Below are 111,689 nucleotides of genomic sequence, written 5' to 3' on the forward strand. Positions count from 1 at the left end.
TTCGCTCCGCCTCCCGTCGTTCGTTCCTGTCTTTACTGGGGGCGACTGTGGCCACCGCCGGTCTGGCGGCATGTGGTGGGAAAGCCGAAGCGCGAACCTTTCCCGTCACGATGAGCGACGCACAGTGGCGAAGAAAGCTGACCAGGGCGCAATACCATATCCTGCGCGAAGCGGGGACGGAACGGGCATACAGCTCCCCTCTCGATAAAGAACATCGCGCGGGCACGTTCCTCTGCGCTGGCTGCGCCCACCCGCTCTATTCATCCAAAACCAAATACGACAGCGGCACGGGCTGGCCCAGCTTTTGGAAACCCCTGCCTCGCGCCATCGTGACCGACCGGGATTTCAAGCTCGGCTACCCTCGTACAGAAGTGCTCTGCGCGCGGTGCGGCGGGCATCTCGGCCATGTGTTCGATGACGGCCCGAAGCCGACGGGCAAACGCTATTGCATGAACGGCGCGGCGATGATGTTCCGCCCCGCCTGACCGGCTGCCCGTCGCTGCGCCGTCTCCGGCACGGGCAACGAAAAAGGGCGGCAAAGCCAAGCCTCGCCGCCCTTTTGCAAAACAAGTTTATCAAGACAGCGTCGTTTAGCGGACCCGCCCGCGCTGCACGAGATTGAGAATCGCCAACAACACGACAGCGCCGACAAATGCAGTGATCAGATACATGATCCACCCGGCGTTGGTTGTCAGGAACCCGGTCATAGTGCCGATCCAGCTACCAATCAGGCCGCCGACCACGCCGACGATGATATTCAGAAAAATGCCCATCGATGCATCGCGGTTCATAACCATGCTGGCAAGCCAGCCAGCGATACCGCCGATAATGATCGTTGCAATCCAGCCCATTTCCGTAATCCTCCTGTTTAGCGCGCGGAAAATGCTACGCTTCGCATGGCAAACAAACGAAGCACACGACCGTGCGTTCCCCTCCGCCCGGAATTCCGGTGCGGAAGACAGGATGATGCCCGCAAATCGGGCCGACTGCAACTTGAGCGCAATCAGTACTTGTGCTGGCGTTCGTAGAGATCGCGATAGTGCTGGATACGGGTGACGCGCAGGCCCTGCATCCCCGAACGATCGACTGCGCGCTGCCACGAAGCGAACTCTTCGAGAGTCAGGTTATAGCGTTCGAGTACTTCGTCGATCGTCAGCAGGCCACCATTGACCGCCGCGACCACTTCCGCCTTGCGGCGCACGACCCAGCGTTTGGTGTCGGGCTTCGGCAAATCTCCCAGAGAAAGGGGTTCGCCAAGCGGCCCGATTACCGATGCCGGCCGGATTTTCTGGTTCTCGATCATGGGGTTTCTCGGTCACTCTTGCCCGTGTTGATGTTCGTTGCCGGGCAATCTGCCGGAACACCTTTGCCAACGCCTGAAACACAGTGGTTAACGGGCTCTTCGCTATTATCTCGCCCGGCAATCGCCGGGGCAAAGCTGGCGCTGGCATTTGCTTGCGCCAGCGAGTCATGCAGATCACGCGCAGCCGCTAGCCGCGCCACGAGTTCCCCCCAATCAACGCGGCGCATCGCGCCGGACGGTGGAGCGGGGGAAGCATCAACAAAGGTGTGTCGTTCGATCATGCTCCATTGTCTAGCCGAGCACCGGTCAACATTCGGTAAAATCCAAATTCATTGGTGGTTAGGATGAGTTACCGATTTCCTGCACCTGACCTGCGGTTTGCCGCAGGCTGCCCCGCCCCCAACCGCTGGCCAGCGGCGCGCGGTGCGTGTATGGGCCCGCAACACCATATGAACACCTCCGTTATTCCCCCTATGGCCATCGACGCCGCAACCGCCGCCGCGCTGTTCGATCTTCCACGCCCGGCCAGCGAATGCCGCATCGTGGTCGCGATGTCGGGTGGGGTCGATTCGTCGGTCGTCGCTGCGCTGGCCGCTGCCAGCGGGGCCGAAACGATCGGCATTACGCTGCAGCTATACGATTATGGCGCTGCCACCGGACGCAAAGGCGCCTGTTGCGCGGGCGACGATATTCGCGATGCGCGCGCCGTAACCGATAGACTGGGCATCGCGCATTACGTGTTCGATCACGAAAGCGCATTTCGCGAAGAAGTTGTCGAGCGGTTTGCCGATGATTACCTGTCGGGCCGCACACCGGTGCCCTGCATCCGCTGCAACATGGGACCGAAGTTCACCGACCTGCTGCGTATGGCACGCGAGCTTGGGGCCGACTGTCTGGCAACGGGCCATTATGTTCGCCGGGTGGAAGGTGCTGCGGGCCCGGAACTTCACCGCGCACTCGATCCGGCGCGTGATCAGTCGTACTTCCTCTACGGCACAACGGACGAGCAGCTCGATTTCCTGCGCTTCCCGCTCGGCGGCTTGCCCAAGCCCGAAGTGCGCGCACTGGCTGAAACCGCGGGCCTGCGTGTGGCCGGCAAGCCCGACAGTCAGGATATCTGCTTCGTCCCCGATGGCAATTATGCCGGGATCGTCACCAAGCTGCGCCCTGAAGGCGCGCGACCCGGCGCAATCGTCCATGTCGCCACCGGCGAAACGCTGGGCCGGCATCCGGGGGTAATTCACTTCACCGTCGGCCAGCGGCGCGGTCTGGAAATCGGCGGCCAGCCCGAACCGCTCTATGTCGTCGCGATCGATGCCGAAAGCGCCGAAGTGCGCGTTGGACCGAAAGCGATGCTGGCCGTCAGCGCCGCCCGCCTGACCGAAACCAACCGCATCGGCCCCCTGCCGACAGACGAACCGCTGACAGCAAAGGTTCGTAGCCTGGCAAAGCCTGTTCCGATCAGCCTCGAAGGGCCGCTGGGGGACAATGCCGACACCACGATCCACTTCGCCAATCCCGAATTCGGCGTGGCCCCTGGCCAGGCGGCCGTGATCTACGCCGGAGACCGCGTGGTGGGCGGCGGCTGGATAGATGGGACGAAAGGCTGACCATAACGCAATTACGAAACAACCCGAAGAACGCATGGTGATTCAGGCACTGCCTGATAACAAGAAGGTTCATGCTCATGCCCACCCCACTGGTTATTATAGGCACTGGCGGTCACGCAGTTAGCGCAACGAATGTCGCGCTCTCTTCCGGGTACGAAGTCGTATCTTACGTAGACGACAAAAATGACGCATCAGAATTAGCAGGCATTCCGATTATCAAAGTTGAAGATTGCCTATCTCAATTTTATAATTACAATTTATTTATTGCCATCGGCGACAATTATATTCGAGAGGAAGTATTTTCCGAAATTAAGAAGATGATGCCCAATGCGCGATTTCCGTCTCTCATCCATTCAGCAAGTGCTGTGGGATGGAATGCACAAATAGGTGCCGGATCAATACTCATGCCTTTCGCGAATGTTGGCCCCAACTCTATTGTGGGAAGCGGGTGCATTCTGAATACAGGATCTTCTATTGATCACGATTGCCACATGAATGCATTTTCATCTATCGCTCCAGGTGTATTTTGCGGAGGCAATGTGCACATTGGCACACGATCTGCCGTATCCATCGGAGCGAATATTAAACACGGAATCAATATTGGATCAGATGTGGTAATTGGCGCAAACAGCTATGTTAATACCACAATTGATGACAATATTGTCGCTTATGGAAGCCCGTGTAAAAAGGTCCGGTCTCGCAAAAAGGGCACACCATATCTCAGATGACAGGGGTCATCTTATAATATAAAGTCAATATTTCATTGCCTTCAGTGATCCCACCTCTGCAACACGCAGCCATATCCCTTACGGAAACTCGCTGTATCGCTGGCCAATAATGGGAAACGGGCCGTCACGCTTTTCGCTTCGGCGTCTTTTGACAAGCGGATCAGCTCCATCCCTGCGATCTTATCCTTGGCACAGTCGTCAAGGCTGCGCCCTGCGATATAGACGCACGAACAGGCCACTCGCGCGCTGTAAGCCGATCCGGCGCGCGCATAGCCAAGTGCTGCATTGCCGAACACCGCCCATAGGGCCAGACCTGCGACCGCGATGACCGCAAACCAGATCAGTATGCCGCGCCGCGGACCGGCATTTGCCTTTCGTGAACGGGTTTTTGGCGTTGCCAAGCGGGAATCCCCCATGCCAGAAGCGACGCGACCGATGCGCCATTTATCACCCCTTATCGCTTGCCTCGCCTTCCTGCCAGCCCTTGCCGGCTGCAGCACAGATGCGGAGGCACCGCCTCCCCCGCTGAGCAAGGAAGCGATGTCCGCCGTGGCCAAAAATCCCGGCGCTCCGCGCGCGCAACTGGCTCGTGCAGTCGATAATCTGTTCGTCGATCCGCAATTGGGGGAAACCCGCGCGGTCGTGGTAATGCACGGCGGCTACATCGCTGCCGAACGATATGAACCGGGTTATGACAAGAACACCCGCTTCATATCGTGGTCGATGGCCAAGACCGTAACGGCCGTGATGATCGGGATGCTAGTGGCCGATGGGCGGCTGCGGCTCGATGAATCGCCGCCAGTGCCGCGCTGGCGACGCCCTGGCGATCCGCGCGGCGAAATCACCTTGCGCCAGTTGTTGCAAATGCGCAGCGGACTGCGCCACACCGAAGCGGGCAATCCGCCCTACGAATCGAGCGAAGTGCGGATGCTGTTCCTCGACGGGCGCGACGATATGGCCGACTTCGCCGAGAGCCAGCCGCTAGAGGCAGAACCGGGCAGCAAATTCGAATACTCCAGCGCAACCTCGGTGATTCTCGCTGACATCGCCGCACGGGTTCTCAGCCGCTCGGACGATCCCGATGCGCGGCGCAGAGCAGTGGCCGATTACCTACAAAGCCGCCTGTTCGGCCCGCTGGGCATGGATTCGATGGTGCCGGAATTCGACGCAAGCGGCACGCTCATCGGCGGCAGCGTAATTCAGGGAAGCGCACGTGACTGGGCCAAATTTGGCGAGTTTCTACGCAACAAGGGCTCTTATCGCGGGAGCCAGTTGATCCCCCGCCGCTGGATTGAGTTTATGACGACGCCCAGCCCGCGCTCCGCCAATTATGGCGCGCAAACATGGCTGAATCGCAAAGCGGAAAACGAGGAAGATCCATTGTTCGCCACACGCGGCCCGAAGGACTTGTTTGCCGCCATCGGCCACATGGGGCAGTACATTCTCGTCGATCCCGATCGCAAGCTGACGGTGGTGCGATTGGGTCAGTCGGATGCGGAAGAGCGAAAAGTGCTGCTGCCGCGACTGGCCGATGTGGTCGACCTTTATCCAGGCAAATAGAAGCGACCTTCCACTACAGTCACGCACTGCCCACCGAGCCACGCCAGTTCCCCATCAAGACGACAGGTCAGTTCGCCGCCCCGCGCCGATGCCTGATATGCGGTGAACGCATTTCGGCCCAGCTTCTCCGCCCAGAACGGAGTGAGGGCTGCATGGGCCGATCCGGTCACCGAATCCTCGTCCACACCCCCGCCGGGCACGAATACCCGACTAACCACATCGGTTCGCGCGCCCGGTGCAGTGCAGATAAACTGATCGTCCCCCAGATTGCCAAGCGCGCGCAGATCGGGATCGAGCCCAAGTACTGTCGCTTCGCTATCGAACAGATAGATGCCGTAGCGATCGGCGCTGCGCCACACTTCCACTGGCACTGCGCCCAGCAGCGCGACCGCTTCGGGCCATGCGCTGGCCTGGGTTGCAATTGTCGGCAAAGCAACTTCATACCCGGCGTCGCTGCGACAGACCTCGAGAATTCCGGCTTTACGTGTGCGAAACGTCACCCTGTCACTGCTGCCGAAACCGTTGGCCAGGTCAAGCAGCACGTGCCCGCTAGCCAGCGTTGCATGGCCACATAGCCGAATTTCCATCTGGGGAGTAAACCAGCGTAATTCCCAATCCGCCGCACCGCTCGCATCGCGCACGAGGAAGGCAGTTTCAGCAAAGTTGTTTTCTTCGCCAATGGCCTGAAGCACAGCACCGGGTAGCCATTCATCCAGCACCATCACCGCTGCCTGATTGCCAGCGAATGGGCGGTCGGCGAAAGCATCGACATGCCAATAAGGGATGTTCATTGCCCGTCCCCTGCACCGGGCAATAATTCTTCCGCTGCCTGACCGGTTTCATTGATCAGCCCTTCGGGGTCAGGGTGGATCAGCACCTCCACCCCGGGAAATTCCCTGGCGATCCGCGCTTCGGCTTGATCCATCAGGTCGTGAACCTGCACAATAGTCATGCCCGGATCGACCGCCATGTGGAACTGCACGAAATCGTCCGCCCCGCTGGTGCGGGTGCGTAGATCGTGAACCCCGCGGATATCGGGATGCTTTGCCAGCACCGCGAGAAATTCCTCGCGCCGTTCTTCCGGCCATTCGCGATCCATCAGGTGATCGATGGCTTCGCCTGCCGCCCGCCACGCTCCCCATGCCAGCCACAGGGCGATGGCCAAACCGAACAGAGGGTCAGCAGAGGAAAAGCCGAGGTATTGATCGACAACCAATGCGGCGATCACGCCAAGGTTGAGGAACAGATCGGACTTATAGTGCACATTGTCGGTCCTGACCGCCAGGCTCCCTGTGCGCGCGATCACATGGCGCTGCCATACCAGCAGGGCAAATGTTCCTAGGATCGCAATCGTCGATACCAGAATGCCATCGTCCGCCGCCTGTGTTGGCGTGCCGCTCAGCAGCTGCTGGATAGCACGCCATGCAATGCCAATCGCGGAAATCACGATCAGGATGACCTGAAAGATCGCCGCCAATGCCTCTGCCTTGCCGTGGCCGAAACGGTGATCGTGATCCGCAGGCTGTGCGGCGACCCACACTCCGATCAATGCGGCGATGCTCGCGATCAGATCAAGCGACGTGTCGGCAAGGCTGCCCAGCATCGCCGCAGACCCGGTCTTCCACGCCGCCCATCCTTTCAAGGCACCAAGAAATAGCGCCATCGATATCGATGCCAGTGCAGCGCTGCGGGTCAGCCGCGCGCGTTCATCGCTGGCAATCGCCGTCATGGATAGAGCAGCCTGCTGTTCCACCCGCCATCCGCAGTACGGGTAAATCGTCGACGATCGTGCAACCGGTTGGGTCGGTCGAGCCAGAATTCGATCGCCACAGGATCGAGCGTAAATCCGGTCCAGTGCGCCGGGCGCGGCACATCGCCGCCACTATATTGTTCCTCGACCTCTGCGACACGGGCGAGATATTCGGCACGCTCCAACAGCGGTCGCGACTGGTCGGATGCTGCCGATCCGACCTGGCTGACGTAAGGGCGGGAATGGAAATAGGCGTCCGCCCGTTCGGGCGAGACTTCCGTCAAAGGCCCTTCGATGCGAATCTGGCGGCGCAGGCTTTTCCAGTGAAACAGAAGCGCAACGCGCGGATTAGCAAGAATTTCGCCGCCCTTCCGGCTTTCTGCATTGGTGTAGAACGTGAATCCTTCCGGCCCCCATTCCTTCAACAGCACCATGCGGACAGATGGCACGCCATCGGGCGTTGCCGTGGCCAGCGCCATCGCATTCGAATCATTAGGCTCGCTCTCGCGCGCCTCGGCAAACCATTCCCCGAAAATTGCGAATGGATCGGTGGCGGGGATCTCGGATACGGCGTTGTTCATAGGGGACGCTCCTACTGCAAGGTTCGAATGGAACACAGCCCTGAATCGAAAAATCCTGCCGCGCCTTGTCGTCGCGCAACATCGTTGTGCGCTTACCATTTAAACCGCCCGCTTGCGCGCGGGCGCTGCTACACCTAGCTAACACGGCATGGCAGCCGATCCTTATACCACACTGGGCGTTTCCCGTACCGCAAACGAGAAGGACATTAAGTCCGCCTATCGCAAACTTGCGAAGGAACTTCATCCCGACCGGAACAAGGATAACCCAAATGCGGCCGAACGCTTCAGCGAAGTCACACAGGCCTATGATCTGCTGGCCGACAAAGACAAACGCGCCCAGTTCGATCGCGGCGAAATCGATGCCGATGGCAACCCGACCAATCCGTTCGCCGGAATGGGCGGCGGAGCCCGCAGTGACGGCTTCGGTGGCGGATTCAATCCCAATATGGGTGGTGGTGCCCGCGGCGGCGGATTCGGCGCCGAAGATGTCGATATCTCCGACTTGTTCGAAGGATTGTTCGGCGGCGGCGGTGCTCGCCAGTCGCGCGGAGGATTCGCAGGTGGTTTCGGAGGAATGGGTGGCCAGCAACGACGCCAGGCCCCTCCACCCAAGGGCGCGGATATCGCCTATCGCCTGAAAGTGCCGTTCATCGATGCCGCAACGCGTGCGGACCAACGGATCACGCTGGCCGATGGCAAAACAATCGACCTCAAGCTGCCTGCGGGAGTTGAAGACGGCACGCAGATGCGCCTGAAGGGCAAAGGACAGCAAGGCCCCGGCGGCGCTGGCGACGGGCTGGTAACGATCTCTGTCGAACGGCACTCTTTTTTCCGTCGAGACGACGACAATGTTCTGCTCGACCTGCCGATTACGCTGACAGAGGCGGTCGAAGGCGCGAAAGTGAAAGTGCCCACTGTCGATGGCCCGGTGATGCTGACGATCAAGCCCGGCACCAGCGGCGGGACCGTAATGCGCCTGAACGGCAAGGGTTTTTCAGGCAAGGATGGCAAGCGTGGCAATCAGCTGGTGACCATCGAAATCGCATTGCCCGATGATATTTCCGAACTGGCCAAACGACTTGAGGGCTGGCAGGATCACTCCAATCCGCGCGCCGACCTAGGGGTCTGACGACACCATCAGGTCGGCTTCCGTAATTGAGGGACGAATGCCGCATCGGATTGAAATCGAACCAGAAGAGCGGCAGGTTCACGGGCTGTCACCAGAAGAACGGCGGCGGTTCGCGCTCACCCATCCGGAAGCGTTGCGCCAGCGGGTCGAAAACAAAGTCGGCCCCGGAACGCGTTTCTTCGAAATCGCGAAACGCGTTTTTCTGGGCGCCTATCGCGACGGATTCATCCATGCCGGAAACCTTGCCTACATGGCGATGGTCGCCATTTTCCCGTTCTTCATTTTAGGCGCGGCCCTATTTTCGCTGGTGGGGGAAGAAGGCGAGCGCACCGCGGCAATCAACGCAGTGCTCTATGCTCTGCCCCCGATGGTAGGCAATGTGATCGGACCTGTCGCCCGCACGGTGGTGGAGGCGCGCAGCGGCTGGCTGCTGTGGGCGGGCGGCCTTGTGGGATTGTGGACGGTGTCGAGCCTGATCGAAACTATCCGCGACATGCTTCGCCGGGCATATGGTACGCCCGCAACGCTGGCATTCTGGAAGTATCGGCTGTTTTCGTTCGGGGTTATCGTGGCATCTGTCGTGCTGCTGATGATTTCGCTGCTGGCACAAGTCATCATTGGCGCAGCGCAGGAAGTGATTTCTGCCTATTTCCCTTGGCTGAGCGATGCCGTCACCGATCTGCGCCTGTCGCGCCTGATCCCGGCATTCGGACTATATGGGTCGCTCTATCTGCTGTTTTATACTCTCACGCCCAAGGCGTATCGTGAGAGCCGTTATCCCAAGTGGCCGGGCGCGCTCGCCACCACGTTCTGGTGGCTGGCGGTGACGGTCGCTCTGCCCCCTCTGATCCGGCGCTTTTTCAGCTACGACCTGACATATGGCAGCCTTGCGGGGATCATGATCGCGCTGTTTTTCTTCTATCTCGTCGGGCTCGGCATGGTGCTTGGCGCCGAACTCAACGCCGCGCTGGCCGAAACACCGGAGGAGGAAATCAACACGATTGGGCAGGCGGACGATCGGACACGCGAGGCTGCACGACGCGCAGGTGCGACTGCAGGCGGCGGCAATGGGGAAGGAGGGGGAGAATCGGACTGAACCACTGCGGCACCGCTCGGTGTCGTAGCGTCAATCATATCTGGCACCGCGGCAACACGCCCCCGCAAAGCAAGCGTAAATTCGACGAACGTACTTTCCATTCGCGCACAAACACGCTTAGGGACTTCGTCACGAAAATCGGAAAGCAGTATAAGAGGTATCGGGATGACCGGTCTGATGGCGGGCAAGCGCGGGTTGATAATGGGCCTGGCAAACGACAAGTCCCTTGCATGGGGCATCGCCCGGAAACTGAACGAACATGGCGCTGAACTGGCGTTCTCCTATCAGGGCGACGCCCTGAAAAAGCGGGTCGAACCACTTGCAGAACAGCTGGGCAGCAACTTCCTTATCGAATGCGACGTGTCCGACATGGATGCGCTGGATACCGCGTTCGATACGCTGAAAAGCCGGTGGAACACGATAGATTTCGTGGTTCATGCCATTGGGTTTTCCGACAAGAACGAGCTGCGCGGGAAGTACCTCGACACAAGTCTCGACAACTTCCTGATGACTATGAATATTTCGGCCTACAGCCTGGTCGCTGTGGCGCAACGTGCCGCCGCCATGATGCCGCCCAAGGCGGAAGACGGCTCCGGCGGCGGATCAATCCTGACGCTGAGCTACTACGGTGCAGAAAAGGTCATCCCGCATTACAACGTAATGGGTGTGGCCAAGGCAGCGCTGGAAACCAGCGTACAGTACCTCGCCAACGATCTCGGCCCCGACAATATTCGCGTGAACGCGATCAGTGCCGGCCCGATCAAAACTTTGGCCGCCAGCGGCATCGGCGATTTCCGCTATATTCTCAAATGGAACGAACTGAATTCCCCGTTGCGCCGCAATGTCACCATCGACGATGTCGGCGGCGCAGGCCTCTATCTGTTGTCCGATCTGTCGAGCGGGGTTACCGGGGAGACACATCATGTCGATGCTGGCTATCATCTGGTCGGCATGAAACAGGAAGACGCACCCGATATCGCGTTGGGGTGATTGTGGGCGCTGAGCCGATTTGTTCAGCGCCTCATTCGTCCTGCAAATTGCGAAGACACACGATCGCTGTCTGCCCGCTTTTCACAGATGCTGCGTCTGGGTCTACTTGATCGTCTGGATCGCTGCTGTTCATTGCGAGAGGCTGAGCGGAATTCTTCCGGGCCGGGGGAATCCTGTCCTCATAAATTTGTCGCGCCCGATCCAAAACAGCAATCTGCTCTGCACTGATGCCGTCCGCCTCACGCAGCTTTGTAGCGATCTCCCCGATGGCCTGACTGCAGGCCGCCGCTTGAGCACCGGGTTCCTTCAATTTCTCCAGGCTTCTCTCGTCACCGAGCGATAGCGCGCGTGCTGCCGCCTTATCAGCACTGCTGAATTCAGGCGCATGTATATACTGCTCGCGCATTTTCGATGCCGGAGATGTATCCGAACACCCGCCCAGAAAAGATCCGCACAACACAAGGACGCACAAGCCTGACCGTATTTTTACAGAATGCATCTGATGGCCAATAAGCGCAAAAATCATTTGCTCCAAGCGCCCGTTTAGCTAGGGCCTCTCCATGCCAAGACGTTTAAAGCCTGTCGGCGACAAGCTGTTCGATCTAAATCTTGTTCTGTTCATAGTGTTGCTGCTTGTTCTCGCTCTGGCTGGCGGCGCATCCAGAGCGGATGTTCTGGGCCAGACAGTCACCCGCGCAAGCGCCTGGCTGATCGCGATTGCTGCGATCCTGTTCGCCCCCCGGCCAGACTTTCGGCCGATTGCGCCTGTCGCATTTCTGTTGGCGGCTTCGATCGCGCTCGTGGCGCTGCAATTAATTCCTTTGCCACCATCGATCTGGACCGCGCTGCCGGGACGCGATTTTCTGATGCAAGCGGCGATCGCAATCGGCGAGCCACAAACGTGGCGCCCCATTTCCTTATCGCCCGGGGCGAGTTTGAACGCCCTGTCTTCCCTTATCGTGCCGATAGTTGCCCTTCTGCTGTGTGGTGGGATGAGCCTTCACGACCATCGCCGGATCAGCGTCGCCATACTGCTGATTACTGTCGTATCATGTATGGTCGGCGCACTGCAATTTTCCGGCTCGCGGTTTGACAATCCGCTGATAAACGACGTGCCCGGTAGTGTGAGCGGGATTTTCGCCAATCGGAATCACTTTGCGCTTTTACTCGCCTGTGGCTGCGCCATCGCGCCCGCATGGGCGTTCAGCAGCAGCAGGGCGCCTCAATGGAAGGCATTTGTCGCGATCGGTTTGATGCTGCTGTTCGCGCTGACGGTGCTCGCTACCGGGTCGCGCATGGGCATAGTGTTGAGTGCAGTTGGCATTGGCTTGGGCCTACTGTCCGTGTGGCAGAGGGTAGTGGCTAAGGCCAGATCGGTTCCGCGCCATATTTTGATCCCGGTTTTGGTGACGATTGTCGGCCTGCTGGTTGTAACCATTGTTGCGTTCGTTGCGATGGATCGCGCCGTTTCGATATCCCGCGCAATGAATATCGATGCCAGTTCCGACCTTCGCACCGCCGCACTGCCCACGGTATTGGAATTGACGAAGATATACGCGCCATTCGGCACTGGTTTCGGAACATTTGATCCTGTTTATCGGATCCACGAACCCGCAAGCCTGCTTAGTTATCGTTATTTCAATCATGCCCATAACGATTTGCTGGAAATCCTTGTGGAAGGGGGCATTCCCGCCGCTCTGCTGCTGCTTTGCGGATTAGGCTGGTGGGCGCTCAGAAGTATTCGTGTGTGGCGCGCTCCACTCGAATCGCATCTCATACTGCCGCGCACAGGATCAACCATTGTGTTTTTGGTTGTGTTGGCGAGTGCAACCGATTACCCAGCCAGAACGCCTTTGATAATGGCTATCCTTTTGGTTGCCGCTGTTTGGTTGAGTTCATTGGGAGCATCGCGAGCGCAAACCAAAACTTAGCTTCAACTGCAGTGTGGGTCGACACTGCTTAATCGGGTATCGACGTTCATAATGCTGGACACTTCCAGAGAGATAATCGCTTTTATATTGATCGCCGCGGCTTTTATCATTGCAGTTCCCTGGTTGGGCGCATTGATTTTCCGGAAAAAGCGCGAAAAGCTGCGCCGCAAAGGTATCAAGCGGCACGGTCACTGAGGCTTCACGCCCACGCGTTAACATGGCCACTCTTATTGTCAGCACTATAGACGCTCGAAATGCAGCAAGCTTGCATTAAGGGGTGTCAATCTATCCGGGTTCGCTCTATGTTTTCATCTTGCAACGAAATTTCATAGCGATACAGGATTACATGCGCAAATTCTTGATTGTCGGCTTGGCCTTCATTGGCCTTGCGGGTTGTGCTGGCCGCGAGCCACTAAGCTCTACGCCGGACCTCACCGTAGTGGATGGTGCGAATGAATTGCCGTCTCCTGTAAGGAACGACTTGACGGCACCCGACCGCCCTGCCCTGATCGGACCACTCGACACGATCGAGGTTGAAGTTTTCAATGTGCCGGATCTGACGCGGGAAGTTCAGGTCGATGCAAGCGGGCGAATTTCGATTCCGCTCGCAGGAACGATTTATGCTGGTGGCAAAACGTCACGCGAACTAGCCGCCGACATCGAAAACGGCCTGCGTGGGCGCTACATTCGCGATCCGCAAGTCACCATCAATATAAAAAGTTCCGTCAGTCAGGTTGTCACTGTCGATGGTCAGGTAACCGAACCAGGGCTTTATCCGGTGACAAACCAGATGACACTCCTGCGTGCGATTGCTTCGGCAAAAGGTTTGACCGAATTTGCCCGCGCCGATGACGTAGTGATCCTGAGAACGGTCGAGGGGCAGCGAATGGCCGCGCTTTACAATGTCACGGCCATTCGCAGAGGGGCTTATAAAGATCCCCCGCTGTATGCCAACGACGTGGTTGTTGTAGGCGATTCACCCCAACGCCGGATGTTCCGCGATTTTGTCTCTTTAGCCCCCTTGCTCGCTGCGCCTCTTGTGGCAATTTTGCGTTAAGCTTACAGGCTTTCCCTATGAACTCTTCTTCTCTGCAGGTCGATGGCTCGTCGGCTGAACCGAACGAATCGACCGCCCGACATCCCGGCTTGGCGGGTCAATATGCACCGGAAGGCATCCCGCTGCTTCGGCAATATTTGCGTATTGCGCTGCGCTGGAAATGGGTCATCCTCGGTTCGATTGCTGCGTGTGTATTGCTGGGTGTTATCATCAGCCTATTGATGACGCCGCATTATACCGCCGCGACGACTATCGAAATTTCCAGAGAGTCCGACCAGGTAACTGAATTTAAGGGTGTCGAACGCGATACCGGGGTTGCCGATCAGGAATTCTATCAAACGCAATATGGTTTGCTGCGCGCCCGCACCTTGGCGGAGCGGGTCGCCGCACAGCTTCGCCTGATCGATGACCCCAGCTTCTTTGAAAAGTTCGGCGCCCCTAGCGGGGATCCTGCGTTCGAACTGCGTGACGGACGATACCCGGCGGCCGGTCGGCGAAAGCGGCAAAGAGAAGCGGGCGAATTATTGCTTGATCACCTTAGCGTCGAACCAACGCGATTGTCGCGCTTGGTAGATATTAAATTCACCAGTCCCGACGCCTCGTTCTCCTCTCGCGTTGCCAATGCGTGGGCCGAGAATTTCATCGAGTCGAACCTTGAACGCAAGGTGCAATCAACTTCCTACGGGCGCGAAAAGTTGCAGCAGCAACTCGCAGAATACAAAAGTCGCCTCGATGAATCGCAAAAGCAACTGGTAGGCTATGCGTCGAACCAGCAAATCATCAACCTGCCAGCGGGATCGGGCGGCGACGGAGCGACTACTCAGGAAAGGTCGATTGTCGTCGATAACCTTGCATCACTTAACACTGCTCTGAATCAGGCGACTGCCGATCGCATCGCTGCAGAAGCCCGCTTCCGGCAGGCGGGCGGTAAAGGCGCTTCGCCCGAAGCCCTGGATAATCAGGCCATCAATGGTCTTCGCCAGCGCCGGGCGGAACTTGCCGCCCAATACGAACAAATGATGGTGCAGTTTGAGCCCGGCTATCCGGCAGCACAGTCGCTCAAATCGCAAATCAACGAGTTGGACAGTGCGATTGCCCGCGAAGAAACGCGTGTATCTGGCTCTCTCCAGTCGACCTATCGCGCTGCCCTCCAGCGTGAGCAGACGCTTAAGACGCAAGTCGACCGCCTTAAGTCGGATTATCTGGATCTTAGGCGGCGAAGCATTCAGTATAACATCTATCAGCAAGAGGTGGATACCAACCGGGCACTTTACGACGGGTTGTTACAGCGCTTCAAGGAAATCGGTGTTGCGGGCGGCGTCGGGATAAACAATGTCGCAATAGTTGATCCGGCCGATGTTCCCCAGTTGCCTTCCAGCCCAAACTTGCTGTTGAATATCGCGCTGTCCATCCTTGCCGGCGCGGGCATTGGGATCGCCCTTGCTTTTGCATTGGAGCAACTGGATGAAGCAATCGCGGATCCATCCGAAGTGGAACGCAGGCTGGGCTTGTCCCTCCTGGGTTCTGTGCCGACGGTGGCTGATATGACCCCTCGCGAGGCTTTGCTCGACAGAAAGTCCGATCTTTTCGATGCGTATCTGGCGATTCAGACCAACCTCGGTTTTACAACCGATCATGGTGTTCCACGCTCTTTCGCTGTTACTTCGACACGTCCGGCAGAAGGCAAATCGACCACTGCGCTTTCGTTGGCAACCACACTCACCCGTGCCCATCGCAAGGTCATTCTGGTCGATGGCGATATGCGTTCTCCGTCGATCCACCATCTGGCCGGGATTACTCACGATCGCGGGCTGAGCAATTTCCTGTCGGGTGAAAACGACGTTCCATCGATGGTTTTCGAAATTCCCGAATTGGAATTCAGCGTGATGACGGCCGGGCCGATCCCGCCCAACGCAGCGGAATTGTTGATGGGACCGCGCCTTTCAGAACTGATCGAAAAGCTGCTTAAGAATTACGATCATGTGATAATCGATTCACCACCTGTGATGGGGTTGGCGGATGCTCCGCTTATCGGCAATCAGGTAGAAGGTGTCATCTACGCGGTTGAGTCGCACGGCATCCGTTCAAGCATGGTCAAAACCGCGCTGGCGCGCCTGCAGGCGGCCAATGCCAAAGTGCTCGGCGGAGTACTGACTAAGTTCGAAGCGCGTAAAGCGCATTATGGGTACGGTTACGAATATGGCTATGGCTACGGCCGCGACGAGCGCGAGGTCGAGGCCGCTTGAGAAAGAACCGCCATATTAAGCGATCTAGCCGCGAATGGGCTTTCAGGGGCGGGATAGCGATTGCCGCTGCGATATGCGGCTATATTAGCGTAACATCGACGCTGGCCAACGCCGTGGTAAAAACCGATCCCACGGTCGCTCATTCCCTCAGCCCTTTCAATTGGTCGATTACCGCGGAACTGGCTGCCGCAGAAATGACTGCAAAACCCGATTCCCGGCACGATTCGCGCCCGGCATTATTAGCCCGGGATGCGCTTAGGCATGACCCCACGGCAGTCAGCGCCTTGAACGTTCTGGGGTTGCAAGCACAGCTATCAGGCGACACCCAGAAGGCGAGATCCATATTCGCATATTCGCTCGCTCTATCGCGGCGGAACCTGCAAACTCATTTCTGGGCGATCGAAGATGCGGTTTCGCGCGGCGATATAACCGGCGCTCTTCAACAATACGATATAGCTTTGCGAACCTCTCGCCGGGCGCCCGATGTACTGTTCCCGACTCTCGCCGCTGCAATCGCCGAGCCACGGATTCGCGAAGGGCTGATCGACATTCTGCATACACACCCTGTTTGGGGCGAGCAGTTTATCGGCTTCGTTAGTCAGGGCCAAATCGACCCGATCTCCGCAGAGTTGTTTCTTCGCGCCGCCACGAAATCCGGGCTGGAAGTCCCCGATAGCAATCGGGTGATTTTGGTGAATGAACTGATCCAGCGCCGACAGGCTGATCGTGCATGGCGATACTACACCTCATTTCGCAAAGGTGATCGACACCAGTCTCGCGACCCCGCTTTTAAGGCTGCGATTAAGAGGCCTTCTCTATTCGACTGGGTGCCACATAATTCGGCCGGCATTTCCGCTTCATTACAGTCTGGCAAGCAAGGCGGTGCCGTCGAATTTTCCGTCGCGCCGAGCGTGGGTGGAAAGTTGATCGAACAACGCCAGATGCTCTACCCAGGCATATATCGATTTGAAAGCACGATTGAAGATCTGCAGCAGCCGGAACGGTCTCGCCCATACTGGACTCTGGTCTGCCAAGATGGCCGGGATTTAGGGAAGATTAATGTTCCCAACGCAGAAAAGGGTGCTGTTCGTTTCTCCGGCCAATTTACGGTGCCCGACGGGTGCGTTATGCAAACTCTCACACTGATCGCCCGCCCGTCGGATGAAATTGCCGGGGTCTTCGGACGCGTCAAATTCGCACGTCTGTATAAAGGTGTAGCGGGTGACTGACTCAAGAACGGGAAAGGCATCTCAGCGTCGTCGCCCGGCATATCTTTGCTTGGGTTTGGCGATCGTTTTTCTGGCTGCCCCTACTCCTTCCAATGCCCAATCTGCTGAGCAGGCTGGGCAGACTGCGGAAACAGGGGCGGGCGAAGTGGGCGTCCGACAAAATGCACGCACAAACGCAACGAAGATAGAACCGCAAGCGCGGATAACCAATCGTATCGAAAATCGTCTTGATAGTCGCATTAATAACCGGCTTGATCGCGGTTATGATCGCAATGCCAATGCAACATCTCAGTTTAATCGCGCCGATGCACAATCGCGCAGCTTGGGTCGGCGAAAAGGCCCCACTCAGAACTCGATCAAGCGCCGCCCCATATCCGGCCGACAGACACTCAAAGCCCCTGATTGGCGCAGGGTTGATCCGAAGAACTGACTGACTGGATGACATGCGGGAGGAAATGACCAAAAGCCTAATCAGGATCACAGGGCACCCAATTGCACTAACGGTTAAAATGCCGGAAATGATTGAAATAGAACGGCGTGACCAAACATATCACCTACAGTTGGCGATGGCGGGCAAACCTGCGCCACAACCATACAGCGCAACCGGTGGTCGGCGCCCCTAAGGGCAGCGAACATTCTTCAGCAAAAGATGGACGCATTACCAGCAGGCATCTGACCCGGGTCAACTTCGGTTTTCTGCAATCATGCCCCCAAGGTCGGTCAAAAATGGCAGAGTGTGTTTGCAGTGCATTAATTGCTTGGTCTAAGGTCGCATCCGCACCTATTCGGGACGGCGAACACGACCAGCGGATGCACGGTTGTTTTTAGCCTGTTATGTGAAGGTCGGCATTTATGTCATCGATGCCCCGAAGGCAGAAATGAATAACGGACACCCATTGTACGTTTACAATTTCACTATTAGCAATTGCGAAGAATAACACACCAATGCCTCAACGTATTTTGATCACCGGAACGGCAGGTTTTATTGGCTTTCATCTGGCCAAATTGCTGATATCCGAAGGCTTTCATGTTCATGGCTACGATGGCATGACCGATTATTATGACGTTAATTTAAAACGCAAACGTCATGCCACACTGTTACAGCATCCCAATTTTGCAGCCACAGAAGCCATGTTGGAAGATCAGAAGAGTTTTGATGATGTGGCAGATCGCTTCCGGCCCGATGTCATCGTCCATTTGGCCGCACAGGCCGGTGTCCGCTACAGCCTTGAAAACCCACGCGCCTATCTTGACTCCAACGTAATCGGCACCTTCAATGTAATGGAGGCGGCTCGGCGGCTGGAAGTACAGCACTTGCTGATGGCATCAACCTCTTCTGTATATGGCGCCAATACGGAAATGCCCTTCACTGAGGGGGAAAAGGCGGACACTCAGTTAACGATCTACGCTGCGACGAAGAAAGCAAACGAGAGCATGGCGCATGCCTATGCCCACCTGTGGAATTTGCCGACAACGATGTTCCGGTTTTTTACCGTGTATGGAACATGGGGAAGGCCGGATCTGGCGCTTTATAAATTTGTCGATGCGATTTTGAAGGATCGCCCGATCGATATATATAATAATGGCGATATGTATCGCGACTTTACATACGTGGATGATCTTGTTCGGGGCATCCGATTATTGATCGATGCCGTGCCGCACCGTCCTAATAAACCAGAAGATATTGAACCGGGAGACTCGCTATCCCCGGTCGCACCGTTCAGAATTGTCAATATCGGCAATTCAGACAAGGTACGCCTGCTCGATTTTATCGATGCGATTGAGGAGTGTCTCGGCAAAAAGGCCATCCGCAATTATATGCCGATGCAAATGGGCGATGTCCCCGCCACATGGGCAGACGCGTCGCTATTGCAGCGGCTAACGGGGTTTAAGCCTGAAACGCATTTCAAAGATGGGATCGCTCAATTTGTCGCCTGGTTCCGCGATTACTACAGGATTTGATAGCGATGAATATGTCTGATCGTGTGATTGCCGTAATCGGGCTTGGGTATGTTGGGCTGCCGCTGGCGGTGGAATTCGGGAAACGGCGCCGCGTGATTGGCTTTGACGTTAATCGTACGCGTATCTCCGAATTGCAGGCGGGGCATGATCACACGCTTGAGGTGGAACCGCACGAACTGGCCAGTGCACAGCATCTCGAATTTTCGTGCGACCCGCAGGATCTGGCAGCGGCGAATACGTACATCGTCACCGTGCCAACGCCGATCGACGCACATAATCGCCCGGATCTGACTCCATTACGCAGGGCCTCGGAAATGATCGGCAGCGTACTGAAACGGGGCGATATCGTTATCTACGAATCAACCGTTTATCCAGGAGCGACCGAAGAGGATTGTGCTCCTGTCCTGGAGCAAGCATCAGGGCTAACCTTCAATACAGACTTCTTTTGCGGCTACAGCCCGGAACGGATCAATCCAGGCGACAAAGCGCACCGATTGCCCGATATCGCGAAAGTAACTTCAGGCTCCACAGCGGAGGTCGCGGATATTGTTGATGCCCTTTATGGCAGCATTATCACTGCCGGTACGTATAAGGCGGAATCGATCCGGGTGGCGGAGGCTGCGAAGGTTATCGAAAACACCCAGCGCGATCTCAACATTGCTTTGATGAACGAACTGGCAATTATCTTTAACCGACTGGGCATAGACACAGAAGCGGTATTGAAGGCGGCCGGGACAAAATGGAATTTTCAACCATTTCGCCCCGGTCTGGTTGGCGGCCACTGTATCGGGGTCGATCCCTATTATCTGACACATAAGGCGGAATCGATCGGCTATCACCCTGAAATCATCCTTGCAGGGCGGCGATTGAACGACGGCATGGGCGCCTACGTTGCCAGTGAAATGGTCAAGGCGTTGCTGCAGAAACGCATTCAGGTGAATGGTGCACGAGTTCTGATCATGGGGCTGACATTTAAGGAAAATTGTCCCGATCTTCGCAATACACGCGTAATCGACCTGATCCACGAACTGGAAAAATACAGCATCACTGTCGATGTCCATGATCCTTGGGTCGATGAGGAAGAAGCGCGGCAGGAGTACGGGCTGGATTTGATCGCCGCGCCGAAAAACGATTCGTATGATGGCGTAGTCATCGCCGTCGCCCATGACCAGTTTCGCGCGATCGGCGCCGCCGGGGCTCGAAAATTTTGCAAAGGCAATCACGTACTTGCTGATCTGAAATACGTTTTCGCCGCCGACGAAAGCGATTTGCGGCTGTAACGCTGCGAAACCGGAGTATGCTCCCGATGATGGTGGCGAAGAAGCTTCTTGAGCCGCTGCGGGTGCTGATCGGGCGGTTTATTTCTTCCGCCGGAGCGATTTTGATCACCGTTCTGGCGTTGCGCGAATTTCCCCTAGAGGAATCGGGCAAGTTTCTTCTGGCGTTCACCACCCTAACCGGGGTGGCGATTTTGACGCAATTTGGCCAGAATCTGTCGATCATTCGCGAAAGCGCGGCCCCCGATTTATCGCCAGAGGATGCGGCGGACACGTTTTACAGTGCGGCCGCGGCAGTATTCGTGCCGTGCGTGGTGATCAGCGCGGTTCTGGCCATTTTGTCCGCATTGCAGAAATCGCCAGCCGATCCGGTTCAGCTTTTGTGGATTGCGATCATCCCCTGCGGGCTACAGGGGATCATTTCCTCCTATTTCAAGGGGCGCGGATATGGGGGCTGGGGCGGTTTCTGGGAACAGGGTATTGCAGCAGCATTTGCCTGTATCGCCTTCATGATCCTACCTTTGCAGACTGCCAACCAAGCCTGGCTGATATATAGTGGTTTTTTATGGCTGGCTCTCATCATATCCAGCCTCCATTTAATCAGCCTTCGCCTTCTGGCAAAGCCGCAGCATTGGCGGTCTTACTGGCGGTTCGATACATATATCGATGCGAAGTATCTGGGGCTAATTGCCCTGCTGAGTTATCTTAGCCAGTGGGGCGGGGTATTGCTGGCGAAATTTATGATCGGCGATGCAGGGGTCGCCGTTTTGAACGGTTTGTATCGATTGCTGGCCCCGCTACAATTTGTAATCCTGACGCTGGATTCCTTTCTGGCTCCCAAATTCTCCAAGGCATCTGCGGAGGGAGTGCGAGCATACTTGCGGATCGGCCGGGCGCTGGGCCTGATGGCCGCCATACCTTATGTGGCCGTTGCCCTCTATTTCTCTAAGGAGATACTGAACTATCTGTTTGGAGAAAGCGGCCCTGCGTATGCCTTTGACCTGGCCCTGCTCTTGCTGGCCGTATTGATACAAATGGCGCTGGGGCCAACGGGAATATGCCTGAATATGCGACGGCACGATCAAATTACCTTTGGCATCTTGATATTAAAAACAGGCATTTCCTTTGTCGGCGCCCTTATGATCGTGCCGTTCGCTGGCTTCTCAGGGTTTGTCTATATGTTCACGCTTTCGATAATGGTGCAGGCGATTTTCCAATTTATATACGTTCAAAGGGATATTAGTTTGTCGATTGGAGAAAGGGGGGCGCGCATATGAACTTTCTTCTGGTATTTCTAAGCGCATCTCCGATTTTACTCACTAGCTTGCGACATAAAGACAATTTCAATCGTCTTTTTTCGTTGCTCTCGTTCTGTTTCACCATGGCTTTCTATGGCCTGCCGTTGGCGTACGCTGGTGAGAGCGGAAGAATATCTTATTTAGGTCAAAGCGCCCTATTTCATGAAGCAGACCGCAATGACGCACTCGTCGCTTTGTTCATTTTTTCGTGCGGGTTCTTCTTATGGGATTTGACTATTAAAAATAACCTTAAAGAATCCATAAATCAGTTAGGAAAAAGCAACAGATACGTTACGGCACTATTTATTATTATAAACATAATAACATGCTATTACGTAATCACGAGTGATTATTATACAATATCTAGCGAAATAAGGTCATACGGGTCGGGCGGAAATTATCTAATATCTACAATTATTTTATGTGCCTATTACCTTAATTGCTTCCTATTAATTATTTCACTATCCAGATCTAACTATACGATGGCATTTGTCTGGTTTTCTTTTGCATTGTTCTTGGTTCTAGGTTTTGGCGGAAGATTCCAAGTTATTATCGTCCTCTTGATTCCAATCATGCATTTCGCTCGCCGACCGATCATTCCGATCATTATTGGCATCGCCGGTGCCATAGTGCTTTTCCCTTTATTGCTTGAGGGCAAATCGATTATCGCCACCATCTCAACAGGCGGGAGCGTTTCGGAAGCAGTCAGGATGGCCTATACATCTGGGCTTGACATGGGGGAGGTGCTAAATAACTTTTCCCACCCTCTTATTTCATATTTTTATGCCCCTTCATTAGTCAATGAAATTGGGTACAGATATTTTTGGGATATTCCACAAGGCTTTTTATTTTACCTCAGGCTGTTCGGAATAGATTTCGGGGACTCTCTTACATATTTTAATACAGAGCTAATTCTACGCAAACGCGAATCAATTATTCCGCCGGGTTATTTGGCATTTGGCTATATTCAAGCCAATTATGTTGGCGTATTTATCTCCGGCATCATTTTCAGATTTACCGGGCGTATTGCCGAATTCGTTAAATCACAGATCAAGGGAGAATTGTCATCCGCAGATTTTTATCTTGCGTTTCTTGCCGCAAATACATTTTATATTGGGGAGATTAGAGGATTAGTACTTACATTCATATTCCCTTGCGCCCTCATGTATTTAACAATTAAATTGGAAGAAAAAAAATATTAGCGCTGCCTCAAAATTTGTTCCGAGGAATTGGAAATGCGAATACTGCATATCACCACAAATTTTGAACGATTGGCTGGAGCAGAGCAGGCGCTGATTAATCTGCTCAATTCGGGTCTGGGCGAAGACAATATGGTTGTCTCGCTCCGTTCCTGCGCGCTGGCCAACAAAGTCAGCCTGCCGGATGGCTGTCGAATTGAATCGCTCGGTCTTCCGCATATTTCCATTGCTCAGGCAGCGAGGAAGTTAAAAGCGTTGGCGGCCGAGTTTCAACCCGATGTTCTGATCGGGTGGATGTACCACGGGAATGCTGCGGCCAGCCTGCTGGCGCTTACCAGCCAGCGGGATTGTCCCGTTGTCTGGACAGTCCACCATGCGCTTGACGACCTGAGATCGGAAAGCAGAAGTACAAAACTGGCGATCGCCGGTTCCGCAATATTGTCCAGAATGGCGGACGCGATCGTATATGTCTCGCAACGAGCCTTCGATCAGCATAAGCGGTTGTTCGGCAATCCCAAGCGCAGCGTGATTATCCCAAACGCCATTCAGATCGGGCGTGCGGCGACAGGTGGCCGACATACCGGTGGCCGGACAGTCGGTTTTGCTGCGCGTTACCATCCGACCAAAGATTTCCCGCTTTTCCTCAAAACGGTCCACAATATCCATGCCAGCGATCCGACTGTTCGGTTCGTCGCTTGTGGCGAAGGAGCATCCGGCGACAATCCGCAACTGGCCCGCCTGATGGAAAACGAAGGGGTCGCGCCGGGTGAGATCGAATGGCTGGGGCCGCAACGCGATATGGCATCTTTTTACAATAACCTTGACCTATTTGTGATGACATCGCGTTCAGAGGGTTTCGGGATGGTGCTGGCGGAAGCATTAAGCCACGGCGTTCCCTGTGTTTCAACCGATGTCGGTGCTGCAAATGAGATCATCGCGGAATTTGGAAGGGTCGTTCCCGTTGGCGATGCCATTGCGATGTCCGATGCGGTCCGGGAGGTTTTGAATCGCCCGACTTCTGAGCGCGTCGTTCAATCGCAATCGGCCGCAGAACATATCGCCACCAATTTCAGCGCGGAGGCCGTCAAGCGACGTTTCAAAGCCGTTCTGGATCAGCTCTGAACTTATATCGAAGGCGTATTCATCAATGATGCCCCGGCATATTGCCTTGTTCGTTTCTTATGCCCCGTCCCTACTGAATTTTCGGGGGCCGTTGATCCGCGCGATGCGCGATCGGGGGATTACTGTATCTGCGCTAGCCCCGGATTTTGATGAAGAAACAATCGCAGGATTGAACGCACTGGGCGTTGCCTGTCATCAGATCCCGCTTTCGCGGCGTGGTGTTAATCCAACTGAAGATCTGAAAACGCTGCGGCATCTGACACGGGTTTTGCGCGACATACGGCCCGATCTGCTTTTGACCTATACGATCAAGCCCAATATCTGGGGCGCCTTTGCCGCACGGCGCGCCAAGATCCCGTCTATCGCCAATATCACCGGGCTGGGATATAGTTTTTCTGCCGAAGGAGGCTCTCTCGCCTCGCGCATCATCCGATTTCTGGGGCGCAAGCTGTATGCAAAATCGGTGCAGATCAACGCCAGAGTGATTTTTCAGAACGCTGATGACCGGAATGATTTTATAGCTGCCGGTTGTCTGAGAGATGCCGCGAAGGCGCGGCTGGTCAACGGTTCGGGTGTCGATATAGTACATTACGCCCGCACAGCCTTGCCCGCAGCCCCGGTATTTCTGATGATTTCCCGCTTACTGGGCGACAAGGGTGTGCGCGAATATGCGGAGGCCTCTTTGAAACTGATGGCCGCTCATCCCGCGGTTTCTTGCCGCCTAGTGGGGTTTATGGATGACGGGCTGGATGCAGTAACAAAGGACGAGGTGGAGCGGTGGGTCGCAGGCGGGCTTGAATATCGTGGCCCACGAAAGGATGTGCGCCCGGAAATAGCAGAGTCCAGCGTATATGTTTTGCCGTCCTATCGCGAGGGAACGCCGCGCTCTGTCCTTGAGGCGATGGCGATGGGGCGGGCCGTGTTGACAACGGACGCACCCGGATGCCGCGAGACAGTAGAGGACGGCGTCACCGGCTATCTGGTGAAGCCCAAAGATGTCGAAAGCCTCTTTATCCGTATGGAAGAGCTGGCCCAATCGGCAGACTTGCGGCGAGACATGGGTGAAGCGGGATACGATCTTGTGCGCCGCAAATTTGATGTGGACGCTGTAAACCAACAGATTTTTGATCACATTAATGAGGCGATGGAAGAGACTTCATAAGCCGTATTGCGCGCCTCAGGCACCGGACATTCGGCATGCTCGGGCACAAGTGTTGGCCCGATTGATGGCGGTGCGGACTGCCACCCATTTGCGATAACGTTGGGGGTATGGCGGTATCGGCCAGCAAACGATTGCATGCCAATCCACCCTGATGGGCGGCCTGATTTACAGCGAGGTTCCCGGTTGATTAGCCTTTTCCCGATATGCAGGTTTCAGGCTTGCCGCCTTACTGATACTGAGCGGCCTCCTTTTCGATCGGACTCTCGCTCCACAGGTATTGCCACATTATGAAGCGTCTGCTTGATTTGTTGATCGCCCTAATGGCGAGTTTGGTTTTGCTGCCAATCATCGCCATAGTCGCTCTGGCCATCCGCATCTCGCTGGGGGGCCCGGTCTTCTTCAGACAGGAACGCCCTGGGCTGAATGGTACACCATTCATGATGGTGAAATTTCGGACGATGTCGAACGCACTTGGTCCTGACGGCGCCCCCTTGCCCGATGCCGAGCGCCTGACCCCGTTTGGCCGATTTCTCCGCTCGACAAGTCTGGATGAGCTTCCAGAGCTGTGGAACGTTATCGTTGGCGATATGAGTCTGGTCGGTCCCAGGCCATTGCTGATGAGCTACCTGCCCCTTTACTCTCCCGAACAAGCCCGGCGGCACGAAGTGCGACCCGGCATTACCGGATGGGCGCAGATAAACGGTCGCAATTCACTGAGTTGGAACGACAAGTTTGCTCTCGACATATGGTATGTCGACAATCGCAGCATTGTCCTCGACATTAAGATTCTGTTTCTAACTTTGCGAAAAGTCATCGCGCGAGACGGAATAAGCGCTGATGGCGAGGCGACGATGCCTCCTTTCGAGGGGGCTCCAGACCGCAAAACTGCCGGCTCGCCTGATCACACCTATCCTGACAGATAACAATGCGCTTATGCCATCGCCATGCGGCCTGTGCGTGACGCGATCATGGGAAACTTCATTTGCATGGATCGCGTCGGTGGCGCAAATGGCCATAATTATCAGTTTACAAAAGCAGGCCTAGATTGTTTTGGTGATTTTGACACACTGCCATTCGGATGACACACCGACGCAGTATCGGATTCAGTTCCCAATTTGTAAGCCTCGCACAAAAACTCAAACTAACTTAATATCTTACTGAAAAGAGCCACGATGCTAAACGCAAATGTATCCCCTTGGCCGAGCTTTACCTCAGAGGAGATAAGTGCAGTCGTTTCTGTGCTTCAATCAAACAGAGTTAATTACTGGACCGGAAGCGAGGGCCGTTCCTTTGAAAGCGAATTTGCCGCTTGGGTCGGCGTCGATCATGCGATTGCGCTAACCAATGGAACGGTCGCGCTGGACCTTGCGCTGCATGGCCTGGGCATAGGTGCCGCCAATGGTGGAAGCTCAGACGATGAGGTAATCGTAACCCCACGTACCTTCATCGCATCTGTCAGCAGCGTCATCAATGCGGGTGCGAAACCTGTGTTTGCCGATGTCGTTTCGCACAGCGGGAACATCTCGGTCGAGACGATAGCGGCAGTCACTACAGAACGGACGCGCGGAATTGTCGTAGTTCATCTTGCGGGCTGGCCTGCGGATATGGACCCGATAATGGAGTTTGCTGAATGCAAGAACATAAAGGTCATCGAGGACTGTGCTCAGGCACATGGCGCCCGATATAAGGGGCGCAGCGTCGGATCAATCGGCCATGTCGGGGCGTGGTCGTTTTGTCAGGATAAGATCATGACTACCGGCGGTGAAGGCGGAATGGTGACCACCAACGACCGTGAATGCTGGTCTCGTATGTGGTCGTTCAAAGATCACGGGAAGAGCTGGGATGCAGTTTACAACCGGCAACACCCGCCTGGCTTTCGATGGCTGCACGAAACAATCGGCACCAATTGGCGGATGATAGAAATGCAGGCGGCCATCGGCCGCGTTCAATTGCGGCATATGGCCGAAACGACTGAGCGCCGCAACGCGATTGCCTCCCGCTTATATAGCGTGCTCGCCGCCTATCCCAAGATAGTCCAGACTCCCTTGCCTGCAGACGATATAGTCCATGCCTATTATCGGCTTTATGCGTACGTCCACCCGACCGGCCTCAAAAATGGTTGGACTCGTGATCGGATCGTCGCTGAAGTGGTACAGCGGGGCGCTCCGTTATTTCAGGGAACTTGTTCCGAAGTTTATCTGGAAAAGGCATTCGACAATACGCCTTTTCGCCCTGCAAGCCGTCTTCCCAGAGCGCGCGAACTTGGCGAAACCAGCCTTATGTTCCTTACGCACCCGACACTGACCGATGCTGAATTAGATCGCATTTGCAATGTCATAACATCTGTGCTTGATGAAGCGGGAGCATGATGATCCGATTTGATATTCCGGATAATTCAGCTGCAACAGCGTATGAACCAGAGTGACTTCCAGCGATTAGTCCAGCCGTTCATATTTGTCCTGTCGCTGCGTTTAATCCTACAGCAAACCTGTATCGATAAAGGAATGTAGGCAGGCGCTCTTTTTGCGTATATGCGCTCTGGCCAACGGTTTTACGGAATTGCCTCCATTGCAACAATTTCAAATATTTCATGAGATTGCGATGACCGTTTCGTTTCCGGGTCGATACGACCGATCAGGTCGCGTGCGATATCATCCAGCCACGCTGCCGGAAGCGAGGCAGGGGTGATGCAGATCGGCATTACTGACAGATTGGTCGATCGCGTGATCGATGTGTTGCAGCGCCTCCTCGGCCTTAGCCGAGGCGCTAAGATTTCCCTGCTTCTATCCCTCGATGCAACCCTATGCGTGATTTCGGTATGGATCGCATTTTCCCTGCGATTGGGAGTTTGGGATCTCTGGAGCAAGCCGATTGCCATCGTCACCCTGGCCAGCCTCGCGGTCTGGCTACCGATCTTTGTTTTTCGCGGGGTGTATCGCTCAGTCTTGAGGTTCATCGGGTCGCGCACGATGGTCGGTATCGCGACATCGTGCATCTTTATGTCGCTCGCCCTTTCCCTCTTGTTGACCGTTAATCACGTCACAGGGGTACCGCGAACAATTGCTGTTTTACAACCGATGGTGTTTGCGGCGTTGCTGATGATAAGCCGGCTGTTTGCGAAGTATGTCCTGTTCGATCTTCTCAACAGGCAAGGTTTCGAAGGCACTCCCGCTCGCGTAATGATTTATGGGGCTGGATCGGCCGGGCGGCAGCTTGGACTTGCGCTGCGACATGAGCCCGGAATGTTCCTATGCGGATATATTGACGATGATGAACGTCTGGCCGGGCATCACCTTGACAATATTCGTGTATTCCACAGCGGAGATGCCGCAAAACTCGTTGAACGGCGGGACATCGACATGGTGCTACTGGCAATGCCTAGTCTGTCACGTCCCGAACGGGAAGAAAAAGTACGTATGTTCGCCGACATCAGTTGCCGCGTACTCACGCTACCCGCGGTGGGAGAGTTGGTCGATGGGCGCGTTTCTGTCAGTGATTTACGCGAAATTGAAATTGCCGATTTGTTGGGGCGCGATCCTGTTCCGCCCAACGATGTCTTGCTCCATCGCACAATCACCGGGCGCACAGTATTGATTACAGGTGCAGGCGGCTCGATCGGAAGTGAGCTCTGCCGTCAAATTGCGAAGTTACGCGCGTCGGCCATCATTCTTGTCGAAATGACCGAGTACGCACTCTATCTCATCGAAAGCGAGCTTAAGCAGGCGCAACTCTCTGGCGAAATTGAAGCTGGGACCGAAATTCACAGTGAACTGGCGAATATTGCCGACGATTCAACGACGCGCCGCCTGTTCGATCGCTGGCGCCCTGATACCGTTTTTCACGCTGCGGCGTATAAACACGTCCCCATTGTTGAGGAGAACGTTATTGCGGGCATACGCAATAATGTTTTTGGCACTCTACAATGCGCGCAGGAAGCGAAGCGGGTGGGTGTCCAACATTTCATCCTCGTCAGCACCGACAAAGCTGTGCGCCCGACAAATATCATGGGCGCAAGCAAGCGTATATGCGAACTGATCCTGCAGGCTTTCGCTGCGGAAGGGTCTGCAACCCGATTTGCTATGGTGCGTTTCGGCAATGTATTGGGATCAAGCGGATCGGTGGTCCCGCGGTTCCAACAGCAGATCAGAGATGGCGGACCGGTTACCCTCACGCACCGGGATATCACGCGCTATTTCATGACAATTCCAGAGGCAGCGCAACTCGTCATCCAGGCCGGCGCGATGGCCGAAGGCGGCGAAGTCTTCGTGCTCGATATGGGGGACCCGGTCCGTATATACGATATGGCGCGCACTATGATTCATCTGTCGGGCCTGTCCGTTCGTGATGAAAGCAACCCGCAGGGCGATATCGAGATTCAGGAAATCGGGCTTCGCAAGGGCGAAAAACTGTTCGAAGAGCTACTGATCGGCAATTCTCCCGAAAAGACGAACCACGCCCGCATTATGAGAGCCACGGAACAACGATTGTCGTGGGAAGATTTGTCTTTAAAACTCGATCAAATGGAAACAGCCATTGCCACCGGCAAAAGGGATCAGGCGCTGATGATATTGTGTGAGTTGGTGCCTGAATATACAGGTCAGCGCCCTACGCCCGCACTCATTGCCTAGCGGACCAGCAGACTGTAAGCGACGCTAATCGTTGATTGCACACATCTCAACGCATAGACACCCTTTAACGAAGCATATTGAGGACGACCTCACATGAAAATCGCTATGGTCGGCTCGGGCTATGTCGGGCTTGTCTCTGGGGCCTGTTTTGCCGATTTCGGGCACGATGTGGTCTGTATCGACAAGGACCAGTCCAAGATCGACCGCCTTCACGACGGGATCATGCCGATCTACGAACCTGGGCTGGATTCGCTTGTTGACGCCAATGTGAAGGCGGGGCGACTTTCATTCACCACCGATCTGGCTGAGGGCATCAGGGGTGCGTCCGCCATCTTCATCGCTGTCGGCACGCCCAGTCGGCGGGGCGATGGTCATGCGGATCTGAGCTTTGTTTATGCCGTTGCTCAGGAGGTAGGCGAAAGCCTTTCGGGTGATGCTGTGGTAGTCACCAAGTCGACAGTTCCGGTCGGCACTGGCGACGAGGTCGAACGGATCATCGCGGAAACCGGTTGCCAGCATCGTGTCGCGGTGGTGTCCAACCCTGAATTCCTGCGCGAAGGCGCGGCGATTGGTGATTTCAAACGCCCGGACCGGATCGTAATCGGCGCGGAAGATGATTTCGGGCGAGATGTTATGCGGGAGGTCTATCGCCCACTGTTTCTCAATGAAGCGCCGATCCTGTTCACTGGGCGCCGCTCGAGCGAACTGATCAAATACGCCGCCAACGCATTTTTGGCGACCAAGATCACATTCATCAACGAAATGGCCGATCTGTGCGAGAAAGTCGGCGCGAACGTGCAGGATGTGTCGCGTGGGATCGGGATGGACAACCGTATCGGCCCCAAATTCCTCCACGCCGGTCCTGGGTACGGGGGAAGCTGCTTTCCCAAGGATACGCTCGCGCTGCTCAAGACCGCTGAGGATTACGACAGCCCGGTGCGGATCGTCGAGGCTGTTGCCAAGGTCAACGAGAGCCGCAAACGCGCAATGGGCCGCAAAGTGATCGAATCGCTTGGTGGGGTCGAGGCTGCACGCGGCAAGAAAGCGGCTCTGCTGGGCCTCACCTTCAAGCCGAATACCGACGATATGCGCGATTCGCCCGCGATTGCCATCGCCCAGGCTCTCACCGATGCAGGCGTGAATGTTGCTGCTTACGATCCCGAAGGGATGGAGCTGGCAAAACCGCTGATGCCCAAAGTTGTCATGTGCGATGATCCATACGCAGCCATCGAAGGTGCCGACGCAGTTGCCATCGTAACGGAGTGGGACGCATTCCGTGCGCTCGATCTGGACCGGGTCAAGGAATTGGCCAATGCACCGGTCATCGTCGACCTTCGCAACATCTATCGCCCTGACGATATGCGCGCGAAGGGCTTCACTTACACCAGCATTGGGCGCCCCTGAGGGTTCAGCCCGCTAGCAGGTTGACGATCCGCGCGCTCGCCTGCCCATCTCCAAATGGGTTATGCGCGCGGGCCATCGCATCGTACGCATTGGCATCGTCAAGCAGTCGCTCTGCCTCAGCGACGATAGTATCTGCGTTTGTACCAACCAGTTTGGCGGTGCCAGCAGCAACGCCCTCCGGGCGCTCGGTCGTTTCCCGCATCACCAAGACTGGCTTGCCAAGCGCCGGTGCTTCTTCCTGCACCCCGCCGCTGTCTGTCAGCATGATGTCGCTGATCGCGATCAAACGCGCAAAGTGCGGATAATCAAGCGGTTCGATCAACGCGATATTATCGAGCCCGGCGAGCCGCTGATTCATCACGGCGCGCACATTGGGGTTAAGATGCACCGGGAAAATCACCGCCACATCGGATCTCGCGGCAAGCCGTGTGACTGCCGAAGCAATCGCTTCCAGACCTTCGCCAAAATTCTCGCGACGATGGCTGGTCATGCCAATGATCCGCTTGCCTGCGAAACGCTGCTCAAGTTCGGCCAGCCCAGCTGCGAGGTACGGCTCTCGCTCGATCCGGTCTGTGACCCAGTGAAGCGCATCGATCACGGTATTGCCGGTTATGTGGACCGTGTCCGCAGCAATATTCTCTCTCAGCAGAGCATCGGCCGCAGTCTGTGTCGGCGCGAAGTGCAGCGTAGCAAATGAACCGACGATCTTACGATTCACCTCTTCCGGCCACGGATGATAGATATTGCCGCTACGCAAACCCGCCTCGACATGAGCGACCGGTATCTGCCGATAATATGCAGCCAGACCACCCGCCATCGCGGTCGCAGTATCGCCTTGCACGATGACCCAGTCTGGCCGCTCCTCGTCCATGACTTTGCCAAGGCCGATCAGCAGGTTGGCCGTCAGCGCATCAAGCGTTTGATTCGGCTGCATCACCGCAAGATCATGGTGCGGCGTGATGTCCGCTATCTGCAGCACCTGATCCAGCATCCCACGATGTTGCCCCGAAACAGCCACGCGCGACACGAATCGCGGATCGGCATCGAGTGCGTGAATCAACGGGAACAGCTTGATCGCTTCGGGGCGAGTGCCGAATACGGTGAGAATTTTGCGCGGTGCAGTCATGCCCGGCACATTAACTATGAATGCTTAAAAGAGCCCTAGCTCCAGCCGTGGAAATCAGTGCTGCGGCGGATTGTCAGCCGCCGACTTAGCTTCGGCATCGGGCGCTGCATCGTCACGTTCCTTCTCGGCCTTGTCCAGCTGCTGCTTTTCGATTTGTTCGACGCGTGCCTGCTCCGCCGCGGCATCGGTATCGATAGTTGAGAGGCGTTCCTGCCGCGCCTTGTCTATCAACTCGCCAAACCGGATATCGCTCGATTCCTTTTTCGCGGCATAAGCAGCATCGACCAGTGCCTGAGTACAGCCGGTGAACCCGCCTGCGCCCTTCGGTGAACAAGACATTGCCCCGAAGTTACCAACGGTTTCCAGCTTCTGAACCCGCTGGGTCCACGAGGTGTTTTCCGGGCTATCCGATGTACGGAGCGAAGATGGGATGCGGAATCGATCGCCTTCCGGCCGCCGGGCACAAACCGTAATTTCCGCTTCGGTCGATTGCGGGCATTCGTCTTCGCCATACACGATGACCATATTCACCGAATCATCGCCCGGCGCATCCTGCGCCTGATCCTGCGCCGCAGCGGGAAGCGCCCACAGCGCGGCGACGGCCAGCGTCGGAAGGGCAAGCAAACGGGCAACAGTCATCGGTCGAACTCCTCGAAATCGTCGGTCAGCGTATCCATCGTCACTACTGAACCGCCTCTTAAACTCTAGATACGCTCCGCCAGCCGGATAGCAAGGCGACACCCAAGCCGGATCGCGCCTGACAGCAACGGATAGGCGGGCGCCTGTTCTGCCCCGGCCGCCAACGCGGCATCGCGGTGTTCGCGTTCATCATCGCGAAATTCCTCGATCATGTCGGCAAGCTCCGGATCATGTCCATCTACCTTCAGCTCTTCGAGCTGAGCGGTGTAATGCAGGTCGATCTCGGTTTCGACCGCAGCTGTACAAGCCATCGCCGCTTTCGGGCCGATCAGCGCAGTCCCTGCGCCCAGCGCGAACCCGGCAACCGACCAGAATGGTTGCAACAATGTCGGGCGCACACCGCGCCGGGCCATCAGCGCGTCGAACCGCGCGCGGTGATCTGCTTCCTGCTGAGCCATGCCGGCGATCTCACCAGCCCCCGGCGCGCGATCTCCCATGACGGCCAGCTGCCCGGCATATATGCGCGTCGCGCCATATTCCCCCGCCTGGTCAACGCGGATCATTCGAGCGGTGTCGGGCCGATTCACAACGTATCTCCCTTGCGCCGCCCCAACAGCCAAAGGACTGCCAGACCACCAAAGGTCGAGATCAGAAAATTGTATCCGGCCAGAGAAATGCCAAACAGACTCCACTGCACCTCGTCACAGCGGATCAGGGGTGCATTCATGATTGCATCGAGAGGATCGCCACCGCCCAGCGCAGTTGCGGAACAGGCGGTATGGCCCTGCCACCAACCATATTCGACACCGGCATGATAGGCTCCAATCAGACCCGAAACGATTATCGCCAGCCCCGCCAGTGCAATCCACATTCGCCGTGGCGGCGTAACAAATGACAGCAAAGCGAACGCCAGTGCCGCAAAATGCGGATAGCGTTGCCACCAGCACATCTCACACGGATATAAGCCGAAGACGTACTGGCCGATATAGGCCCCGCCTAGCAAACCCACGGGGAGGAGCAGCGCAAGAATCTGCGCCTGTCTTTCACTGGCTAAACGTGCCATCGAATCAGTCCTTCCGCGCAATATTGCCCGATGTTGTACGGCGCAGCGTCTTCAAGGCATAATCGAGCTGGAAATCCTCGATCCCCTTCGCCTTCAGTTCTTCGGCTGTCTGCTGGAAGCGCGGATCGGCTTTCTTGTCCCTTTCCATATCCTTGTCCTTCAGCGCCGCTTCGTTGACGAGATGGCCGCGCAAATCGGATTCGCGCAGGCTCATCTTCTCACGCTTGGCAAGGTCGGGATCGGAAAGCTGCGGCACGATCACGTCGGGTTCAATGCCGCCTTCCTGCACCGAATGGCCGGAAGGAGTATAGTACCGCGCAGTCGTCAGTTTAAGCGCAGCATCCTTACCCAGCGGCAGCAATGTCTGCACACTGCCCTTCCCGAAGCTGCGCTCGCCCATAATCATTGCCCGGTGGTGATCCTGCAGCGCACCGGCGACAATTTCGCTGGCAGACGCCGAACCTTCATCGATCAGCACGATCATCGGCACGTTCTTCGCCATATCGCCGCGATAGACGGTTTCGGCATCGTATGTGATCGATTCGCCTTTCGCCCGGCCCCGCTGCGACACGATCGCCCCATCGGTCAGGAACAGATCGGACAATGCGACCGCTTCATCCAGAGAGCCGCCCGGATTACGCCGGAGGTCGAGCACCAGACCATTCAACCGGCCTTTCGCTTCTGCCTTCATCTTCTCGTATGCGGAGAACACATCGGAACCCACATCGCGCGAAAACTCGTTGACGGAAATATAGCCGATATTGCCCGACTTCAGTTCGGACGTGACGGGCTCCAGTTCGATAACGCCGCGCGTTACCGTTACATCGAACGGTTCGTCGCTACCGGGACGATAGATCGTGAGGCGGATTTTGGTGCCCGCCTCGCCACGCATCTGCGCCACGGCATCATCCAGACTGCCGCCGTAAATCAGCTTGCCATCAAGGTGGGTGATATAGTCACCGGCCTTGATGCCTGCCTTATCAGCAGGACTGCCTTTGAACGGGGAGACAATCTTGACCGCGCCGTCGTCCATCACGACCGACAGGCCGAGCCCCGAATAGTTGCCATCGATCATCGTCTCCAGCCGCTGGAGATCGCCACCATCGAGATAGGCCGAATGCGGATCGAGGCTGGCCAGCATCCCGTCGATCGCCCCACGTACCAGTTTATCGTCGGACACGGGATCGACATAGCTTGCCTTGATACGGTTATAGACCGCGAACAGCTTCGCAAATTCCGGGCTCGCGCGGCTATCTACCTGAGCAAAACCAGCGGTAGTTGCAGGAACAAGAGCGACCGCCGTGACAAGTGCAGCGGAGCGGACGAGGGCGGCAAATTTCATGTACTGCGTCGATCCCTTTAAAATGTTGTCCCTTACTATCCGAGCAGAGGGCTTAATGCCAGATGAGGATCGTCGGACGATCAACGGACATGGTCGAGCGGATTTATCGCCGCCCCACCCTTTCGCAACTCGAATGTGACAATTGCGTGCCCGGTTCCTGCAACGCCGATCGGCGCACCTGCCACGAGTTCGTCACCCACTGCCACATCGGCGCGAGCCAGGCCGGTCACAACACTGGTGAAGCCATTGGGGTGTTCTATAATCACGATCCGGTCAAACCCACGATATGGCCCTGCAAATGCGACGCGCCCTTCGGCAGGAGCCACCACTTGCGCTCTATCGACAGGGGCCAGCGATATGCCAGTGGCGCGTACGCCGCCAACACCTGCCTCCCCGAATCCGGAAACCGTGCGCCCGACCACCGGAAGCTGAAACCGCATTTGCGGATTTGCCGCATCGCTCGGCCTGGCGGCGGGCTCCGCCACTTTTACAGCATCGCCCCGCCCCGGCCGCAGAACAGGGCCTGGCAGCGCCGCAAGCTGACGGCGCAACATTCCGGCAGCGTCGAGTTGCCCCACCAGCGCATCGAGATCACGGGCCTGCTCCGCCAGCGCAAGTGCGCGCTCCGCCTCCCGAGCGGCATCCCCGCTTGCCTTGCGCGATGCGAGGCGTTGCCGGGATTCGACTGCTGCCAGCTGGCGGCGGCGATTGCTCAGGGCCGCCTCGCTTTTCTTAAGAGCCGCGAGTGCCTGCGCCGCTTCGGCGACGATGCGGTCACGGCGTGCAATTTCCCCCCGCAATGCAGCAGTGCGCTTGCGAACTTCAGGAATCGTTGTTTCAAGCACAGCGCGTAAATACACTGTTTCGCGAAGCGACCCTGGCTTGAATACCGACAAGGCGAGTGGGCGCATGGCCATTTTCTGCAGCGCACCGGTCAGCCGCACCAATGGACCTCGGCGAACCGCCAGCCGCGCATCGAGCGCAGCACGCTGCTTCCCGACAATAGCTATACGCGCCTGCGCCGCCGCAATTCCCGCTTCATCTTGCTGGACACGGGCCGCGATGGCAGCGGCTTCCTGAGCGCTCTTGTCTGCTACGGCGCGTGCTTCGCGCGCGCGCTGCTCCAGCTTTTCCGCCCGCGCTGCAGCGGCACGCCCATCCGCTTGCGCTTTCGCCAGTGCGCGCTGCGCCTCTCCTGCATCGGTATAGGTTTCGGACGCCCGCTGCGCGATCGCATCGCTAGCGAGCCAGCCGCCCAGGGCGAGCAAGACTATGGCGATCACAGCAAAGAGCGGGCGTGGCGTCATGGCGTCCGCCTCATGCCCGATTATCCGCTGCGGTGGTAGGGGTGCCCGGCAAGGATCGTGGTTGCCCGATAGAGTTGCTCCATCAGCATCGCCCGCGCCAGCAAATGCGGCCAGGTCATCTTGCCAAAGCACAACAGCATATCCGCCGCATCGCGCTCGGCATCCGAATGTCCGTCTGCCGCACCGAGTACGAACCGCACTTCACGCACCCCATCGTCGCGCCAGCGGCCAATCACCTCGGCAAACTGTTCGGAATCCATCGCCTTGCCGCGCTCGTCGAGCAAAACTGTGCGGCACGGCGACAATGGGTCGGCAACTTTGCCGCCGGTTTCCGGCAACTCGGTAATGCGGATCGGCCAGCCCAGCCGCTTCTCATATCGAGCCACCAGCTCGGCTTCGGGCGAACGTGCGATTTTCCCGCGAGCGATGATATGGAGAAGCGTGATAGAAAATCCTTTGCGAGCCGCGAACGCATGCAACCGGCTCGGTCAAAAAAACGTCTTGGCAAGACAGCACCCGCGGCACATGCCGCGCAAGAAATTATGCCGTGCCGCTGGCCGCCGGTTTTTCGTCTCCAAAGCCCCACATCCGTTCCAGATTGTAGAAGCTTCGTACTTCAGGACGGAACAGGTGGACCACAACGTCGCCTGCGTCGATCAGCACCCAGTCGGCAGTCGGCAGGCCTTCGACCCGTGCGTTCCCGAACCCTTCCTGCTTGATCTTTTCGGCCAGTTTCTGTGCCATCGAAGCAACCTGCCGTGTCGAACGACCTGTTGCCACCACCATGTAATCGGCGATGCTCGATTTACCGGCAAGCGGGATCGAGACGATCTCCTGCGCCTGATCGTCGTCTAGCTGGCTCAGAACCAACTGATGCAGCCGGTCGGCCGGGGTATCAGTATCGGGCATAGTGCCCCGCTGATTGTCGGCAGATGCCGACAAGGATTGCGCCTGTTGCATAGGCGGTGATCAAGCTCCTTCGATGATGGGCGAAAAACATGAGTTCACCGACGCGCATCATCAAAGCGGATTATCCTCCGCGCCAATAATGTGGTGAGTGATCGCATCGCGGGGAGCGGCATTGAGATATTGCGTCACCCAATCCGGATTGCCCCGGCGGATCGCCGTTGCGGAAGTAGGATCAGGATCGAAACGCAGCATTATCAGGGCCGGAGCTCTCCATTCGCCCGCATTTTTCAATCGAGCTGCAGACACTTCGAATCGCCGCAGCCAGGCCATCGCAGGGCTTGCGAGGGCATCGTCATCATAGCCGGGCCGGGCAATCACTGCAATCGGCAACGTGCGCGCTATGCCGCGCCAGTTCTTCCATTGGTCGAACTGCGCCAGATTATCGGCCCCCATGAGCCATACGAAACGCGGTTTGGGATAGCGTCGCAGCAAGGCGCGCAATGTGTCATAAGTATAGCGCGTTCCCAGCTCTCGCTCGATCGCAGTTACTCGGATCGGTGCGCGACGTGCCATCACCCGCGCTGCCGCGACCCGGGCATTAAGCGGCGCCATGCCCTTCCTGGGCTTCAACGGATTCCCCGGAGAGACCATCCACCATACTTCATCTAGCCCCAGAGCGCGCCGGGCGAACAGGCTTATCCGCCTGTGCCCGGTATGCGCTGGATTGAAGCTCCCGCCGAGCAGGCCGACAACCGGGCCGGAACGGCGGCGCATATCCGTCAAACCTATCAATCCTTCGGCGCTTCGCCAGCATTTGCGCCAGCACGATATTCGCTCTGCCGTTGGATCATCCAGCCGGGATATTCACGCGGCAAGGGACAGCAAGCGTCCAGTGTCGCCAGCTCATCATCGGTCAGCTTCACATTCACCGCGCCAAGGTTGTCGTCGAGCTGGTCCAGCCGTTTCGCGCCAATGATCACGCTCGTCACAGCAGGCCTGGCCAGCAGCCAGGCCAGGGCGACCTGTGGCACAGTGCAACCACGCGCATCGGCAATCGTCCGCATGGCGTCCACCGCGTCATAGGCATTGTCCTTGTCGATCGGCGGAAAATCGAACTGTGCCCGGCGGCCGTCCGCATTGCTGCCATCGCGCGTGTATTTCCCGGACAGGAAACCACCGGCCAGCGGGCTCCATACCATCAGACCCAGACCTTCGCTTTCGAGCATAGGCGTGACATCACGCTCAAGATCGCGCCCGGCGACCGAATAATACGCCTGAAGCGAAGCGAAACTTTCCAGCCCCAGTCGCTGAGAAATCCCAAGCGCCTTGGCAATTTGCCAGGCCGCCCAATTGGATACACCGATATATCGCGCCTTGCCTGCACGCACGATATCGTCGAGCGCGCGAAGGGTTTCTTCAATCGGAGTGAGCGGATCCCAGCCATGGATCTGATAAAGGTCGACGTGGTCCAGCCCGAGCCGCGTCAGGCTTTCATCGATGGCATGCATCAGGTGATAGCGCGACGCGCCCCGCTGATTCACGCCTTCCCCCATTGGGCCAAGCGCTTTGGTAGCGAGCACATATTCGTCTCGCGCGATGCCCAGATCCTTCAGCGCTTTACCCGTGATCTGTTCGGACAGGCCATTTGAGTAGACGTTGGCAGTGTCGATAAAATTGACCCCGGCATCGAGCGCACGCTTCACCAGTGCACTCGATTCATCCTGAGCCAGCGCCCCGATCGCAGTCCACATTCCATCTCCGCCGAATGTCATCGTGCCAAGGCACAGTTCGGACACGAGCAGGCCAGTCTGGCCAAGGCGATTATACTGCATGATTGCGCTCCATAGCTGGAAGGAAGCGCGTCAGGGGCGTGTTTGCCCCGTGCCGCGCACCAACCATTTATAGGTAGTGAGCCCCTCCAATGCCACCGGGCCGCGCGCGTGCAGTCTGCCGGTCGCAATCCCGATTTCCGCACCCAGCCCGAACTCGCCGCCGTCTGCGAACTGGCTGGATGCATTGGTCATCACGATTGCCGAATCCACTTCCTTCAGGAATCGATCTTCTGCACCCGCATCTTCAGTCACGATCACGTCTGTATGGCCTGAACTGTGGGCTGAGATGTGAGCCAGAGCTTCATCTATACCGTCCACCATCGCTACCGATAGAATGGCATCGAGATACTCGGTGTCCCAATCTTCGTCTGTCGCGGGCTTGATCCGCGAATCTAGCTTTTGTGCCCGTTCGTCACCACGCACCTCGCACCCCGCATCGATCACATCGGCCACCAGCTCTGCAGCTTCGGGAAATGCGGTATCGATCAGCAACGTTTCCATCGCACCGCATATCCCTGTGCGCCGCATCTTGGCATTCACAGCAAGCGCGCGCGCCTTCGCCGGATCGGCGGCAGAGTGGACATATGTGTGACATATCCCATCAAGATGCGCGAGTACGGGTACTCGTGCATCGGCCTGCACCCGTGCGACCAGCCCTTTCCCGCCACGCGGCACGATCATATCGATCAGTCCTGCCGCTTTCAGCATGGCCCCAACAGCTGCCCGATCTTGCGTTGGCATCAACTGGATCGCTGCTGCAGGAACGCCTGCGCTTTCCAGCCCACGCGCAAATGCGGCTTCGATCGCTCGGTTCGAACGCACGGCTTCGCTGCCTCCGCGCAACAGTGCTGCATTACCGCTCTTCAGGCACAATGCCGCAGCATCGGCTGTCACATTGGGGCGAGATTCATAGATGATGCCGATCAATCCGATGGGAATGCGAACACGTTCGAGCACGAGGCCATTCGGACGCTCATCACGCGATATCACCTGACCAACCGGAGTCGGCAAGTCGGCAACGGAATCCACTGCGTCGGCAATCGCAGCGAGACGATCTGTGTCGAGGCGCAGGCGATCCAGCATCGCGCCTGTCAGGCCCGATGCCTCTCCGGCTGCGATATCATCCGCATTAGCGGCCAGAATTGTCTTGCGATCTTCTCGCAACGCCGCCGCAGCGGAATGCAGGGCAGACGCGCGATCTGCATCGCTCATCCGGGACAAAACGGCCTGTGCTTTGCGACCTTCACGCGCAAGATCGGCCACAAGGGTTTCTGGGTTCGTTGTATTTACTGCAATATCCATTTTCTCAACTTAGCAGGCCTGACAAGCGATGTCAGGGGTAGCGTCGAGACCGATTCGGACCTCTTGGCCATCAAGATTATAAGAATGGTTCCCGTCAAATCCGGAGTAATACGCATTTTATCGTAGGACTCACTCGATTCATCCCCGTTTTGGTGCCTTCGATTCGACCGATACCAATCACGCTGCTACCGGGCTGCCAACCATAACAGGACGACGGGGGTCGCCTTACAATGCAATTTGCCGTTGGCGGAACATTTGACCGCCTGCGCGCCTGGTTTCCGGATCGCGAATTTTTCATGCGATCGCAGGGACAGGTACGCTTCATCAAGGTATCCTCCCGCATCCAGATGGCGGCGGCCGGTACTGTGGCACTGGCCCTGACAGTATGGGGTATCTCGCTGGCGGGAATGGCCTGGAGCCAATATCGCGCAGAGGCCGACCGCGCTTCCCTACTCGACCGTGAAGCGCGCGTTTCTACCGCTGAAGAACGAGTCGATGCCTACCGCGGGAACATCAAAGCTGTCGCCAGCGATCTGAAGCGGCGTCAGGATTTCATCGAAGAAATGGTCGATTCGCTTCCCGCCGATGTGAAGCAGGGCGCGAAAGTAAGCGATTCCTCGGGCGAGGCGGCGAAAACCGTTTCCAAAGTGAGCGCCTCCATCCCTGAAGCCGGGGCACTCGCTCGCATCGAAGCGCGCCAACTCGCTTTTGTCGAACGCCTTACCCGCTATGCCGACCGCCGCGCCGCCCGCGCAGCGCAGGCCATTCGCAAGCTGGGGCTGGACCCGCGCTCGATGGTCAATGCGGAAAAGCATCAGGCGATGGGTGGCCCACTCGAAAAACTGTCCACTGCGGCTGACGGCACGATCGATCCTCGATTCGAACGGCTCGGCCTGAGCCTTGCCCGGATGGAAGCGCTGGAGCGCGGCCTGCAAGGTATTCCGCAGGTTTTGCCCGCCTCGGTTGAGATGGTCACATCGAGCTATGGCGTTCGTCGCGATCCCTTTACCGGAGCGGCGGCCATGCATTCGGGGCTGGACTTCCGCGGCCCCATCGGCGCGCCGATTTATGCAGCGGCCAAAGGCGTCGTCACGTTCGTCGGGCAGAAATCCGGTTACGGCAATATCGTCGAAGTGAGCCACGGCAATGGTATGGTGACGCGTTACGCGCATATGTCGAAATTCAGCGCTCATGTCGGTGAAAAGGTGAAGGCCGGTGCAGTTATTGGTGCAATCGGCAGCACAGGCCGTTCGACCGGCCCTCACCTTCATTTCGAAGTTCGAATCAATGGCCGGGCGGTGAATCCGCGGCCTTTCCTGGAGTCAGCCCCCGATGTTCTCAAAGAAGCACGCCGCAACGCCTCGGCAGAGCGCACCAATGGCTAGTACGGGATCGACTTTCTCTGTCATCGGCAGCGATGTCACTATCAAGGGTGATATAACGGCGAGTGCAGATCTGCATATCGATGGACAGATCGAAGGCGACATCGCCTGTGCCAGTCTGGTTCAGGGTGAAAGCAGCCACATCCAGGGGGCAATTTCGGCGGAAAGCGCACGCATCGGCGGTGCCGTCGCCGGATCGATCACTGCCCGTGAACTTGTTGTTCTGCAAAGTGCCAGGATCGAAGGCGATGTGCACTACGACACATTGACGATCGAGCAAGGTGCCGCGGTCGAAGGCCGTTTCGCCCATCGCGAAACAGGCTCCGCAGGCGAACCCGCGCTGTCCGACGACGATAGCGAACCCAAGCTTCATATTGCCAGCTAACACCCCTCCTTCTATCCCGCGCTCATGCGGATATTAGTTACAGGGGCAGCAGGATTTATCGGCGCAGCGGTCAGCAAAGTGCTGCTCGCGCGGGGCGATAGCGTTGTCGGGATAGACAACCTCAACGATTACTATCCTGTGAGTCTGAAACGCGACCGCATGGCCGATGTGACAGCCAGCATCGCACACGGTGCCAACGCGGCGTGCTACGAAACGCATATAGTGGACTTTGGCGACAAGGCCGCTCTCGATTCGGTGCTGGCGAATCAGGAAATCGACCGGATTGTGCACCTCGGCGCGCAGGCGGGTGTACGATATTCGCTCGAAAACCCGATGGCCTATGCCCATTCCAATATCGTGGGGCATCTCAATCTGCTGGAAGTCGCCAGACACCGGCAGATCGAGCATATGGTCTATGCCAGTTCCAGTTCGGTCTATGGCGGCAACGACAAGCTGCCGTTTTCCGTCGCTGACCGGGCCGACCATCCTGTTTCGCTATACGCCGCAACCAAGCGTGCGGATGAACTGATGAGCGAATCGTATGCCCATCTCTTCCGCATTCCACTGACAGGCCTGCGGTTTTTCACAGTCTACGGGCCCTGGGGCCGGCCCGACATGATGATGTGGAACTTCACCCGGCGCATACTCGCAGGGGAAGAACTGCCGGTGTTCAACAACGGCGATATGTATCGCGACTTCACCTACATCGACGATATCGTCAGCGGGATCATCGCTTGCCTCGATAATCCACCCGCAGACGATGGTGCGGAAAAGGCAGGGGGCAGCTGCCGCCCGCACGCGCTGTACAATATTGGCAACAACCGCTCCGAACACCTGATGAAGGTGATCGGGCTGCTGGAGGAAGCGTGCGGGCGCAAGGCACGGCTTAAGATGCTGCCGATGCAACCTGGCGACGTGCACAAGACATATGCCGATATCGATGCGCTGACTGAGGCTGTGGGATATCAGCCCACGACGTCTATCGAAGCCGGTGTGCCCGCTTTCGTGCAATGGTATCGCGCATATCACGGCATTTGATCGCCGCGCCGCGCTGAACAGCGATCAGCTACCAAGCACTTCCAGCCGCAGAGCCTTGCGGTCGAGTTTGCCGATCATCGTCTTGGGCATTTCGTCGCGAATCGTCACCCCGGAAACCCGCTCGTGCTTACCAACCCGGGCGTTGAGCCAATCGGTCAGCGCTTCACCAGTTGTGTTGGCATCAGGGTTCAGCGTGACATAGGCATGGGGCTTTTCGCCGCGGTAATCGTCGGGCAAGCCAAGAACCAGCGCCTCTTTCACTGCCGGATTATCCAGTAATACAGCTTCCACCTGGCTGGGAAACACCTTGAACCCGCCAACTGCAATCATGTCCTTGATGCGGTCGACAATGCGGATGAAGCCACCTTCTTCCACCACAGCAACGTCGCCCGTGCGAAGCCAGCGTTCGCCATTTATCTCGGCAAAGGCCGTGACCGCGGCATCGGGCAGGTTCCAGTAACCCTGCATCACTTGCGGGCCGTTGATGACCAGTTCGCCCGGCTGCCCCGGATCGGCGAGTCGTGAGGCATCTTCCTTGTCGAGCAAAATGACCCTCGTTCCCGGCAGCACCTGCCCGATCGTGCCCGGACGGCGCTCCCCTTCGTAAGGGTTGGTCGATACCACCCCGGAGCTTTCCGTCAGGCCGTACCCTTCCACCAGTCGCGCGCCGGTCTGCGCTTCCCACTGCTCGCGCACCGGCGCGGGCAGCGGAGCCCCACCTGAAATGCAAACCTTGAGCGACGAGAAATCGGTTTTCGCAATGCGCGGGTGGTCGAGCAGCGCCTGATACATTGTCGGAACACCGGGGAACGATGTCGCCTTGGTCCGTTCGAGAGTTTTCAGTGCCTGCGCCGCATCGAATCGCGGCAACATGGCGATGCATCCGCCCTTGGTCACTGTGCGGTTCAGCACACAGGTATTGGCGAATACATGGAACATCGGCAGCACGCCGAGAATCACGTCGCGTTCTTCAAATGGATCGATCGCGTCCACCTGTTGAGCATTGGTGGCAAGGTTCGCGTGGCTGAGCATCGCGCCCTTGGGCCGCCCGGTAGTGCCTCCGGTATATTGCAAGAGCGCAAGGTCAGCGGGATCGATATGCGGCAAATCGCCGCCGCCGATGCCGAGGCAATCATTCCATTGGATGACATCCCCCCGTGCAGGAATCGCGGAAAGACTTTTGCGCCCCAGCACCGCCAGAGCGATACGCTTGGCCAGCGGCAGCATTTGCCCCAACCGCCCGACTACCAGTGTTTCAAGATCCGATCCGTCAAGCACCTTCAGGGCCGTGGGCAACAGGCTGGCCACATCGACCGTCACCAACAGGCGTGTGCCCGAATCAGCAACCTGCGCGCTCAGTTCTTCCGCAGTATAGAGAGGCGAAAAATTGACGGTGGTCGCACCGGCCATCATCGCCCCATAGTAGGCGGAAAGGTATATCGGCACGTTGGGGAGGAAAAGGCCAACTCGGTCGCCCTTGCCAATCCCCCGCGCGATCAGGCCGCTGGCAAACCGCGCCGCCTCATCGTGGATTTCGCGATAACTGTAGATGCGCCCCATGAAGTCCGCCAGCGGTGCATCGGGGGCGGCAGCCACCGAGTTCGCCAGCAAATCGGGCACTGTCACGGATTGGAAAGGCACGTCCCACGCGCAGGGATGGCAGTAATCTTCTGCTGCGGGGTGATCGGCAACGGCTACAGGCGAACTACTGACATCCATGTAAACATGGTGCAGCGAAATGTTCGCGCAAGCAAGCAAAACCGCCGTATCTTGCCAGAAACGGCGGCTGTGACGGAATCAGTCGTCGTCTTTTTCTGGCGCTTCCGGCGCGGCAGGCGCAGGTTCCTCGCCCGCTTCGGCGGCAGCGCGGCGCGCTTCCAGCCATGCTTCGGCTTCCGCTTCCTGTGCCGCCTCAACCGCGGCCTTAGCCGCAGCGACACGTTCCGCCTTGAGTTCGGAAATCAGCGCATCCTTGTCGCTGCCGAAGCGTTCGTCAGTCGGAACCTGATCCGAAATGCCCGCTTTCTTCGCTGCCTTGGCAACAACGGCATCGAGTTCGCGCTGCGAACACAGGCCCAGCGTGACCGGGTCTTTGGGCTGAATGTTCTGGATGTTCCAGTGGCTCCGCTCACGGATCGCAGTAATAGTGTTGCGGGTGGTGCCGATCAGCTTGGAAATCTGCGCGTCGGTTACTTCCGGATGGCTGCGAAGTATCCAGGCAATCCCATCGGGCTTGTCCTGCCGTTTCGACACCGGAGTATAGCGCGGCCCCTTTGTGCGGTTCACCGCGAGCGGCGCCTTGTGCATCTTGAGCACATATTTTGGGTCTTCCTGACCCTTTTCAATTTCAGCGTGTGTCAGTTCGCCTGCATGGACCGGATCGCGGCCGGTATATTTCGCCCCGGCCAGATCATCGGCCATCGCCTGCACTTCAAGAATATGCAGCCCGCAAAATTCCGCGATCTGTTCAAACGAGAGGCCGGTGTTATCGACCAGCCATGTGGCGGTCGCGTGCGGCATCAGCGGTTTGGGTTGGTCGGCCATGGAAAATCGTCCTGAAAATAGAAGGGCCGCCCCTCGCGGAGCGGCCGTTGCCCAATCGATTTAGGGGATTGGGCGCGTTTCGGCAAGCGCTTAGGGCGTTGCCCGTACTTCGCCCGACGCGACCAGCCCGGCGCGAAACTGATCGGTTGCCGCTTCCCAGCTATATTGCGCCCCGATCCGGGCGCAATCGCGAGACGAACAGGTCAGGGCGCCGGCAATCGCCCGTTCGAGCGATTCGGACAGAGCACCGCATTCGGCGGTTACAATATCGCGCGGGCCCGCAACCGGGAAGGCGGCCACAGGTGTCCCGCAAGCAAGCGATTCGACAAGAACCAGCCCGAATGTGTCGGTCCGGCTCGGAAACACGAAGACATCGGCGGCGGCATAGCATCCCGCCAGCTCGCGACCGCTCCGGCGACCGAGAAAGCGCACAGCGGGATAGCGTGCGGCAAGCTCTGCTAAAGCAGGTCCATCACCCACCACAACTTTGCTCCCCGGCGTATCAAGCGTCAGGAACGCATCGAGGTTCTTCTCCACTGCCACGCGCCCGACATATAGCTGAATAGGGCGCGAAAGATCGGCATATTCCGCCGGAGCCGGTGCATCGGGGGTAAAGCAAGACAGGTCCACGCCTCGGCTCCAGTGATGCAGCCGCGACAAACCGCGATCACGCAATTCCGAACGGATCGACTCCGTCGCGACCATGATCCGCCGCGCGGGAGAGTGGAACCAGCGGATATACCGCCAGAACCAGTCGGCGGGCAGCCCGGTGCGCCGCGCCACATAGTCGGGAAACTGCGTGTGGTAAGCAGTCGTGAAGGCGACTTCCTTGCTGATGCAGAAACGGCGTGCTGCGAATCCCAACGGCCCCTCTGTCGCGATATGAACCGCATCGGGAGCCAATGCGGCCAGCCGCCTGCCGACAGCACCGGGAGCGGTGAAGGCAAGGCGTATCTCAGGATAAGTCGGGCATGGCATGGATCGGAATTGATCGGGGGAAATCACAGTGACGTCGTGCCCCCAATCCTCCAGCACCCGAACGGTGGTGGACAGTGTGCGGACAACGCCGTTCATCTGCGGCATCCATGCGTCAGTGACGACCGCGATGCGCTGCGGCACACGAAGAGGATCGGCTTCGGCGGGGAACAAACGCGTAGTGGCGATGTTCATGCCGCGGCCAGCGAGCCATCGCCGCCCGCTCCATCCGCCTGTTGCTGTTCGCGGTCACGGCGAGCAATTTCATCGGGCCAGTGGAGAATTTCCATCCGCCCGTCGAAGTGTTCGACCAGCGCGTTGCACCCTTCGACCCAGTCGCCATCGTTCCAGTATTCGACCGATTTGCCGTTGTGGCTGAATTCGCGAAACTCCGCGGTATGGATATGGCCGCACACTACGCCGTCCACGCCACGCTCCGCTGCGGCACGGGCGACGACTTCTTCGTATCGCCCGATGAACTCGACCGCGTTCTTGACCTTGTGCTTGGCGACTTTCGACAACGACCAGTACGACAATCCCAACGCCTGCCGGACAGAGTTCACCCACCGGCTCAGCCCCATCATCAGCGTGTAAAGCGCGTCCCCCACAAATGCGAGCCAGCGGTGCGCGAGCATAACCGCGTCGAATTCGTCCCCGTGCAGAACCATCAGTTTGCGCCCGTCGGCGGTGGTGTGAAATGCAGCGCGCTGAATCTCCACTCCGCCGAAATGCATCCCGGAAAACTGGCGCACCATTTCGTCGTGATTGCCCGGGATATAGACGATCCGCGTGCCACGCTTCGCCCGCTTCAGCACACGCCAGACGATGTCGTTATGCGCGTCGGGCCAATAGACCTTCTTCTTCAGGCGCCAGCCATCGATGATGTCGCCAACGAGATACATCGTCTCGCTGTCGGTGTGGTCGAGGAAATCGATCAGCAGGTCGGCATTGCAGCCGCGCGTGCCCAGATGGACATCGCTGATCCAGATCGTGCGATAACGCTTGCGTTCGCCGATTTCCGGCTCCGGCACAGTGGGCTGGCGCACGGGAAAGGCGGTAATGTTGGTCAGACCGGCCAGTTCGCCACCCAACCCGTCAATCTCATTCGTCATGCGCGGGCTCCCCCCGAAGCAGATGTCCTATGCGCCTCGGGTAAGTGCCATGCGAATGTTACGCGTTCGAATCAGTCCAGTGACTGTTGAAAGAATATCAGGCGATTTCAGTCATTCCATTGTCACGTAGCCCGGCAGACTGGCGACACGGGCCAGCCATGCCATCACATGCGCCCTGTCCGCCAGGCGAAAGCCGCCCGCTTCGGCCACATGCGTGTAGGCATAGAGCACGATATCCGCCAAAGTCGGAGCATCGCCGACGAACCACTCACGCCCGACAAGATGCGCGTCCATCAGCGCCAGCGCATCTTCGCCAGCGATACGTTTGGCCATCACTTGCGACTGTTGCTGTCGCGACAGGTTTGCCTCGCCCACGAAATGGAGCCAGAAACGCAAAGTCGCGATATTCGGTTCGTGGTTGTACTGTTCGAAAAACATCCAGCGCAGCACATTTGCCTGATCGAACCTATCTGCCGGAATCAGCGCGCTGCCGGTCGCGAGATACCAACACGCAGCATTGCTTTCAGGCAGGAACCGATCACCAATCTGCAACACCGGAATGCGGCCATTGGGATTGACATTGGCGAGGAATTCAGGCGTCCGCGTTTCGCCCTGCAGGATATCGTAGACGCGCCGTTCGAGTGGCAGGCCAAGCAGCGCGGCAGTCAGACGGATCTTGTAGCAATTGCCGCTACGCGGATCTTCATGAAGGATCAGGTTGTCCATCCGCATCTTCTCTTAGTTCTCATTTGGCTCAGCCGTTCAATATCTGCTCCGCCATTTCATCGGGCACGGCATACCAGTTTCCTGCACCGGCCGGCCGGATCGCCACCAGACACCCTCGCGCCCGGTCGAACCACGCCCGACGATAGCCGAGCGGTTCCAGCAATGCGAGGCATTCGCTATCGCGCGCATTACATTCCAGCATTACCAGCGGCCGGGCATCGCGCAATGTCCGCACCATACCCGATAACACTTCATATTCATAACCTTCGACATCGATCTTGATCCCTGTGGGGGTCAGGCCAAGGCTGTCGAATGTCTCCACCGATACCTCTACAGCGGTAATGTCCACCTGGCGGCCCGTATCCGCCTCCAGCCGGGCGGCCTGCTCACGTGCGCCATCGGGCGTCAGGCTGGCACGGGTTGTGATCGGCAGCCCGCCAACTGTCGGTATATGCAACTGCATCCGCGCTGCTTGCGAACCCAGACCAAGCTGCCTGCGTTCGAAGCGGGGGCCGATCAATCGCTGAACGAAGGCCAGTTCCCGCCACAATACGGGGTTGGGTTCGAACGATACGATCCGCGCATCGGGCACGATAAACGACAACGCCACCGCCGATTGCCCGCCATTCGCTCCGATATCGGCGATGAGCGGAGCCGAGCCGGAGAGCACGGCAAAGCCGCGCAGATCCGGCTCATCCGGGCGGCGCAGTACTTTCTGGCCGACCAGCATCGCACTACGCATCAGGGAATAGACACGCGGCGGGACAGCCGCCCGACGCAATGCGTTCCGCAAAGCCCTGCGCACTAGGCAGGCATCTCCAGCACGATCTTGCCGATATGGTCGCCCGCTTCCATCCGCGCATGCGCGGCGGCAACGTCTGCCAGCGGAAAACTCTCATCCATAACCGGGCGGATCGTGCCATCGAGCACCAGTGGCCAGGCGACCTGCAGGATCTCTTCCGCCAGCAAAGCCTTGAATTCGTCCGAGCGCGGGCGCAGCGTCGATCCTGTCAGGCACAGACGTTTTGTCATCACCTTGGCCATGTTGATTTCCGCCTTCGCCCCCCCAAGCACGGCGATCGTCACATGCCGTCCATCAGGTGCGAGGCAATCGATATTGCGTGCGACATAGCTGCCCGAAACCATATCCAGCACAACGTTCACGCCTTTGCCGCCGGTGAATTCCTTCACCACAGCGACAAAATCGTCCGTCTTGTAATCGATCGCCCGGTCCGCGCCGATATCCAGCGCCGCCTGGCATTTTTCAGGCGAGCCGCATGTTGTCAGCACAGTCAGACCGAACGCCTTACCCAGCATGATCGCCATCGTGCCGATCCCACTGGTTCCGCCGTGGACCAGCAGGGTTTCCCCTTCGCAAACAAAGCCGCGCTCGAACACATTGTGCCACACCGTAAACAGCGTTTCCGGCAGCGCAGCCGCTTCGCGCAGAGAAAGGCCATCGGGAACAGGCAAACAATGACCGGCGTGGGCGAGGCAATATTGGGCATAGCCTCCGCCAGACACCAACGCGCAGACCTGATTGCCGATCATGTCCGGTGAAACGCCTTCGCCCACAGCAACGACAGTACCCGCAACTTCCAGACCCGGGATCGGGGATGCACCCGGAGGGGGGGGATAGAATCCCTGTCGCTGGATCACATCGGGCCGGTTTACCCCGGCAAAGGCCGCCCGGATCAGCAGTTGCCCGGCACCAGGCCGGGGCAACTCCACTGTTTCGGCGCGAAAAACCTCGGGGCCGCCTGGTTCGTCGAAACCCATTGCCGTCATGGTAATGGGCAGTTGCTGAGAAGTATCGGATTCCGCCATCGGTGATCCCTGTTGCCGTGATGTTACATGCGCCCGACGGCTGTGCGGATAGCGGTGTGGCCCATTGACAGCAAGCGCAGTCCGTTGCGATGCTACAACTTGTCATGGACGAGGATGATCGGCCACGCCTCAAAGGCGACGCAGCGAGCCTTCTGGCGAAGGAGGATCTCTCGCCCTATTCGCAAGACGAATTGAACGAACGCATCGCGCTGCTTCAGGCGGAAATAGAGCGGGTGAAGGCCCACCGCGACAAGGCGGCGGCGCATCGCAATGCAGCCGAGGCATTGTTCGGGAAATCGACCGCGTGAGCTGCCTCGCCTCGCATTTCTGCCGGGCGATCCTATATCTGTTGCAGATGGTTATGCACCATCCCGACCGAACAGATAAAACCCGTGTTCATAGTCGCCTTGCATACTCCTCCCCGAACGCTCGCCCGTTCCCCCGCACGAGAGACCGCTAAATGCCCAGTTTCGCCCAGAGCCTTGAAAAAACCCTCCACTTTGCAATCGATAACGCGCGCGAACGTCGGCACGAATATGCCACGCTCGAACACCTTCTGCTCGCGCTGATCGACGATGAAGATGCAGCCGGCGTGATGACCGCATGCGGAGTGGATCTGGCAGAGCTGAGCGATGTCGTGCGCCGCTATCTCGACGAAGAATGCCGCACGATCGAAGTGGGCGAAGCCGGCGAACCCCAGCCGACCGCCGGTTTCCAGCGGGTGATTCAACGCGCCATCCTGCACGTCCAATCGAGTGGCAAGGATACGGTTACCGGCGCCAATGTACTGGTCGCACTGTTTTCCGAACGGGACAGCTACGCCGTCTATTTCCTGCAACAGCAGGATATGAGCCGTCTGGATGCCGTCAGCTACATCAGCCACGGTATCGGCAAAGGCGGGCGGCAGGTCGAAAACCGCCCGGCAGAGGGCGCTGGCGACGGTAATCAGGCCGAAGGTAAGAGCGACGAGGGCGGGTCGAAGAAGGATTCCGCACTCGATCAGTTCACTGTCAATCTCAACGCCAAGGCGAAGGCTGGCAAAGTCGATCCGCTGATCGGCCGCGGGCCTGAAGTCGACCGGACGATCCAGATCCTCTGCCGCCGGAGCAAGAACAACCCGCTCTATGTCGGCGATCCCGGCGTTGGGAAAACCGCTATTGCAGAAGGGCTTGCCCGCAAGATCGTCGAAGGTGACGTGCCGGAAGTGCTATCCGATGCAGTCATCTATTCGCTTGATATGGGCGCACTGCTGGCAGGCACACGGTATCGCGGCGATTTCGAAGAACGGTTGAAGCAAGTTGTCTCCGAGCTGGAGAAAATGCCGCATGCCGTTCTATTTATCGATGAAATTCATACAGTTATTGGCGCAGGTGCGACCAGTGGCGGGGCGATGGACGCATCCAATCTGCTGAAACCCGCGTTGAGCGGCGGGACCATCCGCTGCGTCGGTTCGACCACTTACAAGGAATTCCGCAATCACTTCGAAAAGGATCGCGCGCTGCTGCGGCGGTTCCAGAAGATCGACGTGAACGAACCGACTGTTGAAGATACGATCAAAATTCTCAAAGGCTTGCGGACTGCTTTCGAAGATCATCACGGGGTCAAATACACCCCCGACGCGATCAAGACCGCGGTCGAGTTGTCGGCTCGCTACATCAACGATCGCAAGCTGCCCGACAAGGCAATCGACGTGATCGACGAAGTCGGCGCGATGCAGATGCTGGTTCCGCCCAGCCGTCGCAAGAAGAAGATTACCGGCAAGGAAATCGAGTCGGTCATCGCCACGATGGCACGCATCCCGCCTAAGTCGGTGAGCAAGGACGACAAGCGTGCGCTCGAACATCTCGAACGCGATCTGAAGCAGGTCGTCTATGGGCAGGACAACGCGATACGCGTGCTCTCCACAGCGATGAAGCTCAGCCGCGCTGGTCTGCGCGATCCCGATAAGCCCATCGGAAGCTTCCTGTTTTCCGGCCCCACCGGCGTCGGCAAAACCGAAGTGGCACGGCAACTCGCCAGCATCATGGGCATCCCGCTCCAGCGGTTCGACATGAGCGAATATATGGAGCGGCACAGCGTCAGCCGCCTGATCGGCGCGCCTCCGGGCTATGTCGGGTACGATCAGGGCGGATTGCTGACTGACGCCATCGATCAGCAGCCGCATTGCGTGTTGCTGCTCGACGAAATCGAGAAGGCCCACCCCGATCTGTTCAACATCCTGTTGCAGGTAATGGACAATGGCCGCCTGACCGATCACCACGGAAAAACGGTCGATTTCCGTAACGTAGTGCTGATCATGACGACCAATGCCGGGGCCAGCGACATGGCGCGCCAGGGTATCGGCTTTGGCGATGTCAGCAAGGAAGATGCGGGCGACGAAGCTGTGAAGAAAATGTTCACGCCCGAATTCCGCAACCGGCTGGATGCGATCGTGCCGTTCACGTATCTCGGCAAGGAAACCGTGGCGCGGGTGGTGGACAAGTTCATCCTCCAGCTCGAACTGCAACTGGCCGACCAGAACGTCCACATCCAGTTCGATAGCGACGCACGTAAGTGGCTGGCAGACCGTGGTTATGACAAGCTCTACGGCGCCCGCCCGATGAGCCGTCTGATCCAGGACAAGATCAAGCAACCGCTGGCAGAAGAGCTGTTGTTCGGCAAGCTGTCGAGCGGAGGCGAAGTGCATGTGAGCGTGAAGGACAACAAGCCTTCGTTCGAACTGACCCCCGCCCCGCCCAAGGCGCGCCCGACGCGGAAAAAGGCGGCGAAGAAGCTCGCTGCGAAGAAGCAACCCGAAGCGGGGGCCGAAACCGGCAGCGATGACAGCAAGAGCTAAAGCACTTCGATGAAACAAGAATTCGGGCGCTGTGCGGGAACGCATGGCGCCCGTTTCGTTTGAATCGCCAATGGCACGCGATTTTGCATGGATCCGGCCTGAGCCGCACGGCATCCATGTCGCACCCGCCGATATCTGGATCGATCCGTCGCACCCGGTGCCGCGGGCACTGGTGACGCATGGCCATGCCGATCACGCGCGTGGCGGACATGGTGAAACGATCGCTACCGCCGAAACACTGGCAATAATGGAGCTGCGGTATCAGACCCGCGAGGGCGCGCGGCCTGTGCAATATGGCGAGACGATTCGCCTAAGTGGCGGTGTCGATGCGACTTTTGTCCCCGCCGGGCATGTACTGGGCAGCGCGCAGATCCTGCTGGAACATGCTGGGGAACGGGTGGTGGTGACCGGCGATTTCAAGCGTCAGCCCGATCCGACTTGCCCCCCGTTTGTCACAACTTCGTGCGATATTTTCGTTACAGAAGCGACATTTGGCCTGCCTGTCTTCCGCCACCCCCCGATTTTCACCGAACTGACCCGCTTAATTGACAGGTTGCACGCCGATTCCGACAGATGCGTGCTGGTTGGCGCCTATGCATTGGGAAAAGCGCAGCGTGTGATCGCCGAATTGCGCCAGATCGGGCATCGCGATCCGATCTACATTCACGGCGCGATGGAGCGGATGTGCCAGCTGTATGAAGAGTTCGGAATCGAACTGGGCGAACTGCGGCTGGTGTCCGATGCAGAGAAAGACGCGATGCGCGGCGCCATCGTGATCTGCCCACCATCGGCGCTGAACGATCGCTGGTCGCGCCGCTTGCCCGATCCGGTCACGGCAATGGCATCGGGCTGGATGCAGGTGCGCCAGCGCGCGCGGCAACGCAATGTCGAACTGCCGCTGATCATTTCCGACCATGCCGACTGGGATGAACTGACCGCCACCATCGAAGAGGTCGATCCGGCGGAAACCTGGATCACCCACGGGCGCGAAGAGGCGTTGTTGCGCTGGCACCAGTTGCACCAGCGGCGCGCCCGCGCATTGGCGCTGGTGGGGTACGAGGACGAGGATGACTGAGCCACCCGCCAGCCAATCAGGGGGCGCCCGCTGATGGAACGGTTTGCCGCTCTGGTCGATGCGCTGGTCTATACCCGTGGCCGGAACGACAAGCTGCGCCTGATCGCGCGCTATCTGCGCGACACGCTCGACCCCGATCGCGGCTGGGCGCTGGCGGCGCTGACCGGAGCGCTCGATTTCCCGGCGGTAAAATCCTCCACTATCCGCGCGATGATGCAGCAGCGGGTCGATCCCGAACTGTGGGCGCTCAGCCGCGATTTCGTAGGCGATACTGCCGAGACCACCAGCTTGCTGTGGCCTGCCCCCGATGGCGAACACGATCCTCCGCCCACTGTTTCGCAAGCGGTGGCGCTGCTTTCCGCGATGACCCGCAAATCGGTGCAGGCCGACCTGCCGCAACTGCTCGACCGGCTGGACCCGTCGGGCCGCTATGCCCTGCTCAAACTGGCGACCGGGGCGATGCGGATCGGAGTATCGAGCCGCCTGGCCAAAGTCGCCTTCGCGCAGGCCTTCGCTGTCCCGGCGGAGGAAGTGGAGGAACACTGGCACGGGCTGGAGGCACCCTATCGCGAACTGTTCGCCTGGGCTGCCGAAGGTGCGGCCCCGCCCGACACCGCCAGCCGCCCGACATTCCGCCCGTTCATGCTGGCACATCCGCTGGAAGAGAGCGAAATCGATCTGGCGGACTATGCCGCCGAATGGAAATGGGACGGTATCCGGGTCGAACTGGTGCGGGTGGGCGGAGAAACCCGGCTCTATTCGCGGTCGGGCGACGATATCTCCGCCGCGTTCCCCGAACTGACCGACGTTCTGCCGATCGATGCCGTGCTCGATGGCGAACTGCTGGTGCGCGGCAGCCATCAGGGCGGCGAGGAAGGCGGCGCGGCCAGCTTCAACGCCTTGCAGCAAAGGCTGGGCCGCAAGACAGTCAGCCGTAAAATGCTCAACGAATATCCCGCGTTCATCCGGCTATACGATGTGCTGATGGCCGAGGGCGCGGATGTGCGCGAACTGCCGTGGAGCGAGCGACGCACCCGGCTGGAGGCGCTGATGCCGCGCCTGCCCGACAGCCATTTCGACATCAGTGAAATCGTTTCCGCCCCCGATTTCGCCGCGCTGGCTGCGATCCGCGAATCCGCCCGCGATGCCGCCATCGAAGGACTGATGCTGAAACGCCGCGATTCCCCTTATGTCGCCGGGCGCAAGACCGGGCTGTGGTACAAATGGAAACGCGATCCGCTGCTGATCGATTGCGTGCTGATGTACGCCCAGCGCGGCAGCGGCAAACGCAGCAGTTTCTATTCCGACTATACCTTTGGCTGCTGGAACGGCGACCCCGACGGCGGGGCAGATCTGCTGCCAGTGGGCAAAGCCTATTCCGGGTTCACCGATGCCGAACTGAAGAAGCTCGACCGCCATGTGCGCCAGCATACCGTAAACCGGTTCGGCCCGGTGCGCGAGGTGGATCGCAGCCTGGTGTTCGAAGTGGCATTCGATTCGGTCCATGCCAGCAAGCGGCACAAATCCGGCCTCGCCATGCGGTTTCCCCGCATCCATCGCATCCGGTGGGACAAGCCCCCGCACGAAGCCGACCGGATCGACACTTTGCGGGCGCTGATCCGCGATTGATTTGCGCCAGATCAATGCCGGGCGCACAACCCACACGATAAACTGCTTATTTGCCGCTGCTTTGCCACTGCGAGGGACGATTCACGTCGTGATACCAGATACTGAACCGACTCAGACCCCATACGATGCATTGGGCGGTCGCCCGGTGATCGACCGGATCGCCAACCGGTTTTACGATCTGGTGGAAACCGATCCGCAATATGCCGAACTGCGCGCTATGCATGCAGGCGATCTCACACCGATCCGTCGCTCGCTGGCCGGATGGCTCACCGCATGGGCGGGCGGCCCGCACGACTGGTTCGTGGAAAATCGCGGCAAATGCATGATGAGCGCGCACCGCGGGCTGGGCGTCAGCGCGCAGACCGCCCGCCAGTGGTCCGACGCGATGGCCCGCGCTATCGCGGAATGCGGCCCGACCGACACCGACGCCGGGCGCGCGCTGGGCCTGATGATGGCCGAACGGCTCGACATGATGGCCAATGCAATGATTCCCCGCACCGAAACGGCGGACGAAGTGGCCGCTGCGGAGTAGCGCGGTGCAGCCCCGGCGCTGACTCCTCCGACGCTACCCGCCGATCCGCACCAGCTTTTCGCGCGAAGTTGCGCCGCGCAACAATTCGATAGCGGATGGCGGAGTGCCCAGTGCCTTCGCCAGCATGCGGATCACCGCATCGTTAGCCGCGCCATCGGTGGGCTTGGCGCGGACTTTCACTTGCAGCTTGCCATCGCCCAGTTCGATCCCCTCGCTGCGCGCGCCGGGGGTGACGCGCAACGCCAACCGCCCTTCGCCATCGGCCAGCGCGCGGATCGCGGCGGGATCGGGGAAGTCAGCTTTGGGCCGCGCCATCGCTGCTCAATGCCCCACCCAATACCTCACCCACCGCGGTGGAGTGCGTCTTCGCATTGTGGGCATAATGGGCCACGCCCATCTTCATCCCCATGATCGCGGCATCGTCCAGATCGCGCATCTTGCGCGCGGGGCGACCGCCCCACAGCTCGCGTTCGCCCATCGTTTTCCCTTCGGTCAGCATCGCGCCTGCCGCCAGCATCGCATCGGAAGCGATCACTGCGTTGTTCATCGCAATCGCACCCAGCCCCACGAACCCGCGATCGTGAATGCGGCAGCCGTGCACCATCGCCATATGGCCGATCAGTACATCGTCCCCGATAATCAGCGGCGCACCATCGGGCATCGCCGGGTTCGGCCCGTCGCAATGCAGCACGCTGCCATCCTGCACATTGGTCCGTTCCCCGATCACGATGCGGCTGACATCGGCGCGCAACACGCAGTTGTACCAGATCGAGGAATCCGCCCCGATGGTGACATCGCCAATGATCGCGCATCCCGGCGCGATCCATGCGCTGTCGTCGATTTGCGGCGATTTGCCGTTGATGGGCACGATTGTCACGCCCGGTCGATGCACTGTCATGCCCGGTTTTCCTCCCACTGCTGGCGCGCGATGGCGTACACGATAGTATCGCACCACGGCTTTTCGTAACGCGGATCGACATAGTCGAGATCGGCGCGCCGCTCCATTCCGAAGCGTTTCATCAGGCCCCAGCTATCGGTGTTTTCAGCGATAGTGATGGCATAAACCGTTTCTGCCCCGAACTGCCCGAATGCCGCTTCGAAACAGGCGGCAGCGGCTTCTTTCGCGTAACCTTTGCCCCAGGCATCTTCGCGCAGGCGCCAGCCGATTTCGAATTCGCCCTCAATGGTGCCGTTGGGTGGCGCACTGGCGCGCTTCAGCCCGCAAAAGCCGAGCAATTCGCCCGCCAGATGCCCGCCATCGTCCTTGCGCTCCACCACCCAGAACGTGTGGCCATAATCGCGGGCATATCCTTCGACCCGTTCGCGCGCGCTCTGCATCGCCTCTTCATCGGCCAGCCCGCCCAGCCAGCGCATCACCGCAGGCGTATTGGTCAGCGCCCAGAAACGCGGCCAGTCCTCCGCCCGCCAGTCGCGCAGGATCAGGCGTTCTGTTTCAAGGCGGAACTCAGCCATTGAGCAGGCGGGCGGCATGAGCGGCGTGATATGTCAGCACTCCGCTGCATCCGGCGCGCTTGAACGCCAGCAGTTTTTCCATCAGCAACGCATCGCGGTCGGCCACGCCCGCTGCCGCGCCCGCTTCGATCAGGGCATATTCGCCGCTGACCTGATAGGCGAACACCGGCACTTCGAACCGTTGTTTCGCGCGCCAGATCACATCGAGATAGGCCAGCCCCGGCTTTACCATCACGCTGTCGGCCCCTTCCGCCAGGTCGAGCGCGATTTCGCGCATCGCCTCGTCGGCATTGGCCGGGTCCATCTGATAACTTTTCTTGTCGCCTTTCAGCAGGCCGCCGCTGCCCACCGCATCGCGGAACGGGCCATAGAACGCACTGGCATATTTGGCGGAGTAGGCCATGATCTGCACATTGGGATGCGCGTTCATTTCCAGCGCCATACGGATCGCACGTACACGTCCGTCCATCATATCGCTCGGCGCGATCACGTCGGCCCCGGCATTCGCCTGATTCAGCGCCTGATCGACCAGCACCGCCACGGTATCGTCGTTCACGACATAGCCGCTGTCGTCGAGCAGGCCATCCTGCCCGTGGCTGGTATATGGGTCGAGCGCGACATCGGTCAGCACGCCGATATCGCTGCCGCAGGCATCCTTGATCGCCTTCGTCGCGCGGCACATCAGGTTATCGGGATTGAGCGCTTCGGCGCCATCGTCGCTCCGCCGCCCCGGCTGGGTATGCGGGAACAGCGCGATACACGGGATGCCCAGCGCCACCGCCTCTTTCGCGCGGGCGACGATACCATCGACCGACCAGCGCGATACGCCGGGCAAGCTGGCCACCGGCTCTTCCACGCCGCTGCCGTCAGTCACGAACAGCGGCCAGATCAGATCGGCGGGTGTGAGCAGGGTTTCGCGGTGGAGCGCGCGGCTCCACGCGCTGGCGCGGGTGCGGCGCAGGCGGAGGTTGGGATAGGCACTGGTCATGATGAACCGCGCAATGCCGCATTCGCGCAGCGGGCGCAATCGCCCTGTACCAAAGTGTTAGGCGGCGATCAGTCGACCTTTTTCGATTCGTCGAGCTTGTCGATCTCTCGCACCGGCTCGCTCGATTTCGCTTCGCTGGCGGTGGGGGCCAGCGGCGCCAGCGCCGCGCCCGCTTCGACTTGCTTGATCTGCGACAGGACAGAGCGGAACTGCTGCAACTGCACGCCCGACAGCATAGCGCGGGTGACATATTGCACCGACGCCGGATTGATCCGCTTGCCGTTGCGATACATCTCGTAATGCAAATGCGGCCCGGTGGAGAGGCCGGTGGAACCGACATAGCCGATCACTTGCCCGCGCCGCACCGATTGCCCGGCGCGCACGGCCATCTTGCTCATATGGCAATAACGGGTGGCAAGGCCCGCGGCATGTTGCAGCTTCACTGCGTTGCCGCAGCCGCCCGCGCGCCCGGCGGAGATAACCCGCGCATCGGCCACCGCCACGATCGGCTGGCCATAACTGGCATGGAAATCCATCCCGCCGTGCATCCGTACATAGCCCAGAATCGGGTGGCGGCGCGGGCCGTATTTCGATCCGATCGATCCCGGCACAGGGCGCATCAGCCCCGCGCGCTGTTCCCCGACGCCCGACGCTTCGTAGAAACGCCCGTCGCTGCCCCAGCGCATCAGTTGCACTTTGGGCGATCCGGCACGGTCGATCCCGGCATAGATCAGCTTGCCCGCCTGTCGTTCGCCTGTGGCAGCGCGGCGATAATCGACGATCATGTCAAACGTATCGGTAGAGCGCACTGCACTGTCGAGGTTGACCTGATCGCCCAGCGCCTTGAGATATTGCTGCACCGCGCTGGCGGGCGCACCGGCAGCGCGCATCGAGCGATAGAGGCTGGAGCCGACCGTGCCGCGAATCCGCAGCGGGGTATCGTCCACCCGGATCGGCTTGCGTTCGAGCGAGAGGTTGCCGTCCGGCCCGCGCTGCACCGACAACGCCAGATCGAACCGCGCCCGGAAATCGAGCGCGCTCAGCGGGCGCGGGCTGTTGGGCGCGGTGCGGCGGCCCAGCGTGATATCGACTTGCGTACCCGGATCGATGTCCGCCAGCGAAACCGATTTGGAAATCAACGCTTCCACCCGCGCGGCATCGGCGCTGCCGATCCCGGCGCGTTGCAACATGCGCCCGAAACTGTCGCCTTGCGCCAGCGTGGCAACCAGTTCGATCTGCGGCCGTTCGGGGGCGGAGGCAAGTGGCGTCACGGCGGCGGTGGCCCCCATGTGTCGCCCGCTGTCCCCGCCCAATGCCAGCGGCATGATCATCTGGCTGCGGAATTCGTCGCGCACGCTGTCGCTGACCCGCGTGGCGGGGGCAGCCTCCAGCGGAGCGAAACCCGGCCAGAAGGCAATGCTGGCCGCCGACAGGCCAAGGAACGTTGCCAGCCCGCGAAACCAGCGGCGGCTGCCGATCGCCTCCGCCAGATTGGGCGCGAAGTCGATGTTAGAGAGGCGTTCGCTGGTCTTCAGCCGCCAGGCTTCGAACCGCTCCGCCAGATTGTGCGAGCGGCGCAGGATCGCGGACGATGTTTCCGGCCCGATCTGCGCCGACATGATCTGCGAATGCGTCAGTACGGCAGCGCGCCAGCCCGGCCCACCATCGGCCCGACTGTCCGCCGGGTCATCGCCCGCCGTATCCTGATCGTGCGTGGTGAACACCGCGCTCTCCGTCAACTCAACCGAGCCGCATCGCGATGCGGCCGACGACCCACTTGCGGGCCAATTGCCTGAAACCCCTGCCCGATTGAAGTTAATTCCGCCTTAAGTTGCGACGGGCCGAGTCAGGTGCACGGCGGGCTGTGGGAACATCGCGCAACCCATTGCAGTACCGCCCGCACAGTGCCACCTTCGGCGGTGTGAGCGATGCCATTATCAAGGCGGTCCTCGGGCCTACCAACACCGGGAAGACGCACCTTGCGATCGAACGGATGTGCGCGCATTCGAGCGGCGCCATCGGTTTCCCGCTGCGCCTGCTGGCGCGCGAAGTCTATGATCGGGTGGTGGCGATCAAGGGCGAGAAATCGGTCGCCCTGATCACCGGGGAAGAACGGATCGAACCGCCCGATGCCCGCTATTTCTGCTGCACGGCAGAGGCGATGCCACGCGGGGGACACTGGCGCGGCGGGCCGCTGGCGTTTGCCGCGCTCGACGAAGCGCAGCTCGCTGCCGACCGCGAGCGGGGGCACGTGTTCACCGATCACCTGCTCCACACACGCGGGCGGGAAGAGACGATGTTGCTGGGCGCATCGACACTCGAACCGATGGTGCGGGCACTGGCGCCGCGGGCGGAAATCGTCACCCGGCCCCGCTTTTCCACGCTTACCCATATCGGCCCGCGCAAGCTGAGCCGCCTGCCCCCGCGCAGTGCCATCGTCGCGTTTTCCGCCGAACAGGTATATGCCGTGGCGGAAATGCTCCGCCGGTTTCGCGGCGGTGCCGCCGTCGTGATGGGGGCGCTCAGCCCGGAAACGCGCAACCGGCAGGTCGCATTGTTCCAGTCTGGCGAAGTGGATTATATCGTCGCCACCGATGCCATCGGCATGGGGCTGAACCTCGATGTAACTCACGTCGCCTTCGCCGGGCTGTCGAAATTCGACGGGCAGCGTCAGCGGCGGCTGAACCCGGCGGAAATGGCTCAGATCGCCGGCCGCGCGGGTCGGCACCACCGCGACGGCACTTTCGGCACACTGGCCGGGCAGCACCAAAGCCCCGAATTCACCGAAGAAGAAATCTACGCCATCGAAGAACACCGCTTCGCCCCGCTGACCCGGCTGTTCTGGCGCGAAGCAGAGCCGCGATACGATTCGATCGACACTCTGATCGACGATCTGGAAGCGATTCCGCCCGAACCGCAACTCGCCCGCGCACCCGAAGCGATCGACCTGGCGGTGCTGAAACGGCTGGCCGAAGAACCGCTGGCGGATGACGTCACGACGCCCGGCATGGTCCGTCGCCTGTGGGACGTGTGCCGCCTGCCCGATTTCCGGCAGCACGGGGTGGACGTGCATACCCGCTTCGTCGCCCGCCTGTGGCAGGATCTGCGCGGCGGATACATCGGCGCGGATTATGTCGCGGCGCGGATATCCGAACTGGACCGGACGACCGGCGATATCGACACGCTGCAAGGGCGCATCGCTGCGATTCGCAGCTGGGCCTATATCTGCCAGCGGCCCGACTGGGTTCTGGCGCGTGACGAAATGGCCGCACGTGCCCGTGCAGCGGAGGCGCGATTGTCCGATGCGCTTCATGCCCGGTTGACAGAACGCTTCGTCAACCGGAGGACGGCAATCCTGATGAAGAATCTTGGACAAGACCCCGCACTGTTACCTGTCACTCTGACGGAAGACGGCCTCGTTGCTGTCGAAGGCGAGCCGATCGGCCATGTCGAAGCGTTCCGCTTCGTGGTCGATCACCGCGTCAACCATGCCGATCATCGCCTGCTGCTGTCGGCGGCGGAAAAGGCGCTGCCCCGGCTGCTGGGCGACCGCGCCCGTGTGCTGATCGCCGCCGAACTGCCCGGCATGGCGCTGACCGATGGCGCGGTGACGTGGAATGGCACTGAAATCGCCCGGCTCGAATCAACTCAGATCGCCACTGCGCCCCGCATCGTGCCTTCGCGCGAACTGGCCGCCTTGCCCGAACCGGCGAAAACCGAATTTCTTACCGCGCTGGAAGCATGGGTCGCCGCGCAGCTCGCTCCGCTCGAACCGCTCGCCAAACTGGAGGAGGCATCGCGCGATCCGGCAGCTGGCAGCGAAGCGCGTGCGCTGCTGCTCAACCTGATCGACGGGCACGGCTATGCCACCCGCGAACGCACCGGGATCGAACATCTGCCCCGCGAAGCCCGCCCGTTCCTGCGTAAGCTGGGCGTTGTATTCGGCGCGCTCGATGTATTCGCACCCGCTTTGCTCAAGCCTGCTGCGCGCGCGGCGTTTCATGCCAGCGGCGCGGACCAGCGCCCGCTGGAAGCGGCGATGCGGGCGGTGATTCCCGGCGGCAATCGCCTGCCCAGCGGATATCGCCCTGCAGGGGAACAGGCGGTGCGGGTCGATGTCGCGGAAAAACTGCTGCGCGCCGCGCACGAGGCGCGGGCGAAGGCCACTGCGCGCCAGTTCACGCTCGATCCGGCGCTGGCAGTATCGACCGGGCTGACCGAGGATAGCTGGAAGCGCCTGCTCGGTGCGGGTGGATTCCGCGCGAACAGTGCGCGCGCGCTGGCCGAAGGGGCCTTTGGCCCACCTGCTCCCGATCGGTGGAGCTGGCGCCCCGGCTTCGCCCGCCGTGTCGATGGCGATGGCGCCGGGCGCCCGGCGAAGGAAGGCGGCAAGCAACGGGGCCACGGGCAAAAGGGTGGCGGCCAGAAAGGCGCCGCGCACAAGGGCGATTCGCCCCGGGGCAAGCCTCACGGCAAGCGTCCGCCGAGAAAGGGTGGCGGGAAGCCCCGCGGCACCTCCGCGCCATCCGCGCCGCAACCGGGCAATGCCTTTGCCGCACTGGCGGACCTGCTCCGCAAATGATCGGCTGACATGCGAATCGACAAGCTGCTGTGGCAGTTGCGGCTAACGAAGAGCCGCAGCATCGCACAGGCGCTTGTCGGTCGGGGGCATATCCGCCGCAACGGGCAGCGGGTGCTGCGCGCCAGTCAGGATATCGTCGCAGGCGATACGCTCACGATACCGCTGCCCGCCGGGGTGCAGGTGATCGAAATCGCCGCCCTTCCCACCCGGCGCGGTCCGGCGGCAGAAGCACTGGCATGTTATCGGGTGCTTGACCCGACGCGGCAAACCGCGATAGCGGGCCAGAAAGATCAATCGCCTGAAAGGGGCCAGCTTCCATGACTTATGTCGTCACCGACGCGTGCATCAAGTGCAAGTACACCGATTGCGTCGAGGTGTGTCCGGTCGATTGCTTCTACGAAGGCGAGAACATGCTGGTCATCAACCCCAGCGAATGCATCGACTGCGGCGTATGCGAACCGGAATGCCCGGCGGAAGCCATCCTGCCCGATACCGAGGACAACCTCGAACAGTGGCTGGAGATCAACACCAAGTATTCCGCCGAATGGCCGAACATCACCAGCCAGAAAGAACCGCCCGCCGATGCGGACGAGCACAAGGGCGAAGAAGGCAAGTTCGACAAATACTTCAGCCCCGAACCGGGCGAAGGCGACTAAGACCGCCCCCCTGCCGCGCGCCCGATTCCGCGCGGCATCTGCCCCTTCTCTGGGCCTGATTTCCCTCGCTTTACTGTCGGGGTGGAAATTTTGTTGCCAACCTGTTATATAATTACACAACCCGCCGGGTCGCGTGGCGACTCGCGGCGGCGTTTTGAGTGCAGGAACAGGCGCGACGAACCAGCATACAGTCCAGACTCGCTCACGACCGCGTAATCCAACCCGGTCGCCAGAGAGGATTGGTCCGCTTGCAGGCGCTGGCCGCGTCGCCAGGAAAGGACGATTGATGGCAACTCAGGCCCCGGCTTTCGATGTCGGCGATTACGTAGTCTATCCCAAGCACGGCGTTGGCCGTGTGATCGAACTGCAGAGCGAGGAAATCGCCGGTATGCAGCTCGAACTCTATGTCCTCCGGTTCGAGAAGGAGAAGATGACTCTCCGCGTCCCGGTCAACAAAGTCGAAGCGATCGGCATGCGTAAGCTTTCCAGCGACAAAACGCTGAAAGAAGCGATGGAGACGCTGAAGGGCAAGCCCAAGGTCAAGCGCACGATGTGGAGCCGCCGCGCGCAGGAATACGAAGCGAAGATCAATTCCGGCGAAATCGTACTGATCGCCGAAGTGACCCGCGACCTGTTCCGCCCCGACGATCAACCTGAGCAGTCGTATTCCGAACGCCAGATCTTCGAAGCGGCCTCCAGCCGCCTCGCTCGCGAACTGGCTGCGATGGAAAAAACCGACGAGCCGACCGCGCTCGAAAAGATTCTCGACGTCCTGCGCGAACACGCACCGCAGTATTACGAGAACGCCGAAGAAGCCTGATCGACCAACGTCTTACAGGCATCGACAGGGGCCGTCCGCAAGGGCGGCCCCCTTGCTTTGTGCAGTTGCGGCGCGTTGCTCAGTGTATTACATCGGCAACACGGAAGTCACCGCAAACAAACAGGGCAGGATAGATGCTTCACAAGATTATCAAGGGCGTTGCGCCCCTCGCTGCAATGGTGGTCGCACTGGGCGTATCCGCCTGCGACGGCCACATTTCGATCAACGGCAAAAGCGGCGTACCGCTGGCTGAGCTCGACACCAAGGGCAAAACGCCCACCGAAGTCGTTCTGGCCGGGCCGGACAATGTCGTCGTTACCGATGGCGATGCGCTGACAATCGAAGTCAGCGGAGATGCCAAGGCGACAGACGCAGTGCGCTTTACCATCGATGACGATGCGCTGGGCATCATGCGCGAGAAAAACAGCGGGGACAAACTGGGCAAGGCCACAGTGCATGTCACTCTGCCGCGCCTGACCAAGCTGACGCTGGCCGGATCGGGCACGATCGACGCACAGAACCTGGTCGGCGATGCGGAAGTGACCGTGGCTGGCAGCGGATCGGTCAAAACCGCGAAAGTCACCGCCGGATCGCTCGACGTTACGATTGCCGGATCGGGCAGCTACACAGCAGCGGGTACAGCAAAATCGCTCGATCTCAGTGTTGCAGGTTCAGGCAATTCGAAGATGGCCGGGCTGAAAGTGGATAGCGCGGATGTCACCGTCGCCGGATCGGGCAGCGCGTCCTTCGCCAGCGACGGCAAAGTCGATGCCAGCATCATGGGTTCGGGCGACGTCACTGTTACCGGCAACGCCACCTGCACGGTATCTTCGAACGGTTCGGGTAAGCTGCGCTGCAACCGCGTAACCCCCGATGGTAGCGACAAGAGCGTGCCCGAAGCACCGAACGATCCCGCCAGCGACTCCTGAGTCATCGACCTGCAAGGCTGGCGCGGCTATGCGCCTGCATCGAGAGGAATTTCGATGCGTCGCATAGCCCCCACCTTGGTTGCCCTGACCGCCTTGCCCTTGCTCGGCGGTTGCCTTGCGAAAACCGCGCTCGACGTGGCGACCGCACCGGTCAAAATCGGCAGCAAAGCTGTCGATATGGCCACTACCAGCCAATCCGAAGCGGACGAGAAGCGCGGCCGCGAAATCCGCAAACGCGAAGAACGTCTGGGCAAATTGCAGCGCGAACGCGAAAAGCTGGAGCGCAAATGCAGCGACGGCAACGAACGCGCCTGTCGCGATCTGGCCGAAGTGGAACACGAGATCGAAGTACTGAAGCCGCAGGTGCCCTACGAACCCGATCGGTGACGCGGATCAGGCGGTTCCCCGTTGCCTCAGTCGCGATAAAGACGAGCTGCATCGCATGGATTCCCGCGTCGCTGCGCTCCTCGCAATGACGAGGAAAGCGGCGGTTAGTTGAAACCGTGAACCTGCCTGCATCACTCTGGCTGTGAGTCCGGTGCACCGCCCGCCCTCTTCCACGTCACCCCAGCCCCCGAGCCGGGCTCCAGCTCCGCCCTTCTGCCTCCTTACGCTAAAAGGAAAAGCGGGGCCCCGGATCAAGTCCGGGGCGACGATGTGCCATTCCGATAAACTTTCACGCCGCCGCACGGCGCAGACGGTCGTTGATGGCCGCACCGATGCCTTCATCGGCAATCGGGGCGACCGCGACGCGCGGTTTGGGCGAAGCGGCCGCCATATGCAGGCAGGCGTAGAGCCGCGCCGCTGCCTCTGCCAGATCGCCATCGGCCGATAGCGTGCAATCACCCGCCACCGGGCCGAACCCGATCATGAATTCGTCCGCCTCCGCCTCAGACGCGCCCAGCCGCACGGGTTTTCCCGGCGAATAGTGCTGCGCCAACTGGCCCGGCGCCTCCACTTTGGCCGAGAGTACCGGATCGGGCGGGCCGAGCATCGCTGTCAGATCGGCTTGCGGAATCGGCCCGTGGCGCAACAGTTGCCAGCCGGATTCGCGAACCGCCACGATAGTCGATTCCAGCCCGCGCTCGCACGTCCCGCCATCGAGCACAGCGGCAATCCGCCCGTCGAGCGTCGCCAGCACATGATCTGCATCGGTCGGGCTGACGGCCCCGCTCCTGTTGGCCGATGGCGCGGCCAGTGGCAGATCGCACTGTTCGAGCACCGCCCGCATCACCGGATGCGCGGGGCAACGCACGGCAATCGTCGGCAACCCTGCCGTAACCGCCGGAGCGATTTCCGCCTGCGCGCGCAGCGGCACCACCAGAGTCAGCGGCCCCGGCCAGAAAGCCGTTGCCAGTGCGCGGGCGCGATCATCGAACACAGCCAGCCGCTCTGCCGCCGCCAGCGAGGGGACATGGACGATCAACGGATTGAAATCGGGCCGCCCCTTCGCGCGATAGACAGCGGCAATCGCGGCATCGCTATCGGCCCGCGCCGCAAGGCCATAGACCGTCTCTGTCGGCAGCGCGACAAGCACCCCGGCGCGCAGCAATTGCGCCGCTTGCGCGATTCCCGCCGCATCGGCGGCCAGCCTTACCGTAGCGTCCTTGTCGCTCATCGCATGGCGCTATAAGCAGCGCGCGACGAAAGCCCAAGGAGAACCGCGTGTACACCCCCGCCACTGCCGACCAGTTGCTCGCTCTTTCGGTCAACACCGGGATCGACGAACTCGCACAAAACGAACGCTTTGCTGCCGCGGAGCCCGATATGGTGTCCGCCATTGTCGAAGGAATCGGTGCGCTTGCCGCCGGTGAATGGGCGCCGCTCAACCGCACGGGCGATCTCGAAGGGGCGAAACTGACAGACGGCACCGTGCACCTGCCCGATGGGTTTGCCGGTGCTTATGGCGATTATATCGAGCAGGGGTGGAACACGATTGCCGCCCCTGCCGATTTCGGCGGGCAGGGCCTGCCATTCGCATTGGCGACCAATGTGCTGGAAAATCTGGGCACGGCCAACATGGCCTTCACTCTGCTGCCGATCCTCTCGGTCGGCGCAGTGGAGGCGCTGTTCCATCATGGGGCCGAGGCGCAGAAAGCGAAGTATCTGCCCAAGCTTATCAGCGGGGCATGGTCGGGCACGATGAACCTGACCGAGCCGCAAGCAGGCAGCGACGTGGGCGCACTGCGGACTACCGCCACGCCGATCGGGGAAGGCGAACACGCGGGCAAATACCGGATCAACGGATCGAAAATCTTCATCACCTGGGGCGAACACGAACTGGCGGAAAACATCATCCACCTCGTACTTGCCCGCCTGCCCGGCGCACCGGAAGGCAGCAGGGGCATTTCGCTGTTTGTCGTGCCCAAATATCATGTGAACGACGACGGATCGCTGGGCGCGCGCAACGATTTGCGCTGCGTCAGCCTGGAACACAAGCTGGGCATCAATGCCTCCCCCACATGCGTGATGAGCTTCGGCGAAGGCGCGGGCACTGGCGGCGAGTGCATCGGCGAGCTGGTCGGCGCGGAAAATCGCGGGCTGATGGCGATGTTCACGATGATGAACAACGCGCGGATCAATGTCGGCAGTCAGGGCGTGCAGATTGCCGAACGCGCCACCCAGCAAGCCATCGCCTATGCCAAGGAACGCGTGCAGTCGCCCCGCGCCGGTGCGGCAGACAAATCGCCGGTGGCGATCATCGAACACCCCGACGTGCGCCGGATGCTGATACGGATGAAGGCACTGACCGAAGGGGCGCGTGCGCTGCTCTATTACACCGCCGGTCAGGTCGATCGGGGCACGCTGGGCGATGCCGATGCCGCGACGCGCGCCGAGGTTCTGGTGCCGCTGCTCAAGGCATGGGGCACCGATATCGGCTGCGAAGTGGCAAGCATCGGGGTGCAGGTCCACGGCGGAATGGGCTTCATCGAAGAAACCGGCGCGGCCCAGCATTACCGCGATGCGCGGATTGCCCCGATTTACGAAGGGACCAACGGCATTCAGGCCGCCGATCTGGTGACCCGCAAACTGGGCATGGATGGCGGCGGCGCAGTCGAGCGGCTGTTGCAGGATATCGCCCGCGATGCAGCGGACGAGAGCAATCTGGCAGCTCTGGCGCAGGATTGCGTCGCGATTGCCCAATGGATGCGCGACACTGCCAGCCTCGACGACCGGCTGGCGGGCAGCGTGCCGTTCACTACAATGTGTGCGGTGGCGGTCACCGGGTGGCAATTGCTGCGTCAGGCGCGCGCGGTGGCCGATGGTGCGGCCCCCTCGCTCGCTCAGGTGAAGCCGGTGACGGTCCGCTATTTCATCGATCATATCGTGCCGGAGGCGATGGGCCTGAAGGCATCGGCCACCGCCGGTGCGGCGCTGCTCTATACGCTCGATAGCGAGGCACTGGCAGGATGAGCGATCCGCTGGAAAGAATCGCGGCGGCGCTGGAACGGATCGCGCCGCCACCTGCGCCCGATCCCGACTGGCTGGCCGCGCCCGCCTACATCTGGGATGGCAAGGCAGCGCGGCCCGTGGCCAGTTTCAGGGCACCGTCGCTCGACCAGTTGAAAGGGATCGAGCGGCAGAAGCGCGTCGTGGCCGAAAACGTCGCCCGGCTGGCGCAAGGGGCCGCCGCGCACGACATGCTGCTGTGGGGATCGCGCGGCATGGGCAAGAGCGCGCTGATCCGCGCATCGATCATCGCCGCGCAGGCCGATGCGCCGCAGCGGGTGGCACTGGTGCAAGTGGGCACCGATGCGCTGTCGACGATCCCCGCGCTGTTCGCCAAACTGGCGAAGGTGGAGCGCAACATGCTGGTCTATCTCGACGATCTGGGGTTCGACAGCGACCATGCCGGGCCGCGCCACCTGCGAAGCTGGCTGGAAGGCGGAGTCGAAGCGCGCCCTGCCAACGTGCGGCTGGCGGTGACATCCAATCGTCGCGCCATCGTCGAACGGCACATGAGCGAGCAGGACGATCCGATCAATCCGCGCGACGCAGTGGACGATATGCTGGCGCTGGCCGACCGGTTTGGCCTCAGCGTCGGTTTCCACGCTGCATCGCAGGACGATTACCTTGCTATCGTCGATGCCTATGCCGATCCGCTGGGTCTGGAATGGGAACCGGGCGACGCGCTGGAATGGGCGCGACGGCGCGGTGCCCGTTCGGGCCGCACGGCGTGGCAATATGTTGCGGAGCTGGCCGGGCGCGCGGGCAAGGCACTGTAGGCCCCGCCCCGGCGCGGCTAAAGCACCCCGCGCCCGTAACGCAGGCTTACTTCGGTACTTCCTGTGCGTAGCTTTCCCCGAACGATGCCTCCTGCCCGCGCAGTTCGCGTTGCGGCGGCAGCGAGGGGCCGGTCAGCGGCTTGATCTCCGGTGCCGGTTTGGCCCCCGGTGCCGTCACACGCCAGACGATGCCCGCGGTGTCGTCGCTCACCAGCAGCGCGCCATCCTTCGCCCAGGCAACCCAGGTCGGGCGGCCATGCGTGGTCTTGCCATCTTTGGAGAGGAAGCCGGTCAGGATCGGCACCGGCTTGCCCGTGGGATTGCCGCGCGCGTCGAACCGCACGAACACGACATCGTAGCCCGATTTGGGCTCGCGATTCCACGATCCATGCTCGGCAATCACCGCGCCCGACACAAATTTTTCGCCCAGCCGCGAACCATTGCCCGCGAAAGTCAGCCCCAACGCAGCGACATGCGGCCCCAGTGCATATTCGGGGATGCGGACATATTGCGGATTGAAATAGGCCGGTTGCGGCGCATCGACCCGCTGGTCGAAATTCTCCCGCCAATACACCCACGGCCAGCCGTATTGCGCGCCGATCGGCACGTTAGTGAGATAATCGGGCACCAGATCCGAACCAAGCATGTCGCGTTCGTTCACTGTCGTCCACAACTCGCCCGTCCACGGGCTGAATGCCAGCCCGTTGGGATTACGCATCCCGCTGGCGAACAGGCGCGCCTTCCCCGTCTTGAGCGAATATTGCCAGATTGCAGCGCGGCCCTGTTCCGCCTCTATCCCGCGCTCAGCGATGTTCGATGCCGAACCCACCGCGACGTAGAGGTTTTCGCCTGCCGGATCGATCACGACATTACGCATCCAGTGGTTGCCGCCACCTGGCAGATCCATCAGCTTCTTCGGTTTGCCCGTCAGCTTCGTGTCGCCCGGCGTGAAGGGAAACGCCAGCAAGGCATTGTGATTGGCGACGTAAAGCGTTCCATCGTGCCACGCCATGCCAGAGGGGGAAGCCAGCGCCGCGTTCTTCATCGGGAAAGTCTGATCGGCCCGGCCATCGCCATTGCTATCGCGCAACACCGCGATTTCATTGGCCGACGCAACATCGGCCCCGGCTTTGGCAAACAGGAAACCCGCAATAAACCCTTCGATTCCGCCGATATCCGATTCCGGCGGACGATTGGTCAGCGCCACCAGCACATCGCCATTGGGCAGAGTGTACAGGGTGCGCGGATGCGACAGACCGACAGAGAATCGCTCGACTGTCAGGCCCGGCGCGGCCACGGGCTTTTCCCCTTCTGCCCAACCGACCGGCTTCGCCACTTCAGCGGTGGGGAAGCTTTCCGCGCGCGGATCGGTCAATTCGGGATCGGCACCTGTAACGTTCGCGAAGGCAACCTGCGCCTTGTCCGGCATACGGAGATAGAAAAACACCCCTGCCAGGATGACGATGGCGATAATTGCGCCGACGAGAATCTTGCGACCTGTGCTCATAATACGACGGAATAGCCGCAGTGCCCGTTCCCGGCAACGGCGCAACGCACTGGCGCAACGCGATTGCCCCACCTAAATAGCCGCCACCATGTACGATTTCGCGCCCGATCCCGATCTGCCCGCCGCCGAACGATACCGCCAGCTTGCCAGCGCCGCCGAGGCGCTGACATCGGGGGAGCCGGATGGCGTCGCCAATATGGCCAATGTCGCCGCACTGCTGTGGGAATTTCTCCCTCAGCTCAACTGGGCGGGATTCTATCGCATGATCGATGGCGAGCTTGTGCTGGGTCCGTTTGTTGGCCGCCCCGCCTGCATCCGCATTCCCGTGGGCAAAGGAGTCTGCGGCGCTGCCGCGCAATCGGCACAGACGCAGCTGGTGGCCGATGTCCACGCCTTCCCCGGCCATATCGCCTGCGATTCCGCCAGCCGATCCGAACTGGTGGTGCCCGTGATCCGCGATGGAGCGGTGATCGCAGTGATCGATCTCGACAGCCCCGAACCGGCGCGGTTCGATGCCGACGATGCAGCCGGGGTGGAAGCGCTGGCCGCTCTGCTTTCCACTCGCATCTGACAGACACTTAAACTTCACCGTGTTTCCGGCCCGTTTCGGGACATAGGCGCGGCTCGCTCTTCTGAAACTCCCGATTATCATGATAAATTCTGCGTTAATGGTGAGAGATTCGTATTCTTGCCCTCTGTAAACAGGGAATTATCGCATGACTTTCCAACGCCAACTTCTGGCCGCATCGGCCGCCGCCGTGGCGCTCGCTTTCGCCAGCCCGTCGATGGCGCAGGAAATGACATACGAATACGCGCAGCCCGGGCAGGCCGCTCCGGTCTATACCGAAGAACCGGTGGTGCAGCCGCTGCCCGGTGCCCCCGCCGCAATGCCTCCCGCACCGCCCCTGCCCGCAGCGCCGCCGATGCATGTTGCCCCCCCTGCGGAATGGCAGCATGACCATCGCCATGCAGAGGGCAGCCCGTGGGCAGAGCCAGTTCCTGCACCGGCCCCCTACCCTGAATATGCTGCGCCGATGGGCGGATATGCACCGATGGCCTATCCCGGCCCGGCTGGCGCACCGGCCTATGGCTATGGCGCGCAAGCTCCCGCCCCTGCACCGCAGTTCGACCGTGACGCCTGGCTCGACAATTGTCAGGACCGGCTGCGCGGAGTGAAAGAGAAAGATCGCGCCGGCGTGATCGGCGGCTTGCTGGGCGCAGTGGCTGGTGGCGTTGCCGGCAACCGCATTGCCGGAGCTGGCGAACGGCTGGCCGGATCGCTGATCGGTGCCGGGGTCGGCGGGCTGGCCGGGCTCGCCATCGGCAGTGCGATTGGCGCGTCGAACAATCACAAGCGCCGCGCCGAATGCGAGGCCTATCTCGATCGGTATACTGCCGGATATCCGCAACAGGGCGGATATGCCTATGGCTATCCCGGCTACGGCTATGCTTATAGAATGGTGCCAATGATGGTGGCCGTGCCGCAGCGCCGCGTGGTGCATGAAACAGTCACCGAAGAATGGGTCGATGTGCCCGCCCCTGCAGTACGCAGCCGCCGGATCGACCGCCCGGCCCGCCGTTCTGTCCCTGCGGGCGATAAACGCATCAAGTACACCAGGAACAAGTAAGGCCCGTTGACGGGCGCAACCAGAGCTTCATGCCCGCCCCCCCCGCAGCCTCTCGTCATTGCGAGGAGCGTAGCGACGTGCCAATCCACGGCCCATCGCCACATCCACCGGAAGCAGGGCCCCGGATCGGGGGTCCGGTGGAGGCAGGCAATGACAGAGAAGAGCGATACAACTTCGGTTGCAGCTCACTAGTCAGTCAGTCGGTGGAGCGTTTCGCCTGCAAGGGCAGTCCGCCCCGGTGCCACACCGGCGATTCCGCCCGCTGAGTTGCTCCGCGCGACTTTCGTACCCGGTGCAGGCTGGCCGCTCTCCACGATAGAGCGCATCTGGCACACCAGCGGTGTGTCGTCGCTGTCATCGAAACTGTCGGCGGCGGGCAGACCGACCACGCATCCCATAGTAGGCGTGCCGATCACCAGTGCGCTGTCGCCCGATGCCGCATTGATTTCGACCATCCCGTCGTAACCGATCATCGTTGTCGTGCCCGACGGATTCATCTGCACCGGCATGCCGGGGGCGACCGGCCGCCCGTCTGCCATCACCACTTTACGCATGATCGGGCGGAAGTGGACCGCGTCGATCTCTACCAGCGCCACTGCGCGGCGGGGCACGACGATGTGATGCGTGGTATCGCGCACCACTGCATCGGCGGGCAAATGGTCTGCATCGACATCGATCTTGATCCGCGCTTGCGACGGGATGTTCTGCACCAGCAGCAAGCCATTGCGGTCAGTAGCACCGACAGTGCGGTTTTCCCGGGTAATCGGCACGCCTGCCACTTTCCCGGTGGTCCGTACCAGCGCATAGCTGCCGCCGCTCTGGTTGCGGGCGAACACCGTGCCCCCGGCCACCAGCAATGTGCCCCGCGCATCGACCCGCGCGGCGAAGCGACCATCGACCTGCTCCACTTGTCCATCGATCAGGAAATTGCGGTTGCGCCACGACAGGCCGCCCGCCACGCGTTGCGACGAATCCGATGCATTCACCGCGGCGCGGTATCCCACTTGCCCGTCGCGCACTGCATCTTTCGAATAAGTCAGCGCCCCGCTGGGTGTGCCGTCGTTGTAACTGGCCAGAGCGCTGGCATGGCGCTGGCCGCCCAGGCTGACCGACAGGCCCACAGCCCCGGAATACCCGGTGCCGTATTCGGTGCGGCGATATCCGCCACCTGCAAAAAACGACGCCCGGCGCGACAGGCGCGAACGGAAATTGGCGTTGAGCGCTTCGTTAAACCGGCTGTGCGGCGACTGAGTTGGATTTTGGGTCACACCCTCGCCGCTGTATTCCTGTCGCGCAAACGAGAGCTGCATTTCGCTGGCAGACGACAGGCGATAGGATAGCTGCGCGGAATACTGCCGCGGCGGTGCTTCGTCCCCCAGATGGGCAGCAACGTCGCGATAGTGTGCGGTTGGGATGGTCGCAGCGATCCGCCCGCTGATCGTGCGCCCAAGCGATTCGAGCGCAAAGTTCGCCAGCACACCGTTGCCAATGGTGCCGTCATGACTGATCCGGCCTTCAACCGTTAGTTGCGCCACATCGGCCAGCACCAGATCGGCGCGGCCACCGGCATTGGCGATCCCGGCCGACCATTCGCCGCTCGCTTCGACGGTCAAGCGCTGCGAAATTCCGCGGCGGTAAAATCCGGTGGCGACGAATGCGCCATAATCGTTACTGACCCGACCAAAACCGCGCCTTACGAAGCCAAAATTGGCGGCGTATTGGTGAGTTTTGGGCGCCAGGAGGTCACGCGACATATAAAACTTAGTCGTTTCAATCATTTCGCGCCCTAAAGTATCGTTCATAATCACCGATACTTCACCCCGGCCCGGCTGGCTGGGAATGTTACGAACCGTGAATTCTCCGGGCTTTACCTCGCCCAGCTGATATCGCGAATCTGCTGTCAGGATATCCAGCGATGTCGGTACAGCGACATTGCCACTGAACGCCGGCAGCGGCGTCGTCACGAGATCGGGGCGCAGGCTGAAGTCGGTGCCAATCTGCAAACCGCCCAGGCGCACGGCCCGCTGCGTCTGGCTGCCGGCACTGACGAAGTCGCCCGCCGTGGCGACAAGGCCCTTGTTTTCAAATGCAATACTTGCGGCGGTTTGCAAACGGAGCAAAGCGGGCGAGCCATCTTGCGGAGTGCTCGTCACCCGGACACTGGTGTTGACAGCCATGTTTCCGCGCACGACCGCAGCATCGAATACGCCCCCCGCGCTCGCCCCCGATCGCGAAAGTGTCGCTGACAGATCGTAGTCGATACGCAATGCCGTCAGCGGGTTGCTTTCCCCGCGCCTGTCGGTCGCTGTGACGAAGTCCTTGAGGTTCTCGCCACCCGCCTTCCGAAACAGCGTGACTGAGAGGAGCTGGGCGAGAGGGTCGAATTTGAACTGGTAAATCTGCAGGGATGACAGCGGGATATAACCGGTCGCCCCGTCTGGCACCGGCAGCCCGGCAGCCCGCGCTGCGTCAGCGTCGATCCGCATGGCAGTGCCGTGCCCTTGCAGGTCGACCATCCGGTCCTGTCGCATTCCGTCGACCACGATCTCGGACATGCCGGGACCGGGCGCATCCCTGACGCTTTGTGCTGTCAAGCCTTCTGGCAGAGCGAACGGGTCGCTTTGAGCCGCCAGAGGAGAGGAGCAGAGCGCCGTGAATGCGACGAGAAGCGCTAGAGCGGAGTTAGTTGCACGTCGTACGAGGTGTCGCATCGACCGTCCGGCCGTCCATCTGTACAGTGATTGTCACCGGACCGAGGGAGCAGGCATTCGCTACGGGCCAGAAAATCGTCGATCCGCCCATGACATAGCGCAGCGAGTTGCGCTGAAGCTCGATGGGGGCGCCATTGGCCTTCTTTGCGTCAATCCGAACGATCTTTACCGTCGCGCCGCCACTGTTCGTAACGGTCAGCCCATCGGGCCCGATAGTCCAGGCGAGCGATTCCGGCACCGCCTTGTCACGATCGATGAATACCGGAACGTTAAAGCGAATGCGCGCTTCCGCCGTCCCGGAGTGAGCCAGCGTTGGATCGGGCAACTGATCGACGATCAGGCGATACCGCTTTTCCCCGGCGGTCGCAGGCCCTTTGCGGATCAACCGCACGATTTGTGTTTCCCCGGCCGGGATGGAAATGATGGACGGCGAGATGGTCAGTGCCGTGCTGGGCGCATAAACGTCTTCACCACCTTCCTGCGTCCATTCAAAAAGCCGCGTCTGCACTGGCAATGCGCGCGTTGCGCGATTGGCAACCAATACGGTTGCGCCGGATTGTGTGCTTTCGATTTCGATACGCAGCGGCGATATGTTCAGCCCTGCGCCAGTATCGGTCGGGGCTGAAAGGGCCGCAGAAATACTGCCAGTTCCGGGAGTGAATGACCCGCACGCCACGATCGCAGCGATCGTTCGCAAGAATATCCGGGTGCGGGTCATTCATTCCTCCATAGATATTAGTAAGTAACGGTAACCACGACCGAGTCGGTGTAGTTGCCTGCCGGAACGGCGGCCTGACTCGGAACGCGGCCATAAATTGTCATCGACTGGTCGGAGCCATTGCCGACACCGGTGCGGCCCGATGTCGGGGTCCATTCGGTGGTGCGGGTTGCATCTGTGTAGAGCGCATAGCTCACTTCATCGCCCGCGCTTGACTTCAGCTTGCGCACCGTGCCGGCGCCAGCGTTCGAGCCGTAGCCGACGTTGACAGTGTAATTGGCATTCGGCGTGCACTTCACCGTCGTGGGCGAACTGGCATCGATCGCCGCGTCGAGCGCGGTAACCGAACCAAACGACAGCGGCTCTGCGGTAACGCTGCAGGCCGACGAGACATTGAGTGACACTTCAACAGTGCCGGTTGCCGTCTGAGCGAGCGCCGGAGTGGCCACAACAGCCGCAGACGCGGCAAGAACGATTGCAATCTTACGCATGATATTGATCCCCTAAATGTTGGCTAACTGCCGGGTCCCTTCATGACCAAGAATGCTTTCGAAAACGCTAATGGTTAAGCGACTTTCGCATCCTCATTATGTATTTTTACATAGCGAATGTATGGTTAACGAAATGTAAAACCGCCCGGATGCTTCCGGGCAGCTGTATTCATTCAACAGGCAAGGATTAGTCGCCGGGCGACTTAAAATGTGAGGGTGACAGTAACCGTGTCGCGATATTCAACCGACCAGGCGATGGTGTTCGGTACGCGACCGTACATTGTGTGGGTAGCATGTCCGCTAGCCGGAATTACGCCACTAACGACATGGCCCGGATTCGATCCCCACACCTGATTACGGCCGGGATTGCGGTAGATCTGATAATTCACATACCGGAACAGGCCGAGAAACGCGCTCGTCGAGACCATCCGGCGTTGGCTGTTCAGGGCATTGTCGCCGTTATCGACGGCCACCGTATAGGCCGTGCCGGGATTGCAACGCACATCGATAGTCGAAGTTGCGTCGATCTGGCCGGTAAAGAAATTCGCGTTGCCGAACATCAGTGGCTCGGTATCAAGGCGGCAACCCGGCTGCACTTCCAACGCGAGTGCAACAGTATTCGTCGCCTCGCCCGCATATGCCGGATTCGCCACGGCCAGACAGGCCACGGTTACAGGTAGAGCAGCGATTTTCAGCATGAATTTCACTGTAGAAGTTCCCCAATCGAGGTTCTTCCTAAGTGAAAATGCTTACTGACGTCCTAAGAAAAATTATCTGTATGCATTTTGTGCAGAGCGGAGGAATCAGATATCGCCGCCTGTCAGGCGCTGACAGATAAGATCGAGTTGATCCAGCGTGCGATAGCGAATCGATACTGTGCCTGCGCGCGGATCGGTATCAGTCTTGATCTGCACACTAAGTCCAAGAAATTCTTCCAGATGGCGCTGAACCGCAGCGATATCGGCATCGCTTGCCGGATTTCGGGCCGCTCTGGTTTTGCGACGGGCATTCGATTCTCCGCCATCCGTGCCGCTACGGCGCACGAGTCGCTCCACTTCACGAACGGACAGCTTATCCTTCACCGCCTGACGCGCAAATTCGACCGCATTATCGTTGCCGATCAATGCCCGCGCATGCCCCATCGAGAGCGAATCAGCTTCCACCATCTCCAGTACTTCGTCGGGAAGGAGCAACAGGCGTTGCAAATTGGCGACATGACTACGCGACTTATCTACCAGTTGCGCGATTTCTGCCTGAGTCATCCCTTCCAGATCAGCAAGCCTTTGATAAGCCCTGCCTTCTTCCACGGGATTGAGATCTTCGCGCTGCACGTTCTCGATCAGGGCGAGCGCCATAACCTCGCGTTCGTCCAGATCGCGGACCAGCGCGGGAATCTCGTGCAGGCGCGCTTTTTGCGCGGCGCGCCAGCGTCGCTCGCCAGCCACCAGCTGGTAGCGACCTCCGGCAAGAGGACGAACTATGATCGGCTGAATCACTCCGCGCTGAGCGATCGATTGAGCCAGTTGGTCTAACGCATCGGCATCGAAATGTTTGCGTGGCTGATCGGGAAGTGGCTCAATCGATGCGACCGCAAGACTAGAAAGCCCTGAAACACCCGATTTTTCAATATCTTGAGCAGCACTATTCGAACCATCGGAGATCAAAGGTTCTTCCCGACGCGTCTCGCCCAACAGCGCGCCAAGGCCCTTGCCAAGCTTCTTTCTGGTATCCCCCTTCGGCCGTTCGGGAATCGAGAATCGAATGGCTGAATCTTTTGATTCGCTCATGCCGCCTTCCTTTCACCAGGAATTCGCCCGATTAATTCCCGCGCAAGCGAGATATAGGCGCGGCTGCCGGGGCAGTTGTGATCGTAAACCAGAGCGGGCAGCCCATGACTGGGCGCCTCGGAAAGACGGACGTTGCGGGGGATCACCGATTCGAACACCAGATTACCAAGGCAATCACGCACATCGTCCGCCACCTGATCGGTTAAGCGATTGCGGCGATCGAACATTGTCAGCGCAATGCCGATAATACCCAGATCTGGATTGAACCGACTCTGCACCCGCTCCACCGTTTGCAAGAGCTGGCTGAGCCCCTCGAGCGCAAAGAACTCGCATTGTAATGGCACCAGCAAAGTATCGGCCGCACTCAACGCATTCAGCGTGAGCAGACCAAGCGACGGTGGACAGTCGATAAAGGCAATATCATGCCCCATATGCCCGGAAAGCGCCTTCGAAAGGCGCGCCGTGCGATCTTCTACTGCGACCAGCTCCACTTCCGCGCCGCTCAAATCCTGAGTCGCGGGAACAATATCCATTCCTGGAATGCTGGTGGGTTGAATGCAGGACACCAGCGGAGCGCCTTCAACAAGCAGCTCATAACTCGAACTCTCTCGATCGTCGTTACCAAGCCCTAGCCCGGTAGAGGCATTACCCTGCGGATCGAGGTCGATCAGAAGTGTTTTCCACCCGGTGGCGGCCATGGCGGTGGCAATATTGATCGCCGTAGTGGTCTTCCCCACCCCGCCTTTCTGGTTTGCAATGGCGATTGTGATCATGCGGGCTTCGCCTCCTTGGCTCTTCCGACGACGATACCCGATTCGGGATCGGTTAGCGAGGGTTCCACGTGGAACATGCGCTTTAACTGGCGCGGCAGCTCATCGACTTCATTCGCTGCCGAGCGCCCTTTCGGCAACAACCACAGTGTTCCGCTTGTGGAAAATCGACGGGATAAGTCGAGTAGGCGCGGCAACGGGGCAAAGGCACGAGCCGATATGACTGACGCAGGAGCGCTATCGACCAGCTCCAGCCGCTTACCTTCAATCCGGCATCTAGGCAGTTCAAGCTCGGCTGCCATTGCCGAAAGCCATTCAACCCGACGCTTGCGCGACTCGACCAGACAGACATTCCACTCCGGTCGGGCCATCGCAATTGCGAGACCTGGGAAACCCGCACCAGTGCCAAGATCGAGCCACAATTCCATTGTTGTTTCACGTGGAACATGGAGGAGGAGCTGGATCGAGTCCGCGATATGGCGCTGCCACACCGAATCTAGTGACGCAGCAGACACGAGGTTCTGCCGACCATTCTCTTCACGGAGTCGCTCAACGAACAAATCGAACCGGGGTGCGGCGTCAACGTCGCATAACCGTTCCACCAGCGCCCGTGCCTCCTGCTCGTTGGTGATCATGCTGCAACGTCCTGACCGTGACGACGTACTCGCACGAGCAGCGCTGCCAGCGCGGCAGGTGTCACGCCAGGCACTCTACCCGCAGCGGCGAGCGTCTCAGGGCTTGCTGAGGTAAGGCGCTCTATCATCTCATGTGAGAGACCGGGCACCGTCGCATATGAAAAATCGGCCGGAATACGAACAGCATCGCTAGCCCTTAAATCTCTTAGCTCGGCCTCCTGTCGGGCGAGATAGGGGGCGTAAGCTGCATCTTCCACCAACTCAAAGCCCACATCATCCGACGCAAAGCCCTTGGGCAGCCAGGGCGTAAGACGCTCTGCGGTCAGGTGTGGGTGTGCAAGCCATTCCGCCAGCGGCTTGGAACCCGCGTCTCGCTTCACATCGAATCCCGCTTCGGCCAGATCGACCGAAGAAACTGGAACAGTGAGGGCTTCGTTCCACGCGGAACGTTTCGCAGAGCGCTCCGCATACCACTCCCTCCGCTCCGCACCGACACATCCCGCAGAAAGAGCCAGTGGGGTAAGGCGCGTCGTCGCGTTACTCGCCCGAAGGCGCAGACGGTATTCCGCACGCGCGGTCAGCATGCGATACGGCTCGCTCGCTCCATGAAGAGTCAGGTCGTCAATCATGACAGCGATATAGGAATTGGCCCGATCCATCGCGGCAGCGCTACGCCCCAGCACGGCAGCACTTGCGTGCATCCCGGCAACCAGCCCCTGAGCTGCTGCCTCTTCATAACCGGTAGTGCCATTTATTTGCCCAGCGCAATATAGACCGGGGATCACCCGAACCTGCAAACCAGAATCCAGCGCGCGGGGATCTATATGATCGTATTCCACGGCATAGCCGGGCACAGCCATCTCAACACGTTCGAGCCCGGCCATTGTCCGCAGGAAAGCCAGCTGGACGTCGACCGGCAACGAGGTACTGACTCCATTGGGATAGACAAGATTGCTCGCTAACCCTTCCGGCTCCAAAAAGACCTGATGTCCATCGCGATCACCGAAGCGATGGATCTTGTCTTCAATCGAAGGGCAATAACGCGGACCAGTCGCCCCAATAGCTCCGCTGAATAACGGGGAGCGATGAAGGTTCGCCCGGATCACATCATGCCCCGCCGCGGTTGTACGCGATATTGCACAGGCAAGCTGCGGATTGGTTCGGCTCGGGGAAAGTGGCGACATAGTCCAGTGTTCAGCATCGGAAGGCTGCTCCTCCAGACGAGCCCAATCGATAGTACGTCCGTCGAGGCGTGGCGGCGTTCCAGTCTTGAGCCGTGCCATCGGCAAATCCGCCTCGCGCAATTGCGCTGCGAGAATCTGCGCCGAACTCTCCCCGATTCGTCCACCTTCGAACTGCTCCTCCCCCCGGAACAGAGTACCTCCCAGAAACGTCCCCGTGCACAGGACAACCGCACCGGCATCGATCCGCTGACCGTCAGCCAAGGTCAGACCGACAATTCTCCCACCATGCAATACGAGCCCGGCCGCCTCGCCTTCAACAACGGTAAGATCGCCCTGCCTGTCCAGCAAATGCTGGACAGCCGCCTTGAATAGCACCCGATCGGCCTGAACCCGCGGACCCCATACAGCGCTGCCTTTCGAGCGGTTGAGCATCCGATAATGGATCGCAGCGGCATCTGCAGCGCGACCGATGATGCCATCAAACGCATCCACTTCACGAACCAGGTGTCCTTTACCCAGGCCACCTATGGCCGGATTGCAGCTCATCGCGCCCACGGTTTGCCGATCGAAGGTCACCAAAGCCACGCGTGCACCCATGCGGGCGGCAACCGCCGCCGCCTCGACGCCTGCATGTCCGCCGCCGACTACGATGATATCAAACTGCTTCATATGTCGCTGCAAATACGGCAGCTATCCCAACGGGTCAAAGCCTTGTTCCACGTGGAACCAGTCAACCATCACACTACTCACCGTGTTTCACGTGAAACATCGGAGCTATTTTCCGATACAGAAACGACCAAACAATGCATCCAGCATGTCTTCCGTTGTCGCCCGCCCGGTCAATCTATCAAACGCCACACGGACAGAACGCAATTGTTCAGCCACTATCAACGCATCTCTTTGAACATCGATGCCGCGCAATGCCTCATAGGCATCCTGAAGTATTCCATGCTGACGGGCATTGAGAGCCCCCTCGCCCGGCTTGGGAAGACAGGTTCGGGCATGTTCAATCAGTTGACGTTTCAGCTCACCAATACCGAAGCCGTCGCTGGCAGACACCCGCAATCTGGGAGAAGCCTTTGTCGCATGACCTGCATCGGCCTTGCTCTCAATCTCCCAGGCATCATCAGGCCCTTGCCCTTCCGGGCCAAGCCAGAGCACCAGATCGGCATTACCCATTGCTGCCTGTGCCCGCCCGATTCCTTCGCGCTCAATCGCGTCGTCACTACCATCATGCAAGCCTGCGGTGTCGACAAAGGTGAACGGTACTCCATCAATCGCGACCGAGCGCTCGATAATGTCACGCGTTGTACCTGCTATCGGAGAGACAATTGCTGCTTCATTTTCCAACAAAACATTGAATAAGCTTGACTTTCCAGCATTAGGCGGGCCTGCCAGCACCACTCTGAACCCTGCCTTTAGCGGTTCGCTACGCGGCCTTGCCAGCCAGTCGGCAATGTCTCCCGCCAACGTATCGACTCGTGATCCGAAATTGCCGGGAAGACCGCTGACATCGTCTTCATCTCCGAAATCGAGCACCGCCTCGACCAACGCCGAAAGACCCAACACACGCTCGCGCCAGTCATCGACGGTCCGCGATAATGCACCCGACGCCAATGCCATTGCCGCACGCCGCTGCAGCTCCGTCTCCGCCTCAAGCAGGTCGGCCAGTCCTTCTGCCTCGGCAAGATCGATTCGCCCATTGGCAAAAGCACGGCGCGTAAATTCTCCTGGCTGCGCGCGCCGCAACCCCGCCGAATCCAGCGCAGCTTCCACAACGGATACTACCGCACGCCCACCGTGGAGGTGAAGCTCCACCGTATCTTCACCCGTCGCAGTACCCGGCCCCGGAAGCCAAAGAACCAGCGCGCGATCGAGCAAATCGCCAGCGGAATTATACAGCCGCGCCGCCACGGCCCGCCGTGGCTCAGGCACTTTGCCTGACAGCTCTGCCAAAGCTTCGCGAGCCCGCGGACCACTTATCCTTACGACAGCAATCGCGGCAGGCGGCGCGCCACTGGACAAGGCAAAGATAGTGTCGGTCATCAGGACAGCCGGACGATGAATTTTTGCTTCGCTACCCGCCCTTTATCCCTACTTGTCCTTATCAGATTTGCCCGCGGCTGCACCGCTGGCCGCACCCTGCGCCTTCACCGCACCTTCGATGAAATTCTGAAACAGCTTCATTCCCACCTGCCCCATCGGAGCGAGCTGATTGGCATATTCCTGAAGCTTTTCAGTGCTACCCACACCCTTCATCGCCTTCGTCATCATCTCGACATAGACATCGTTGGCCTGGCCAACGTCCGGCAATCCCATGAAGGTCCGGGCTTCTTCCGGCGTGCAATCGATTTCGACATGGACCTTCATTACAGCTTCTCCGTTATACGTAAGTTATACATCTTGGCTTGCCGCGCCCCATCCGCAAGCCCTACGCTCAAATGTGCATCCAAAAGACGGGAGATATCGCGTGACTACCGAAACCACGATCCATACTCTTTCTGGCGACGGCAGCTTTTCCGCATATGTAGCTAAACCGGCCAATGAACCGAAAGCAGCCATTGTCGTTATACAGGAAATCTTCGGTGTAAATGCCGGGATCCGCCGTAAGTGCGATCTGCTGGCGGAACAAGGCTATCTAGCCGTTGCGCCCGACCTGTTCTGGCGACTGGAACCGGGGATCGAACTCGACCCCGATATCGAGCCGGAATTTCAGCGTGCACTCGATCTGATGGGCAAGTTCAATCAGGATCAGGGTATCCGGGACATCGAAGCAACGATCAAATGGGCCCGTACGGAAAGTGGCGGCAGGAAAGTCGGTGCCGTGGGTTACTGCCTCGGTGGGCGTCTGGCCTATATGACCGCGGCTCGCACAGATGTTGATGCATCTGTCGGGTATTATGCGGTTGGCCTTCCCGATCTGCTGCGCGAAAGCCATGCCATATCCAACCAACTTATGTTGCATATACCGACCGCCGACGGATTCGTCCCGCCTGAGGCACAAAAAGCGATGCATGAAGGGCTTGATGAGCATCCCAAGGTTACGTTGCACGACTATGCAGGATTGGATCACGGCTTCGCCACTCAGTTCGGCAAGCGTCGTGACGAACAAGGCGCAACTCTTGCCGACAGCCGTACCGAAGCCTTTTTTGCGGAGCACCTCGCGTAATGATCTTTAGCGCCGCCACGCGTCACCACACGGAAAACCTCTTTGCACGGATGCTGCCACTGCTGACATTGGCAGTTTTCACTCTGCTATTGTTGTGGCTCGGTGGCCCGTGGCGGTGGGGTCTGATCGCTACGCTTCCGTTGCTCGCACTCGCCATCTGGGATTTCTTCCAGCACGAACACTCATTGCGACGCAATTACCCCCTGCTCGCCAGAGTCCGGTGGGCAATGGAAGACCTGCGCCCGTTTGCCCGCGCCTATATAGTCGAAGGCGATCTGGAAGGTCGCCCCTTCAACCACGACGAACGTTCACTGGTCTATGCGCGAGCCAAAAAGGCGCTGGACGATCACCCCTTCGGCACCGAACTGGACGTCTATTCCGATGAATACGAGTGGCTCGCCCATTCCATCGTGCCGAACGAAAAGGCTCCCAAAGACTGGCGCGTGACAGTCGGTACAGAGCAATGCAAACGTCCATATTCCGCTGCTTTGCTGAACATTTCCGCGATGAGTTTCGGTTCGCTGTCCGCCAACGCGATCATGGCGCTGAACAAAGGGGCCGCGCTTGGGGGATTCTATCACGATACCGGCGAAGGCGGCCTGTCGAAATATCATCGCGCGCATGGTGGCGACCTCGTTTGGGAAATCGGTAGCGGATATTTTGGGTGCCGCGATGAAAAAGGGGGTTTCGATGAAGGCCTGTTCAGCGAAACGGCCAGTATCGATCAGGTCAAAATGGTCGAAATCAAGCTTAGCCAGGGGGCCAAACCGGGTCACGGCGGCGTGTTGCCAGGCCCGAAGGTAAGCGAGGAAATCGCTGAAACCCGTCATGTGAAAGTTGGGCAGGATTGCGTATCGCCCGCTGCCCACTCCACCTTTTCTACGCCGATTGAATTGCTCGAATGGGCAGCCAGGCTGCGCGATCTGTCGGGTGGCAAGCCAGTGGGTATCAAACTATGCGTCGGCCAACCGCACGAAGTATTCGCAATCATGAAGGCGATGCGCGAAACCGGCATCCGGCTCGATTTCATCGTCGTCGATGGTGCCGAGGGAGGCACTGGCGCTGCCCCGGTCGAACTGTCCAACCGTGTTGGCATGCCACTGCGCGAGGGCCTGATCCTTGTCCGTAACGCATTGATAGGCTGTGATTTAAAGGGTGAAATCAAGTTAGGAACATCGGGCAAGGTACATTCCGGTGCTGGCCTGGCGATGAATATCGGGCTGGGTGCCGACTGGTGTAATGCCGCGCGCGCGATGATGTTTTCGCTCGGATGTGTTCAGTCAATGCGATGCCACGAAGATACCTGCCCCACCGGCATCGCAACGCAAGACAAGACCCGGCAACGCGGTCTGGTGGTGGAAGACAAGGCCGAACGTGTCGCAAACTTCCAGAATGCCACCATTCAGGCTCTGCGGACGATGGTCGTCGCTATGGGGCTCGATAACCCCTGGCAAATCACCCCCGATCACATCAACGAACGTCTCAACAGCGCGCGGGCCCATGCAATCGATCGAATTTATGATTTCCTGCCCAACGGCATTTTGTTGTCCGATCCTGACTCGACACACTATTCTCGATACTGGAATGCCGCACAGGCGCACACTTTCCAGAGGGTGATATGAAGCCACACAAGGGGCTGGAGAACTGGCATCGCGTTCTGGAAGGCGGAAACCAGCCCGACGAACTGGCGGCGATCATTCGCGAAGATGCCGTGTTCCATTCCCCGGTGGTCCATACACCGCAGATGGGGCGCGACATTGTCGTCACCTATCTCGCGGCAGCTGGCGTGGTGTTGAAGACCGATAAATTCCACTACGCGCGCGAATTGCTGGATGGAAATCAGGCGCTGCTGGAATTTTACACAGAGCTGGATGGCGTGCAGATCAACGGCATCGACCTGATCACTTTCGATGATGATGGAATGATCACCGATTTCAAGGTGATGGTTCGCCCGCTAAAGGCGATCAACAAAGTGTGGGAAAAGATGGGCGCTCATCTGGCGAAAGCATCAGTCTAGACACTCGATCACGAAATCGGCTCGCTCAGCCACTTCGGTAAACGGCAGATCGATCAACTCATATCCATAATCGCGCCAGGCGACACAAACCGCGGCATCGCTGGCCCGCGCCTGATCCCAATCCTGAATCCGCTCCTCATCCGGACGATAGATCTCCCGCCACGGTGGCGCGCGGAAGATCGGGCCGCTATAGCGAGTATCGCGACATATCCGGTCCATCATTTCTGGCACCGGTAAGCCTTCAAGCCTCAGAAAACCTACTGTATCGGGAAACCCTCGGTCGAATATGGTAGCTCCATCACGCTCACCAGCTCTTTTGAAACTGACCTGTTCTCGCGCAAACATCGCCTCGGCAAAGCCTTTAGGGTCGCGCTCCCGCAGAGCCATACCCTCAGAACCCTGCAGAATGGCGCGCGCAGCCTCTTCCTCAATGGAGAAACCGCGCCGCGCCAATTCGGCCAGCAATGTCGACTTGCCCGCGCCCGGGCCACCGGTAACCACCGCACGGATCGGGCCGGGCATGGCCGTTTACTGATTCATTGTTGCGAAGAAATCTTCGTTGGTCTTGGAATCCTTCATCTTGTCGAGAAGGAATTCCATCGCATCGATAGTGCCCATCTGCATCAGAATACGGCGCAGGACCCACATCTTGGAGAGCTTGTCCTTCTCCACCAGCAATTCTTCCTTGCGGGTGCCGCTCTTGCCGACATCCAGCGCGGGGAAGATACGCTTGTCGGCCACCTTGCGGTCGAGCACGATTTCGCTGTTACCGGTGCCCTTGAATTCTTCGAAGATCACTTCGTCCATCCGGCTGCCGGTGTCTATCAGTGCGGTGGCGATAATCGACAGCGAGCCGCCCTCCTCGATATTACGCGCCGCGCCGAAGAAACGCTTGGGCCGCTGGAGCGCGTTGGCATCGACACCGCCGGTCAACACTTTGCCGCTGCTCGGCACAACGGTGTTGTACGCCCGACCGAGACGAGTGATCGAGTCCAGCAGGATCACGACGTCCTTCTTATGTTCGACCAGACGTTTCGCCTTTTCGATCACCATTTCAGCAACTTGAACGTGGCGCTGCGCCGGTTCGTCAAACGTGGAAGAGATCACTTCGCCCTTCACGCTGCGCTGCATGTCGGTCACTTCTTCCGGGCGTTCGTCCACCAGCAAAACCAGCAGGAACACTTCCGGGTGATTGTCGGTGATCGCCTTAGCGATATTCTGCAGCAACACCGTCTTACCAGTGCGCGGCGGAGCGACGATCAGAGCACGCTGCCCCTTGCCCTGCGGGCTGATAATATCGATCACCCGCGCGCTTTTGTCCTTCACTGTCGGGTCGAGCGTATCGAGCGACAGTTTCTCTTCCGGGTACAGCGGCGTCAGGTTGTCGAAATTGGTCCGGTGGCGAACAGCGTCAGGGCTGTCGTAATTGACCGCGGTAAGGCTGGTCAACGCGAAATAGCGCTCGCCTTCCTTGGGCGCACGAATTTCACCTTCGACGGTGTCGCCGGTGCGAAGGCCCCATTTACGGACCTGATTGGGCGACACGTAAATATCGTCCGGCCCGGCGAGATAGTTCGCTTCCGGGCTACGAAGAAATCCAAAACCATCGCTCAGCACTTCGATCGTGCCGATACCCATGATTTTTTCTTCGTATTCTTCGTCTTCAGCGAGTTCGCGCAGGATGGAAAACAGCAGATCCTGCCGCCGCATCGTGCTGGCGCCTTCGACGCCCAGTTCTTCGGCCATGCTCACGAGCTCGGCCGGCGCTTTTTTCTTCAGTTCTTTCAAATGCATGGAATGATTCCAGTTGGAGGTGTCACGGCCGGCCGGTCATCTGGGCTTGGAGAAAGCGGACCGGGGCGGATCGCTGAAAATGCGATGCAGCCCGAAGCCGGTTGATAGGCAGGGGAAATACTGCGTGCCGCGAGCGGCGTCAATCGAATGCGTATGCGGTTCGTCGTCCGGTTATATCGGACGGACGATCACCAGCACTACCACCAGCGCAGCGACAATCCCCGGTACTTCGTTGAGCAGGCGGAGCTGTTTGTCTCCCAGGGTCCGTTCCCCGCGGGCCAGCTTCTTCGCATAACCCGCCATCCACCCGTGATAGCCAGACAGCAGCAACACGAGAAACAGCTTGGCATGAAGCCAGGGCTCGCCCCACAGATGCTGGCTGGTTGCGAGCAAAATCCCGAACACCCACACGACCACCATCGATGGATTAAGAATAATCTTGAGCAACTTACGCTCGCGGTCAATCCATTTGGAATCTTCCGCAGAGCCAATTTCGGTTTCCTGATGATACACGAAATAGCGTGGGAGCATGAACAGCCCCGCCATCCAGAAAATCACGAAAATGATGTGACCGGCCTTCAGCCACAGGTACGTCATCGCCAGCGCGCCTTGCATGATGCCCAGATAGGCGTTGAAAGCCGCATAGTCACCCCCTCCAGCTACGAACTGTGGTTTTCAACCGTTCAACGTGTTCGATCGGAGTACGCCGGTCGATCCCGTGGCCGAGATTGAACACGTGCGGACGATCGGCAAATGCGCGCAGAATCGTTTGCGCTCGCATCTCCAGCGCCTCTCCACCCGACAACAGCAACAGAGGATCGAGATTGCCCTGCACCGGCATCCCGCCTGGCAGTTCGCGTGCGGCCCATTCGGGGTCGATGGTTTCATCCACACCCACGGCATCCACACCGGTATCGCGCGCATAAAGCGGCAATTTCTCGCCCGCGCCCTTTGGAAAACCGATTACCGGGACACCGGGACACCGCTGATGCAACGCCGCGGTAATGGCTGCATTGGGGGCAATGACCCACCGGGCAAATTCGTCTGGTGCGAGACTACCGGCCCATGAATCGAACAACTGCACTGCTTCGGCGCCCGCTTCGATCTGACCCACCAGATATTCGACCGTCACATCCACGATTGCATCGATGATCGCGCTGAATCCCGCCGGATCGCGGTAGGCCATGGCCCGCGCCTCGTGCTGATCGCGGCTGCCTTCACCATTCACCATATACGTCGCAACGGTCCACGGGCTACCTGCGAAGCCCAGCAAGGTAGTCTCAGGGCTAAGTTGGGCCTTCACGCTGGTCACGGTGGCATAGATCGGCTCGAGGCGCTGAGGAACCGCCTGAAGCGACGAGAGCGTACAATCGACCAGCCTTGGACTCAGTTGCGGCCCCTCGCCCGCCAGAAATGCCAGATCCTGTCCCATCGCATAGGGCACGATCAGAATGTCGGAAAACAGGATGGCACCGTCAAATCCGAACCGGCGAATCGGTTGAATCGTAACCTCTGCTGCGGCTTGCGTATCGTACACCAGTTCAAGGAACCCGCCTTTGTCCGCCCGCAACTCGCGGTATTCGGGAAGGTAGCGTCCAGCCTGGCGCATCAGCCACATGGGAACCGTGTCAGCGCGCGTTCCGCGCAGGGTATCGAGAAGGAGACCGGGCATCGTTTTTAAAGGTCCAATCCAATACAAATAAGATTCTTATATAAGATGATGGAGTCTGTTGGCCCTGTGGATTGTGGGGACAGCCGTGCCCTGCCCGATTTCTCCCCCGCTGAACAGGGCAAATGGGCCAACGAATCATTACAATTCCGCGTCAACCAAAGGTTATCCCCGCTGTCCCCAGCCTGGGGAAAGGTCAGCGAACCTGTCCACAACTCGCCGGTTGGCGGACTCGTAGTGGGTATGAAAAGGTGGGCTTCGCTTGTCCGCAGCTCTGTCCCATGGTTTATGCCGGTACTTGTCCACAACTCGTCAGAGCCTGTCACCAATGCCGCGTCTCCACCTTCATCTGCTATCGGATTCCACCGGCGAAACGCTGGAGATGATCGCCAAGGCGGCCCTCGCGCAGTTCGAGGAAACCGATATTCAGCGCCATTTCTGGCCAATGGTTCGCAGCCGCCAGCATCTCGACCGGATCGTGCCCGATCTGGCCGCCAATCCGGGGCTGGTGCTGTTCACGCTGGTCAATGCCGAAACCCGTACCCGGCTGGAGGAGCATTGTCGTACCCTCGGCTTGCCTGCCGTCCCCGTGCTCGATGCCGTGACAGAGGCGTTGGAAACGCAACTGGGTCAGGCCGCCCATGGTCGCCCCGGCCGCCAGCATTCGATGGACGATGCCTATTTCAAGCGGGTGGAGGCGATTCATTATACGATCGCACATGACGACGGGATTGCATACGAAGACTGGGAAGACGCCGATATCATTCTGGCGGGGGTGTCGCGCAGTTCGAAAACACCGACCAGCATCTATCTCGCCAATCGCGGGTATAAGGTCGCCAATATCCCGCTGGTAGTGGAAAGCCCGCCGCCCGATCTGCTGTTCCGCCTGCGCCGCCCGATGGTAGTTGGCCTGACGACCGCGCCCGAACGTCTGGTACAGGTGCGGCGGAACCGGTTGCTGACAATCGCAGACGGGCAGGAAAGCACTTATGTCGATGCGGAGCGGGTGGCCGAAGAAGTGCGCTTTGCCCGCCGCATGTTTGCCGACAATGCCTGGCCGGTGATCGATGTGACCAGGCGGTCGATTGAGGAAACCGCCGCTGCGGTGATCAAGCTGTATAACGAACGCGAAGCGCGCGAGATTCCTCCGGTCGTGGGGCCCAAGCCAATATGACCCTGATCCTTGCATCCAAAAGCGCTAGCCGCCGCGCTATGCTCGACGCAGCCGGGGTAGCTTACGAAGCGATACCTGCCGATGTCGATGAACGGGCGATAGAGGCGGAACTTGGCAACAGCGTTCCGGCGCATGTGGCGCTGGCACTGGCTGAGGCGAAGGCCATCGCTGTAGCCAATACCAATCCGGGGCATCTGGTGCTGGGCAGCGATTCACTGGTCAGCGTTGGCGGAAAACGCTTCGACAAGCCTGTGTCGCGTGCGGATGCCGCGCGTCACTTGCGGGAATTTTCGGGCAAGCCAATGAAGCTGCATAGCGGGGCGGCGCTGGCGCGGGATGGTAAGGTGTTATGGAGCGGAGGCGATCTTGCCCGGCTGCATGTTCGCGATCTGTCGGATGGGTTCATCGAAAGCTATCTCGATGCCGAATGGCCCGAAATCGACGGCTGCGTCGGTTGCTTTCGGATCGAGGCGCGGGGTGTGCAGTTGTTCCAGGCAATAGAAGGCGATCAGTTCACTGTGCTGGGTATGCCATTGATTAAAGTGCTTGGCGCACTGCGCGATCTGGGAGTAATGCAGGCATGAGCCCCGCCGCACCGGTAAAGCCCTATTCCGAAGTGATCGGGTATCCGATTGCTCAAAGTAAATCGCCCGTGATTCATGGCTTCTGGTTGGAAAGACTGGCGATTGACGCTGACTATCGCGCCACTCTGGTGGCCGATGGGGGCCTGCCGGATTATCTCGCATCGCGCCGGGCGGATGCCGAATGGCGGGGATGCAACGTGACGATGCCGCACAAACAGGCGGTGATCCCGCTGATCGATCGTCTCGATCCCATTGCGGATCGGATCGGGGCAGTGAACACGATCGTTCGGGAAGGTGATGCGCTTGTCGGATATAATACCGATGCAGCCGGTTTTCTCGAACCGCTGGCGGCGCGGCTGGCGCAGGCGCATTATTTCCGCATGGCCCGGATAATCGGCACAGGTGGCGCTGCGCGGGCGATTGTCGCTGCGCTGGCCGGTGAGGGCTTCACTCTGGTGCTGGCGGGTCGCAATCCCGACAAGGCTCGCGATCTGCTCGACACGCTCGATCCGGCGGGGGAACATTACGCCATCGATCTGGCACACTTTGCCGATGCGACCGATTTTCCGTTCGACGATCGCGAGGGATGCCTCGATCTCGTGGTCAATGCATCCCCGTTGGGAATGCGCGGGCAACCGCCGCTTACTTTCGACTGGAGCCATGCGCCGCCGGGATCGGTAGCATACGATATTGTTACCGATCCGCTCGACACCCCGTTTCTGACTGGTGCCCGTTCGCAGGGGCTGCACACCATTGATGGATTGTCGATGCTGATCGGGCAAGCCGCGGTGGCATTCGGGAAATTCTTCGACAAGCCCGCTCTGCGCGACGTGGAAACTGAGGCCGCCCTGCGCGAAAGGTTGCTGGCGTGACGCGGCCAGTCATTCTCGGCCTGACCGGTTCGATCGGCATGGGCAAATCGACCGTAGCGGAAATGTTCATGGAACTGGGTGTGCCGGTGTTCGATGCCGATGCCACGGTGCGGCGATTGCAGGGGCCGGGCGGGGCACTTGTCCCTGCGATAGAGGCGGCGTTTCCCGGATCGACCGGCCCCGCTGGTGTGCGGCGAGAGGCGCTGGGCGAACAGGTGTTCGGCGATAAGGCCGCGCTCGCCCGGCTGGAGGCTATCGTGCACCCGGCGGTCGCGGAAGAGCGCGGTGCGTTCATGATCGAACATGCCGGGCAACCGCTGGTGGTGTTCGACATTCCGCTATTGTTCGAAAAAGGCGGGGTGGAGCAGGTCGATGTTGTTGCCGTGGTGTCGGCACCGGCGGAAACCCAGCGGACACGCGTACTCGCCCGCCCAGGCATGACGCCGGACAAGTTCGCTCATATCCTGTCGCTGCAAGTGCCCGATGCGGAAAAGCGCGCGCGCGCAGATCATGTGATCGATACCGGCACGACTCTGGCTGAAACCCGCCAGCGGGTGAAACGACTCGTTACTGCGCTGACTGACCGATAACTGCCGCGAATTCGTGAGTCGTGCCCTTGTCACAAGGGGGTTTCAGGGCGATATAGTTGCTGATGCGCGAGATCGTTTTCGATACCGAAACCACCGGGCTGGATCACAAGACAGGTGATCGGATGGTTGAGATTGGCTGTATCGAAATGGTCAATCGCGTGGCCACGGGCCAGACCTTCCACGCCTATTACAATCCCGATCGCGATATGCCTGCTGCGGCGGAGGCGGTGCATGGCTTGTCGGCGGCGTTCTTGTCGGACAAGCCACGGTTTCATGAACAGGTGGATGAGCTGCTGGCCTTTATCGGCGATGCACCGCTGGTGGCGCACAATGCCAGTTTCGATTTCGGCTTTCTTAATGCCGAGCTGGAAATAGCCGGGCGCGAACCGGTGTCGCTCGACCGGATGGTGGATACCATTGCAATTGCCAAGCGGCGGCATCCGGGTGCCAAACTGACGCTGGACGCATTGTGCACCCGCTATGGCATCGACCGCAGCCACCGTATCAAACACGGCGCATTGCTCGATGCCGAATTGCTGGCACAGCTTTATGTCGAACTGACCGGCGGCCGCCAGATCGGGCTGGAGCTGGCGGCTGGCGAGGTTGGCGGTGACGATGATGTAGTGGGCATGCCCGCGCGCCCTGAACGGCGGCGCGAATTCCGCCCACCGCGTCCGCATTCCGCGTCGGAAGAAGAATTGGCCCGCCATCGCGCATTTATCGGCCGGATGGACGGAGCGATTTGGAACAGTTGAACGTTCCGAATGTGAGCGATCGCTAGTGGTCGCACCAGAAGAGGAGTAGATTGACGATGGATATTCGCGTTTCAGGCCACCAGATCGAAACCGGCGCTGCGCTGCAGGAACACGTTGCCGATCGGCTTAACGCTATCGTCGATAAGTATTTCAATCGTGCGCTGTCGTCCAATGTCACGTTTGGCAAAGCACCTGCCGGCGCGTTCAGTTGCGATATCGTGACGCATGTGATGCATGGCCTTATCCTCAAGGCGCATGGCGTGGCGCAGGATGCCCATCAGGCTGCCGATGCGGCTGCGGAAAAGCTGGATAAGCAGCTCCGCCGGTATAAGCGGCGCCTGCAGGACCGCAACGCGCAAAGCCAGCAGGCCGTGCTGGAAGAAGAGGCCGCCTACACGATCTTCGCCGCCCCCGAAGAAGATGCGGAAGAAGAGACGGGTGGCGATGCGCCGATGATTATCGCGGAAACCACCGCCGATATTCCAGAGGCCAGCGTTGCCGACGCGGTGATGATGCTCGATCTGCGTGATACCAACGCTATGTTGTTCAAAAACGCTGGAACTGGGCGGCACAATATGGTTTACCGCCGCGGTGATGGTTCGATCGGCTGGGTCGAACCGCGGTAGATCGCGATCTTCGGGGAGAGGATACGTGATCGGTCCTCTCCTTTTCCATGATCGAGTGTTTGGTTTTTTAAGACCATGATGAACGTTATCTTCAAATTGCTGCCGGAGGCTGTGTGGGTCGATGACCTGCACGACAAGCGCTCCATTATCGAAGCTCTCGCGACCCGTTTCGCAAAAGTCTATTCGCTCGACCGGACGGCTGTGCTCGAAGGGCTGGAAGAACGCGAAGCGCTGGGCAGCACCGGGTTCGGTCGTTCGGTTGCACTGCCGCATGCCCGGATCGATGGGCTGGCTCGCCCGGTGGCGGCGCTTCTCAAGCTGGAAAGTTCGGTCGATTTCGATGCAGCGGACAATATGCCGGTCGATATTGTGATTGGCCTGTTGTCGCCGACCAATTCCGGCGCGACACATCTCCATGCGCTGGCCGCGCTGTCGCGGATGGTGCGCGACGAAGATATGCATCGTGCGCTGACTGAAGCGCAGGATACCGAAGCGCTCTATGCCTTGCTGACAAACGCGTCGGATCGTGACGCTGCCTGACGATATCCCCGATGGCGCGAATCCCCATGGGGCCGCCCTGCACCATCGCGCGCTGGAACGGCTCTATGCCGCCGCGCCGGTCAACCGCCTGTTCAATTCCCGGCTGGAAATCACCGGCGACGGCGCGGCCCGCATTCATTTTACGATAGACGAGCGAGTCTATCACGCGGCTGGCGCGGCGCACGGCACGGTCTATTTCAAGATGCTCGACGATGCCGCATTTTACGCGGCGAACACCCGGATTACCGATCGTTTCCTGCTGACCACGTCGTTCAACCTGCATTTCACTAAGCCGGTAAAATCGGGAGAGGTAATCGCCGAAGGTCGCTGGATCAGCGGGCGCAAGCGCGTGCTGGTAGGCGAATCGCGCCTGATCGACGCGGAGGGAGAGGAAATCGGGCGGGGCACCGGCACGTTCATGCGTTCGCGCATTCCGCTCTCCAGCCTGCCCGGCTACTCCGATCCCGTATAGCGATGGATGCGCGCCTTCCTGCCCATCTGGAAGTTGCCGCGATTCGCCGCCTGGCTGAGTCGCAGGGCGGCTTCGCTACAGTGCTTGCGCGCGGTGAACGCGATGCCGGGACAGTGGCCATCGTAATTATCGATCGTGATAAACCCGCCGCAATATACGAACGTATGCCACAGATGGATGGTACCCGTTCTTTTGTGCGTACAAAATCAGAAGACACTGAAAACAAATCGGAATTTTCAGAATACCTTGATCGACGACGGCTCCGCGACCCCGATCTGTGGTTAATAGAGGTGGACGTCGCTGATGAAGAACGGCTCATCGCAGGTTTACCGGGATAATCGTTACCAGAGTTGACTTCGCGGCTGCAGCATCTATTTGCGCCGCCACCTTTACGGGCGCAGGCGGCTCGGGCGACATGGGGTCGGCCGGTCAGCGCGCAGACGGGGGGCGGCCGGCAGGCAATGTGCAGAACCCACTGTTAACGCATGCAATGCGCTAAGGGTTCCCAGTCTGCGTCGGGCGCGTCCACCGCCTAAACCGACGGATAAATGAAGTTTCATCGCGCCACTCTCGCGGCAATCGCCGCGACGACAGTGTTTACGCTCTCGTTCGCCGATGGTTCCGGCGCAAATGCTCAACCGGGCGAGAACCAACCCCAGGCTGCTCTGCCGCTGACCGAAGAAACGGTCCCGCAGGCAGAAAACGTCCAGTTCGTGTCAGAACCGGTCGTGCAGGCGATTACCGAACAATCCGAAGATCAGGCGGCTGACGGCAACGATGCCGATGTGGACGCACTGCTGAGCAACGCCGGTTCGCTACGTCAGCTTGTCGCAACGGTGCCTTCCGGCGAAAAGCTGTCGCGGCAGATGAAGTGCCTCGCCGGTGCGATCTATTTCGAATCCCGTGGTGAGCCGCTCGTCGGCCAGCTTGCTGTGGCGAAAGTCATCATCAATCGCGCTGAATCGAGCGCCTTTCCGTCGGACTATTGCGGTGTTGTCTATCAGCGTTCGCAGTTCTCGTTCGTGCGGGGCGGGCGTATGCCGCATATCCGCACGGCCTCTGCCGCGTGGAAGCGTGCGAAGGCAATTGCCCGGATCGCTCACGAAGATCTGTGGGAAAGCAAGGCCGATGATGCGCTGTATTTCCACGCTCGCCGCGTGAACCCGCGCTGGAGCCGCAACCGCGTGGCCGCCGCGACGATCAGCTCACACGTATTTTACAAGTAAGGCCGCTGCTGGCCAGCTCCTGCAAGCCGGATGAATTAGCCAGCGATATCCACCCACACAGGGGTGTGATCGCTGGCTTTTTCGCGTCCGCGATACTCACGATCGACCCCGGCCGCGGTCATCCGGTCGGCCAGTTCGGGGCTGAGCAGCAAGTGATCGATGCGAAACCCGTGGTCCCGCTGCCACCCGCCAGCCTGATAATCCCAGAATGTCCACACCCCGCCGCGCGGGTTGAGTGTATCGATGGCATCGGTCCACCCATCGCCCAGTAAACGGGCATAGGCATCGCGCGATTCGGGTTGCATCAGCGCATCGGCGGCCATCGCCTTAGGCGACCAGACGTCTTTATCTTCTGGAATAACGTTGAAATCGCCTACTACCGTGCAGGGAATTTCCTGATCCCACAAATCGCGCATGCGGGCGCGCAGTCGCTCCATCCATGCCAGCTTGTATTCGAATTTCGGCCCCGGCACCGGATTGCCATTGGGAAGATAGATGCATGCGATCCGCACCCCGTTCACGTCGGCTTCGATATAGCGCGAATGATCGTCGTCCGGGTCCCCCGGCAGGGTGCGCTGGGTTTCGACGGGTTCGATCCCATCGGCCAGAATGGCGACCCCGTTAAAGCCCTTCTGGCCATGCCAGATCGCGCGATAGCCGATTTTCTCGAAAGCCTCGGCCGGGAAGCCTTCGTCCTGGCTTTTGATTTCCTGCAGGCAGGCGACCGTGGGCCGGGTTTCTTCCAGCCATTCGATCAGGCGGGGCAGGCGTGCTTTGACGCCGTTGATATTGAAGGATGCAATCCGCATCCGGCGACTATTAGATGCCGAAGCTGGAACCGCAACCGCAACCGGCGGCCGCTTGCGGGTTTTCGACCCGGAATGCGGCGCCGCCCAGCGATTCGACGAAATCGACCGTGCTGCCCGCTACCAGATCGTGACTGACCGGATCGACCACCAGCTTAACCCCGTCGGTCTCGCTGACGCTGTCGTCGGTCTCGGCAGCGTCGGACAGGTCGAATTTGTACTGGAAGCCCGAGCAACCGCCCCCTTCGACCGAAAGGCGCAGGATCGCCGGTTTCGACTGGCGTTGAGCAATCGCCGCCACGCGTTTGGCAGCAGACGGGGTCAGGATGAGCGGATCGGCCATAGATACGATGTAGGGAGACTGCCGCCCCCACTCAAGATCATGCCGACTGGATATAAGTCCGCATCGCTTCGGCTTCGGTGGCGATGGCATCGACCTGCGCCTTCACCAGATCGCCGATCGAGATGAAACCGCACATCTGCCCGTTCTGAATAACTGGCAGGTGGCGGATGCGCCGCCGGGTCATCAGCCCCAGCGCTTCGTCCACCGATGTGCCCGGCTCCACTGTAATGGCAGGCGCGGTCATCACTTCGCCCAGCGGTTTGGAAAGGCTCGCCTCGCCTTCCTGCCCCAGACAATAGACGACATCGCGTTCCGAAAAAATGCCGGCCACTTCGCCGTGACGCATCACCGGCAGTGCCCCGATTCGACGGGTAGCAAGCACCGCAAGCGCTTCGCGCATCGGCACATCGACATCGCAGGTCACGATATCCGAACTGGCGCGGCCTGCAATCAGTTGGGCAATATCCATCGTTCGATCTCCCCATTATATGTCTTTATCTTGCGCGCAAGAATGCCACGATCTGCCGTGAAAGGCCAGCAGCAGGCATTGCCATCCCGTTCCGCAAGGCCCATGTGGGGCCTGTGAAAACCCCTCCGCCCCCTTCCCCGCTCGACGATCCCACGAATGCTGCGTTCGCCTGGAACAAATACCGGCGCATGATGCAGATTGTGGGCGGGGTGACAGTCGTTGTCGTGATCGCTTCGCTTGTCGGCCTGTGGCTGACGGTGGAAGATGCATCGATCCACTTCTATATCGCCACCGGGCTGGGCGTGACCTTCACCATGCTGCTGGCCGGGGCGCTGATGGGGCTGATGTTCCTGTCGAACGGCACCGGGCACGATGCTGCCGTCAGCGATCCGTTCGACGGGGAAGACCGGTCGGGCAAGCAGGATTAGCGCCGCCTTCCATTGGATCGCCTTTCGCCTGGTTATTTCGAGGAGCGGCGCGGCAGTTCGTGTAGGTACGTCGTTTCCGCCACAACTGTCCCTATAAGAAGTGCCCTCGCACCATGGATTGCTTCACTGCGTTCGCAATGACGAAAAGGGTAAGCGGGTGCGGGAGTGGCGTCGGCAGGAAGCCAGCATTCATCGCCTTACCCGGCCCCTCGTCATTGCGAGGAGCGTAGCGACGTGGCAATCCATGAGCCAAGCCTTGCCTCAATCGCGACCGTCGCTGTGGGCGTATTCTGGCCGCGTCAGCCCTTCGCGCTGCCTCGCAGGCGCAGTTCCTCCACCGGCTCTCCGCCGATCAGGTGCTGCTGGATTATCTTTTCCAGCGCTGCCTCGTCGCACGAATGATACCAGACCTGATCGGGCCACACGACGGCGATCGGCCCGGCCTCGCATACTTGCAGGCAATCGGCCTTGGTACGTTGCACGACCGATCCGGCTAGCCCCAGCTCTTTCAGCCGCCGCTTGAGATATTTCCACGCGCGTTCGCCGTCTTCGCGGCGACAGCATTTCTGCTTGTCAGATACGGCACAGAGGAAAATCTGGCGCTTCATTTGTTCGCCGCCGATTTTCGACAGTGCGTTGCGGGCTTTTTGCAGGTCGGCCTGAGAGTTGGCAGGTGTGCTCATACCGGGCGATGTAGTGACTCGACCCGGCTGCGGGAAGCCCTGCGCGACTAACTGCGCTTGCCGGCGATCCGGCTGATTTCGGCTTTCACCAGACGCTCGACAATCTCGGGCAAGTTGCGATCGAGCCATTCGGCCAGCATCGGGCGCAGCAGGCTGCGTGTCAGTTCTTCCAGCGACGTTTCGCCCGACCGCACGATTTGTGGCGGCTTGCCGGGTTCGGCCAGCATCGCCAGTGCGGCGAGGTTATCGCGCATGGCGTCGCGCACTGCCTCGGTCGTCAGCGGGCCGAGATCGTCATCCTCATCGTCGCTAATGTCGGTCGTGGAATCGGCCGAGGGGACTTCTTCTGCCAGATGGCTCGTGCCGAGATCGAGGATCTCTTCGTCGTCTGCGATATCGCTGGCAGGCGGCGGGGAATCCATCACGCGGGCGATTTCTGCCAGCCCGTCGCTTTCGCGGCGCTTGCGGGTTTCCATCGCGATATTGCGATTATCGCGGGCGATCACTTTCTTGATCGATTCGAGGATTTCCTCGACCGAAGCTTCGCCGTCTTGTCGCATTGGCATGTTGCCCCCGTAACCTGCCTCAGTTGATCCCATACCGCCTGTGGCGAATCAGTTGCCGGGTGTCTCGGTCACTGATTCGGCGGACGGAGGAATCTCCGCTCCGGGAGCCGGGATGTCAACGGTTCGTGTCGATTGCGTCTGCGGATCGGGATCGTGGGCCCAATCGTTCCACTTGCCCTGCACCCGGTCATAATAGACCGCCGGATCATACAGCGGGCCATCGTCGCCCAGCCCCAGATCGCGCGCCTCCGCCCGGCCCATCGCCGCCAGCAGACTGAAACCGGCAACATAGGCATTGCGCCGTGCGGTCACCAGTTGCGCGCGGGCCTGTACCAGTTCCTGTTCCGCGTTGAGAATGTCCAGAATCGTACGGTTACCGACGGTGTTTTCCGCCTGCACCCCTTCGAGGCTGAGCGAAGCCGCATCGATTGCCTGCTGGCTGCTTTCGATGATCGCCTGTGACGCCTTCCAGCTGGCATAAGCCGAGCGGACCTGCGCGATCAGGCTGCGTTCGGCACCGATCTGTTGTTCCAGCGCAGCGGAAGAGCGGGCCTGCGCCTGTCGTTCCTGCGCCGCCGGACGGCCGCCCTGATACAGCGGCAGGCTCAGCTGAACCCCCGCCTGCACTGCAGTGGAAGTTTGCGGATAGCTGGTTGCGACCGCCCCGCTTTCGAGCGAGCCGAGATAATTGTTATACGTGCCGCCGGTGAACAGCGACACAGTGGGCAGGCGAGCGGCCCCGGCCACATCGATATCGTATCCGGCGGCTTTCGCCCGTTCGCGCGCGGCGATCAGGTCGGGATTTTCGACCAGCGCGGTGGATACGGCATCTTCCAGACTGTCGGGCAAACCGGGCAGCGGTGGCGGTGCCTGCAGATTGTCGGGCGCGAGGCCGACAATCGCAATGTAGTTTTCCCGCGCGGCGATCAGGTTCGACTGCGCGCTTTCCAGATCGCTCTGCGCGGTGGCGAGGCGGGCCTGCGACTGCGCGACATCGGTGCGGGTAAGATCGCCAATCTCGAACCGGTCGCTGGTCGACTGGACGTTCACGCCCAGCACTTTCACCTGATTGGCCGACAAAGCGACCAGCGCTTCGGCGCGGATCACGTCCATATAAGCGGCCACGACCTGGCTGAAGACCGAGGATTCGGTGCCGCGCAAATCCGCCCTGCCCGCCTGCACGCGGGTTTCAGCGGCCTTGATCCCGTTCCTGACCGCTCCGCCGGAATAGATAGGCACTGCCAGATCGAGGTTGGCGACTACGTTGCGTTTGGGGGCAATCAGGCTGGTCGAGCTGGATTTGACGAATTCGATGTACTGCGAATTCGTGGTCACACTTGGGCGGCCGGCAGCCTTCTGCAGCGGGACGTTTTCGTCTGTCGCGCGCTGTTGCGCGCGGGCCGCTTCCAGTGTCGGGTTGCCGCGATAGGCAGCTTCCAGTGCGTCGCGCAGAGTGTCGGCGTGGGCCGGAACAGCGGCAGCGGCCGTCAATACGGCCCCAGCCATCAGTGCGGCCCTGCAGTGTGCGCGGGCCACGATCAGAAGCTCCAGCTCTCGGCCTTGTCGAACTGTGTCAGTCGCGGAATGCCGATTTCAGCCAGCGGCCACAGTGCGACTGCACCTGCGGTCTTGCGACCGACTGCCAGCCGGGTGACCCCGCGGCGCACCAGCCCGGTGACAAGGCGACCTTCGTCGGCCAGCCGGTTGGTGAGGCTATCGGGCAGTTCTTCCACCGCTCCATCGACCAGCAGTAGTGTAAAATCGCCCCGCTTGCGCGATGCAGCGACCGCATCCTCCGGGGTGATAACGGTCATCGATCCCACCAGCGGTTCGAGCAGAGCTGGCAGGTATCCGCTGCCGCCATCGACCACCAGCGCTTTGTCATCCAGCGTTGGTGCCGCTTCCGCCAGCATGCGGCCCTGCACTTCGGGTGCGGCCAGCATCTTGCCATCGCCCAGCGATACGGCGCGATCGATATAGGCGGCGGCGCGGGCGGATTCGGGCACGAAATCTTCCCGTGGGACTGCGGCCATCCGCGCGATCACCCACGGCTCATTGACGCCGCTGGTACGCAGCTGGCTGTCGATCATCGCCTTGCGGGCGGCGGCAAAATCGGTTGCGGTGCTGATTGCGACGGTCATTCGATAACTACCTGTATTGCGCGTCTGGTCCCGCCGGGCGGGGTGGCATTTCCCTTATGCATAAAGCCACCCTCACGCCAAGCGCTTTGACGGGGTAGCGCGGATGCGCCTATCGGGCTGTGGCGATTCGATCAGCAGGAGTTTGGTTTCGATGAGTGACTTGGTGACTATCCGTGAAGACGATCTGATCGAAAGCGTCGCGGACGCCTTGCAGTACATCTCTTACTACCATCCGATGGACTATATTCGCGCGCTGGGCGAAGCTTACGAGGCGGAGCAAGGCCCTGCCGCGAAAGACGCCATCGCGCAGATTCTGACAAACAGCCGGATGTGCGCCGAAGGGCATCGCCCGATTTGCCAGGATACCGGCATCGTCAACGTGTTCGTTAAATGGGGGCAGGAATGCCGCCTCGATTCGAAACGCAGCCTTCAGGAAGTGGTCGATGAAGGTGTCCGCCGCGCTTATGGCAATGCGGAAAACAAACTGCGCGCATCGGTGCTGGCCGATCCGGCGTTCACTCGCCGCAACACCCGCGACAACACGCCTTCGGTGCTTAGCGTCGAAATGGTGCCGGGGCGCACCGTGTCGATCGATGTCGCGGCCAAGGGCGGCGGTAGCGAAGCGAAATCCAAGTTCAAGATGATGAACCCCAGCGATAATATCGTCGACTGGGTGCTCGAAATGGTCCCGCAGATGGGTGCCGGGTGGTGCCCGCCGGGTATGCTGGGCATCGGCATCGGCGGCACGGCGGAACATTGCGTCAAGCTGGCGAAACAATCGCTGATGGACCCGATCGATATGGGTCAGCTCAAGGCGCGCGGGCCGCAAAACGATATCGAAGCGCTGCGGATCGAGATTTTCGATAAGGTCAACGCACTCGGCATTGGCGCGCAGGGGCTGGGCGGGCTGGCCACAGTGCTCGACGTGAAGATCATGGACTGGCCGTGCCACGCCGCGAACAAGCCGGTGGCGATGATCCCCAACTGTGCCGCCACGCGCCACGCGCACTTCACGCTCGACGGTTCGGGGCCAAGCTATCTGGAGAAGCCCGACCTTGCCGAGTGGCCGCAAGTCGAATGGAAGCCGAGCGCCGAAGCGAAGCGGGTGAATCTCGATACGCTGACAGCGGAAGAGGTGCAGAGCTGGCAACAGGGCGATCGTCTGCTGCTCAATGGCAAGATGCTGACCGGGCGCGATGCCGCGCACAAGCGGATTCAGGACATGCTGGCCGCCGGCGAGCAGCTTCCGGTCGATTTCACCGGGCGGGTGATCTATTATGTCGGCCCGGTCGATCCCGTGCGTGACGAAGTCGTCGGCCCGGCTGGACCGACCACTGCCACCCGCATGGATAAATTCATGGGCATGATGCTGGAGCAAGGGCTGCTGTCCTGCGTCGGCAAGGCGGAACGCGGTCCGGCGGCGACCGAAACCATCGCTCAGCACAAAAGCGCTTATCTGATGGCGGTTGGCGGTGCGGCCTATCTGGTTGCCCGCGCGATCAAGGAAGCCAAAGTGGTGGCGTTCGAAGATCTCGGGATGGAAGCGATCTACGAATTCACTGTGCAGGATATGCCGGTAACAGTGGCGGTCGATGCCGATGGTAAAAACGTCCACCAGCTTGCCCCTGCTCGCTGGCAGGAAAAGATTGCTGCTGAACATCTGTTGCCAACAGCCTGATTTTCAGCACCTTCGCTCGGCTCCATCCGTTCGACGAAAGGTAGATTCGCTTCGACACGCGCGCTGGCCTGTGCGCGTGTCGTAAGGCACTACGCGTTATGACTATGGCCGATTCCGCCACCCTCCCCGATACAGAGCCGCCCGTGCGGGTCGAATTCCGCACGGTGCTGCTGTCGATTGTCGGGCTGTGGGCGTGCTATTTCGTTCTCGCATCGCTCCGCGCCTCGCTGGGGCTGGAATTGCAGTACGAGCTGTTGTGGCGCCGTGCGGTGGTCACGCTCGCAGGGATCGTGATCACGCTGGTATTCTGGCTGGTGCTGCGCCTGTTCGACCGGCGCGCACTGGCGGTGCAGATCATTGCTGCATTGCTGCTGGCGATGCCGGCATCGATCATGATCGCTACCATCAACCAACAGATTTTCGCCAGCGTTCAGGACGATGTGGAATCGGCGATGGCGGAAAAGCGCGGCTTTCAGGTCCGCAAGGATGGCAAAGGCAACAAGATCATCGAAGCACGCTCTGCAACCAATCCCGATGTCGATGGCCCGCTTGGCCCCGATTCCACCGTTCGCGGGCGGATCATCGTGCCCGCCGATCTGGGCGAGGAAGAGCGCTGGCAGGGCGTGCTGGAAATCGCGCTGGGCCGGTATTTCCTGCTGCTCGCGTGGGGTTCGCTCTATTTTGCGCTGCTCGCTATCGAACGGGCACGGCTGGCCGAACGGCGAGAGGCGCGCTTCCGCAGCGCGGCCAAGGCCGCCGAACTGCGAAGCCTGCGTTATCAGGTCAATCCGCATTTCCTGTTCAATGCGCTCAATTCGCTGTCCTCTCTGGTGATGACCGGAAAGGCCGAGCGGGCGGAAGAGATGATTCAGGAATTGTCGAACTTCTACCGTCACTCGCTGGCAGACGAAGCGACCGTCGATGTCGAATTGTGCGAGGAATTCGCGTTGCAGCAACACTATCTGGCGGTGGAACAGGTGCGCTTCCCCAGCCGACTGAAAGTCGCCATCGATCTGCCACCTGCGCTGGAACAGGTGCGGGTGCCGGGGATGATCCTGCAACCGCTGGTCGAAAATTCCGTGAAATATGCCGTCGCCCCGGTCAATCGCCCGGTCACCATCACGCTGTCCGCCCGTGCGGAATACGGGCGGCTGGTGCTGACTATCAGCGACGACGGGCCGGGCGCGCCCGAAAATGCCGCATCGGGCTTCGGTATTGGCCTGGCCAATGTCCGCGATCGGATACAGGCCCGCTTCGGCAGCGATGCGATCATCGAATCCGGCCCTGTGCCGGGCGGCTATCGCACCGAACTGCGCTTACCGGTGGTGACCCATGTCTGAATCTGTTGCCGAAGCTCCCAAAATGCGGACTCTGATAGTTGATGACGAGCCATTGGCGGTCGAACGGATGCAGGTGATCTGCGCCAGAATGGACGGGCTCAACGTGGTTGGCACCGCCAGTGACGGTGCCGCTGCATTGCGCCTGATCGGTGCCCTGTCGCCCGATCTCGTCCTGCTCGACATGACTATGCCAGAGGTGGATGGGCTGGCGGTCGCACGCAAGCTGGCCAAACAGGACAACCGACCTGCGGTGATTTTTGTAACTGCTCACGATCATTTCGCGGTCGAGGCATTCGATCTCGATGCAGTCGATTATGTGCTGAAGCCAGTCACGCCCGAACGGCTGAGCCGTGCGATAGAACGGGCAGGCAATCGCCGCGCTACCGTAGAGCGGACGGATAGCCAGTGGCTTGACGAACTGTGGGTGCCGCACCGCTCCGAATTGCTGCGGATCGAAGTCGCGCAAGTCGCGCGGATCGATGCCGAGCGCGATTATGTGCGGCTGCACGTCGAAGATCGCAGCTATCTGCTGTTACAGACCATCGCCGGGCTGGAAGCACGGCTGGACCCGGCGGAGTTCATCCGCATCCACCGCTCCACGATCCTGCGCCGCGACCGGATTCGCGGCCTGCGCCACGATGGGCTGGGCGTGTGGTCGGTGGAACTGGAAGATGGCGATGCGATGCGGATCGGTCGCACTTACCTTCCCCGCGTGAAAGCGATGGCCGGGCGCTGAGCCGTGTTGCTTCCTGGTCGTTGCAGATAACTGCCGCCGGTGAATAGGAAGCGAACTTTACCGCATAGTTCGTTGCCCCGGACCTGATCCGAGGCCCCGCTTCCCGAGTTCTTCCAGAGTTCACCGGGTTGTTGGCCATCGCGAATTCAGGGGTGATCGATAGCGCATGGGCCAGGCCATCGCATCGGTTGTGGCGGTGGCTCTACCTGCGACACTTCGGTGTACACGTTATCGGTACGATACCTATCGGCCCGCTGCGTTTCGGGCTCCGGAAGTCCACCGGTTCGATCTGTGGCCAGCTTTGTTTGCGCTACGCCATCATCCGAATGGCGATTGCGCGCCAGACAAACGAAAGCCCGAGCCGGGGGACTAAGACCGGCTCGGGCCCGATTCCCGCCAGGTACAGCGGGAGCTCGTTTGCTATTCGGTTCAGCTATCGGAGCTGGCTTTGCGGACTGCCGCCGCGACTGCGGCAGTGGCGGAGCCAACCGCCTGATTGTAGCACCGCGCCGATTCCGACGAGCGAATGCGGGTGCCTGTGGTCTTCTCATCCATTCCGCAGACTTCGCGGGCGGCGGATTTGATGCGCTTTTGCAGAATCTCCTGCCCGGCGGGGGTCGACAGGTTCAGATCGTCGAACTTCACTTGCATCGTCGGCGCTGGCGAAGTGGCTGAAATGGCGCTGGCAAGGGCAATAGCGAGAAGGGGGCTGGACATGGTTCGTTCCTTACATTGGGTGCGAAGCCATGCGGGGGGCGCATCGATCGCACAGTGATTCATCCTCATTCCGGTTGCAGGAACGGAGCCATTTCCCGTGGGCTGACGACCTCTCCTGCGAAGCCATTTCTACGCAGGGGCGGTGTTGCGATCAGTAAAGGCTCGACAATGTGCCGCCGGGTTCCGACCACCGAATCCGCCAGACGACAGATGGCGGACTTTGCCGGATGAAAGGCATTTGCAGCCCGACGAACAATGCGGCACATTCGCTCACATGGTGATGGTCGTCATTTTCATGCTGGGGATTGGCAATTTCGCGGTTCACAAGGCCGTGTTGGAAAGCGGCCACCCGCTGCTTGGCCGGATGCCGTGGTATGTTCACATGCTGGGTGGTCGGGGAACGCTGGTGACAGAGTTTCTGGTTCTGCTGGCTGCGATGCTGCTGGCCGCCAATGGCTGGCCCTGGCTGGTCTGGGTCTATGCCGGGTATTCCGCGCTGAATTTGCTCGGCGCATGGCTCATTCTGTCCAATCGGGTATGATACCTGCCAAATGATGCTGTTTATCCGTCAACGGGAACCGTCTGTGCGTATCTGCGCTGATGCAGCATGACGGAAAATCCACTCACATGGTTGATTTATAACGGTTCCAGCGGGAGCTTTGATCGCACTTTACTAGGTGAAGTGACTGTCATGTTGCGTGACGCCGGCTATGCCCCGGATCGGGTAACCGATTGTTGTGAAGAGGATATTTTAAGCGCTGAAGATGCCAACCGCGCGGGTGTTGAATTGATCGCAATTCTCGGCGGCGATGGCACCCTCAGCCGGACTATCGCTGGGTTGGAAGGGTTCGATGGGGCGGTGCTGCCATTGCCGGGCGGGACCTTCAATCTACTCTGCCGGATGATTTTTGGGGAGCGTGATCCCCTTGAAATATTGAAAGAATTTTCTGACGGGCGACTCACGCCCCAGCGGCGCGCCTGCATTCGGGGCGACGGCGGGCTGCTGGCTTTGTCCGAAGTACTGGCCGGGCCGGGCGCGACATGGGCCGATGTACGCGAAGAATTGCGGGACGGTAACATACCGGAATTATTGGCAAAAAGTATCGAAGCAGCGTCCGAAAGTACCGCCGGTCCGATGGTTGCTGTGGCCGAACCCCGGCGTGGCCGACCGGAAGGATACTCCGGGGTGCGGCTCGTCCCCGGCCCTTCCGGGATGGCGATCGCGGGCTATGGGGCCGAAGGATTTCTCACATTACTTCAACAAGGTGCGGCGATTCTTGCGCGCGACTTTCGGGGTGGCCCGCACGATGATCTGGCCACTGCGAAGAAGGTCGTATGCCGTTCTGTAGAGAGCGCACCTATCCCCTTGATGATCGATGGAGAACGGTCCGAAGGCAGCCCGCAAGTTGTGTTTTCACTCGACACGCTGGGTGTCGATCTGCTTGGTCCTGCGGATGGCCGATAGACCGTTGTTATTCCACCTGTCCGATGTCCATTTCGGGCTCGAGCACAATCGCGCGCTCGATTGGGTCGCCGCAGAAGTGGCGAACCGGAAGCCCGATGCGGTTATCATTACCGGCGACCTCACGATGCGCGCCCGCCATCGCGAATTCGCTGCCGCGCGCGACTGGATACTTTCGCTGGAAGCGCCGGTCACTGTCGAGGTGGGTAACCACGACCTCCCGTATTTCAATCCGTTAGAGCGTTTTCTCGATCCATATCGCCGGTTTCACGGGATGGAGCAGGTCGTGGAAAAGGAAATCGATCTACCAGGCCTGGCGGTGGTGTCGCTTCGCACAACCGCTCGCGCACAACCCCGTCTCAACTGGTCGAAGGGATGGGTCGGAGACGCTGCATTGGCCAGATGTCTGACGGCGATCGATGCACTTCCCGAAGGAACACAGGTACTTGTCGCCGCGCATCACCCGCTGGTGGAAGTCGGCACACGGGGAACGGCACTGACGCGGGGTGGAACCCGCGCTCTTGCCGAACTGGCAAAACGCAATGTGGTTGCCGTGCTGACTGGCCATGTCCACGATCCGTTCGATCTGATGGCAGACACCGTCAATGGCCCTGTACGGATGGTGGGAGCGGGGACTTTATCGCAGCGCATCCGCTCGACGCCCCAAAGTTTCAATGAGTTAACCTTCATCGATGGCAAATTGTGCGTTGAGGCGCGCAATCTGCAGGCAGTCCCGACCGAAGATATGAAGATCGATTCGGTGCCCGAAGATGCCATGCCTCCGCGTGAACCGGGCGAACCCGTTGCACCGGTCGGTGCCGTTCCGCGCACCGACCCGCCGGTTTACTGATCTCGGTCAAATCTTTGCGGGATTTGGTGATTTAAGACCTGTTCTCCAGTCGTTTAGGGACCGAGAGGAGGGGCGCGATGATCCGCCTTGCATTGATCCTGCATTTCATTGTGGCAACCGTGTTGATGGGCGTGGCGATTACTGCCTTGCTGGTAATCGACAAATCCGATCCGACATCGCTGCTGCTGGGCGCGCTTGGCGGGTTCGTGGCGGGGATACCGGTCAGCTGGGCAGTGGCCCGCGCGATCACGCGCAGTACTGCAAGCTGATCTTTCGCCAAATGAAAAGGGCGACCCAAACGGGCCGCCCTTTTGAAATTCGTTCGTTCCGAATCGCTTAGCGCTTCGAGAACTGGAAGCTGCGACGTGCCTTCGCACGGCCATACTTCTTACGTTCGACCACACGGCTGTCGCGCGTGAGGAACCCGGCTGCCTTGACGGTGGAACGCAGGGCTGGTTCGTACTTGCTCAGTGCCTGGCTAATGCCGTGCTTCACAGCGCCAGCCTGACCCGACAGGCCGCCGCCGCGTACGGTGGCGATAACGTCGTACTGGCCAGTGCGTTCGGTCAGGCCGAAGGGCTGGTTGATAACCAGACGCAGCGTCGGACGTGCGAAGTACACTTCCTGATCGCGGCCGTTGACGGTGATCTTGCCGGTGCCCGGCTTGATCCACACACGGGCCACAGCGTCCTTACGACGGCCAGTGGCATAGGCGCGGCCATGCTGATCCAGTTCCTGCTCGCGCAGCGGCGCAGCGGGAGACTGAGCGATCGCCTCGGCGTCCGCCGCGGGGGCGTCGCCAGCGATGTCCTTGAGGTCGGCCAGATCCGACACGGTGTTGTTTTCGTCAGCCATCACTTGGCAACCTTGTTCTTGCGATTCATCGAAGCGACGTCGAGCACTTCGGGCTGCTGCCCGTCGTGCGGATGCTCGGTCCCGGCATAAAGGTGCAGCGCCTTCATCTGCTGACGGCCAAGCGGGCCACGCGGGATCATGCGCTCGACAGCCTTTTCAAGCACACGCTCGGGGAAGCGGCCTTCCAGCACCTTGGCAGGGCTGGTTTCCTTGATGCCGCCGGCATAGCCGGTGTGCTTGTAATAGCGTTTGTCCTGCAGCTTGCGCCCGGTGAAACGCACCTTGTCGGCGTTGATCACGATCACGTGGTCGCCGCAGTCGACATGCGGGGTGAAGCTCGGCTTGGTCTTGCCGCGCAGGATGTTGGCAACGATTGTCGCAAGGCGACCGACGACGAGACCGTCGGCATCGATCAGGTGCCATTTCTTTTCGACCTCGGCCGGCTTGATCGACCGGGTCGTTTTGCTGAGCGCCTTCATGGCTGGTGTTCCTTAATTCGTGTTCACGCCCGTTGCCGGGCGATCATGGGCGGAGAATCGGAGGTCCGCCCCGGTCCGCGAAGGCGCGCATTTGTCTCGCAAGGCCCGTGAAGTCAAGCAAATCCGGGCGTTTCAGAGGTGGTAAAATAATACCACAGAAAATCAGGCAGTGGGCTTGGCACCGCCCAATGCGGCCAGCCAATGTGCAGTAGCTCCGCCCGCAGCGTCGCACCGCCAACCCATCACGGCAGGGGATGTGTAGGGGTGGATCGACGCTATGCGAGATACAGTCGCCTGCAATTGCGTGGCGTCGGTTTTGGCCAGCAGGCCCCATTCCTCTGCGTTGCCACGCTCTCCATTCCATTCGAATATGGAATGAATTGGTCCGATCAGGTTCGCACACCCTATCAGTTTTTCGTCGAGCAGTTCGTTTGCGGCGGCTTCCGCGGAGGCGCGATCGGGGAAGGGGCACCACGCCAGCGCAGTCATGCCGCCATGCCCCGCCGTTCGCTGCCGAGAACATGGACGCACCAGGTCGTGGCGACCACCACCAGGGCGCCGGTCAACTGATGCAATCCGGCCAGCCACAGTGGCACCCCGGCCAGCACTGTCGCGATTCCCAGTATGATTTGCAGACCGATAGCTGAATGAATGGCGACCGATGCAAGGCGTCGGATGTGGCGGACCTTGCGGGCCAACA

Annotated in this window: 120 protein-coding genes (2 of these 120 only partly in view); 61 read left to right on the forward strand and 59 right to left on the reverse strand. The window is 59.7% G+C overall.

Annotation, left to right across the window (positions count from 1 at the left end):
- Positions 1-485, forward strand: partial view of a peptide-methionine (R)-S-oxide reductase MsrB gene (gene msrB, locus CV013_RS07580; RefSeq protein ID WP_102154682.1) — the 3' portion only. Its footprint begins 4 nt before the window's first position; only the last 485 of its 489 coding nucleotides appear in the window; its start codon lies beyond the left edge, outside the window; its stop codon occupies positions 483-485.
- Positions 486-590: 105 nt separating this feature from the next.
- Here msrB and CV013_RS07585 read toward each other — a convergent pair whose 3' ends face one another.
- The 3 genes from CV013_RS07585 to CV013_RS15530 form a co-directional block, all read right to left on the reverse strand.
- Positions 591-851, reverse strand: a complete 261-nt coding sequence (locus CV013_RS07585; RefSeq protein WP_102154683.1) for a GlsB/YeaQ/YmgE family stress response membrane protein — start codon at positions 849-851, stop codon at positions 591-593.
- A 152-nt stretch (positions 852-1,003) separates the two neighbouring features.
- A complete protein-coding gene (sciP, locus tag CV013_RS07590; RefSeq protein ID WP_102154684.1) occupies positions 1,004-1,303 on the reverse strand; it encodes a CtrA inhibitor SciP in 300 nt (99 codons plus the stop codon).
- Complete coding sequence (locus CV013_RS15530) at positions 1,300-1,584, reverse strand: hypothetical protein (protein ID WP_123639890.1); 285 nt, start codon at positions 1,582-1,584, stop codon at positions 1,300-1,302. Before CV013_RS15530 ends, sciP begins: the two co-directional genes overlap by 4 nt.
- Positions 1,585-1,776: 192 nt before the next feature.
- Between CV013_RS15530 and mnmA the strand changes: the two genes are divergently transcribed.
- On the forward strand, positions 1,777-2,913 hold the full coding sequence (mnmA, locus tag CV013_RS07595; protein WP_102154685.1) for a tRNA 2-thiouridine(34) synthase MnmA: 1,137 nt from the start codon (positions 1,777-1,779) through the stop codon (positions 2,911-2,913).
- A gap of 77 nt (positions 2,914-2,990) precedes the next feature.
- Positions 2,991-3,641, forward strand: a complete 651-nt coding sequence (locus CV013_RS07600) for a NeuD/PglB/VioB family sugar acetyltransferase (protein WP_198591839.1) — start codon at positions 2,991-2,993, stop codon at positions 3,639-3,641.
- 41 nt (positions 3,642-3,682) lie between these two features.
- On the opposite strand, the gene CV013_RS07605 is transcribed toward CV013_RS07600, so the two are convergent.
- Positions 3,683-4,042: a hypothetical protein gene (locus CV013_RS07605; protein WP_223805162.1), complete on the reverse strand. Its 360-nt coding sequence runs from the start codon at positions 4,040-4,042 to the stop codon at positions 3,683-3,685.
- A gap of 13 nt (positions 4,043-4,055) precedes the next feature.
- On the opposite strand from CV013_RS07605, the gene CV013_RS07610 reads away from it, so the two are divergent.
- Positions 4,056-5,201 (forward strand): serine hydrolase domain-containing protein, encoded by a 1,146-nt coding sequence (locus CV013_RS07610; RefSeq protein ID WP_102154688.1) that lies wholly within the window; start codon positions 4,056-4,058, stop codon positions 5,199-5,201.
- On the opposite strand, the gene CV013_RS07615 is transcribed toward CV013_RS07610, so the two are convergent.
- From CV013_RS07615 to pdxH, 3 genes are read right to left on the reverse strand one after another with little or no spacing between them, the layout of a single operon-like run.
- A complete protein-coding gene (locus CV013_RS07615) occupies positions 5,186-5,992 on the reverse strand; it encodes a PhzF family phenazine biosynthesis protein (RefSeq protein WP_102154689.1) in 807 nt (268 codons plus the stop codon). The two genes, CV013_RS07610 and CV013_RS07615, sit on opposite strands and share 16 nt — an antisense overlap.
- On the reverse strand, positions 5,989-6,930 hold the full coding sequence (locus CV013_RS07620; RefSeq protein ID WP_102154690.1) for a cation diffusion facilitator family transporter: 942 nt from the start codon (positions 6,928-6,930) through the stop codon (positions 5,989-5,991). Before CV013_RS07620 ends, CV013_RS07615 begins: the two co-directional genes overlap by 4 nt.
- Positions 6,927-7,532: a pyridoxamine 5'-phosphate oxidase gene (gene pdxH, locus CV013_RS07625; RefSeq protein ID WP_102154691.1), complete on the reverse strand. Its 606-nt coding sequence runs from the start codon at positions 7,530-7,532 to the stop codon at positions 6,927-6,929. The genes CV013_RS07620 and pdxH overlap by 4 nt, the downstream gene beginning before the upstream one ends.
- 148 nt (positions 7,533-7,680) lie before the next feature.
- Between pdxH and CV013_RS07630 the strand changes: the two genes are divergently transcribed.
- The 3 genes from CV013_RS07630 to fabI all read left to right on the forward strand — a co-directional run bounded on the left by CV013_RS07630 (position 7,681) and on the right by fabI (position 10,747).
- Positions 7,681-8,661, forward strand: a complete 981-nt coding sequence (locus CV013_RS07630) for a DnaJ C-terminal domain-containing protein (protein WP_102154692.1) — start codon at positions 7,681-7,683, stop codon at positions 8,659-8,661.
- A gap of 37 nt (positions 8,662-8,698) precedes the next feature.
- Complete coding sequence (locus tag CV013_RS07635) at positions 8,699-9,757, forward strand: YihY/virulence factor BrkB family protein (protein ID WP_102154693.1); 1,059 nt, start codon at positions 8,699-8,701, stop codon at positions 9,755-9,757.
- A 165-nt stretch (positions 9,758-9,922) separates the two neighbouring features.
- The gene (gene fabI, locus CV013_RS07640; protein ID WP_102154694.1) at positions 9,923-10,747 is read left to right on the forward strand and encodes an enoyl-ACP reductase FabI; all 825 of its coding nucleotides are present in this window, start codon (positions 9,923-9,925) and stop codon (positions 10,745-10,747) included.
- 31 nt (positions 10,748-10,778) lie between these two features.
- Here fabI and CV013_RS07645 read toward each other — a convergent pair whose 3' ends face one another.
- Positions 10,779-11,273 (reverse strand): hypothetical protein, encoded by a 495-nt coding sequence (locus tag CV013_RS07645; RefSeq protein WP_123639891.1) that lies wholly within the window; start codon positions 11,271-11,273, stop codon positions 10,779-10,781.
- 253 nt (positions 11,274-11,526) lie between these two features.
- On the opposite strand from CV013_RS07645, the gene CV013_RS07650 reads away from it, so the two are divergent.
- The 15 genes from CV013_RS07650 (at position 11,527) to CV013_RS07720 (ending at position 31,262) form a co-directional block, all read left to right on the forward strand.
- Positions 11,527-12,678 (forward strand): O-antigen ligase family protein, encoded by a 1,152-nt coding sequence (locus tag CV013_RS07650; protein ID WP_157935742.1) that lies wholly within the window; start codon positions 11,527-11,529, stop codon positions 12,676-12,678.
- Between the two features lie 277 nt (positions 12,679-12,955).
- The gene (locus CV013_RS07655) at positions 12,956-13,735 is read left to right on the forward strand and encodes a polysaccharide biosynthesis/export family protein (RefSeq protein ID WP_232806569.1); all 780 of its coding nucleotides are present in this window, start codon (positions 12,956-12,958) and stop codon (positions 13,733-13,735) included.
- Between the two features lie 17 nt (positions 13,736-13,752).
- A complete protein-coding gene (locus CV013_RS07660; protein ID WP_102154697.1) occupies positions 13,753-15,981 on the forward strand; it encodes a GumC family protein in 2,229 nt (742 codons plus the stop codon).
- Positions 15,978-17,210: a tetratricopeptide repeat protein gene (locus CV013_RS07665; protein ID WP_102154698.1), complete on the forward strand. Its 1,233-nt coding sequence runs from the start codon at positions 15,978-15,980 to the stop codon at positions 17,208-17,210. The genes CV013_RS07660 and CV013_RS07665 overlap by 4 nt, the downstream gene beginning before the upstream one ends.
- Positions 17,203-17,640, forward strand: coding sequence for a hypothetical protein (locus tag CV013_RS07670; protein ID WP_223805164.1), 438 nt, complete (start codon positions 17,203-17,205; stop codon positions 17,638-17,640). Before CV013_RS07665 ends, CV013_RS07670 begins: the two co-directional genes overlap by 8 nt.
- Before the next feature lie 515 nt (positions 17,641-18,155).
- The gene (locus CV013_RS07675) at positions 18,156-19,172 is read left to right on the forward strand and encodes an NAD-dependent epimerase/dehydratase family protein (protein WP_102154700.1); all 1,017 of its coding nucleotides are present in this window, start codon (positions 18,156-18,158) and stop codon (positions 19,170-19,172) included.
- Between the two features lie 5 nt (positions 19,173-19,177).
- Positions 19,178-20,452 carry a Vi polysaccharide biosynthesis UDP-N-acetylglucosamine C-6 dehydrogenase TviB gene (gene tviB, locus CV013_RS07680; RefSeq protein ID WP_102154701.1) on the forward strand — a complete coding sequence of 425 codons (1,275 nt, stop codon included), beginning with the start codon at positions 19,178-19,180 and terminating at the stop codon, positions 20,450-20,452.
- Positions 20,453-20,478: 26 nt separating this feature from the next.
- On the forward strand, positions 20,479-21,726 hold the full coding sequence (locus CV013_RS07685) for a lipopolysaccharide biosynthesis protein (protein ID WP_123639892.1): 1,248 nt from the start codon (positions 20,479-20,481) through the stop codon (positions 21,724-21,726).
- Between the two features lie 503 nt (positions 21,727-22,229).
- A complete protein-coding gene (locus CV013_RS15540; protein WP_123639893.1) occupies positions 22,230-22,949 on the forward strand; it encodes a hypothetical protein in 720 nt (239 codons plus the stop codon).
- A 33-nt stretch (positions 22,950-22,982) separates the two neighbouring features.
- Complete coding sequence (locus tag CV013_RS07695) at positions 22,983-24,068, forward strand: glycosyltransferase (protein WP_102154704.1); 1,086 nt, start codon at positions 22,983-22,985, stop codon at positions 24,066-24,068.
- A 25-nt stretch (positions 24,069-24,093) separates the two neighbouring features.
- Positions 24,094-25,230: a glycosyltransferase family 4 protein gene (locus tag CV013_RS07700; protein ID WP_223805165.1), complete on the forward strand. Its 1,137-nt coding sequence runs from the start codon at positions 24,094-24,096 to the stop codon at positions 25,228-25,230.
- A gap of 287 nt (positions 25,231-25,517) precedes the next feature.
- Positions 25,518-26,153 (forward strand): sugar transferase, encoded by a 636-nt coding sequence (locus CV013_RS07705; RefSeq protein ID WP_102154705.1) that lies wholly within the window; start codon positions 25,518-25,520, stop codon positions 26,151-26,153.
- Positions 26,154-26,402: 249 nt separating this feature from the next.
- Positions 26,403-27,599: a DegT/DnrJ/EryC1/StrS family aminotransferase gene (locus tag CV013_RS07710; protein WP_102154706.1), complete on the forward strand. Its 1,197-nt coding sequence runs from the start codon at positions 26,403-26,405 to the stop codon at positions 27,597-27,599.
- A gap of 318 nt (positions 27,600-27,917) precedes the next feature.
- Positions 27,918-29,858: a polysaccharide biosynthesis protein gene (locus CV013_RS07715; RefSeq protein WP_102154707.1), complete on the forward strand. Its 1,941-nt coding sequence runs from the start codon at positions 27,918-27,920 to the stop codon at positions 29,856-29,858.
- Positions 29,859-29,951: 93 nt separating this feature from the next.
- Positions 29,952-31,262: a UDP-glucose dehydrogenase family protein gene (locus CV013_RS07720; RefSeq protein WP_102154708.1), complete on the forward strand. Its 1,311-nt coding sequence runs from the start codon at positions 29,952-29,954 to the stop codon at positions 31,260-31,262.
- 4 nt (positions 31,263-31,266) lie between these two features.
- Here the strand turns inward: CV013_RS07720 and wecB are convergent, their stop codons facing one another.
- From wecB to CV013_RS07775, 11 genes are all read right to left on the reverse strand, one after another.
- Positions 31,267-32,388 (reverse strand): non-hydrolyzing UDP-N-acetylglucosamine 2-epimerase, encoded by a 1,122-nt coding sequence (wecB, locus tag CV013_RS07725; RefSeq protein ID WP_102154709.1) that lies wholly within the window; start codon positions 32,386-32,388, stop codon positions 31,267-31,269.
- A gap of 54 nt (positions 32,389-32,442) precedes the next feature.
- A complete protein-coding gene (locus CV013_RS07730; RefSeq protein ID WP_190276454.1) occupies positions 32,443-33,027 on the reverse strand; it encodes a hypothetical protein in 585 nt (194 codons plus the stop codon).
- A gap of 65 nt (positions 33,028-33,092) precedes the next feature.
- Positions 33,093-33,590 (reverse strand): demethoxyubiquinone hydroxylase family protein, encoded by a 498-nt coding sequence (locus CV013_RS07735; RefSeq protein ID WP_102154710.1) that lies wholly within the window; start codon positions 33,588-33,590, stop codon positions 33,093-33,095.
- Positions 33,591-33,610: 20 nt separating this feature from the next.
- Positions 33,611-34,090 carry a disulfide bond formation protein B gene (locus CV013_RS07740; protein ID WP_102154711.1) on the reverse strand — a complete coding sequence of 160 codons (480 nt, stop codon included), beginning with the start codon at positions 34,088-34,090 and terminating at the stop codon, positions 33,611-33,613.
- 4 nt (positions 34,091-34,094) lie between these two features.
- Positions 34,095-35,432 carry a S41 family peptidase gene (locus tag CV013_RS07745; protein WP_102154712.1) on the reverse strand — a complete coding sequence of 446 codons (1,338 nt, stop codon included), beginning with the start codon at positions 35,430-35,432 and terminating at the stop codon, positions 34,095-34,097.
- Between the two features lie 80 nt (positions 35,433-35,512).
- Positions 35,513-36,739, reverse strand: a complete 1,227-nt coding sequence (locus CV013_RS07750) for a murein hydrolase activator EnvC family protein (RefSeq protein ID WP_102154713.1) — start codon at positions 36,737-36,739, stop codon at positions 35,513-35,515.
- A 20-nt stretch (positions 36,740-36,759) separates the two neighbouring features.
- Positions 36,760-37,185 carry a 23S rRNA (pseudouridine(1915)-N(3))-methyltransferase RlmH gene (locus tag CV013_RS07755; RefSeq protein WP_102155110.1) on the reverse strand — a complete coding sequence of 142 codons (426 nt, stop codon included), beginning with the start codon at positions 37,183-37,185 and terminating at the stop codon, positions 36,760-36,762.
- Between the two features lie 94 nt (positions 37,186-37,279).
- A complete protein-coding gene (gene rsfS, locus CV013_RS07760; protein WP_408057026.1) occupies positions 37,280-37,699 on the reverse strand; it encodes a ribosome silencing factor in 420 nt (139 codons plus the stop codon).
- Positions 37,700-37,759: 60 nt separating this feature from the next.
- Positions 37,760-38,422, reverse strand: a complete 663-nt coding sequence (locus CV013_RS07765) for a nicotinate-nucleotide adenylyltransferase (protein ID WP_102154714.1) — start codon at positions 38,420-38,422, stop codon at positions 37,760-37,762.
- Between the two features lie 14 nt (positions 38,423-38,436).
- Positions 38,437-39,480 carry an aldo/keto reductase gene (locus tag CV013_RS07770; protein ID WP_102154715.1) on the reverse strand — a complete coding sequence of 348 codons (1,044 nt, stop codon included), beginning with the start codon at positions 39,478-39,480 and terminating at the stop codon, positions 38,437-38,439.
- Between the two features lie 30 nt (positions 39,481-39,510).
- On the reverse strand, positions 39,511-40,782 hold the full coding sequence (locus tag CV013_RS07775) for a glutamate-5-semialdehyde dehydrogenase (RefSeq protein WP_102154716.1): 1,272 nt from the start codon (positions 40,780-40,782) through the stop codon (positions 39,511-39,513).
- Between the two features lie 230 nt (positions 40,783-41,012).
- Between CV013_RS07775 and CV013_RS07780 the strand changes: the two genes are divergently transcribed.
- The 3 genes from CV013_RS07780 to CV013_RS07790 are packed head-to-tail and all read left to right on the forward strand — an operon-like array spanning position 41,013 to position 43,587.
- Positions 41,013-42,167: a M23 family metallopeptidase gene (locus CV013_RS07780; RefSeq protein WP_223805166.1), complete on the forward strand. Its 1,155-nt coding sequence runs from the start codon at positions 41,013-41,015 to the stop codon at positions 42,165-42,167.
- Positions 42,160-42,549, forward strand: a complete 390-nt coding sequence (locus CV013_RS07785; protein WP_190276455.1) for a bactofilin family protein — start codon at positions 42,160-42,162, stop codon at positions 42,547-42,549. The genes CV013_RS07780 and CV013_RS07785 overlap by 8 nt, the downstream gene beginning before the upstream one ends.
- A gap of 24 nt (positions 42,550-42,573) precedes the next feature.
- Positions 42,574-43,587, forward strand: a complete 1,014-nt coding sequence (locus CV013_RS07790; protein ID WP_102154718.1) for an NAD-dependent epimerase/dehydratase family protein — start codon at positions 42,574-42,576, stop codon at positions 43,585-43,587.
- A 24-nt stretch (positions 43,588-43,611) separates the two neighbouring features.
- On the opposite strand, the gene CV013_RS07795 is transcribed toward CV013_RS07790, so the two are convergent.
- The 7 genes from CV013_RS07795 to CV013_RS07825 form a co-directional block, all read right to left on the reverse strand.
- Positions 43,612-45,306 (reverse strand): long-chain-fatty-acid--CoA ligase, encoded by a 1,695-nt coding sequence (locus CV013_RS07795; RefSeq protein WP_102154719.1) that lies wholly within the window; start codon positions 45,304-45,306, stop codon positions 43,612-43,614.
- Positions 45,307-45,384: 78 nt separating this feature from the next.
- On the reverse strand, positions 45,385-46,131 hold the full coding sequence (locus CV013_RS07800; protein WP_102154720.1) for a DUF1013 domain-containing protein: 747 nt from the start codon (positions 46,129-46,131) through the stop codon (positions 45,385-45,387).
- Positions 46,132-46,221: 90 nt separating this feature from the next.
- Positions 46,222-47,301 carry a glycosyltransferase family 4 protein gene (locus CV013_RS07805; RefSeq protein WP_102154721.1) on the reverse strand — a complete coding sequence of 360 codons (1,080 nt, stop codon included), beginning with the start codon at positions 47,299-47,301 and terminating at the stop codon, positions 46,222-46,224.
- Entirely contained in the window at positions 47,298-48,218 is a 921-nt protein-coding gene (locus CV013_RS07810) for a UDP-2,3-diacylglucosamine diphosphatase (RefSeq protein WP_102154722.1), read from the reverse strand. Before CV013_RS07810 ends, CV013_RS07805 begins: the two co-directional genes overlap by 4 nt.
- A 111-nt stretch (positions 48,219-48,329) precedes the next feature.
- Entirely contained in the window at positions 48,330-48,944 is a 615-nt protein-coding gene (locus tag CV013_RS07815; RefSeq protein WP_102155116.1) for a glutathione S-transferase family protein, read from the reverse strand.
- A gap of 28 nt (positions 48,945-48,972) precedes the next feature.
- Positions 48,973-49,686: an FkbM family methyltransferase gene (locus CV013_RS07820; RefSeq protein ID WP_123639894.1), complete on the reverse strand. Its 714-nt coding sequence runs from the start codon at positions 49,684-49,686 to the stop codon at positions 48,973-48,975.
- 62 nt (positions 49,687-49,748) lie between these two features.
- Positions 49,749-50,771, reverse strand: coding sequence for an NAD(P)H-quinone oxidoreductase (locus CV013_RS07825; protein ID WP_223805167.1), 1,023 nt, complete (start codon positions 50,769-50,771; stop codon positions 49,749-49,751).
- 89 nt (positions 50,772-50,860) lie between these two features.
- Between CV013_RS07825 and CV013_RS07830 the strand changes: the two genes are divergently transcribed.
- From CV013_RS07830 to CV013_RS07850, 5 genes are all read left to right on the forward strand, one after another.
- Entirely contained in the window at positions 50,861-51,079 is a 219-nt protein-coding gene (locus CV013_RS07830) for a DUF1192 domain-containing protein (protein ID WP_408057027.1), read from the forward strand.
- 152 nt (positions 51,080-51,231) lie between these two features.
- A complete protein-coding gene (gene clpA / locus CV013_RS07835) occupies positions 51,232-53,607 on the forward strand; it encodes an ATP-dependent Clp protease ATP-binding subunit ClpA (protein WP_102154725.1) in 2,376 nt (791 codons plus the stop codon).
- Between the two features lie 70 nt (positions 53,608-53,677).
- A complete protein-coding gene (locus CV013_RS07840; protein ID WP_102155120.1) occupies positions 53,678-54,682 on the forward strand; it encodes a ligase-associated DNA damage response exonuclease in 1,005 nt (334 codons plus the stop codon).
- Between the two features lie 33 nt (positions 54,683-54,715).
- Positions 54,716-56,311 (forward strand): cisplatin damage response ATP-dependent DNA ligase, encoded by a 1,596-nt coding sequence (locus CV013_RS07845; protein WP_102154726.1) that lies wholly within the window; start codon positions 54,716-54,718, stop codon positions 56,309-56,311.
- Positions 56,312-56,399: 88 nt separating this feature from the next.
- Positions 56,400-56,843, forward strand: coding sequence for a globin domain-containing protein (locus CV013_RS07850; RefSeq protein WP_102155122.1), 444 nt, complete (start codon positions 56,400-56,402; stop codon positions 56,841-56,843).
- A 33-nt stretch (positions 56,844-56,876) separates the two neighbouring features.
- Here the strand turns inward: CV013_RS07850 and CV013_RS07855 are convergent, their stop codons facing one another.
- The 5 genes from CV013_RS07855 to CV013_RS07875 all read right to left on the reverse strand — a co-directional run bounded on the left by CV013_RS07855 (position 56,877) and on the right by CV013_RS07875 (position 61,028).
- Entirely contained in the window at positions 56,877-57,158 is a 282-nt protein-coding gene (locus CV013_RS07855) for a DUF167 domain-containing protein (protein ID WP_102154727.1), read from the reverse strand.
- The gene (locus CV013_RS07860; RefSeq protein WP_102154728.1) at positions 57,139-57,741 is read right to left on the reverse strand and encodes a gamma carbonic anhydrase family protein; all 603 of its coding nucleotides are present in this window, start codon (positions 57,739-57,741) and stop codon (positions 57,139-57,141) included. Before CV013_RS07860 ends, CV013_RS07855 begins: the two co-directional genes overlap by 20 nt.
- Positions 57,738-58,316, reverse strand: coding sequence for a GNAT family N-acetyltransferase (locus tag CV013_RS07865; RefSeq protein WP_102154729.1), 579 nt, complete (start codon positions 58,314-58,316; stop codon positions 57,738-57,740). Before CV013_RS07865 ends, CV013_RS07860 begins: the two co-directional genes overlap by 4 nt.
- Positions 58,309-59,304 (reverse strand): porphobilinogen synthase, encoded by a 996-nt coding sequence (gene hemB / locus CV013_RS07870; RefSeq protein WP_102155124.1) that lies wholly within the window; start codon positions 59,302-59,304, stop codon positions 58,309-58,311. Before hemB ends, CV013_RS07865 begins: the two co-directional genes overlap by 8 nt.
- A 68-nt stretch (positions 59,305-59,372) precedes the next feature.
- Positions 59,373-61,028 carry a M23 family metallopeptidase gene (locus CV013_RS07875; protein ID WP_321196964.1) on the reverse strand — a complete coding sequence of 552 codons (1,656 nt, stop codon included), beginning with the start codon at positions 61,026-61,028 and terminating at the stop codon, positions 59,373-59,375.
- Positions 61,029-61,225: 197 nt separating this feature from the next.
- On the opposite strand from CV013_RS07875, the gene CV013_RS07880 reads away from it, so the two are divergent.
- The 6 genes from CV013_RS07880 (at position 61,226) to CV013_RS07905 (ending at position 66,678) form a co-directional block, all read left to right on the forward strand.
- A complete protein-coding gene (locus CV013_RS07880) occupies positions 61,226-63,886 on the forward strand; it encodes a helicase-related protein (RefSeq protein ID WP_223805241.1) in 2,661 nt (886 codons plus the stop codon).
- A gap of 9 nt (positions 63,887-63,895) precedes the next feature.
- Positions 63,896-64,207, forward strand: coding sequence for an RNA-binding S4 domain-containing protein (locus CV013_RS07885; RefSeq protein ID WP_102154730.1), 312 nt, complete (start codon positions 63,896-63,898; stop codon positions 64,205-64,207).
- Positions 64,204-64,542 (forward strand): ferredoxin FdxA, encoded by a 339-nt coding sequence (gene fdxA / locus CV013_RS07890; protein WP_102154731.1) that lies wholly within the window; start codon positions 64,204-64,206, stop codon positions 64,540-64,542. The genes CV013_RS07885 and fdxA overlap by 4 nt, the downstream gene beginning before the upstream one ends.
- Positions 64,543-64,828: 286 nt before the next feature.
- The gene (locus CV013_RS07895) at positions 64,829-65,362 is read left to right on the forward strand and encodes a CarD family transcriptional regulator (protein ID WP_102154732.1); all 534 of its coding nucleotides are present in this window, start codon (positions 64,829-64,831) and stop codon (positions 65,360-65,362) included.
- Positions 65,363-65,496: 134 nt separating this feature from the next.
- Positions 65,497-66,291 (forward strand): head GIN domain-containing protein, encoded by a 795-nt coding sequence (locus CV013_RS07900; protein ID WP_223805168.1) that lies wholly within the window; start codon positions 65,497-65,499, stop codon positions 66,289-66,291.
- Between the two features lie 54 nt (positions 66,292-66,345).
- The gene (locus CV013_RS07905) at positions 66,346-66,678 is read left to right on the forward strand and encodes a hypothetical protein (RefSeq protein ID WP_102154733.1); all 333 of its coding nucleotides are present in this window, start codon (positions 66,346-66,348) and stop codon (positions 66,676-66,678) included.
- Positions 66,679-66,967: 289 nt separating this feature from the next.
- Here the strand turns inward: CV013_RS07905 and CV013_RS07910 are convergent, their stop codons facing one another.
- Positions 66,968-67,909, reverse strand: coding sequence for an L-threonylcarbamoyladenylate synthase (locus tag CV013_RS07910; RefSeq protein WP_102154734.1), 942 nt, complete (start codon positions 67,907-67,909; stop codon positions 66,968-66,970).
- 47 nt (positions 67,910-67,956) lie between these two features.
- Between CV013_RS07910 and CV013_RS07915 the strand changes: the two genes are divergently transcribed.
- Together CV013_RS07915 and CV013_RS07920 are read left to right on the forward strand one after the other, a co-directional pair.
- Positions 67,957-69,705 (forward strand): acyl-CoA dehydrogenase, encoded by a 1,749-nt coding sequence (locus CV013_RS07915; RefSeq protein ID WP_223805169.1) that lies wholly within the window; start codon positions 67,957-67,959, stop codon positions 69,703-69,705.
- Complete coding sequence (locus CV013_RS07920) at positions 69,702-70,517, forward strand: DUF815 domain-containing protein (protein WP_102154735.1); 816 nt, start codon at positions 69,702-69,704, stop codon at positions 70,515-70,517. The genes CV013_RS07915 and CV013_RS07920 overlap by 4 nt, the downstream gene beginning before the upstream one ends.
- Before the next feature lie 46 nt (positions 70,518-70,563).
- On the opposite strand, the gene CV013_RS07925 is transcribed toward CV013_RS07920, so the two are convergent.
- Complete coding sequence (locus CV013_RS07925) at positions 70,564-72,024, reverse strand: PQQ-dependent sugar dehydrogenase (protein ID WP_102154736.1); 1,461 nt, start codon at positions 72,022-72,024, stop codon at positions 70,564-70,566.
- 88 nt (positions 72,025-72,112) lie between these two features.
- On the opposite strand from CV013_RS07925, the gene CV013_RS07930 reads away from it, so the two are divergent.
- Positions 72,113-72,595 carry a GAF domain-containing protein gene (locus tag CV013_RS07930; RefSeq protein ID WP_102154737.1) on the forward strand — a complete coding sequence of 161 codons (483 nt, stop codon included), beginning with the start codon at positions 72,113-72,115 and terminating at the stop codon, positions 72,593-72,595.
- 145 nt (positions 72,596-72,740) lie between these two features.
- Positions 72,741-73,652, forward strand: a complete 912-nt coding sequence (locus CV013_RS15950) for a hypothetical protein (RefSeq protein ID WP_102154738.1) — start codon at positions 72,741-72,743, stop codon at positions 73,650-73,652.
- Between the two features lie 188 nt (positions 73,653-73,840).
- Here CV013_RS15950 and CV013_RS07940 read toward each other — a convergent pair whose 3' ends face one another.
- The 10 genes from CV013_RS07940 to CV013_RS07985 form a co-directional block, all read right to left on the reverse strand.
- Positions 73,841-76,207 carry a fimbria/pilus outer membrane usher protein gene (locus CV013_RS07940; protein WP_157935745.1) on the reverse strand — a complete coding sequence of 789 codons (2,367 nt, stop codon included), beginning with the start codon at positions 76,205-76,207 and terminating at the stop codon, positions 73,841-73,843.
- Between the two features lie 127 nt (positions 76,208-76,334).
- Positions 76,335-77,081 carry a fimbrial biogenesis chaperone gene (locus CV013_RS07945; RefSeq protein ID WP_102154740.1) on the reverse strand — a complete coding sequence of 249 codons (747 nt, stop codon included), beginning with the start codon at positions 77,079-77,081 and terminating at the stop codon, positions 76,335-76,337.
- 17 nt (positions 77,082-77,098) lie between these two features.
- The gene (locus tag CV013_RS07950) at positions 77,099-77,572 is read right to left on the reverse strand and encodes a Csu type fimbrial protein (protein ID WP_102154741.1); all 474 of its coding nucleotides are present in this window, start codon (positions 77,570-77,572) and stop codon (positions 77,099-77,101) included.
- A gap of 203 nt (positions 77,573-77,775) precedes the next feature.
- Positions 77,776-78,270 carry a Csu type fimbrial protein gene (locus CV013_RS07955; RefSeq protein ID WP_102154742.1) on the reverse strand — a complete coding sequence of 165 codons (495 nt, stop codon included), beginning with the start codon at positions 78,268-78,270 and terminating at the stop codon, positions 77,776-77,778.
- Between the two features lie 105 nt (positions 78,271-78,375).
- On the reverse strand, positions 78,376-79,359 hold the full coding sequence (locus CV013_RS07960; protein WP_102154743.1) for a ParB/RepB/Spo0J family partition protein: 984 nt from the start codon (positions 79,357-79,359) through the stop codon (positions 78,376-78,378).
- Complete coding sequence (locus CV013_RS07965) at positions 79,356-80,132, reverse strand: ParA family protein (RefSeq protein WP_102154744.1); 777 nt, start codon at positions 80,130-80,132, stop codon at positions 79,356-79,358. The genes CV013_RS07960 and CV013_RS07965 overlap by 4 nt, the downstream gene beginning before the upstream one ends.
- Positions 80,129-80,764: a 16S rRNA (guanine(527)-N(7))-methyltransferase RsmG gene (gene rsmG / locus CV013_RS07970; RefSeq protein WP_102154745.1), complete on the reverse strand. Its 636-nt coding sequence runs from the start codon at positions 80,762-80,764 to the stop codon at positions 80,129-80,131. Before rsmG ends, CV013_RS07965 begins: the two co-directional genes overlap by 4 nt.
- Positions 80,761-82,617, reverse strand: coding sequence for a tRNA uridine-5-carboxymethylaminomethyl(34) synthesis enzyme MnmG (gene mnmG, locus CV013_RS07975; protein WP_102154746.1), 1,857 nt, complete (start codon positions 82,615-82,617; stop codon positions 80,761-80,763). The genes rsmG and mnmG overlap by 4 nt, the downstream gene beginning before the upstream one ends.
- Before the next feature lie 105 nt (positions 82,618-82,722).
- Entirely contained in the window at positions 82,723-83,994 is a 1,272-nt protein-coding gene (gene mnmE, locus CV013_RS07980; RefSeq protein WP_102154747.1) for a tRNA uridine-5-carboxymethylaminomethyl(34) synthesis GTPase MnmE, read from the reverse strand.
- A gap of 48 nt (positions 83,995-84,042) precedes the next feature.
- Entirely contained in the window at positions 84,043-84,318 is a 276-nt protein-coding gene (locus tag CV013_RS07985; RefSeq protein WP_102154748.1) for a DUF6489 family protein, read from the reverse strand.
- 100 nt (positions 84,319-84,418) lie between these two features.
- Between CV013_RS07985 and CV013_RS07990 the strand changes: the two genes are divergently transcribed.
- Genes CV013_RS07990 through CV013_RS08000 form a run of 3 tightly spaced genes read left to right on the forward strand, consistent with a single transcriptional unit; the run spans position 84,419 to position 87,134 of the window.
- On the forward strand, positions 84,419-85,117 hold the full coding sequence (locus CV013_RS07990; RefSeq protein ID WP_102154749.1) for a dienelactone hydrolase family protein: 699 nt from the start codon (positions 84,419-84,421) through the stop codon (positions 85,115-85,117).
- Positions 85,117-86,739: an FMN-binding glutamate synthase family protein gene (locus tag CV013_RS07995; RefSeq protein ID WP_102154750.1), complete on the forward strand. Its 1,623-nt coding sequence runs from the start codon at positions 85,117-85,119 to the stop codon at positions 86,737-86,739. Before CV013_RS07990 ends, CV013_RS07995 begins: the two co-directional genes overlap by 1 nt.
- Positions 86,736-87,134: a nuclear transport factor 2 family protein gene (locus CV013_RS08000; protein WP_102154751.1), complete on the forward strand. Its 399-nt coding sequence runs from the start codon at positions 86,736-86,738 to the stop codon at positions 87,132-87,134. Before CV013_RS07995 ends, CV013_RS08000 begins: the two co-directional genes overlap by 4 nt.
- Here CV013_RS08000 and CV013_RS08005 read toward each other — a convergent pair.
- From CV013_RS08005 to hemE, 4 genes are all read right to left on the reverse strand, one after another.
- Positions 87,126-87,656: an AAA family ATPase gene (locus tag CV013_RS08005; protein ID WP_102154752.1), complete on the reverse strand. Its 531-nt coding sequence runs from the start codon at positions 87,654-87,656 to the stop codon at positions 87,126-87,128. The genes CV013_RS08000 and CV013_RS08005 overlap by 9 nt on opposite strands.
- A 6-nt stretch (positions 87,657-87,662) precedes the next feature.
- On the reverse strand, positions 87,663-88,928 hold the full coding sequence (gene rho / locus CV013_RS08010; protein WP_102154753.1) for a transcription termination factor Rho: 1,266 nt from the start codon (positions 88,926-88,928) through the stop codon (positions 87,663-87,665).
- A gap of 171 nt (positions 88,929-89,099) precedes the next feature.
- The gene (locus CV013_RS08015) at positions 89,100-89,525 is read right to left on the reverse strand and encodes a CopD family protein (protein WP_232806570.1); all 426 of its coding nucleotides are present in this window, start codon (positions 89,523-89,525) and stop codon (positions 89,100-89,102) included.
- 49 nt (positions 89,526-89,574) lie between these two features.
- Positions 89,575-90,600, reverse strand: a complete 1,026-nt coding sequence (gene hemE / locus CV013_RS08020; RefSeq protein ID WP_102154755.1) for a uroporphyrinogen decarboxylase — start codon at positions 90,598-90,600, stop codon at positions 89,575-89,577.
- 325 nt (positions 90,601-90,925) lie between these two features.
- On the opposite strand from hemE, the gene CV013_RS08025 reads away from it, so the two are divergent.
- The 10 genes from CV013_RS08025 to CV013_RS08070 all read left to right on the forward strand — a co-directional run bounded on the left by CV013_RS08025 (position 90,926) and on the right by CV013_RS08070 (position 97,436).
- Complete coding sequence (locus tag CV013_RS08025) at positions 90,926-91,771, forward strand: pyruvate, water dikinase regulatory protein (protein WP_102154756.1); 846 nt, start codon at positions 90,926-90,928, stop codon at positions 91,769-91,771.
- The gene (locus CV013_RS08030) at positions 91,768-92,355 is read left to right on the forward strand and encodes a Maf family protein (RefSeq protein ID WP_102154757.1); all 588 of its coding nucleotides are present in this window, start codon (positions 91,768-91,770) and stop codon (positions 92,353-92,355) included. The genes CV013_RS08025 and CV013_RS08030 overlap by 4 nt, the downstream gene beginning before the upstream one ends.
- A complete protein-coding gene (aroE, locus tag CV013_RS08035) occupies positions 92,352-93,227 on the forward strand; it encodes a shikimate dehydrogenase (RefSeq protein ID WP_102154758.1) in 876 nt (291 codons plus the stop codon). The genes CV013_RS08030 and aroE overlap by 4 nt, the downstream gene beginning before the upstream one ends.
- Positions 93,224-93,817, forward strand: coding sequence for a dephospho-CoA kinase (gene coaE, locus CV013_RS08040; RefSeq protein WP_102154759.1), 594 nt, complete (start codon positions 93,224-93,226; stop codon positions 93,815-93,817). Before aroE ends, coaE begins: the two co-directional genes overlap by 4 nt.
- Before the next feature lie 62 nt (positions 93,818-93,879).
- Positions 93,880-94,572: a DNA polymerase III subunit epsilon gene (dnaQ, locus tag CV013_RS08045; RefSeq protein WP_102154760.1), complete on the forward strand. Its 693-nt coding sequence runs from the start codon at positions 93,880-93,882 to the stop codon at positions 94,570-94,572.
- Positions 94,573-94,628: 56 nt separating this feature from the next.
- Positions 94,629-95,198 (forward strand): ribosome hibernation-promoting factor, HPF/YfiA family, encoded by a 570-nt coding sequence (gene hpf, locus CV013_RS08050; protein WP_102154761.1) that lies wholly within the window; start codon positions 94,629-94,631, stop codon positions 95,196-95,198.
- A gap of 78 nt (positions 95,199-95,276) precedes the next feature.
- Positions 95,277-95,738, forward strand: coding sequence for a PTS sugar transporter subunit IIA (locus CV013_RS08055; RefSeq protein ID WP_102155132.1), 462 nt, complete (start codon positions 95,277-95,279; stop codon positions 95,736-95,738).
- Positions 95,725-96,210 carry a PaaI family thioesterase gene (locus tag CV013_RS08060; RefSeq protein WP_223805170.1) on the forward strand — a complete coding sequence of 162 codons (486 nt, stop codon included), beginning with the start codon at positions 95,725-95,727 and terminating at the stop codon, positions 96,208-96,210. Before CV013_RS08055 ends, CV013_RS08060 begins: the two co-directional genes overlap by 14 nt.
- 2 nt (positions 96,211-96,212) lie before the next feature.
- On the forward strand, positions 96,213-96,548 hold the full coding sequence (locus CV013_RS08065) for a DUF1491 family protein (RefSeq protein WP_102154762.1): 336 nt from the start codon (positions 96,213-96,215) through the stop codon (positions 96,546-96,548).
- A gap of 210 nt (positions 96,549-96,758) precedes the next feature.
- On the forward strand, positions 96,759-97,436 hold the full coding sequence (locus CV013_RS08070) for a cell wall hydrolase (protein WP_102154763.1): 678 nt from the start codon (positions 96,759-96,761) through the stop codon (positions 97,434-97,436).
- A 35-nt stretch (positions 97,437-97,471) separates the two neighbouring features.
- Here CV013_RS08070 and xth read toward each other — a convergent pair whose 3' ends face one another.
- Genes xth through CV013_RS08085 form a run of 3 tightly spaced genes read right to left on the reverse strand, consistent with a single transcriptional unit; the run spans position 97,472 to position 99,054 of the window.
- Positions 97,472-98,245, reverse strand: coding sequence for an exodeoxyribonuclease III (gene xth, locus CV013_RS08075; protein ID WP_102154764.1), 774 nt, complete (start codon positions 98,243-98,245; stop codon positions 97,472-97,474).
- 10 nt (positions 98,246-98,255) lie between these two features.
- A complete protein-coding gene (locus tag CV013_RS08080; protein ID WP_102154765.1) occupies positions 98,256-98,585 on the reverse strand; it encodes a HesB/IscA family protein in 330 nt (109 codons plus the stop codon).
- A 37-nt stretch (positions 98,586-98,622) separates the two neighbouring features.
- Positions 98,623-99,054: a CBS domain-containing protein gene (locus CV013_RS08085; protein WP_102154766.1), complete on the reverse strand. Its 432-nt coding sequence runs from the start codon at positions 99,052-99,054 to the stop codon at positions 98,623-98,625.
- 113 nt (positions 99,055-99,167) lie between these two features.
- Here CV013_RS08085 and CV013_RS08090 point away from each other — a divergent pair, with 113 nt between their 5' ends.
- The gene (locus CV013_RS08090) at positions 99,168-99,482 is read left to right on the forward strand and encodes a hypothetical protein (RefSeq protein ID WP_102154767.1); all 315 of its coding nucleotides are present in this window, start codon (positions 99,168-99,170) and stop codon (positions 99,480-99,482) included.
- Positions 99,483-99,781: 299 nt separating this feature from the next.
- Here the strand turns inward: CV013_RS08090 and CV013_RS08095 are convergent, their stop codons facing one another.
- From CV013_RS08095 to CV013_RS08110, 4 genes are read right to left on the reverse strand one after another with little or no spacing between them, the layout of a single operon-like run.
- Positions 99,782-100,165: a (2Fe-2S) ferredoxin domain-containing protein gene (locus CV013_RS08095; RefSeq protein WP_102154768.1), complete on the reverse strand. Its 384-nt coding sequence runs from the start codon at positions 100,163-100,165 to the stop codon at positions 99,782-99,784.
- A gap of 47 nt (positions 100,166-100,212) precedes the next feature.
- Positions 100,213-100,725, reverse strand: coding sequence for a DUF2497 domain-containing protein (locus CV013_RS08100; protein WP_102154769.1), 513 nt, complete (start codon positions 100,723-100,725; stop codon positions 100,213-100,215).
- A 54-nt stretch (positions 100,726-100,779) separates the two neighbouring features.
- The gene (locus CV013_RS08105) at positions 100,780-102,237 is read right to left on the reverse strand and encodes a TolC family outer membrane protein (RefSeq protein WP_102154770.1); all 1,458 of its coding nucleotides are present in this window, start codon (positions 102,235-102,237) and stop codon (positions 100,780-100,782) included.
- Positions 102,238-102,269: 32 nt separating this feature from the next.
- On the reverse strand, positions 102,270-102,872 hold the full coding sequence (locus tag CV013_RS08110; protein ID WP_223805171.1) for a protein-L-isoaspartate O-methyltransferase family protein: 603 nt from the start codon (positions 102,870-102,872) through the stop codon (positions 102,270-102,272).
- 151 nt (positions 102,873-103,023) lie between these two features.
- On the opposite strand from CV013_RS08110, the gene CV013_RS08115 reads away from it, so the two are divergent.
- The 3 genes from CV013_RS08115 to CV013_RS08125 all read left to right on the forward strand — a co-directional run bounded on the left by CV013_RS08115 (position 103,024) and on the right by CV013_RS08125 (position 106,626).
- Entirely contained in the window at positions 103,024-104,550 is a 1,527-nt protein-coding gene (locus CV013_RS08115) for a fumarate hydratase (protein ID WP_102154771.1), read from the forward strand.
- Between the two features lie 98 nt (positions 104,551-104,648).
- Positions 104,649-105,890 carry a sensor histidine kinase gene (locus CV013_RS08120; RefSeq protein ID WP_102154772.1) on the forward strand — a complete coding sequence of 414 codons (1,242 nt, stop codon included), beginning with the start codon at positions 104,649-104,651 and terminating at the stop codon, positions 105,888-105,890.
- A gap of 22 nt (positions 105,891-105,912) precedes the next feature.
- Positions 105,913-106,626, forward strand: a complete 714-nt coding sequence (locus CV013_RS08125; RefSeq protein ID WP_223805172.1) for a LytR/AlgR family response regulator transcription factor — start codon at positions 105,913-105,915, stop codon at positions 106,624-106,626.
- Positions 106,627-107,055: 429 nt separating this feature from the next.
- Here the strand turns inward: CV013_RS08125 and CV013_RS08130 are convergent, their stop codons facing one another.
- Positions 107,056-107,343 carry a UrcA family protein gene (locus CV013_RS08130; RefSeq protein ID WP_157935746.1) on the reverse strand — a complete coding sequence of 96 codons (288 nt, stop codon included), beginning with the start codon at positions 107,341-107,343 and terminating at the stop codon, positions 107,056-107,058.
- A 274-nt stretch (positions 107,344-107,617) separates the two neighbouring features.
- Between CV013_RS08130 and CV013_RS08135 the strand changes: the two genes are divergently transcribed.
- From CV013_RS08135 to CV013_RS08150, 4 genes are all read left to right on the forward strand, one after another.
- On the forward strand, positions 107,618-107,884 hold the full coding sequence (locus CV013_RS08135; protein WP_102155137.1) for a hypothetical protein: 267 nt from the start codon (positions 107,618-107,620) through the stop codon (positions 107,882-107,884).
- Positions 107,885-107,950: 66 nt separating this feature from the next.
- On the forward strand, positions 107,951-108,808 hold the full coding sequence (locus CV013_RS08140; RefSeq protein ID WP_102154775.1) for a diacylglycerol/lipid kinase family protein: 858 nt from the start codon (positions 107,951-107,953) through the stop codon (positions 108,806-108,808).
- Complete coding sequence (locus CV013_RS08145) at positions 108,798-109,655, forward strand: metallophosphoesterase family protein (protein ID WP_102154776.1); 858 nt, start codon at positions 108,798-108,800, stop codon at positions 109,653-109,655. The genes CV013_RS08140 and CV013_RS08145 overlap by 11 nt, the downstream gene beginning before the upstream one ends.
- A 77-nt stretch (positions 109,656-109,732) precedes the next feature.
- Positions 109,733-109,924, forward strand: coding sequence for a CTP synthetase (locus tag CV013_RS08150; protein WP_102154777.1), 192 nt, complete (start codon positions 109,733-109,735; stop codon positions 109,922-109,924).
- 67 nt (positions 109,925-109,991) lie between these two features.
- Here CV013_RS08150 and rpsI read toward each other — a convergent pair whose 3' ends face one another.
- The 4 genes from rpsI to CV013_RS08170 all read right to left on the reverse strand — a co-directional run.
- Complete coding sequence (gene rpsI, locus CV013_RS08155; RefSeq protein WP_102154778.1) at positions 109,992-110,510, reverse strand: 30S ribosomal protein S9; 519 nt, start codon at positions 110,508-110,510, stop codon at positions 109,992-109,994.
- A complete protein-coding gene (gene rplM / locus CV013_RS08160; protein WP_102154779.1) occupies positions 110,510-110,989 on the reverse strand; it encodes a 50S ribosomal protein L13 in 480 nt (159 codons plus the stop codon). The genes rpsI and rplM overlap by 1 nt, the downstream gene beginning before the upstream one ends.
- 162 nt (positions 110,990-111,151) lie before the next feature.
- Complete coding sequence (gene cutA / locus CV013_RS08165; protein ID WP_102154780.1) at positions 111,152-111,478, reverse strand: divalent-cation tolerance protein CutA; 327 nt, start codon at positions 111,476-111,478, stop codon at positions 111,152-111,154.
- On the reverse strand, positions 111,475-111,689 hold the 3' portion of the coding sequence (locus CV013_RS08170) for a COX15/CtaA family protein (RefSeq protein WP_102154781.1). The gene runs 862 nt beyond the window's last position; 215 of the gene's 1,077 nt are visible here — the last part of the coding sequence; the start codon falls outside the window, past its right edge — the gene reads right to left on this strand; it ends in the stop codon at positions 111,475-111,477. Before CV013_RS08170 ends, cutA begins: the two co-directional genes overlap by 4 nt.

Source organism: Tsuneonella flava (genome assembly GCF_002870965.1).
GTDB lineage: Bacteria > Pseudomonadota > Alphaproteobacteria > Sphingomonadales > Sphingomonadaceae > Tsuneonella > Tsuneonella flava.

What these genes read in the sequence shown, in the direction of transcription:
- CV013_RS07630 (WP_102154692.1), top strand. Translation starts at nt 7,681, where the DNA reads ATGGCAGCCGATCCTTATACCACACTGGGCGTTTCCCGTACCGCAAAC.
- CV013_RS07860 (WP_102154728.1), bottom strand. Translation starts at nt 57,741, where the DNA reads ATGACAGTGCATCGACCGGGCGTGACAATCGTGCCCATCAACGGCAAA.
- CV013_RS07960 (WP_102154743.1), bottom strand. Translation starts at nt 79,359, where the DNA reads ATGAGCGAATCAAAAGATTCAGCCATTCGATTCTCGATTCCCGAACGG.
- hpf (WP_102154761.1), top strand. Translation starts at nt 94,629, where the DNA reads ATGGATATTCGCGTTTCAGGCCACCAGATCGAAACCGGCGCTGCGCTG.
- CV013_RS15950 (WP_102154738.1), top strand. Translation starts at nt 72,741, where the DNA reads ATGACTTTCCAACGCCAACTTCTGGCCGCATCGGCCGCCGCCGTGGCG.
- CV013_RS07845 (WP_102154726.1), top strand. Translation starts at nt 54,716, where the DNA reads ATGGAACGGTTTGCCGCTCTGGTCGATGCGCTGGTCTATACCCGTGGC.
- CV013_RS07795 (WP_102154719.1), bottom strand. Translation starts at nt 45,306, where the DNA reads ATGGATGTCAGTAGTTCGCCTGTAGCCGTTGCCGATCACCCCGCAGCA.
- CV013_RS07855 (WP_102154727.1), bottom strand. Translation starts at nt 57,158, where the DNA reads ATGGCGCGGCCCAAAGCTGACTTCCCCGATCCCGCCGCGATCCGCGCG.
- CV013_RS08110 (WP_223805171.1), bottom strand. Translation starts at nt 102,872, where the DNA reads ATGACCGTCGCAATCAGCACCGCAACCGATTTTGCCGCCGCCCGCAAG.
- CV013_RS07720 (WP_102154708.1), top strand. Translation starts at nt 29,952, where the DNA reads ATGAAAATCGCTATGGTCGGCTCGGGCTATGTCGGGCTTGTCTCTGGG.
- CV013_RS07710 (WP_102154706.1), top strand. Translation starts at nt 26,403, where the DNA reads ATGCTAAACGCAAATGTATCCCCTTGGCCGAGCTTTACCTCAGAGGAG.
- CV013_RS07790 (WP_102154718.1), top strand. Translation starts at nt 42,574, where the DNA reads ATGCGGATATTAGTTACAGGGGCAGCAGGATTTATCGGCGCAGCGGTC.
- CV013_RS07885 (WP_102154730.1), top strand. Translation starts at nt 63,896, where the DNA reads ATGCGAATCGACAAGCTGCTGTGGCAGTTGCGGCTAACGAAGAGCCGC.
- CV013_RS08000 (WP_102154751.1), top strand. Translation starts at nt 86,736, where the DNA reads ATGAAGCCACACAAGGGGCTGGAGAACTGGCATCGCGTTCTGGAAGGC.
- CV013_RS07695 (WP_102154704.1), top strand. Translation starts at nt 22,983, where the DNA reads ATGCGAATACTGCATATCACCACAAATTTTGAACGATTGGCTGGAGCA.
- CV013_RS07775 (WP_102154716.1), bottom strand. Translation starts at nt 40,782, where the DNA reads ATGGATATTGCAGTAAATACAACGAACCCAGAAACCCTTGTGGCCGAT.
- CV013_RS08100 (WP_102154769.1), bottom strand. Translation starts at nt 100,725, where the DNA reads ATGCGACAAGACGGCGAAGCTTCGGTCGAGGAAATCCTCGAATCGATC.
- CV013_RS07900 (WP_223805168.1), top strand. Translation starts at nt 65,497, where the DNA reads ATGCTTCACAAGATTATCAAGGGCGTTGCGCCCCTCGCTGCAATGGTG.
- CV013_RS08145 (WP_102154776.1), top strand. Translation starts at nt 108,798, where the DNA reads ATGGCCGATAGACCGTTGTTATTCCACCTGTCCGATGTCCATTTCGGG.
- clpA (WP_102154725.1), top strand. Translation starts at nt 51,232, where the DNA reads ATGCCCAGTTTCGCCCAGAGCCTTGAAAAAACCCTCCACTTTGCAATC.
- dnaQ (WP_102154760.1), top strand. Translation starts at nt 93,880, where the DNA reads ATGCGCGAGATCGTTTTCGATACCGAAACCACCGGGCTGGATCACAAG.
- fdxA (WP_102154731.1), top strand. Translation starts at nt 64,204, where the DNA reads ATGACTTATGTCGTCACCGACGCGTGCATCAAGTGCAAGTACACCGAT.
- CV013_RS07635 (WP_102154693.1), top strand. Translation starts at nt 8,699, where the DNA reads ATGCCGCATCGGATTGAAATCGAACCAGAAGAGCGGCAGGTTCACGGG.
- mnmE (WP_102154747.1), bottom strand. Translation starts at nt 83,994, where the DNA reads ATGACCGACACTATCTTTGCCTTGTCCAGTGGCGCGCCGCCTGCCGCG.
- CV013_RS07865 (WP_102154729.1), bottom strand. Translation starts at nt 58,316, where the DNA reads ATGGCTGAGTTCCGCCTTGAAACAGAACGCCTGATCCTGCGCGACTGG.
- CV013_RS07620 (WP_102154690.1), bottom strand. Translation starts at nt 6,930, where the DNA reads ATGACGGCGATTGCCAGCGATGAACGCGCGCGGCTGACCCGCAGCGCT.
- CV013_RS07815 (WP_102155116.1), bottom strand. Translation starts at nt 48,944, where the DNA reads ATGGACAACCTGATCCTTCATGAAGATCCGCGTAGCGGCAATTGCTAC.
- CV013_RS07750 (WP_102154713.1), bottom strand. Translation starts at nt 36,739, where the DNA reads ATGACGCCACGCCCGCTCTTTGCTGTGATCGCCATAGTCTTGCTCGCC.
- CV013_RS08130 (WP_157935746.1), bottom strand. Translation starts at nt 107,343, where the DNA reads ATGTCCAGCCCCCTTCTCGCTATTGCCCTTGCCAGCGCCATTTCAGCC.
- CV013_RS08085 (WP_102154766.1), bottom strand. Translation starts at nt 99,054, where the DNA reads ATGGATATTGCCCAACTGATTGCAGGCCGCGCCAGTTCGGATATCGTG.
- CV013_RS15530 (WP_123639890.1), bottom strand. Translation starts at nt 1,584, where the DNA reads ATGATCGAACGACACACCTTTGTTGATGCTTCCCCCGCTCCACCGTCC.
- CV013_RS07965 (WP_102154744.1), bottom strand. Translation starts at nt 80,132, where the DNA reads ATGATCACAATCGCCATTGCAAACCAGAAAGGCGGGGTGGGGAAGACC.
- CV013_RS07905 (WP_102154733.1), top strand. Translation starts at nt 66,346, where the DNA reads ATGCGTCGCATAGCCCCCACCTTGGTTGCCCTGACCGCCTTGCCCTTG.
- CV013_RS07735 (WP_102154710.1), bottom strand. Translation starts at nt 33,590, where the DNA reads ATGATCCGCGTTGACCAGGCGGGGGAATATGGCGCGACGCGCATATAT.
- CV013_RS07675 (WP_102154700.1), top strand. Translation starts at nt 18,156, where the DNA reads ATGCCTCAACGTATTTTGATCACCGGAACGGCAGGTTTTATTGGCTTT.
- CV013_RS07895 (WP_102154732.1), top strand. Translation starts at nt 64,829, where the DNA reads ATGGCAACTCAGGCCCCGGCTTTCGATGTCGGCGATTACGTAGTCTAT.
- CV013_RS08025 (WP_102154756.1), top strand. Translation starts at nt 90,926, where the DNA reads ATGCCGCGTCTCCACCTTCATCTGCTATCGGATTCCACCGGCGAAACG.
- CV013_RS07780 (WP_223805166.1), top strand. Translation starts at nt 41,013, where the DNA reads ATGCAATTTGCCGTTGGCGGAACATTTGACCGCCTGCGCGCCTGGTTT.
- CV013_RS07585 (WP_102154683.1), bottom strand. Translation starts at nt 851, where the DNA reads ATGGGCTGGATTGCAACGATCATTATCGGCGGTATCGCTGGCTGGCTT.
- hemB (WP_102155124.1), bottom strand. Translation starts at nt 59,304, where the DNA reads ATGACCAGTGCCTATCCCAACCTCCGCCTGCGCCGCACCCGCGCCAGC.
- CV013_RS07785 (WP_190276455.1), top strand. Translation starts at nt 42,160, where the DNA reads ATGGCTAGTACGGGATCGACTTTCTCTGTCATCGGCAGCGATGTCACT.
- CV013_RS08135 (WP_102155137.1), top strand. Translation starts at nt 107,618, where the DNA reads ATGGTGATGGTCGTCATTTTCATGCTGGGGATTGGCAATTTCGCGGTT.
- CV013_RS08115 (WP_102154771.1), top strand. Translation starts at nt 103,024, where the DNA reads ATGAGTGACTTGGTGACTATCCGTGAAGACGATCTGATCGAAAGCGTC.
- CV013_RS07930 (WP_102154737.1), top strand. Translation starts at nt 72,113, where the DNA reads ATGTACGATTTCGCGCCCGATCCCGATCTGCCCGCCGCCGAACGATAC.
- CV013_RS07645 (WP_123639891.1), bottom strand. Translation starts at nt 11,273, where the DNA reads ATGATTTTTGCGCTTATTGGCCATCAGATGCATTCTGTAAAAATACGG.
- CV013_RS08105 (WP_102154770.1), bottom strand. Translation starts at nt 102,237, where the DNA reads ATGGCTGGGGCCGTATTGACGGCCGCTGCCGCTGTTCCGGCCCACGCC.
- CV013_RS07910 (WP_102154734.1), bottom strand. Translation starts at nt 67,909, where the DNA reads ATGAGCGACAAGGACGCTACGGTAAGGCTGGCCGCCGATGCGGCGGGA.
- fabI (WP_102154694.1), top strand. Translation starts at nt 9,923, where the DNA reads ATGACCGGTCTGATGGCGGGCAAGCGCGGGTTGATAATGGGCCTGGCA.
- CV013_RS08065 (WP_102154762.1), top strand. Translation starts at nt 96,213, where the DNA reads ATGGATGCGCGCCTTCCTGCCCATCTGGAAGTTGCCGCGATTCGCCGC.
- rplM (WP_102154779.1), bottom strand. Translation starts at nt 110,989, where the DNA reads ATGAAGGCGCTCAGCAAAACGACCCGGTCGATCAAGCCGGCCGAGGTC.
- CV013_RS07820 (WP_123639894.1), bottom strand. Translation starts at nt 49,686, where the DNA reads ATGCGTAGTGCGATGCTGGTCGGCCAGAAAGTACTGCGCCGCCCGGAT.
- aroE (WP_102154758.1), top strand. Translation starts at nt 92,352, where the DNA reads ATGAGCCCCGCCGCACCGGTAAAGCCCTATTCCGAAGTGATCGGGTAT.
- mnmA (WP_102154685.1), top strand. Translation starts at nt 1,777, where the DNA reads ATGGCCATCGACGCCGCAACCGCCGCCGCGCTGTTCGATCTTCCACGC.
- rpsI (WP_102154778.1), bottom strand. Translation starts at nt 110,510, where the DNA reads ATGGCTGACGAAAACAACACCGTGTCGGATCTGGCCGACCTCAAGGAC.
- CV013_RS08015 (WP_232806570.1), bottom strand. Translation starts at nt 89,525, where the DNA reads ATGACGTACCTGTGGCTGAAGGCCGGTCACATCATTTTCGTGATTTTC.
- CV013_RS07840 (WP_102155120.1), top strand. Translation starts at nt 53,678, where the DNA reads ATGGCACGCGATTTTGCATGGATCCGGCCTGAGCCGCACGGCATCCAT.
- CV013_RS08095 (WP_102154768.1), bottom strand. Translation starts at nt 100,165, where the DNA reads ATGAGCACACCTGCCAACTCTCAGGCCGACCTGCAAAAAGCCCGCAAC.
- hemE (WP_102154755.1), bottom strand. Translation starts at nt 90,600, where the DNA reads ATGCCCGGTCTCCTTCTCGATACCCTGCGCGGAACGCGCGCTGACACG.
- CV013_RS07700 (WP_223805165.1), top strand. Translation starts at nt 24,094, where the DNA reads ATGATGCCCCGGCATATTGCCTTGTTCGTTTCTTATGCCCCGTCCCTA.
- CV013_RS07925 (WP_102154736.1), bottom strand. Translation starts at nt 72,024, where the DNA reads ATGAGCACAGGTCGCAAGATTCTCGTCGGCGCAATTATCGCCATCGTC.
- wecB (WP_102154709.1), bottom strand. Translation starts at nt 32,388, where the DNA reads ATGACTGCACCGCGCAAAATTCTCACCGTATTCGGCACTCGCCCCGAA.
- CV013_RS07810 (WP_102154722.1), bottom strand. Translation starts at nt 48,218, where the DNA reads ATGACGAATGAGATTGACGGGTTGGGTGGCGAACTGGCCGGTCTGACC.
- CV013_RS07945 (WP_102154740.1), bottom strand. Translation starts at nt 77,081, where the DNA reads ATGACCCGCACCCGGATATTCTTGCGAACGATCGCTGCGATCGTGGCG.
- CV013_RS08120 (WP_102154772.1), top strand. Translation starts at nt 104,649, where the DNA reads ATGACTATGGCCGATTCCGCCACCCTCCCCGATACAGAGCCGCCCGTG.
- CV013_RS07995 (WP_102154750.1), top strand. Translation starts at nt 85,117, where the DNA reads ATGATCTTTAGCGCCGCCACGCGTCACCACACGGAAAACCTCTTTGCA.
- pdxH (WP_102154691.1), bottom strand. Translation starts at nt 7,532, where the DNA reads ATGAACAACGCCGTATCCGAGATCCCCGCCACCGATCCATTCGCAATT.
- CV013_RS08005 (WP_102154752.1), bottom strand. Translation starts at nt 87,656, where the DNA reads ATGCCCGGCCCGATCCGTGCGGTGGTTACCGGTGGCCCGGGCGCGGGC.
- CV013_RS07615 (WP_102154689.1), bottom strand. Translation starts at nt 5,992, where the DNA reads ATGAACATCCCTTATTGGCATGTCGATGCTTTCGCCGACCGCCCATTC.
- CV013_RS08125 (WP_223805172.1), top strand. Translation starts at nt 105,913, where the DNA reads ATGCGGACTCTGATAGTTGATGACGAGCCATTGGCGGTCGAACGGATG.
- CV013_RS08055 (WP_102155132.1), top strand. Translation starts at nt 95,277, where the DNA reads ATGAACGTTATCTTCAAATTGCTGCCGGAGGCTGTGTGGGTCGATGAC.
- cutA (WP_102154780.1), bottom strand. Translation starts at nt 111,478, where the DNA reads ATGACTGCGCTGGCGTGGTGCCCCTTCCCCGATCGCGCCTCCGCGGAA.
- CV013_RS07660 (WP_102154697.1), top strand. Translation starts at nt 13,753, where the DNA reads ATGAACTCTTCTTCTCTGCAGGTCGATGGCTCGTCGGCTGAACCGAAC.
- CV013_RS07765 (WP_102154714.1), bottom strand. Translation starts at nt 38,422, where the DNA reads ATGCGCCGCCGTTCCGGCCCGGTTGTCGGCCTGCTCGGCGGGAGCTTC.
- CV013_RS15540 (WP_123639893.1), top strand. Translation starts at nt 22,230, where the DNA reads ATGGCATTTGTCTGGTTTTCTTTTGCATTGTTCTTGGTTCTAGGTTTT.
- CV013_RS07740 (WP_102154711.1), bottom strand. Translation starts at nt 34,090, where the DNA reads ATGGCACGTTTAGCCAGTGAAAGACAGGCGCAGATTCTTGCGCTGCTC.
- CV013_RS07830 (WP_408057027.1), top strand. Translation starts at nt 50,861, where the DNA reads ATGCTACAACTTGTCATGGACGAGGATGATCGGCCACGCCTCAAAGGC.
- CV013_RS08140 (WP_102154775.1), top strand. Translation starts at nt 107,951, where the DNA reads ATGACGGAAAATCCACTCACATGGTTGATTTATAACGGTTCCAGCGGG.
- rsfS (WP_408057026.1), bottom strand. Translation starts at nt 37,699, where the DNA reads ATGCAACAGGCGCAATCCTTGTCGGCATCTGCCGACAATCAGCGGGGC.
- CV013_RS07920 (WP_102154735.1), top strand. Translation starts at nt 69,702, where the DNA reads ATGAGCGATCCGCTGGAAAGAATCGCGGCGGCGCTGGAACGGATCGCG.
- sciP (WP_102154684.1), bottom strand. Translation starts at nt 1,303, where the DNA reads ATGATCGAGAACCAGAAAATCCGGCCGGCATCGGTAATCGGGCCGCTT.
- rsmG (WP_102154745.1), bottom strand. Translation starts at nt 80,764, where the DNA reads ATGATCACCAACGAGCAGGAGGCACGGGCGCTGGTGGAACGGTTATGC.
- CV013_RS07955 (WP_102154742.1), bottom strand. Translation starts at nt 78,270, where the DNA reads ATGCTGAAAATCGCTGCTCTACCTGTAACCGTGGCCTGTCTGGCCGTG.
- rho (WP_102154753.1), bottom strand. Translation starts at nt 88,928, where the DNA reads ATGCATTTGAAAGAACTGAAGAAAAAAGCGCCGGCCGAGCTCGTGAGC.
- CV013_RS07805 (WP_102154721.1), bottom strand. Translation starts at nt 47,301, where the DNA reads ATGAACATCGCCACTACGCGTTTGTTCCCCGCCGAAGCCGATCCTCTT.
- CV013_RS07610 (WP_102154688.1), top strand. Translation starts at nt 4,056, where the DNA reads ATGCCAGAAGCGACGCGACCGATGCGCCATTTATCACCCCTTATCGCT.
- CV013_RS07770 (WP_102154715.1), bottom strand. Translation starts at nt 39,480, where the DNA reads ATGCAGTATAATCGCCTTGGCCAGACTGGCCTGCTCGTGTCCGAACTG.
- CV013_RS08030 (WP_102154757.1), top strand. Translation starts at nt 91,768, where the DNA reads ATGACCCTGATCCTTGCATCCAAAAGCGCTAGCCGCCGCGCTATGCTC.
- tviB (WP_102154701.1), top strand. Translation starts at nt 19,178, where the DNA reads ATGAATATGTCTGATCGTGTGATTGCCGTAATCGGGCTTGGGTATGTT.
- mnmG (WP_102154746.1), bottom strand. Translation starts at nt 82,617, where the DNA reads ATGAAGCAGTTTGATATCATCGTAGTCGGCGGCGGACATGCAGGCGTC.
- CV013_RS07730 (WP_190276454.1), bottom strand. Translation starts at nt 33,027, where the DNA reads ATGACTGTTGCCCGTTTGCTTGCCCTTCCGACGCTGGCCGTCGCCGCG.
- CV013_RS07800 (WP_102154720.1), bottom strand. Translation starts at nt 46,131, where the DNA reads ATGGCCGACCAACCCAAACCGCTGATGCCGCACGCGACCGCCACATGG.
- CV013_RS07705 (WP_102154705.1), top strand. Translation starts at nt 25,518, where the DNA reads ATGAAGCGTCTGCTTGATTTGTTGATCGCCCTAATGGCGAGTTTGGTT.
- CV013_RS07985 (WP_102154748.1), bottom strand. Translation starts at nt 84,318, where the DNA reads ATGAAGGTCCATGTCGAAATCGATTGCACGCCGGAAGAAGCCCGGACC.
- CV013_RS07715 (WP_102154707.1), top strand. Translation starts at nt 27,918, where the DNA reads ATGCAGATCGGCATTACTGACAGATTGGTCGATCGCGTGATCGATGTG.
- CV013_RS08150 (WP_102154777.1), top strand. Translation starts at nt 109,733, where the DNA reads ATGATCCGCCTTGCATTGATCCTGCATTTCATTGTGGCAACCGTGTTG.
- xth (WP_102154764.1), bottom strand. Translation starts at nt 98,245, where the DNA reads ATGCGGATTGCATCCTTCAATATCAACGGCGTCAAAGCACGCCTGCCC.
- CV013_RS07685 (WP_123639892.1), top strand. Translation starts at nt 20,479, where the DNA reads ATGATGGTGGCGAAGAAGCTTCTTGAGCCGCTGCGGGTGCTGATCGGG.
- CV013_RS07825 (WP_223805167.1), bottom strand. Translation starts at nt 50,771, where the DNA reads ATGGCGGAATCCGATACTTCTCAGCAACTGCCCATTACCATGACGGCA.
- CV013_RS07745 (WP_102154712.1), bottom strand. Translation starts at nt 35,432, where the DNA reads ATGAAATTTGCCGCCCTCGTCCGCTCCGCTGCACTTGTCACGGCGGTC.
- CV013_RS07950 (WP_102154741.1), bottom strand. Translation starts at nt 77,572, where the DNA reads ATGCGTAAGATTGCAATCGTTCTTGCCGCGTCTGCGGCTGTTGTGGCC.
- CV013_RS07940 (WP_157935745.1), bottom strand. Translation starts at nt 76,207, where the DNA reads ATGTCCGAGATCGTGGTCGACGGAATGCGACAGGACCGGATGGTCGAC.
- CV013_RS08070 (WP_102154763.1), top strand. Translation starts at nt 96,759, where the DNA reads ATGAAGTTTCATCGCGCCACTCTCGCGGCAATCGCCGCGACGACAGTG.
- CV013_RS07600 (WP_198591839.1), top strand. Translation starts at nt 2,991, where the DNA reads ATGCCCACCCCACTGGTTATTATAGGCACTGGCGGTCACGCAGTTAGC.
- CV013_RS08080 (WP_102154765.1), bottom strand. Translation starts at nt 98,585, where the DNA reads ATGGCCGATCCGCTCATCCTGACCCCGTCTGCTGCCAAACGCGTGGCG.